Below are 115,343 nucleotides of genomic sequence, written 5' to 3' on the forward strand. Positions count from 1 at the left end.
ACGACCCACGACCGGGACGTGAACGCAGCGAAGAACCTTCTGGCCGCCGGGCTGGCGGTAACAGTCTGTGGAGCTGGTGTAAGACCTCAACGGAGTTCTCCGGGCGGGCAGTCGGCGACGAAGCAGAAACCCCCACGGCGCGAGCCGTAGGAATCCCCCTCGTTCACGAGGGGGAGGAAGTCAACTGGTCGGGGATCACTGCGGAGTCGGCCCGCTGGGAGCAGGCGTTCTCCCTGGACGACGGCGAGAGCTGGCTGACCAACTGGATCATGGAGCTGGCGCGCCGCTGACACCGACGGCGAAGCACAGGACGACGGATGAGACGGGTATTCCCCGGGCCGGGCACTGCCCGATACGGTGATCGTTCCGCGTGTGAGCCTTCGAAGTCTCCACAGCGCTTCCGCATCATTCCCGCCGTGGAGAACCAGGAGAACCGGCCAGGTGTCCTCGATCGCCGTACCCGCCCTCGCCCCGCCGCGCCGTGCCTGGCTCACGGATCTGCCGGTGCTCCTCGTGGCGGTCGTCTGGGGCTCCAGCTACCTCGCGGCGAAGGGCATCACCACCGCGCAGACCGTCGTCGCCGTCCTGGTACTGCGCTTCGCCGTCGTGCTGCCCGTGCTGGCCGTGGCCGGCCGGCGAAAGCTGCGGGCGCTGAGCGCTGCGCAGTGGCGGGGGGCCGGTCTGCTGGGTCTGGTCCTCAGCGGGATCTTTCTGGTGGAGACGTACGGCGTCGTGCACACCTCGGCGACGAACGCCGGGCTCATCATCAGCCTCACCATGATCTTCACCCCGCTCGCCGAGGCCGCCGTCACCCGCGTCCGGCCGCCCAGGGCCTTCCTCGCCGCCGCCGGGCTCTCGGTGGCCGGTGTGGCGCTGCTGACCCAGGGCGGCGGATTCACCGCCCCGTCGGCGGGCGATCTGCTGATGCTGGTGGCCGCCCTCGCCCGTACCGTGCATGTGCTGCTGATGGCCCGCATCAAGTCGGTGCAGGGGGCGGACTCGCTCTCGCTGACCACGGTCCAGCTCGGCAGCGCGGTCGCCGTCTTCGCCGTGCTCGCCGCCGTGCCCGGCACCGGGGAGGCGCCGTGGACCGTGGCCGCCGGGTTCGGCGTCCGGGAGTGGGGCGGGCTGCTCTTCCTCTCCGTCTTCTGCACGCTCTTCGCCTTCTTCGTACAGATGTGGTCGGTACGCCGCACCTCGCCGTCCCGGGTCAGCCTGCTGCTCGGTACGGAACCGCTGTGGGCCGCCGCCGTGGGCATCGCGATCGGCGGTGAGCGGCTCGGCGCCCTCGGCGTGGTGGGCGGGGTCCTGGTCCTGGCCGGCACCGGCTGGGGGCGCCGGGCGGTGACTCCGGCTGCTCCTTGAGCCGGCCGGCCGCCGCACCACCGCCCGGAACCGGAACCACCCCGAGCATCGGACTGCCGCGCTCCGCCGAAAGTCTCGCGTCCTGCAACTTTGGTGGCTCCTTGCGCCCGAACGCCCGGAACCCGCGCCTGACCTGGGTAGTTTTGTCGTATGACGCGTACGGAGTACCCCTGGCTGCTGCCCTCGGCGATGGCCGATCCCGAGCTGCCCGGTGACCAGGACGGCCGCTCGCGACGCACCGTGCGGGACTGGATCGTCGACATCACCGCCTTCCTCTTCGCGGCGGGGATCGGTCTGCTCGCGGCGGCGACGATCGAGGCCGACCGCACCACCTCCGACGGCGTCCTCTTCGTCGACTGTCTGATCGGGGTCGTCGCCTGCTGCGCCCTGTGGGTACGGCGGCGGTGGCCGGTCGGCCTCGCGGTGGGCCTGATTCTGGTCTCCACCGTCGAACCGGTCGCGGCCGGGGCCATGCTCGTGGCGCTGTTCGGCGTCGCCGTGCACCGGCCGTTCCGCCCCGTGGCGGCCATCGGGGCGCTCGCTCTGGTCACCGCCCCCGTACAGCCGTATCTGCGCCCCGACCCGGGCAGCTCGCTCGTCGAGTCGGTGGTCATCGGTGTGCTGATGTCCCTGCTGGTGCTCAGCTGGGGCATGGTCGTACGGTCCAGGCGCCAGCTCGTCGTCACGCTACGGGAGCGGGCCCGGCGGGCCGAGGCCGAGGCCGGGCTCCGCGCCGAGCAGGCGCAGCGGCTGGCCCGCGAGGCCATCGCCCGGGAGATGCACGATGTCCTCGCCCACCGGCTGACCCTCCTCAGCGTCCATGCCGGCGCCCTCGAATTCCGCCCCGACGCGCCCCCGGCCGAGGTGGCGCGGGCCGCCGGTGTCATCCGGGACAGCGCGCACGACGCGCTCCAGGACCTCCGCGAGATCATCGGCGTCCTGCGCAGCCCCGGCGAGAGCGACGGCCACCGGCCGCAGCCCACCCTCGCCACCCTGGACTCACTGATCGCCGAGTCCCGTCAGGCCGGCATGAAGGTCACCCTCGACAACCGCGTCACCGACCCCGCCGCGGCCCCCGCCGCCACCGGCCGCACGGTGTACCGCATCGCCCAGGAGGGCCTGACCAACGCCCGTAAACACGCACCCGGCGCCGAGGTCACCGTCACCGTCACCGGCGGCCCCGGCGACGGGCTCGCCATCGACGTACGCAATCCGGCGCCCACCGAACCGTTCGAGCAGGTCCCCGGTTCCGGCCAGGGACTCATCGGCCTCACGGAACGCGCCACCCTGGCCGGCGGCCGCCTCGACCACGGGCCCGAGCCGGACGGCGGCTTCGGGATCCGGGCCTGGCTGCCGTGGTCGCCCTGATCGCCCTGCCCGCCGGACGGTCCGGGGCGGACGCAAGGATTCCCGGCGCATCCGGTGCCCGGACCTGACTACGGTTGGCGTCATGACCGACCCGACCCCCGTGGATCCCGTGGCGCGGCCCGTCCGGCTGCTCATCGTCGACGACGACCCGCTCGTGCGGGCCGGTCTCACTCTCATGCTCGGCGGCGCCGACGACATCGACATCGTGGGCGAGGCGGCCGACGGTTCCGAGGTCGCGGATCTTGTCGACCGGCTCCGCCCCGATGTGGTGCTGATGGACATCCGGATGCCGGTCATGGACGGGCTGACGGCGACGGAAGCACTGCGGACCCGTCCCGATGCTCCGGAGGTCATCGTCCTGACGACGTTCCACGCCGACGAACAGGTGCTGCGGGCCATCCGCGCCGGAGCCGCCGGCTTTGTCCTGAAGGACACTTCGCCGGCTCGGATCGTCGACTCGGTGCGGCGGGTGGCGGCCGGTGATCCGGTGCTGTCGCCCGCGGTGACCCGCAGGCTCATGGCCCGCGCCGCCGGGACCGGGTCCGGGGGCGGCCGGGACGGCCGGGTGGACCGCGCCGACCGGGCACGACGGCGGATCGCCACGCTCGCCGACCGGGAACGCGAGGTCGCGATCGCCGTCGGACGCGGCCGCTCCAACGCCGAGATCGCCGCCACGCTCTATCTGAGCGTGGCGACCGTGAAGACGCAGGTGTCCCGGATCCTGGCCAGATTCGATTTCAACAACCGTGTCCAGATCGCGCTGTTGGTGCACGACGCGGGCCTGCTGGACGACGACGGCACGGGCCCGGCGACATAGGCTGAACCGGTCGGTCGCGAGCGATCGAGCCGATCAGACCGGGAGGGGCGATCCCATGTCCGATGCCAGTAGTCAGGCCGATGTCGATCTGCGCGGGGTCAAGGACTTCACCGCGAATCCCTATCCGTACTACGAAAAGCTGCGCGCCGCAGGTCCCGTGCACACCATCCGTACCGACGACTTCGAGCGGATCTGGCTCGTCGTCGGGTACGACGAGGGCCGCGCGGCCCTCGCCGACCAGCGGTTCGGCAAGGAGTGGCAGGGGCTGGTGGACCGGCCCGAGGGGAACGATCCGATCTTCGCCAACATGCTGGAGCTGGACGCACCCCATCACACCCGGCTGCGCAAGCTCGTCACCCGGGAGTTCACCGCACGCCGGGTCGAGGCCCTGCGCCCGCGCGTCCAGCAGATCACCGATGAGCTTCTCGACGCGATGGTGCCCGCCGGGCGCGCCGATCTCGTGGACGCGCTCGCCTTCCCGCTGCCGATGACCGTCATCTGCGAACTGATCGGTGTGCCGGACCTGGACCGGAACACCTTCCGCAAACTGTCGAACGACGTCGTCACCCCGGCCACGCCGGAGCAGGAGCGCGAGGCGGTGGCCGCCATGGGCGCATACCTCGCCGAGCTCATCGAGGACAAGCGGTGCTCGCCGGGTGACGACCTGATGAGCGCCCTGGTCAGGGCACGTGACGAGGAGGGGGACTGGCTGTCGCCCGACGAGCTCGTGGGCATGGCCTTCCTGCTGCTCGTCGCCGGCCATGAGACCACGGTCAACCTGATCTCCAACGGAGTAAGGGCATTGCTCCACCACCCGGAGCAACTGGCCGCACTCCGAGCGGACTTCGGCCTGATCGACGGCGCGGTCGAGGAGATGCTGCGTTACGACGGACCGGTGGAGACCGCCACGTTCCGCTTCCCCCGCGAACCGGTCGAGATCGGGCAGAGGATCATTCCGGCGGGCGAGCCGGTTCTGATCTCCCTGGCGGGCGCCGACCGCGACCCCGGCCGCTACCCGGAACCGGACCGCTTCGACATCCGCCGCGAGGCCCAGGGCCATCTGGCCTTCGGGCACGGCGTGCACTTCTGCCTGGGTGCGCCGCTGGCCCGGATGGAGGGCGGGATCGCGATCCGTACGCTGCTGGAGCGGTGCCCCGGTCTCGCACTGGACGCGGACGCGGGGGAGCCGGACTGGCTCCCGGGGATGCTGATCCGTGGGTTCCGCGAGCTGCCCGTCCGCTGGTGAGGTAAGAAGCTCTGCCATGACCGGACTTGATTTGCAGATGGCGCAGAAGGTCCTCGACAGCCAGCCGTTCAGCGGGCTCGTCGGGGCGCGGATCACCGCCTTCGGGGACGGCGCCGCCACCCTCGAAGTGGACATTCGTCGGGAACTCCAGCAGCAGAACGGCTTTCTGCACGGCGGAGTCCTGGCCTACGCCGCCGACAACTCGATCACCTTCGCCGCCGGGACGACGCTCGGCCCGGCCGTGCTGACCGGCGGTTTCTCCATCCAGTACATACGGCCCGCCACCGGCCGCACACTCATCGCCCGCGCCGACGTCGTGCACACCGGCCGCCGTCAGGCCGTGGTCCGCTGCGAGCTGTTCGCCGCGGCGGAGGACGGGGTGAGGACGCTCTGCGCGGTCGCCCAGGGGACCGTACTGTCCGCCACACCGTCCTGAAGTGCCTTGACCGCGCCCCCGGCGGCCGGGGCGCAGCAGTTCATCCCGCGGAGCGAGCACCGGACCGGGCGGCCGCTCCGTAGGCGATCTCCGCGATCTCCACGGGGCGCCGCTCCCGGCGGGACACCTCGCACGCCTCCGCGATCAGCAGCGCGTACCACGCCTCCCGGCCGTCGCACGGATTGGGCAGCGCGCCCCGCACCACCCCTACGAACGCGTCCAGTTCCGCCTCGTACGCCGGGGCGAACCGTTCCAGGAAGCCCGGCCAGGGACTGTGCGGTGCGGCTGGGCCCTGCGGCTCGGCCGAGGTGACCGGCGTACGGTCGTCCAGGCCGACCGTGATCTGGCCGAGCTCGCCCGCCAGTTCCATCCGTACGTCGTAACCGGCGCCGTTGCAGCGGGTGGCCGTCGCCGTGGCCAGGGTGCCGTCGTCGAGAGTGAGCAGGGCCGCCGCCGTGTCGACGTCGCCGGCCGCCCGGAACATCTCGGGCCCGGCGTCCGATCCGGTGGCGTACACCTCGGTCACCTCACGGCCGGTCACCCACCGCAGCATGTCGAAGTCATGGACCAGACAGTCGCGGTACAGCCCGCCGGAGAGCGGCAGATACGCGGCGGGCGGCGGCGCGGGGTCCATCGTCATCGCCCGCACGGTGTGCAGCCGGCCCAGCGCCCCCGCCCGCACGGCGACGCGCGCCGCCCCGTACCCGGCGTCGAACCTGCGCATGAAGCCCAGTTGGAGGACGCTTCCCGCCCGTTCGACCGCACGCAGCGCGCTCAGCGTCCCCGGCAGGTCCAGGGCGATCGGTTTCTCGCAGAACGCGGGCAGTCCCGCCCGCGCGGCCTGCCCGATCAGCTCCGCGTGCGCCGACGTGGCCGAGGCGATCACCACGGCATCCACACCCGCGCCGAACACCTCGGCGGCGCTGTCCGCGGCCGTCGCGCCGATGCGGTCCGCGACCTCGGCCGCCCGCGCCCGGTCGGTGTCCGTCACCACCAGGGCGTCGACCTCGGGATGGCGGGCCAGCACGCCCGCGTGGAAGGAACCGATCCGTCCGGTGCCGATGAGTCCGATGCGCATGGACCCAACGTGACGCCCGCGGGCTGCGCTGTCAACCATATGTCCTGACAAGGGGTGGCTTGTTCGGTGTTCATGCTGTCCGGACAACAGGACGACCTGACTACCGGAGGTTCTGATGTGGGGGTTACCCTCCACGCGTGCCCGAACCCACCCCCGACCCCGCCGCGCTCGAGCTCGGCGTGGACCGCACCAGCCCTGTTCCGCTGTACTACCAGCTGGCCCAGCAGCTGGAAGCGGCCATCGAGCAGGGCCGGCTCGCCCCCGGCAGCCTCCTCGGCAACGAGATCGAGCTCGCGGCCCGGCTCGGCCTGTCCCGGCCCACCGTCCGCCAGGCCATCCAGTCACTGGTCGACAAGGGCCTGATGGTCCGCCGCCGCGGCGTCGGCACCCAGGTCGTACACAGCAGGGTCCGCCGCCCGCTCGAACTGAGCAGCCTGTACGACGACCTGGAGGCGGCGGGCGGGCACCCCACGACCCGCGTCCTGCGCAACACCGTCGAACCCGCCGGAGCCGACGTCGCCGACGCCCTCGGAATCGCGGCGGGCACCGACGTACACCTCGTCGAACGGCTGCGCTACGCGCACGACGAGCCGCTGGCACTCCTGCGCAACCACGTGCCCCTCGGGATCGTCGACCTCGACACCGGACGGCTGGAGACCACCGGCCTCTACCGGATGATGCGGGGCGCCGGCATCACCCTGCACAGCGCCCGCCAGACCGTCGGCGCCCGGCTCGCCACCGCCGAGGAGGCGGCCGGACTCGCCGAGACGGAAGGGGCCGCCGTGCTGACGATGGAGCGCACCACCTTCGACGACACCGGGCGCGCGGTCGAGTTCGGCTCCCACATCTACCGGGCCTCGCGCTACTCCTTCGACTTCCAGCTGCTCGTACGGTGACGACGGCCCCACGGCCCCGTTGACGTCTCGTACGCCCGCCGCTAGAACTCACCCAGCCGCACTCGGGCGGCCGGGAGAGAAGGCGGATCCACCATGCGTACCCCTCGCAAGGCAGCAACCCTGATCGCCGCGGCCGCCATCGGCATCGGCCTCACCGTCGGCGGATGCAGCAGCTCCGGCGGCGAGCGCGCCGAGGAGAAGCCCCAGGGCGGCGGCAGCGGAGGCAAAGCGGCCGCCACCCCGCGGATGAAGATCGCGATGGTCACGCACTCGGGGGAGGGCGACACCTTCTGGGACATCGTGCAGAGCGGCGCGAAACAGGCCGCCGCCAAGGACAACGTCGAGTTCCTGTACTCGGCGAACAAGGAGGGCAAGGAACAGGCCCAGCTCGTCCAGGCCGCCATCGACCAGAAGGTCGACGGCATCGTTGTCACCCTCGCCAAGCCGGAAGCGGTCAAGGACGTCGTCGCCAAGGCCGTGAAGGCCGGCATACCTGTCGTGACCATCAACTCGGGCGCGCAGTTCTCCCGGGAGATCGGCGCGCTCGGGCACATCGGGCAGGACGAGAAGGTCGCGGGCGAGGCCGTCGGCGAGGAGCTCGATGCGCGGGGCCGCAAGAAGGCCGTCTGCGTCGTCCACGAGCAGGGCAACGTCTCGCTGGAGGAGCGCTGCGCCGGAGTGCGGAAGACCTTCGGGGGCACCGTCGAGAACCTCAACGTCGAGGGCACCAACATGCCCGCCTCCACCTCGTCGATCGAGGCGAAGCTCCAGGCCGACCAGGGCATCGACGCGATCGTCACCCTCGGCGCCCCCTTCGCGGCCGCCTCCGTCAAGGCCAAGGAGGGTGCCGGCAGCCGCGCCGAGGTCGACACCTTCGATCTGAACGCCGAGGTCGTCAAGCGGCTGAAGGCCCAGGAGGTCGGCTTCGCCGTCGACCAGCAGCCCTACCTCCAGGGCTATCTGGCCGTCGACGAACTGTGGCTGAACAAGACCAACGGAAACGTCGTCGGCGGCGGAAAGCCGGTGCTCACCGGCCCGGCGATCGTCACCGCCGCCGACGTACCGCAGCTGGAGGAGTACACCGCGCGCGGCACCCGATGACCCTCCCGCGCACCGCCGCGCACAACCGGTGCCCGCGCGCCTGCCCCGCCCCTGCCGGGTGGCGCCGTCGGCGGCTCGGGGATACTTGGCCAGCCGGGCAGGGCGTGAATCGTCCCCGGCCCCACCAAAGAGCACAGCGAGCAGCACAAGAAGGGCACGGCGTCGTGGCAAGGGTTCGGACAGGGGTACGTGCGATGGGCGCTGTGCTTGCGGCGGTGCTGGGGGCTTCCCTCGTGGGATGCAGCAGCACCGGCGGCAAGCGGGCGGAGGAGCGCGCGGCCCGGGCTGCCGCCGAGGGCCGGTCCGCAGTGACCACGCCCCGCTGGACCTTCGCCATGGTCACCCACTCGGGCGACGGCGACACCTTCTGGGACATCGTCCAGCGGGGCGCCGAACAGGCAGCCGTCAAGGACAACATCAAGTTCCTGTACTCGCACAACGACGAGGCGCAGCAGCAGGCCCAGCTCGTCCAGGCCGCCATCGACCAGAAGGTCGACGGGCTGATCGTCACGCTCGCCAAGCCCGACGCGATGAAGGACGTCGTCGCCAAGGCCACCAGGGCCGGCATCCCGGTGATCACGGTGAACTCGGGCTCCGCGGAGTCCAGGCAGTTCGGCGCGCTCACCCACATCGGCCAGGACGAGTCCATCGCGGGCGAGGCGGTCGGCGACGAGCTGAACGCACGCGGCCGCAAGAAGGCCCTGTGCATCCTGCACGAGCAGGGCAATGTCGGCCACGAGCAGCGCTGCGCCGGAGCGAAGAAGACGTTCGACGGGCAGATGCAGAACCTGTACGTCGAGGGCACCAACATGCCCGACGTCCAGGCGTCCATCGAGGCGAAGCTCCAGGCCGACAAGGGCATCGACGCGGTCGTCACCCTCGGGGCACCGTTCGCGGACGCGGCCGTCAAGGCGAAGAAGACCGCGGGCAGCAAGGCCGAGATCGACACCTTCGACCTGAACGCCAAGGTCGCCACCGCCCTCCAGGACAAGAGCCTCGGCTTCGCCGTCGACCAGCAGCCCTACCTCCAGGGGTACGAGGCCGTCGACCTGCTCTGGCTCTACCGCTACAACCGCAATGTGCTCGGCGGCGGCCGCCCGGTCCTCACCGGACCGCAGATCATCACCTCGAAGGACGCCGCCGAGCTGGCGGAATACACGAAGCGGGGGACCCGATGAGCACCGTCACAGGCCCACCCGCCCCGGCCGCGGCCGACGAGCGGCTGCTGCGCACCTCACCGCTGCGCAGACTGCTCGGCCGCCCCGAGCTCGGCTCGGTCGTCGGCGCCGCGGCCGTCTTCATCTTCTTCTCGATCGTTGCCGACAGCTTCCTGCGCGCCTCCAGCCTCGGCACGGTGCTGTACGCGGCCTCCACCATCGGGATCATGGCCGCACCGGTGGCGCTGCTGATGATCGGCGGCGAGTTCGACCTCTCCGCCGGTGTCCTGGTCACCAGCTCCGCGCTGATCTCGTCGATGTTCAGTTACCAGATGACGGCCAACGTCTGGGTCGGCGTCCTGGTGTCGCTGCTGGTCACGCTGGCCATCGGGGCGTTCAACGGCTTCATGCTGACCCGTACCAGACTGCCGAGCTTCATCATCACGCTCGGCACGTTCCTGATGCTGACCGGCCTCAATCTGGGCTTCACCAAGCTGATCAGCGGGACGGTGTCGACGAAGTCCATCGGCGACATGGAGGGCTTCGACTCGGCCCGTCAGGTCTTCGCCTCGCAGTGGACCATCGGTGGCGTCGAGTTCAAGGTCACCATCCTGTGGTGGGCCGTGCTCGTCGCGATCGCCACCTGGATCCTGCTCCGCACCCGCTTCGGCAACTGGATCTTCGCAGTCGGCGGCGAGGCCGACGCGGCCCGCGCGGTCGGCGTCCCGGTGATCCGTACCAAGATCGGGCTCTACCTCGGGGTCGCCTTCGCCGCCTGGGTCTCCGGGCAGCATCTGCTGTTCTCGTACGACGTGGTGCAGTCCGGCGAGGGCGTCGGCAACGAGCTGATCTACATCATCGCGGCCGTCATCGGCGGCTGCCTGATCACCGGCGGCTACGGCTCCGCGATCGGCTCCGCGGTCGGTGCCTTCATCTTCGGCATGACCAGCAAGGGCATCGTGTACGCGGAGTGGAACCCGGACTGGTTCAAGTTCTTCCTCGGAGCCATGCTGCTCCTGGCCACCCTGCTCAACGCATGGGTACGCAAACGCGCGGAGGCGACGAAATGACGGCCCCCCAGGCACCGGCCGACCGGGAGACGTCCCACCGGGCGCTCGTCGAGCTGGACCACGTCAGCAAGTTCTACGGCAACATCAAGGCGCTCCAGGACGTCTCGCTGGAGGTCCACGCGGGGGAGATCTCCTGTGTCCTCGGTGACAACGGCGCCGGCAAGTCCACCCTGATCAAGATCATCGCGGGTCTGCACCGGCACGACGCGGGAACCTTCCTCATCGACGGCGAGGAGACCAACCTCGCCAACCCGCGCGACGCGCTGGACCGCGGCATCGCCACGGTCTACCAGGACCTGGCCGTCGTCCCCCTCATGCCGGTCTGGCGGAACTTCTTCCTCGGTTCCGAGCCGACCACCGGCACGGGCCCCTTCAAGCGCCTCGACGTGCGGCTGATGCGCGAGACGACCCGCGCCGAGCTGCTGCGCATGGGCATCGACCTGCGCGACGTCGACCAGCCGATCGGCACGCTCTCCGGCGGCGAGCGCCAGTGCGTCGCCATCGCGCGGGCCGTCTACTTCGGCGCGAAGGTCCTCGTCCTGGACGAGCCGACCGCCGCGCTCGGCGTCAAGCAGTCCGGGGTCGTCCTCAAGTACGTCGCGGCCGCCCGAGACGCCGGTCTCGGCGTGGTCCTCATCACGCACAACCCGCACCACGCGTATCTCGTCGGTGACCGGTTCGTCCTGCTCAAGCGGGGCGCCATGGCCGGCAGCCACACCCGGTCGAGCATCACGCTGGACGAACTGACCCGTCAGATGGCGGGCGGCAGCGAGCTGGAGGAGCTCGGCCACGAGCTGGAGCGGGCCCCGGGACCGACCCATCTCGGCGGCCACCCGGTCACCGACGACCCGCGGTAGCCCGGACCGGTACCGGACCCGGCCGAAGGTTCCGCCGACCGCGCTGCCCCCGGCAGTGGCAGAATCGAGCCCGACGGGCGCAGTCCGCCGCCGGGAGCACCGCCCCCGGCCCCCCAGACCCCGCAGGGACGATGAGCACGTACCGCGACTTCACACACCGCGGCTCCGCCCGCGCCACCGTCCTGCGGACCGTGGGCACCCGGGAGCGGCGCTCGCACCTCACGGCGCCGCGGGTACCCACCGTCGGCATCGACATCGGGGGCACGAAGGTGATGGCCGGCGTCGTCGACGCCGACGGCAACATCCTGGAGCAGTTGCGCACCGAGACGCCGGACAAGTCCAAGAGCCCCAAGGTCGTCGAGGACACCATCGTCGAGCTGGTCCTGGACCTCTCCGACCGGCACGACGTGCACGCTGTCGGCATCGGGGCGGCCGGCTGGGTCGACGCGGATCGTTCCAAGGTGTTGTTCGCCCCGCACCTCGCCTGGCGCGACGAACCACTGCGCGACGCCCTCGCCTCCCGCCTCGTCGTCCCCGTCATGGTCGACAACGACGCGAACACCGCCGCCTGGGCGGAGTGGCGCTTCGGGGCGGGCCGCGGCGAGGACCACCTCGTCATGATCACGCTCGGTACCGGCATCGGCGGCGCGATCCTGGAGGACGGTCAGGTCAAGCGAGGCAAGTACGGCGTCGCCGGTGAGTTCGGCCACATGCAGGTGGTGCCCGGCGGGCACCGCTGCCCCTGCGGGAACCGCGGCTGCTGGGAGCAGTACAGCTCCGGCAACGCCCTGGTCCGCGAGGCCAAGGAGCTGGCCGCGGCCGACTCCCCGGTGGCGCACGGCATCATCGAGCGGGTCAAGGGCAACATCCCCGACATCACGGGGCCGCTCATCACCGAACTGGCCCGCGAGGGCGACGCGATGTGCGTCGAGCTCCTCCAGGACATCGGCCAGTGGCTCGGCGTCGGCATCGCCAATCTGGCCGCCGCGCTCGACCCCTCCTGCTTCGTCATCGGGGGCGGCGTCAGCGCCGCCGACGATCTGCTGATCGGCCCCGCCAGGGACGCCTTCAAGCGCCACCTCACCGGCCGCGGCTACCGCCCCGAGGCCCGGATCGCGAAGGCGCAGCTCGGCCCGGAGGCAGGTATGGTCGGCGCCGCCGACCTGGCCCGGCTGGTGGCCCGCAGATTTCGCCGTACCAACCGTCGTCGCGTCGAGCGGTACGAGCGGTACGCGCAGATCTACGACCAGGCCGCGAGCACCATCCGTAACACGCGCAACACTCGTACCTCCTAGGGATCTCCACAGACATGACCGCAGCCGAGCACCCCGTCCTGCCGCGCCAGTCCTCGCCGCCCGACGACGAAAGGCCGCCGCAGGACCGGCGCCGGATGATCCGCCGCCGTCTGATCACGGCGACCATCATCGTGCTGCTCATCGGCATCCCGGCGGGCTACCTGCTGATCTCCGCGGGCCAGAGCCGCCGCTCCGGCCAGAACAAGGAGGCCGAGGCCTCCGCGCAGGGGCTCCGGGAGGGCTGGCCGTCCCGGTTGCAGCGCCGGATCTTCGAGCTGCCGATGCCCGGCAACGCGCTGGACGTGCAGTATTACGAAACCAACAACTGGAAGGCCAGCCGCCTGTACGTGGAGTTCCGCACCACGTCCGCCGGCCTCGACCGGTTCCTGAGCCGGATGGGCAGCGGCCGCGCCGACCTGGAGACGGGCAAGGTCAGCATCGGCCCCCGCGACCAGGAGATCTCCGGCTGGAGCTTCGACCCGGGTCTCCAGTGGGCGGGCACCAAGCACACCAACAAGGACCCGCGGCCCGATCAGGACATCACCGTGAACATGACCGATCCGATGAACCCTGTCGTTTATGTCGTATCCGCGGCGACCCCCTGACCGGGAGCCGGCAGGCCGCTCACCAACCTGGAGCGAGTGAGCGACGCAGTGACATGAATACCCCGCAGCCCGTGCAGCAGCAGAGCCGGCCCGCGCCTGACGCCGCGCAGCCGACGCACCAGGGTTGTCGTGGCGGGTACGGCCGCTGGAGCCGCGCCACCGACGGAAGAGCGGGCGAGGAGATGGACGTGCACACGTCTTGACTGGTGGCCGCTGCCGCACGCACCGTTGCGGGGCCATTCTTTCCAAGGGGGGTACGTGAACAGCAAGTTGCTCGGTGCGTGTACGGTCCTGGCCCTCTTCGCCGTGGTGGGCGCCTTGCCGGCGCCCGCCTCCTCCGAGCCGCGGCCGGGGCCGACGCGTGTTCTGCCGCTGGGCGCCGTCGGCTTGACCGAGACCCGCAGCACGCGGACGTTGCAGCCCGGTGTCACCCTCACGCGGATCGTGCGCGGTGCCGCCGCCCCGGCGCTTGCGTGGACGGTCGAGGTCTCCATACCCGGCGGCGCCACCTCGCCGGACCCCGACGCGCCGCCGACGGCGCTGAAGGACCGGGCGAGCGCCGACGAGCTTGCTGCCGACTTGCAGGAGGACGGCTTCGACGCCCGGGTCGAGACGGTCACGACTCCGGCGGTCGCCGACTACGCCGGTGGAACGCTTGGGTGGCGGGTCCGGGTCGGGCAGTTCGACTCGCAGTCCGCCGGGACCGCCGAGCGCACCCGGCTGAGAGGGGCCGGGTACGCAGGGTCCGTCGTGTACACCGGCTGGGACGGGAACCCGGCGGACCGTGGCCCGTGGCGGATCGACGTGCTCACCATCGACCCGGACCGGTTCCGCGGCGGTCTCAAGGCGTCGTACGGTCCCGATCTGGAGAACCGCGAGAAGACCAGTGAGCTGGCAGCCGCCGCCGGCGCGACCGCGGCGGTCAACGGCGGGTTCTTCGTCCTCGACCCGAGCGCCGGAGCGCCGGGCGATCCGGCCGGCGTCGGCGTCTACGACGGCCGGCTGCTGAGCGAGCCGGTGAACGGACGCCCCGGCCTGGTGATGCGCGACTCCGGCCGGCACAGCGGGGTCGCCCGGCTCACCTGGAAGGGACGGGTCGTCGGCCGCGACGCGTCGCAACCCCTGGACGGCGTCGACCGTGTACCGGGCTTGATCAGGAACTGCGGCGGCACCGCCGACGACACTCCGACCTCGCTGCCCCTGCACGACGTGACCTGCACCGACCGCGACGAACTCGTTGCGTTCACGCCGGACTACGGACGGCGGACGCCGCAGGGCGACGGCCTGGAGGCCGTACTGGACAGCCGCGGGCGGGTCCTCGAACTCCGCTCACCGCGCGGCGGACCGCTGCCGGCCGGCGGCAGCTCCGTGCAGGCGACCGGCACGTGCGTCGCCGAGCTGGCCATCCTGGCGCAGGTCGGCCGACCCCTGCGCATCGAGGGGACGTTGCGGGACGGCAGCGGTCGCAAGGTCTCCCCATCACCGGCGACCAGCATCTTCAACGGCGGCCCCGAACTGGTCCGCGACGGGCGGCTGCACGTTACGCCTGCCACCGACGGTATGGTGCAGCCCGGCAACGCGAGCTTCTACTACGGCTGGGTGCACAAGCGCAACCCACGCACGCTGGCCGGGGTGGACGCCGCCGGCAGGACCGTGTTCGTCACCGCCGACGGACGCAGCACGGGCGCTCTCGGGCTGAGCATCCCCGAGAGCGCCGCCGTCGCCCGGGCACTCGGCCTGCGCGACGCGGTCAATCTCGACGGCGGCGGGTCGACCACCATGGTCGTCGACGGAGAAGTGATCAACACCCCGTCCGACGCGGCCGGTGAACGCCCCGTCGGGGATGCACTGCTGATCCTGCCGGACCGGGGCTGACCCGGCCCGGTCCGAGAACACCAGAGCCAGCGACCGCCGACCACCGACCGCCGGGAGCCGCCATGACCGCCGTCCCGATCCGCCGATCCCGCCTCCTGCTCGTCCTTGCCGCGCTGCTGCTCGCCCTGGCATCGACCCCGCCGGCGCTCGCCACCGCGTCGACGGTGTCACCGGCCCGGGAGGCGGGCGGGTCAGGGGCCCCGTCCCGGGGTGCCGAGGTCGTCGCGGTCACCCAGGTCGCCGACCGGCAGGTCGACTTGTCGGTCCGTTCACCGGCCCTCGGCGGCCGGACGGTGAACGTACGTCTGCTCACGCCCGATGGCTGGGACCCGGGCGACCGGAGCCGGCACTGGCCGACGCTCTGGCTGCTGCACGGCTGCTGCGGGGACTACACGTCGTGGACCGCTCGGACCGACGTCGCGCGGACCGACAGCCTGCGCGACGTCCTCGTGGTCATGCCGGAGGCCGGCTGGAACGGCTGGTACAGCGACTGGTGGAACTACGGGCAGGGCGGTGACCCGGCGTGGGAGACCTTCCACACCAAGGAACTGCGCCTGCTCCTTGAGCACGACTGGGGGGCGAGCAGGAACCGCGTCGTGGCGGGACTTTCGATGGGTGGCCAGGGCGCCCTGCTGTATGCCGCCCGGCACCCCGGGATGTTCAAGGCGGCCGCGGCGTACTCCGGTTCCGTGCACCCGCTGCTCAACGACGAGTCGACGAACCGCATCATGGGGTTCTTCGCCGGTCAGGGCGACGACCCGCTGAGGGTCTGGGGCGACCCGGTCGCGCAACGTGACGTCTGGGCGGCCCACGACCCGTTCCACCTGGCCAAGCGCCTCACGTCGATCCCCGTCTACCTGTCGTGCGGTGACGGCACCACCGGCCCCTTGGACCCCCCCGGGCAGCACGAGTGCGCTCGAGGCGGACTTCAACAGGCAGAACCAGGCCCTTGCGAGCGAGCTCGAACGCAAGGGCGCGAAGCACGTGATCACCAACTTCTACGGACCGGGGACCCACGGCTGGCCGTACTGGCAGCGCGAGTTGCACTCCTCGCTACCGATGCTGCTCCAGGCCCTGAGGGCCGACGGCTGAACGGCTGTGTGCCGAGATCATCCGCCAGGGCGTCCCCGCCGCGCCATGGCCGACCGCCTCGGGTAGGCGCACGGGCGCAGCCGGGACGAACGTGCCCGACCGGCTTGTGCGATGAGTGGTCGTGCGGTCAGCCGGGCCGGCTTCTCCGCGTCGGCCACCGAGTGCGCCGAGGTGTACGCGGACGGCATGGCCACCCCGCGAACGTCGACCGCCCCCATGGCGTCGCAGGCGAGGGCGGCGGCCAGGGCCGAGTCGATGAACCTGCCTCGGCGGCCCGGGCCCTGTCGCCCTCCTGCCACAGGTCCTCGCAGATCTCGAGTGCCACATCGACGCCGTGCACCCGTACCACGGGGAGCGTGTCGCCGGGCATGCCGAGACGTAGCCGGGCATGCCGAGACGTAGGTGATTCGCCCGCCGAGTCCGATCGTCACACCGACATGATGGGGCTCTCTCGCCCCGCCAGGCAGCACAGATCACCACCTGGCCGGGCTCCTCGGGGTTCGGCGAGACGCCTCAGTCCGCGGACTGGCCGGACGTCCCGGCACTCGCGTATACGCGGCTCGCGAACTCGGCGATCTGTTCGTCGCGCAGATTCTTCGCAAGATTTGCCTCCGTGATCATGCCGACCAGACGGTGGCCGCCCTGGACGTCGATCACCGGCAACCGCTTGATCTGGTGTTCCTCCATGGTCGTCAGGACATCGCCGGCGTCCGCTTCGGCATCGATCCAGTGCACCTTGGCCTTGAGTGATCCGGCCTGCACGGTTGCCGGGTCGATGCCCTCGGCGCAGCACTTGACGACGATGTCACGGTCGGTGATCAAGCCTGTGAGCTTGTTGTTGTCGCCGCAGATGGGCAGGCAACCGACGTTCAGATCGCGCATCATCTTCGCCACGTCGAACAGCGACTGGTGCGCACCGACGCACTGCACGCCGCCGGACATGATGTCTCGCGCTCGCAGCTTCTCAGCCATGATTTCCTCCCGTTCCGACAGCGTTGCCTCCTGCGTCATCGATCACAACACGAATGGCTCAACACCGCTCCTCGGAAGCGTCGGCGATACAGGGATCCCGAGCGTCGCGCCCGACCGGATCGAACCCGAGCGGCCGGGGCGGACATCGGGAAGCGGGCCGGCACAGGGCATTACCGGTACCAACGGCGGGAGACGGTCCGTGTGTGACCGGGCCGCCGCGAGCCGGTTCCTCCTGTCGCCGCGTCGAGCAGGCAGGCCAGGAGGGCACGCGGGATGCGTGCTCTCCGATGTATCCCGTGATGGTCACCGGGCAGGCCGACGTTGCGAGCGGCGGCCGGAAGGCACGCCCGTGCTCACTTCTGCGTCGCTGTTGCATTGAAACCGCAGGTCCTGGCTCCGATGCGGTGAGTTGTCGTACCACTCGACGGTGGTGAGGGCCTTGTCGGTGCTGCCGGCTCCTCGGACGGGGTGCCCGGGGCCTACGAACCCGGAGCCGGTGCGGATTGTCATTGCGGCTGCCGGTCCGCAAGGTCCGGCCGCCGGCCCCACCATGTCGCCGGCGAGGGGGCGGTTGCCCAGGAATCGGCGGCCTCCTTGTCGGAGTCGAGCACGTCCTCGCCGTAGAGATCCTGCAGCCAGTTGGTCTGGTAGATCGTGTCGAGGTAGCGCTCGCCGAGGTCCGGGCCGACGGCCACTGCGGTGAGTTCGCGCGCGTCATGCCGGGCCAACCAGTCCGTTGCGCCGCTGACCACCGTGCCGGTGGAGCCGCCGAACAGGAATCCGCGCCTGGCCAGACGATGGCAGGCACGTATGGTGTCCGCCTCCTCGACACGAATCACTTCGTCGACATAGGACTCGTCGAGCAGCGGCGGGCGCATGCTCATGCCCAGACCGGGAATCATCCGGCGGCCCGGCGAACCGCCGAAGGACACCGAGCCGACGCTGTCCACCGCGATGATCCGCACCGGCCGGTGCCATTCCCGGAAGTAGCGCGCACAGCCCATCAGGGTCCCGGTGGTGCCGGCTCCGACGAACAGCACGTCCAGCCGCGGGAACTGACGGGCGATCTCCGGCGCGGTCGTGCGGTAGTGGGCCTTCCAGTTGCTCGGATTGGTGTACTGGCTGAGCCACACATACCGGTCGTCGGAGGCGCACAGCGCGCGGACGTACTCGAGCCGCGCGCCGAGAAAGCCGCCGATGGCCTCCTGTTCGGTGATCACATGCACCTGGCTGCCCAACGCCTCCATCATCATTCTGTTCGACAGATTGCCGCGGGAGTCCGTCACACACAGGAACCGGTAGCCCTTGCTTGCCGCGATCATGCTCAGCGCCACGCCGAGGTTTCCGGACGAGGACTCGACCAGGATCGATTCCGGCGTCAGGATTCCATCCCGCTCAGCGGCCTCCACCATCTCGGTCGCGGCCTTCAACTTGATCGAGCCGGCGAAGTTGAAGCCCTCGCATTTCAGGAAGAGCGAATGCCCGACGAACGACCGGAGGTCGACATAGAGATCCTCTTCGTTGAAGGCGTAGGGAGCGGAAATGACGGGCACAACGGTCTCCTCTGTCTGGAGCAGAGCACTTTCGGAACTTCCACCGTGGGCGGGCTCCTCGCTTGTGCGGGCGAGACCCCGTGTCCAACCAGGCGGGACGGGGCCCTGCGTCAGCGGCCGCTGTCTCGCGCGTCAGGACCTGCTGCGACGTGACCGGTGGTCTCTCCTGGGATCAGCCCTGAAGGAGCCTCCTGGGCTTTCGGCCGGCTCATCCGTACCGGCTCAGTTCGTGGAAGAAGTCGTCGACGACGTGCAACTCTCCGCAGCGGGCCACTTCGGTGTACACGTACTTGCCCACCGCGAGGTCGAGCACCCCGAGGCCGAAGGGCGAGAACACCACCGGCCGGTCCGTCGGCACCGCCACCCGCCCGGCCATCACATCGTCCAACGTGCCGTGCAGGAAGTCCCGGTTGCCCGTGAGCTGCTCGGCCAGATGCGGCGACGTGTCGGCCTTGAGGCAGTGCTCGACGTCATCGACGATGTTGGTCGAGGCGAGCAGGATCTCCGGCGTGAGGTCGCGCAGCGACACATGCAGCACCAGCGGATTGTGTGCGAACCATGACAGGTCACCGACGTGCGGTTGACCGGCGACGGTGGCGAAGACGACCAGGTCGCTGTTTCGGATCAACTGCTCGGCGCTGTCGTGCACGGTGACTCGGCCGGTGGTGTCCGACTGCTCCAGGTAGCACCGGAAGCCTGCCGCGCTGTCGGCGGACAGGTCGTGCACGCCGATCTCGTCGAACGACCAGCCGGTGCCGACCAGGAAGGTGTGGATGTAGCGGGCGATCAAGCCCACCCCGAAGAACCCGACGCGCGTCGGTCGTGGCCGGTCGCGGCTGAGCCAGTCGGCCGCCGACGCGGCCGACGCGGCCGTCCGGGTGGCGCTGATGATCGAACTCTCCAGACAGGCGAACGGGTAGCCGGTGTCATGGTCGTTGAGGATCAGCACGGCCGATGCCCTTGGGATGCCGGCCGTCACGTTGTTCGGGAAGCTGGAGATCCACTTCAGGCCGTCCACCCGTGTCTCCCCGCCGATCGAGGCGGGCAGCGCGATGATCCGGGAGGACGGTCGGTCGGGGAAGCGCAGGAAGTACGACGGCGGGTTCACCGAATCACCGGCGCCGTGCACCCGGTAGGTGGCCTCGACCAACTCCGTGATCCGCTTCTCGCATCCGTGCAGCGTGCGCCGGACCTGGGCACCGGAGATCACCGCGAACGGTGGCGCGGTGATCGGCGCGACCCTTGCGGACTCTCTCGCGGTGGAATCGACGGTGGTCATTGCGTGGTCACCTCGACGGTCGGTGAACAGTCGGCCAGACGCACCGGTTCGGCCATGGCGACGAGCACCTCGCGCGGTCCCTCGAAGGGCTCCCTGCTGTGCGCGGTGCGGACGTTGTCGACGAGCATCAGGTCGCCGGCCTGCCACGGTTCGCGTGCGGTGTTCGCCTCGTAGACGCTGTTGAGCAGCTGCACGACGTCCTCGCCGATCGGGTCGCCGTTGCCGAAGCGGGTGTTGAACGGCAGCCCGTCGGCGCCGTAGACGTCCACCAGGTACTCGTGCACCTCGGGGGCCATCGTCCACTCGTTGAGGAACGCGATCTGGTTGAACCAGCAGCGTCGGCCGGTGACCGGGTGGCGCACCACGGCGCTGCGGCGTTGTCTGGTGCGCAGTCCACCGTCGGGCTGCCACTCGAACGTGATCGCGTTGGCGCGGCAGTAGCGCTCGACGGCGCCCCGGTCCTCGGTGCCGAACGCCTCGGCGACGGACGCGCCGATCTCGTCGTTGTAGCTACGGGTGAGCAGCCAGCCCTCGCGCTCGAACCGCTCGGTCAACTCGGTGGGCAGCGCGTCGAGCACGGTCGGTGAGTCGGCCAGCGCGGTCGCCCCGCCGCCGGTGGGCGCGCTGAGACAGGCGAACATCATCAGGCCGGGGAACTCACGTGTGTAGCTCAGTTCGTGGTGCATGCACATCGGCTGGTTCGGCGGCCACTTCGATGAGGAGTACACCCCGTCCGAGTAGGTCTGCCGGGGCGCGAAGGCCTCCTGTTCGGTCATCAGACCGGTGGCCAGCTTCGAGAAGACGGCTCCGGTCTCGGCGGCGTCACGCAGCCCGAGGCCGCGGACCAGGACCGAACCATGCTCGGCGACGACCGCGCGCAGCGCGTCCCGGTGCTCGGCCGCCCAGGTCGGCGCGGAGCCGGTGGCCTCGGCCCGCAGTCGTGGGGGTCTGCCGGATTCCAGTTCCACGTCGACCAGCGACGCCGTGGATGTGAACGACATCTCGTTCTCCTTTCAGCTGACACTCAGGAAGAAGCGAACAATTCGGCGGCGTGCAGCACGGCCTTTGCCGCCTCGGCCGGACGGGTACGCAGGAAGTGGTGGCCGCCGTCGGCGAGCTCGTGCAGGTCGACCTGTCCGGCCAGAAGCTGCCAGTCGCGGTACCGGCTCGGGTACTCCGCCGTGCTCGGGTCGTCCGCGGCAACGACCACGGTGACCGGCGCGGAGAGCTTGTGCGCAGGTGGGCGCTCCAGAGCGTCGGCGAAGTAGTGGTGTGCGGACACGCAGTCGTGCCGGTAGGCGGCGCCGACGTGCTCGGCGTGCTGCGCACCCAGCTCACCGAGCGCGGTGCGGCCGCCGTCCGTGCTCAGGTCGGCGGCGATCTCGGCGTTGCTCCGCCCGGTCAGCTCGGTGATGGTGGCGCGCCGGTCGTCGGCGTCACCGAGCAGTTGCGCGCCGAGGAAGACCCGTTGGACGTCCACCCCGCGCTCCTGCAGCTTTCTGGCCGTCTCCACGGCCAACGCGGTGCCCGAGGAGTGGCCCCACAGCAGGATCCTGGTCAGGCCACGCCCGGTGATCTCGTCGACGACCTGCTCGACCACCTGTGCCATCGGCGCGAGCGGCTCGCTCTCGGCGGCCACGTCGTGACCGGGCAGCTCGACGGCGTAGACCGCCGGTCCACCGTCCGGCAGCGCCCTGGCCATCGGCTGGAAGTTCACCGCGTTGCCGCCGGCGTAGGGGAAGCACACCAGGGCTGCGGTCTGCGCACCGTCCGATTCCGACAGCGGCTGGAGCAGCCCGGCACGCCGCTCGGACCTGCCGTCGACCAGCCCGGCCAGATCGGCGAGGACCGGGTGACAGGTGACGTCCTTGAGGGACACCGCACGGTCCAGGACGATGGCCAGCTTCACTGCCGACAGCGACGTGCCGCCCCGGTCGAAGAAGTGGTCCCGCCGTCCGATCCGGTTCTGCGGGATGCCGAGCACCTTCGCCCAGGCGGCCGCCAGCTGCTGTTCGGTCGGCGTATCCGGCGCGCGGTAGTCGTCCCGGACGACGTCGGGTTCCCCGGCGAGTGCCTGCAGAGTCCTTCTGTCGATCTTGCTGTTGGCCGTCAGTGGCAGAGTCTCCCGCCAGTGGAAGGCCGACGGGACCATGTACGGGGGCAGCGACGCACCGAGCCGGTCCAGCAGGACGTCGACCTCGAGCGGCCGCCGACCGGAGTAGAAGGCCACCAGGTGCTTGCTGTGGTCGGCTCGCTCGGCGACCACGACTGCACCGTCGCGAACACCGGGCACCTGCAACAGGGTGTTCTCGATCTCGCCGATCTCGATCCGGAAGCCACGGATCTTCACCTGGGTATCGCGGCGGCCGAGGAACTCCAGTTTGCCCTCGGGCGTCCAGCGGCCGTAGTCGCCGCCCCGGTAGAGCCGGGCGCCCTCGCGGTGCGGATCGGCCAGGTAGGCCTGCCGGGTGCGCTCGGGGTCGTTGACGTATCCGCGGCCGACGCAGACGCCGGAGAAGACGATCAGACCGGGGGCACCGAGCGGCACCGGGGTCAGGTGCTCGTCGACGACGTAGACGTGCACGTTGTTGACCGCGGGACCCAGCAGGACCCGGTCTCCGTCGGGCACGCGGTCCATGACCTCGTGGTTGGTGTCGTCCGAGGTCTCGGTCAGCCCGTAGGCGTTGACCAGCTTGATCCCGGGCTGGGCGGCGAACCAGCGCTGCACCAGCTCCTTCTTCAGCGCCTCGCCGGTGACCGACACGCACCGCAGGTCCGGCAGTTCGCGGGGGTGCTGCTTCAGCCAGGACACGACCACGTCCAGGTAGGAGGGTACGACCTGGAGGACGGCGACCCGGCCGTCGACGATCTTGTCGACGAACCGCTGGACGTTCAGGATCACCTCCTGCTCCACCAGCAGGGTCCGCCCCCCGACCAGGAGCCCGGACACCAGTTGCCACAGCGAGATGTCGAAGCACTGGGGTGCGGTCTGGGCGACCACCTGTCCCTCGCCGATCTCCAGGTCGTCGATCTTGGCGTAGAGGTGGTTCAGCATGCCCGCGTGCTCGCACATCGCGCCCTTGGGCTCACCTGTGGAGCCGGAGGTGAAGTAGATGTAGGCGAGCTGGTCCGGTGCGACGTGGAGGCCCAGATCATCGTCGGCATGGTCTTCCTCGTAGGCTGCGCCGACGAAGAGCTTCCGGACCCCGGACAGCGAGTCGAGGGCCTGGTCGAGCGTGGAGGTGCTGCCGGGTTCGGTCAGCACGAGCCCGCACGCGGCACGGGAGAGCATGGTCGCGAGGCGATCGGCCGGGAAATGCGGCTCGATGGGCAGGTACACGCCGCCGGCCTTGAAGACCGCGAGGACGGCGGCCATCCAGTCCAGGTTGCGCTCGGTCACCACCGCGACGACACCCTCGGGGCGCAGCCCCCGCGCCAGCAGGGCTCGTCCCACCCGGTTGGCGCGCGCGTTGAGTTCTCGATACGTCAGTTGCTGCTCCCCATGCACCGCGGCGACGGCATCCGGGTGTGCCGCCACCCGCTGCTCGAACAGTTCGTGGAACCGGTGGTCCGGCAGTTCCCGGCGTGGACCGGCGAGTTCTTCGAGCTGGAAGTGGAGTTCCTCGGCGGAGAGCAGGCTCTGCCGCCCGTGCTCGGCGTCCGGATCGGCGGCGATCAGCGCGAGCGCGGTGAGGTGGTAACCGGCGATCCTGACTGCGCAGTCCTCGTCGAGCACGTCGGTCCGATACCGCAGCCGCAGCACGAGATGGCCGTCGCGTTGCGAATATCCCACCCACAGCATGCTGTTACCGGCGACTTCGCCGCCCACGCCGTGCGGATCGAACACGGCCTCGATCGACGGTTCGGCCAGGCCCAGTTCGCATCTGAGCTCATCGACCGGGAAGTCCTTGTGCGACAGCAGGTCCGACGCGACTCGATGGGTATCCAGCAGCAGCGTCCGCCACGAGTCGGGCTCGGTCGTCAGCCGGCAGGGCAGCGGCCGGCCGCCCTCCACGGTGACGTAACCGGTCGCGATCTCGCGCTCGCCGGACAGTGCGGCGAGCACCTTGGCGTGCGCTGCCAGCAGCACCGAGTCGAGCGGCACCGCCAGGTCTTTGGCCAGCCGGCCCAACGCCGCCACGACGTCGTCCGGGATCGGCGCCTCGTGCCGGCCGACGCCCTTCACCGGATTGAGCGTCCACCGCGGGATTTCGGTGAATCCACCGGCGACGAGCACAGCGCGCCAGAACTCCCGGTCGGCCTGCGCTTGCATTCCCATCTGGTCGTTCCTCTCCATTCGCCTTCGCCACCGTGCTGTTCAGCGCCTGCAAGGGCGGCGCTGCTATCCCTTCCGCGTCAGCGCCTCGGGCTGATGAGGGGCGACTCGCGTCTCCGTGGCGGGATTTCCTCCCCAGCGTGCGTGCTGGGGGACCTCCTCGCCTTTCATGAGGAAGGAGTCGGGTGCGAGCACCGCGCCGGTGCCCATCGTCACGCCGTAATGGACATGGGCTCCCACACCGATGGTGCAGCCGGCGTCCAGGGTGCTGCGATCGGATTTGAAGGTGCCGTCCTCCTGCGAGTGGCACTGGATCTTGCTTCCCGCATTGAGCGTGCAGTCGTTCCCGATGGTGGTGAGCGTCCGCTCCGTCATATAGCAGCCGTCATCGAAGACCCTGCTGCCGATCCGGACACCCAGCATCCGCCAGATCACGTTCTTGAAAGGGGTGCCGTTGAAGATGTCGAGGTAGGTGTCGGGCACCTTCCAGAGGCGCTCGTGCCACCAGAAGTACGGGTCGTAGATGGAGCACACCTGCGGTTGCAGCGTGCGGAATGCCGCGATGCCGCGCTCCACCAGTACGAAGTAGACAGCGGTGAACCCGAGGCTGAACACCAGGAACGCGGCGATCAGCACATGCCCGTAGGAGTCGTACAGCTCGGCGTTCGCCAGGCCGAGCATCGTGAGCACGAAGAAGTGCAGCCACCGCACGAGCAGGAAGAAGACCATCGAGCGGATGTTGTAGTGGTTCTTCGCAGCGAGGCTGCGGCGCAACTCGTCGCCGGTGCGCAGATGGTCAAACCGGGAATCGCGCTCGACCGACCGGGGAATCTCGAAGCACGGCGAGCCGAGCAGGCCCACCCCCTCGCGTACCTCGCCTTCGAGCGGAACCATCACCTTCGTCGCGAGGAGGCAGTTCTCGCCCGTCCTGGCCCCTGAGGGATAGGCGATGTTGTTCCCGAGGAAGTTGCGTGGCCCGATCGAGGCCCGGGACACCCGGAAGGACGTGCTCGAATAGTCGGCGTTGATGATGGAGAGCCCGTCGGCGACCATCGTTCCGCTGCCGACCGAGCACAGATACGGGTTCTCGTGTTGCACTTCCGTGCCGAAGTTCGACCCGGTCTGCTCGACCCGGGACAAGTCGTATCCGAGGCCGCGCAGATAGGGGACGATGTAGGAGCTGTCACCGAACAGCCATGTGAAGAACTTGATGTTGGTCATACGCCCGATCGCCCGGTGCGCCGAGTAATGAAACCCGTACAGCGGATAGACCTTGTCCGGCTTGACGACCAGGTTCAGCAGGCGCGGAACGGTGAACATCACGGCCAGGCCCACGACGACGAAGCCGAAGAACAGCAGCAGGGAGAGGACCAGCGCGTCGATGTAGAGAGCCGGCGATGTGAGGTCCACCGTGCTCCGGCTCAGCCGGTTGTGCAGCGCCGGGACCAGGGTCACCAGCATGTACGCGCCCCCGATCGCCAGTGGCACGTAGAGGAAGAACAGCTGAAGCACGGTGATGAGGCCGAAGCCGGCCCGGCGCAGCGTGCCGCATGCGGCCGGCCCGATCCTCAGGTAGTCGTGCTGCGTGAGCTGTGCCGGGGATCCGTGCCAGCGCTGACCGCCCGGGACCGCCTGACCGCTGTACAGCGTGGACGTGTGCCCGAGTTGAGCCCCGTCGCCCATCGACGTGTCGATGTCGAGCACGGTCTTCTCGCCGATGAACACGTCCCGGCCGAGGGTGACCCGGCCGGTCTGGATACGGCCGGCGTGCGCCCGGTAGCAGAGGAAGAACGAGTCTTTGCGGATCACCGTGCCGGCGCCGACCGTGAGCAGGTCGGGACAGACCGGAACGTTGCGGGAGAGGATCGTGACCCCTTTGCCGATCCGTGCACCCAGCGCTCGCAGGTACAGCACGTACAAGGGATTGCCGACGAAGAAGATCATCGGGTTGGCGTGGATCAGCACCTTGACGGTCCAGAAGCGCAGATAGGTCAGACCCCAGACCGGGAACTCGCGTGATTTCCACCGGCCGACGAGAAGCCATTTGGCCGCGATGGGGAAGGTGCACAGACCGACGAAGCCGATGCCTCCGAAGACGAACGACCGCAGGTAGATGTCGATCACACCCGACCCGGCGGAGACCCATGCATAGCCTCGGTCGGCAACAAGTCCGGCGAGGAAGGAGTACCCCAGGAAAAGCAGGAGCTGCAGGGTTCCGCAGACGGCGTACCGCACCGTGCCGACTGGGGTCACCACCTCGGTCGGCGCCGGGACCGAGGGCTCGACGGGCGCGGCATTCGCGAGCCCCGTCGCCAGGCTGCGGATCGTCGGGTGCCGGTAGATGTCCTTCATCGACGCCGAGGGAAGGTCCGTGCGCTTCCTGACTCGTGCGCAGAAATGAGCCATCACCAATGAGTTGGCGCCGAGGTCATCGAAGAAATGGCCGTCGATCGACACCCGTTCGACGCACATGACGTCAGCCAGCACCTCGGCGAGGTCTTTCTCGATGCCGGTCTCCGGGCCGGTGTACTTGCTTATACCGATCGCGGATTCATCCGGCCCGGGCGTCAGGACGTCGAGGTATTTCTCCTCCATGCGAGCTCCTTGAGGAACTTTCGAGCGCCGTCGCCATTACGGTCGGCGCCCCGTACTCGCGCTTTTCGATGGCCGGAGCGAGTGGTCCGGAATTCACGAGGTCGGGATCCGTTGTCCGGATCCAAAACCGCTGCCTCAGTCTTAGCTGTCCACCGTCGGGCTGCCACTCGAACCCGGTCGCATCGGCGCGGCAGTAGCTCTCGACGGAGCCGAGGCGGTCCTCGCTGCCGGACGCCCGGCGTCGGGAACACGGAGCGCTCGCCGCCCGGTTCACTCCTCGTCCACGATCCTGCCCGGCGGGACGGCGATGCGCTGCGCATGCGTCTTGCCGTACTGCATGCGAGTGGTGCGTGCCTGATCCGGTAGGAGCTGCGCAGGGGCGCGGGGCGGTGACGACATCCGGGGCATCGCAGTTGTGAGGAGGCGGAGCGACATCCGCGCGTTTCTCAGCGGTGGCGCGGTGGCGCGGTGGCGCGGTGGCGCGGTGGCGCGGTGGCACGCGAGGCCGCAACCATCTGATGCGAATCGATCAAGTGAGGCACGTCCGTCCGAGGCAATGACCTCGCGATCTCGGACATGCCTCGATAGGAAGTAGGCGCCGGCGGGGGCGAGGAAGTGGCGCCTGGGGGCTGTGGCGGCACAGGGGCGGTCAACCGGGCGGTGACGCGGCGCGGGTCGCCGTGAACGTTGCCCGTTCAGAAGCAGGAGCTGCTGTGCGCAGAGCGCTGCAACCGCGTCGACGACGTCCTTGGGTTTGGCAGTGGAAGGGTCGGCGCACCGGGCCGACGCGGTGGATACCGCTCTTCGTCGTCATCGGCATCAAGCGCATCCGAAAGGACCTCCAGCAGCGGCCTGTTGGGCTTGATCCGCTTGGCTGCCCGCTCAAGGTTGGCCTCGTGCTCGGCCTCGATCTCTTCCCTGCGTTCTGTCAGCTGGTGGAGGGAATCCCCCGCCTGACCAACAATGTGGACCACGGCCGAGATCACGAACCGCCGTTACAGGGGGCCTTGCAGCCGACTGGTGATGGCTCGGCCCGTTTCGACGGTCGGTGGTGCGCCGGCGGGGGTGCCGAGTCGGTGAGCGAGATCGTTCACGTGGAGGTCGACCGCGGTCTCGATCAGGCCGGCGAGAACTTCGGCACTGCTGCGGGCCCGTACGACGCCGGCGACCACGAGGCAGGCGCCGATCGGCGCGGCGGGCCACCATCCCGTGGCCAGCGCGCCGTAGAGGAGTCCCCACGCGGTCAAGCGTGCGGCGGCGGTGTAGGAGTCACGGGCACCGGTCACATCGCCGCGAAGGTTGTCGGGCAGCACTGCCCACAACCGTGGCCAGGCCAATTCAAGGTCGAGGTCGTAGAGGGTGTGAACACGCGTGGCGGCGTTGTGGAACCGGTTGCCGATCCATGTGGGTCGCGTAGGGGCCTCCGGCATGCGCCCTCCCCTGATCAGTGCCATCCGGCGGTGCTCGTGACGCGCGGCGACGGCTCGGACCAGGGCGCGGGCGAGCGATCCGCCGCGCATGTGGGGGTCGGCCGCCCGCGCGATCGCTCGCCGTGCCCGCTCGGTGATGTGGCGGCGGCGCCGCCAGCGCACGGCCCAGGCCAGTGGAGGGTGCGCACCTGAGGCACCCCAGAGGCGCTGCAGAAGGCCGCCGAGGGCTCCGGCCGCCAATCCGGCGGTGCTGGAGCCGAGAAGGACGGCGGTGGTCATGAGCAGAACGCCGGCGGAGCTGCGTCCGGTCGGCTGCGTCGCGAGTCGATCCAGCCAGGTGGTCAGGCGGTCCACGTCGAGAGGGTGGTCTTGGCCGAGTCTCGCCACGACGGCGAGTGTGGCGACCCAGAGGAGACCGGGCAGGACCAGAGCCTGTACCCACCGGTCCGCCAGCTTCGTGCCGATCACGGCCAGGAATCCGGTCATCAACGCAGCCGGAAGGGCGCCATCGGGATGCCGCCCGCCGCGCACGCCGGCGGCGTCGGCGCCTCCTCGGAGAAGACGACCCGACCGCAGAAGCCCTGCGGGCATATCCACTTGTCCTGCTCCACCGTTGCCGGGGGCCGGCCGAACCCCGCGGGGAGCTGCGCGTCGCCGTAGCTGCGGACGGTCACCGCGGCCAAGCCGTAGCGGGCGCAGGCGTCATCGATCGCGTCCAGGAGCGCTTTCGCGCGCTTCGCATCGACGCCGGCGCCACCGCTCGGCATGGCCAGCAACTCGTCCAGCTCATTGCCTGCCCCGGCGTTGCGGATCTCCTGCTCCATAGAGTCGTGTCGACTGAGCTGGTCGCACAGGACACCCCATCGGTTCCGCACGCTACGCATCGCTTCCACCGCCCCGGACCGATTTGGATGAAGGGCCGCCGCCATGGCGGCCCGTGGCCCCTACCGTCTCGGTACGAGCCGTCTGAGCAAGAAGCGTAGGTGCGGGAGGTGCCCACCGGGCTACGATCCGCACAAGAGCCACCTCGCTGAACGCACCCCGCGACGCTGTCCGGGCGAAGGGCGGGAACGCGCCGGTTCGGGGACCGTCCGCGACAATGGGGGATCCAGGATGCGCAACCGCGACGCGGCGCTCGCCGCCGTCCAGCACCACCTCAGCAAGGCTGCCGACACCCAAGGCGCGGAGGCCCTGTTCACCGATGCCGCGCTGCGCCACGCCACGGAGCTCGCCGCGGCCACGGACCCCGATACCGACCTCACCGCCGCCTACCTGCTCGGAATGTTCCACTGGCTCCGCCACCAGGCCCGGCCCGGCCGGACCCAGCGCGACTTCACCGAGGCCGCCCGCTTCCTCGCCCCCGTCCACCGTGCACAACCCGACGCCGTCCCTGGCCCCCTGCGCCGGCACTATGCACCGGCCGACGGGCCTGCAGCGGACTCCGATGCCGTGCGCATGGAGGTCCAGGCCGCCGAACTGCTCAGCGCCCATGGCCGCACGGGAGAATTACCCCTGCTGCTCCAAGCCCTCACCCTCTTTCGCAGTCTGACCGCTGCCACCCCAGCCGCCCATCCCGACCACGCTGCGCATCTGAGCAATCTGGCGGTCGTGTTGCAGATGGTGTTCGAGCAGACGGGGGAGATCGAGGTGCTGGTCGAAGCGGTCGACCTCGGGCGGACCGCGGTCGAGGCCACCCCCACCGGCCGGCCCGCATCCGCTGAGAACCTGAACAACCTCGCCATCGGGCTGCGCATGTTGTCCGAGCGGACGGGGAGGATCGAGGTGCTGGTCGAAGCGGCCGACGTCGCGCGGGCCGCGGTCGAGGCCCTTCCCACCGACCACCCCGAACGGTCCTATCGCCTGAATAATCTCGCCATCGTGCTGCGGCGGCTGTTCGAGCAGACGGGGGAAATCGAGCGGCTGGCCGAAGCCTTCGACATCGCGCAGGCCGCGGTCGACGCCACCCCCGCCGATCACCCCAACCACGCCACGAGCCTGTTCAACTATGCCGGCATCCTGCTCCGGTCGTTCGAGCGGACCGGGCAGGTCGAGCTGCTGGTTGAATCGGTCGAGATGGGGCGCGCCGCGATCGCCGACCTCCCCACTGACCACCCCGAATTCATTGAACGTGCAAACAACCTCGCTTTGGCGCTGCGGATGCTGTACGAGCAGACAGGGGAGGCCGACTGGCTGGACAAGGCGATCGGTGCCGGGAGGTTTACAGCCGACGCCACCTCGTCCGACCACCCCGAATACGCTCGAAGCAGGAGCAACCTGGCGGCCGCGCTGTACAGGCTGGCAGAGCGGACGGGAGAGACCGGGCTGCTGGTTGAATCAGTCGACCTCGGACGGGCCGCGCTCGACGCCACCTCGTCCGACCATCCTGGATACGTACAATCGCTCAATGGCGTCGCGCTCGCCCTATCGGCATTGTTCGAGCGCACGGGGGAGACCGAGCTGTTGGTCGAGGCGGTCGGTGTCGGGAGGGCTACGGTCGCCGCCACCTCACCCGGCCACCCGGAACACGCAGTGGCCCTGAGCACCATGGTGCTCGTCCTGCTGAGGTTGTTCGGGCGGACCGGCGAGACCGAGTGGGCCGTCGAAGCGGTCGACACCGGGCGGGCCGCGGTCGCAGCCACCATCGGCTACCCCAGCCACGCCACCAACCTGCACAACCTCGTGGCCGCGTTGCTCAACCAGTTCAGGCGGACGGGTGAGACCGCGTGGCTGATTGAAGCGGTCGACACCGGGCGGGCCGTCGTGGCCACCCCTTTTGGTAGCCCGAACCCCACTGCCGGCCTGAACCTCGCGGCCGCCCTGCAGATGTTGTCCGAGCGGACGGGGGAGATCGAGCTGCTGGTCGAAGCGGTCGACATCGGGCGGGCCATGGTCGACGCCACCCCCTTCGACCACCCCGCCCGCGCCGTGCTCCTGACCAACCATGGAATCGGCCTGCGGATGCTGTCCGAGCACACCGGCGAGTCCGGCCAGTTGGCCGAAGCAGTGCGCTGCATCAGGCAGGTGGGCGAGAGTGCTGCCGCTGGGATCGGGTTCCGCATCCGTGCCTACGGGGAAGTCGCGATCTTGACCAGTCGTCAGGCATCGGACGGCCAGGAGGCACTGGCGGCGGCGGAGGCGGTGGCCGCTCTGCTGCCACAGATTGCCCCCGGCGCTCTGACCCGCAGCGACCGGGAGCATCAGCTGACCCAGGTGGATGCGTTGGCGGCGTTGGTGGCTGCTTCGGCGCTCGCAGCCGGTCGTGCAGAGCGGGCGGTCGAACTGCTGGAGCTGACACGGGGAATACTCGTCGCCGACACGGTCGGTGCCCGCAGCAGCGACCTGTCCCGGCTGCGGGAGGCAGCCCCCGGACTGGCGGCGGAGTTCGAGACGCTGCGCGCCCGCCGAGAGGACCTCGACGAGCGCAGCCGTGCGGCTACCGATGCCGTCGGCATGCCTGCTGCGTATCTCGACGACGCCGTCCAGGCGGGGCGGGCTGGTCGGGCAGGCACATATCTCGCTGACGCCCGTCGCGATGCGCAGGGCGCGTGGGAGACCCTGATCGGCCGGATTCGAGCCGTGGACGGCTTCGCGGACTTCCTCACCGCTCCGGGCATCGACGAGCTCACGGCACAGGCCCACGACGGGCCGGTGGTGTTCGTCTACACGAGCCCCACCGGCAGCGACGCCCTCATCCTCACCGGCGACCCAGCGGCCCCGGTGCGTGTTGTCCCCCTCGGCCGATTCACGCAGGACGACGCCGTCGGCCAGATCAACAGGTTCCTGGACGCTCAGCGTGCCACGGCCGACGGGGAGGCCGACCCCGTGTCCCGCAGGGCGGCCCAGGGCGAGATCCTGGAGGTGCTCGCATGGTTGTGGGACACCGTCACCGAACCGGTTCTGACCGCAGTGGGGATGACCTCCGCTCCGCCACAGGGCATGGCGTGGCCGCGCCTGTGGTGGTGCCCGGTCGGGATCCTCAGCCGGCTTCCGCTGCACGCCGCCGGCCACCACGCAGACCTCCTCTCCGACCATCACGCTCACGGGGCGGAGCCGCGGACCGTACTGGACCGGGTCGTTTCGTCCTACACCACCACGGTCCGCGGCCTGGCCTACGCCCGCGCGCAATCGCCCCGCCATACGGGCACGGCCAGGGCCTCGACGGTGATCGTGGCGGTACCCGACGCTCCTGACGCCCCGCCGCTGGAGGGGGTGAGCGACGAGGCCGCGACCCTGGAGGCACTGATTCCGGGCGCGTACCTGCTGCCCCACCCCGTACGGGAGACCGTGCTCGCCGCGCTGCCCCACCACCAGGTGGCGCACTTTGCCTGCCACGGCTGGGCGCTGCAGAACGACCCGGCCCGCAGCCGCCTGGCCCTCCACGACCACCTGACGGCTCCGCTGACCGTTACCGACATCGGCGCCCTGCGCCTGAAGGGCGGCCTGGCCTTCCTGTCGGCCTGTGACACCACCATCAGCAGCCCTCGGCTCGCGGACGAAGCCGTCCACATCACCGGCGCCTTCCACCTCGCGGGCTACCCCCACGTGATCGGCACCCTGTGGCGCGTCGTCGACCACGCCGCCCAGGACATCGCCGAGAGCTTCTACAGCCACCTGACCGACGACGGCACCAACCCGCCCGACGTCAGCCGCTCTGCCGAGGCCCTGCACCAGGCCGTACGACGCCTCCGAGACCGCTACCCTGCGACCCCCACCTACTGGGCCGCCCATACCCACACCGGTATCTGAACCGCCGCGGGGACCTTCTCGTGTCGCGGCGTCCGCGTATGACGCGGCCGCGTGCCGCGAGCACGGTGAGGGGGAGGCCGGCTGGGCGCCGGGTGGGGGCTGTCAGCAGTGCTCCGGTGGGGCTCCCCCCTCTCACAGACAACCCCCGTCTGCGCGGGAATTGGCGTGCTCCTGGAGACCGTCAATGAACTTGGCGTAGAAGTGGAACAGGACCTCGATGCTCTGATCCGCTCGACGCGCCCATTACGCCGAGTCCACGCCCGAGTACAGCCAGAGAAAAATCCCGGCGTGACGCAGGACGTAAGGCCGCTTACGGCAACCCGAGCTTGCCCCATGCGATCGCCGCCAAAGCGCTCAACGATCTACGGCCCAGACCATTCGGTGGGGACCAAGCCCTGACCGCTGCCCAAGCGGCGGGCAGGGCGTTCATGGCGCGTTCGGCGGCCGGGTCCCACAGGTAGTCGATGACAACGTCCGCGTCGCCGGCGCTCTGGCCAAGTCGGTCGACGGCCTGCTGGGGGTCGCCCAGCGGGGAGACGGTCCCGTCCGCTGGGGGCGCGGCCACGACGTCGCGCGTGTGCTGCGGGTCGCACGGCTTCTCCGGGAGTCGCAGGCACCATTCCGGCGGGCGCCTGCCGACTTACGGACGTTGCCGTAGGCGCAGACATGAAGACGGGCAGCGGCACGCACTCCTCCGGCCGTACGGCGACGGCTGGGCCGGAGACGCGTGAAGCGGCCCCGGCCAGGCCCGGCTCGTCGGCTCAGTTGACGGAGAAGCCCTCGAAACCGGCGATCCCGCGGGTACCGGTCCAACCGTTGGCCGCCGTCATGAACACGCCGATGTCCTGGGTGCCGGCAACGCCGCCCGGTGTGGCGGTGCCGACCTTGGTCCAGGAGACGCCGTCAGGGCTGCACTCGCCGGTGTACGTGTCGCCGGAGCGCGTCAGCCGCAGATGCACCGGGGCGGCCACGGCAACGGCCAGCTCGATGGAGTCGAACTGGCCGTTGCCGTCGGAGTCCCAGGACAGCACGCAGCCGTTGGACGGAGTCACCGCCAGATTGACGTAGCCGCCCGAGCCGTTGCCGTTCTCCGAGAGGTCGTTGCGGACGATCAGCCCGGCGCGGGCCCAGCCGCCGGTGGTGTCCTGCGAGGTGACCTGGACCGTGGCGGTCGAGGAGGACCCGAAGGCGGCGGCCCGGTAGACCGTGCCGAACTCGTTGGTAGTGCCCCACAGGTCGGCGCCCGCGCCCTCGATGGCGATCGCGTCCCCGGACCGGCCGAAGATCGCGTCGTTGAAGGAGGTACTCCGGTAGGGGTCGCCCACCCCGGTGCCCGCCATCAGACGGACCGCCGCCGAGGCGGAGCCGCGCGTGCCGACGGTCCGGTAGGACGCGCCCACCGGCACCCGGGAGATCAGCGCACCGGCGGCCTTGGTGCGGGTGACCCGGAAGGTCGCCGAGAAGGTTTCGCCCGGGGCGACCGACGCCGCGGTGGTCGTGCCCGCCGGCTCGGCGGTCATTCCCTCCGGTGCCTCGACGGACAGCGTTACATCCGTCGCCGGCCCGAAGCCGTTGCGGTTGGTGAACGACACGGTGACCGTCACCGGGCGGCCCTCCGCCACCGCGCCCCGGTCGGCTGACCCGGTCAGCGCCACCTGGTGGGGATCGGAGACCAGGGTGTCCCGCACCTGCCGGGCCAGCTTGTGGATGTCGCCCGACGTCTTCACCGGGTAGCTGTCCTGCTGGTGCGCCCAGCGGTCATCCAGCGCGAACCAGTCGATCTCGGCCGGCTCCCGGCCGTCCGCGAGCGCTGCGGACAACTCGTCGAAGTACGTCTTCCAGCGAGTGAGGTAGAGGCCGCCGACCAGTCCCGCCCATTCCCGGTTTGCGTAGTCGTGCAGCCCTTCGTCGCTGCTCGCCCGACCTCCCCAGGTGGTGATGATCGACCGTGCGTCGTACTCCAGTTGGTCCTTCTCGGCCCCGGTGGCGCCCCAGGACCGGGCGTCGGCCAGCCACCGTCCGAGCAGGTGCTGCGCGGACGTGGCCAGCACCTTGTCCATCAGCTTCATCCAGCCGAGCCAGGTCTTGGTGAGCCGGTCGAAGCCGACGCGGTCCCCGGCCTCGTACGCCGCCTTGATCCGGGGCAGCAGCACGCGGCTGCGGTTGGACAGCACCTGACGGGTCACATCGGTGAGGTCGTAGGCGTACGCGGAGCTGTCGCGCAGCCTCGGCGCGACCTTGAGCAGCTCGGTGAGGGCTGCGTCGAAGACCGTGGTGTCGTAGCGGTCGGCCTCGGGCCCCCAGGCGGCGGCCTTGTTGGCGCCCAGACTCGGCCGGGCGCCGAACAGCCCGTCGGGCGCCTCGCTCCACGCATCCTTGCGGGTCATGTTGTACGCGGTGTCCCGGATCGCCTTCCAGGCCGCCACGGCGTGCGGGTCCTCGCCGCCGTACCGGGACACGGCGTACGAGGCGAACCAGGCATCGAGGTCGATGGTGCCGGGCGTCCAGGCGAGCTCCGTGAACAGGGCCATCGCGGCGGGGTTGTTGTCGGCGCCCTCAGGCATCATCGCGATCCCGGCGAGCGCGCTGCCCTCCTTGTCGCGCCACTTCGGGTACTGCTCCACCCAGTCGGGGGCGTTGGCGCCGATCGGGGTATGACCGCCGAAGTTCCAGATGCTGCCGAAGGCGTACGGTGTGCCGTCCCAGTCGCTCTCCCGGTCGGTGACGGTGGTGTAGCGGTCGGACAGGCCGTCGACGACGAGCATCATGCTCTTGTCGACCGCGCCGAGAATCTCCCGGCTCGGGTTGTTCTGCCAGCCCAGGATGGCCCAGATCGCTCCGGGGTGAGCCTTCTGGAGAGTGGCCTCGACGGCCTTGGCCGCTTCGCCGACCGGCACGTCCCCGGGGTTGCCGCCCTCGTGCAGCAGGTCCATCTTGTACATGCCGCTGTCGCCGAAGCGTTCCCGTTGGTGCCGGTAGAACGCGGCGGCGACGTCGGCGAACAGGTCGGTGCGCGGATCGAGCCAGTCGGGTCGCTTGAAGGCACCCCAGGAGCCCTGGGCGACCAGGGACGCGCCGGGGTTCTTGGCCCGGAAGTCGTCCGGCACGATGCCGTAGTAGCCGGGCAGCACCGGGGTCATGCCCAGCTCGCGCACCCGTCGGATGATCTTCTTGGCGAGGGCGGCGCGCTGGTCGATGAGGTGCTTGGACACCGGGCCGCCGAACCCCGACATGTTCTGCAGCAGCCACCAGGGCTGGTGGGACGGGGCGGGGATCCAGGCCCGCAGCTCGGCGTCCGTGTAGCCGAACTCCCGGAAGGTGTCGTAGTAGACGGCGTCGGCACCGATGCAGACGAGCACCTCGTTGATGCCGTGCAGCGCGAGGACGTCGATCTCGCGCTCCCACGCTTCCCAGTCCCGGTAGGCGCCGGTGTAGCCCTCGTTGGTGTCGTTGAAGGCGAATCGATGGGGCACGTTCGCCGTTCGCCCGATCGCCTCCGCGAGCGCGGGGAGCGTACGTGGCAGGTTCAGCTGCTCGCCGTTCCAGGAGATGTCGGCCTTGGCGGCCTGCGCCAGATAGGTGTTGAAGCCGGTGAGGAGTACGGCGGGGCTGGTGCCCTCGACAGTGATGTGCCCGGCCCGGCCGGTGACCCGGAAGCGGTCCTTGCCGCTCTCCGCGATCGCGCGCAGAGAGACCTGCTGGTAGTGATCGGGCACGAGTCGCCGCAGCGCCGCGGCGGCGGGAGCGGTGTCGAACGTCTCTGCGATCCCGGCAGCCCCGGCGGTGGTCGACGGTGCCAGCAGTACGGCACCTCCCAGGGCCACCACTCCGGTCAACACCCGTCTCCGGGTGACATTTTCATTGCTGTACATGAGCTTCCCTTCCTGCGCGGTGCACTGTCAGGCGACCGTCATCGCGAAAATGTGCGGCGCCGGAACGCCGGACAGGAGACCGTCGCTGACCTTCGGTAGGACGACCGCGTGCAGCTCCTTGTCTGATCAGGGGCATGACAGTCAGTGCTTCGGTGCGCAGCAGAGATCGCCACTTCCCCCTCATGACGTCAGCGCCTTCACGACTGCCGCTCGGGCGGTCTCGATGTCGCCGACGTCCTTCGTCCGGCCGTCGAGGTTCCGGGTCGCGGTGGTGAGGGCCTCGGTCAGGGCGCCGCTGTCGGCGCCGCCGTCCTTCTTCCGCAGCTGGGCGATGAGTTCGTAGTCCTCGATGCCCTCCTTCAGCTGCTCCCAGCGGATGCTGGACATCGGGCCGTCCTTGCCCGGGTAGACCACATACTCGTCGCCCTGCGTGAAGATGTGCAACGGCTGCTCGAAGGGCTCACTGGTCCAGCTGTTGTACGACCAGCGCAGGAAACCGTCCAGATTCCGCTGGGCGGAGATCCACGGCAGCATCCGCGACTCGACGGCCGGCGAGTACGCCAGCGTGTTGGGGTGGGCCGGCAAGCCGTACACGTAGAAGGTCGTGATCTTGCCTGCCTTGCGCCGCTCCGCCGCCTTCTCCTTCGTCATCGCGTCGATGCCGCCCCAGTCGACGGACAGGTTGGACGCCACGCCTTCGGTGTTGATCGAACCGGCCACGGAGATACGGTCGTCGAAGGCCGGCGCGAGCTCGTGGACGAAGTTCTTGACGACCGTCATGGTGTCGATGGGCCGCTCGTCGAAGGACAGCCAGGTGTCCTCCAGCCAGCCCTTCCCCTTCAGATGCTTCTCGAAGGCGGGAAGGAACGCTCCCCACGCCTCCCGCCAGCGGTCGCCGCCCAGAGCGACGTTCTCGTAGACGGTCTTGCCGGTGCTGGTGTCGGTGTAGGTGAGGTGCTCCTGGTCCTGGAACGCCAGCATGGAGAAGGCACCGATGTCGGGCCCGAGACCGGCGCGTCTGGCGGTCTGGACGTACTTGTCCCAGCGGTCGAAGTCGAAGGAGAACGTCTTTCCGTTCCACGTCCAGCCCACCATGCTGGTGTACGGCGTGGCGGTCTGCGACTCCCGGGTGCCGAGCGACCACTGGTGGTGCCACGGGTTGTCGACGATGGTGGTGTTGATGACCTTCTGGCCGCGCGACGCCAGGTCGCGGTTGTACTTCTCGATCAGCTTCCAGTGCTGGTCGGACCAGGGCTTGACGCCGTGGTTCTTGGCGATCGTCTCCGGCTGCGCCCATACGTCGAGGAAGAAGTCGTAGTCCTTCGAGTCGGGCACGCCGGCGTCCGCGACCTCGATGGTCAGCGGATAACTGGCCTGGGTCCGGCCGTCGGCATTGACCTTGACCGTGCCGGTGTAGGTGCCGGGCCTGGCCTTCTCGGGGATGCGGAAGGTGAACCACAGCGGCTGCGCCGCGTACGCGGGCACGTCCACGGAGTCCCCCTCCTCGAGCGCGTCGCCGACCACATCGGGGTTGCGGTCGCCGGACACCTCCTTGCCGGAGCTGACCTGGTCGATGGTGGCTGACCAGTCGACCTCGCTCTTGGAGCGCTGCACCGGCACGTACGTGACGAACCGGACCTGGGTGTCGTCTCCGGACAGCTTCGCTCCGCCGGGCCCGGTGAGGTCGCCGACCACGGCCTCGACGTCGTCGAGGTTCTGGCCGGAGGCGATCGCCAGCTGCGCCGAGACCTGCTCGTTGCGCACGGCGGAGAGCTTGAGCTCCTTGGTGTCCTTGCCCTGGATGGCGGTCATTGGGTAGCGCGGGACCCGCTCCTCCGCGGAGCCGGCGAAGGAGCCGGTGGGAACCCAGGTAATGGTGTCCCTGGTGCCCATGGCGTCGGCGACCTTGACGGTCAGCCAGGTGGTGGTGGCCTTGGAATTGAGGTCGGTGCCGGCGGTTGTCGTACCGGTGACGGCGATCGCGGTGGTGCTCGCGGCCACGACAACGCCCGCGACGAAGCCGGCGACAACTGAGGAAGTACGTGCCATGGGGGCTGGGTTCCCTTTCTCACGGACGTGCAGGGAGTGGCTCGGACAGGCGCCCAGGGGGGTGCGAGGCCTGCCAGGAAGCGTGATGCCAGTGAGCCTGTGGTTTCAATGGCGCCTGTGTCAGGAGGTGACGGAGAATCCGCTGAAGACGGCTTCGATGTTTTCGCCGGGGTAGGCACGACATGGACCACAGTGGGTACCTCGACTCCAGGAAGCCTGTCCGCGACCATGGACGCCGGGGTGTTCGGCAGCGCGGTGAACTCCGGCGGCACCGACAAGGTCACCGGCGTGTTCTCGCACCGGAGCCTCGGTTGAACCGATCCACCAGCCAGGTTGTGAGTCGCTGATCGGGGGTTGAACGGTGTGCGCTACGGCCGGGCCGTTGCGACGGTGAGGGCGAGGATCCCTCACCGTCGCTCGGTTTCTGAGCGTCTCGCGGCGCTCGAATCACGAAGTGGATCAGCACGATGACCGCACCCGACAGTTGCCTTGCACACCCTCGGCGGGTCAGTGGGCCGCGCCGACCTCCTTCAGCCGACTGACGTAGTCCTGGGGGATGCGCCCGGATCTGTCCGGCCCGACATTCAACAGCAAGAGCGCGTTGCCTGCGGTGGCCTTGGCCAGGTTGCCGGTGATGTCGTCGGTGGACCGGGGGGCGCCCGTCGACGTGGTGTGGAACCAGGTGCTGTTGGTGTCCATGGTGGCACTGGCGTCGATCGGCCGGTCGTTGGAGGCCGGTGGCATGCCCTCGACCGGGACCTCGTAGATGATGACGTCCGTGGTCTGCAGGGTGCCGAAGTGGTCGTTGTTGGCGACGACGGTACGGGGCGAGATCCGGCGGATCATGTCGCGGACCGGCTGGTACGGGATCTGCGAGTAGGGGATGTGCCAGCCCCAGCCGTCGAACCACAGGTAGTCGATCGGGCCGTACTTGGTGAGAAGCTCGCGCAGCTGGTTCTGGACGAGCTCCGTGCTGTTGCCGTTGTGGCTGTCCCAGATGGAGAAGTACAGGCCCACCTTGAGGCCGCTGGCGTGCATGGCGTCGACGTACTCCCGGACGATGTCGCCCTTGCCGTTCTTGTACGGGCTGGCCGCGACGTCGTGGTCGGAGTACTTGCTGGGCCACAGCGCGAAACCGTCGTGGTGCTTCGCGGTGAGGACTCCGAAGGTCATCCCCGCGTCCTTCATGGACCGCGCCCACTGCTTCGGGTCGAGGTCGGTGGGGTTGAAGAGGGCGGGCGAGGCGTTGGGGTCCGCCCACTGCGTGTTCTGGTACGTCGACATGTTGAAGTGCAGGAACATGCCGAACGGGTTGTCGGTCACCCATTTCTGAGCGGCCGGCGAGGGGGATATGACCTCGTCGCCGAACGCCTGCACCTCCGCGAGCGACAGGTATTCGGTGCCTTCGAGCTGGATACGGATGTAGCGGGCCGAGCGGTTGACGGCGACCGCCGCGGAGGGACCGGAGAGAGACGCGACCCGGGTGGCGGTGACCCCCGGCTTCGTGCGGGCCTCCGCCAGGCTGCGGGCCGTGATGGGGGAGTCGGAAGCGATCACCCAGAAGTTGGACAGCCGGCCGGAGCAGCAGTCCGTGCGGTTCCAGACGACCACCTTGTCGAGCTTCTTGGACGCCTTCAGGTCCGTCTGCCAGTACGGCTCGGACTCGAGCGCGGTGTGGGTGACCGAGCCACTGCTGAAGTCTCCGTTGCGGTTGTCGTCCGTGGCCCCCGCGGCGGAGCCGTCGTAGGCGGTGCTGCTCTGGGTCGCGGGGGTGTTGAACGCCAGGTTGCGCAGCTCGCTGCCGGGCGGGATGTCGCCGGGGTCCGGGGCCGCGGCGGCGTGGGACACGCCGCCCGCCAGCAGACACAGCGCTGCGACGGCCACCAGCAGCCGGGCTCTCAAGGAACGGATCACGCCTACCTCCTCGAAGCGGGTGGGACAGCTTCGTATATGATTTCGACTTGTCGGTGGGCAGTCAAGGGTCTTGCGAGCTTCGTCGTGATTCGGGTGTGGGGCTTTGAAGTGCGAAGTTGTGCACCGGGATTGATCAAGTCGACATCTTGCGCGGCAGTGCGGAGCAAAATCCTATGTGATTGGCTGGTGCTTCTGCCTGTCCAGCGACGTCAAGCTCGTGGTAGCAACGCGATAGGAGTGGCTTCCGGGTCGATGTACGGGAGAAGATCATCGGAAGTAGGCGGAGGATTATCGCCGACACGGTCGGGCTGCTCCCGGCCATGGTCGTCACCGCGGCCAGTGCCCAGGACTCCGCGGTCGGCACCCGACTGCCCGAGCAGGCCACCGCTACCTCTCTCACGCATGACGTCCATGCTGCACCGGTGCAGGGCGTGCAAGGTTCGATACTCGGTAAACTGCCCTGACCATGACGCCGTAGAGCAGGAGTGGAGGCCTCTGGGATGCCGGCATCCGACCCGTCCGCCTTTGAGGCCCACGTGGGCGACGCCCCGGCGGCTCCGCCGCCGGTCCGCCAAGTGCTGGCCGACAGCGTCTACGAGGACATCAAGGCCATGGTGATGGACCATCAGATCGCCCCAGGTGCCCGTGTCGGCATCGAGGCCCTGGCCCGCACGCTCAACGTCTCGTCCACCCCCGTCCGTGAGGCGCTGGCCCGCCTCGAAGCCGACGGGCTGGTCGTCAAGCGTTCCCTGTCCGGATACCGCGCCACCGAACTGCTGACGCGGGAAGCGGTGGAGGAGCTCTTCGAGATGCGGCTGCTGCTGGAGCCGCGGGCTGCGGCGCTGGCCGCGACGAACGCGGAGGAAGCCCAGCTCGACGTGATCGAGTCAATCCTGGAAAACATGCAGTCCCGCCCTGGCCCTGCCGGGCCGTATGTGGCCTACCGTGACTTCGCCGCGCTGGACCAGTGCTTCCACGAAGCCGTCGTCGAGGCGGCCCGCCGGCCGCTGCTCGCGGAGGCCGTGGAGAGGCTCCACTCGCACCTGCATCTCTTCCGGCTGAGCAGCCTCCAGGACGCGCGCGAGCCCACACTCTCCGAGCATGAGCGCGTGGCACGTGCGATTCTGCGCCGCCGGGCCGACCGCGCCGCCGAGGCCATGGCCGACCACCTCACGCGCAGCCTGGAGCGTCAGCGCGGCCGGTTCGACGAGGCGTGAGTGGCCGGCCGCCGTCTGCTCGGCGCGTCCGGTCGTCTTCGATCCGGTAGACCCGGCCGGCTGCGCCGGCCCACACCTGCTGCTGCTCGGCGGCGCTCAGCTGGGCTGTGAGCTCCCGGGAGGCCGCCACCACCTCGCCGTAGGCCGCGGCCAGAGTGCTCACCGGCCGGTCGGAGCCGTACATCAGCCGGCCCGGGCCGAACGCGTCGAGCACCGTGTCGGCATATGGCCGCAGGTCCTCGACGGTCCACAACGACCAGTCGGCCTCGGTGAGCAGGCCGGAGAGCTTGCACACCGTGTTCGGCAGGGCGGCCATTCCACGCACGTAAGCACTCCACGGTTCCCGCTGCCCCGCGCATACCGCCGTCCACGGCGAGCGAGGTACCCGTGACGCCGGCGGCGGCGGGACTCGCCAGGTACACCGCCGCGGCGGCGACCTCGTCGGCGATGACCCGCCGGCCCAGCGGCCGGCGGGCGTCGAGCACCGCGCTCGGCGGCCGTGGCGCGAGTGAGCGACAGGACGGCCCCCGAAGCTGTACAGGGCGCGCTGCGGTCCTGCCGGCGGTTCACTCCATCAAGAAGACCTGTTCCATAGAGGCCCACCACTCGCCGGGCGCGGCTTCTTCTACGGGCTGCTGGCACGGCTCGGTGAGCCGCCACCACGCCTGGGTGGCGGGGTCGGCGGTCATGACGGCGAGGTCGGCCGTCAGGTCGTCGCCGTGGTACTCGAAGTAGGCGAACAGCCGGTCGCCCAGGAGGTGGATGGAGTAGTTGGCGATGTGGCAGCGCCGCAGTTGTCGCAGCACTGGTTCCGGCACATCGAGGTGCAGGTGCCGGTACTCGTCGATCTTGTCGGGGCGTACGCGGATGACCTGTGCGACTCGCCTCATGGGGTGCTGCCCTCCGTGGCCACGGCCGGGACGGTCCGGTCGTGGATGATGCGGATGACGCGGCCGCTCATCCGTTCGTAGTCGTGGTCGTTGTCGACCTCACCGCGGATGTGGTGGTCGGCCATCACGACGATCCGGTCCGCCAGGGTGACCATCTCGGCCAGGTCGCTGCTGATCAGCAGGATCGGAAGGCCGCCCGCGGCCAGTTCCCAGATCAGCTCGTGGAAGGCGTGCTTGGTGCGCACGTCCACGCCGACGGTCGGCTCGTCGACGATCAGCAGACGGGTGTCGACCGCGAGCCACTTGGCCAGGCTGACCTTCTGCTGGTTGCCGCCGGACAGTTCCCCCGCGTTCTGCCGCAGGCCGGCGATCCGGATGCCGAGGCGCTGGACGAGATCCTGTGCGGTGTCGCGCTCCTGACGAGAGGAGACATAGCCGAGCGCGCGGGCGAGCCTCCTCCACACCGTGACGGTGATGTTCCGGTCGATGGGCTGTCCCAGGAAGACGCCCTCCTCCTTGCGGTTCTCGGTCAGGTACCCGATGCCGTGCTCGTGCAGTGCTTGGCGGGGGGAGCCGATCCGCGCCGCCCTGCCGTGGACGCGGATCTCACCGCCGGTGATGCGTTCCAGTCCGAGCACGGCCTTGACCAGTTCGCTGCGCCCCGCCCCGACCAGACCGTAGAGGCCGACGATTTCCCCGGGGCGCACGTCGATGGAGACGCCCTGGTGGCCCGCCGCTGTCGAGACGTCCACCAGGGACAAGGCCGGGGCGGCCGAGGTGTCCCCGGCGCGCGGGCTCAGCTCCGTCGTCGTGTGCGCGCGCCCCACCATGAGGGTGACGACATCGTCCTGGGTGTGCCCGGCGAGCGGTGCGGACTCCAGCACGGACCGGCCGTCCCGCAGGACGGTGACGGTGTCACAGATCGCGAAGACCTCTTCCAGCTTGTGACTGACGAAGACCACGCAGGTGCCGCGCGCGGTCAGCCGCCGCACGACGTCGAAGAGATGCTCGGAGTCTTGCGGGGACAGGGAGGCCGTCGGCTCGTCGAGCAACAGCACCCGGCTTTCGGTATGCAGGGCCTTGGCGATCTCCACCAACTGCTGTTGGGCCACTGACAGTTCCCGGACCGGCCGGTGCGGATCGAGGTCCAGGCCGAGTTCGGCCAGACAGCGCCTGGCCGACTCCGTCATCGCCTCCCGGTCGAACAGGCCGCGCCGGGAGGGCGGGCTCTGCAGCGTGATGTTCTCGGCCACGGAGAAGCCAGGGATCACGTTGCGTTCCTGGTGGACGACGCCGATGCCGGCCCGGGTGGCCTCCAGCGGTGAGCGCAGGTGAATCTCGTCACCGTCCCGGAGCAGCCGTCCGCCATCCGGCGTGTGGACGCCGGTGAGGATCTTGATCAAGGTGGACTTGCCCGCGCCGTTCTCGCCCAGCAGCGCGTGCACGGATCCGGCGGTCAGGCGCAGCCCCACATCATCCAGGGCGCGGACACCAGGGAAGACCTTGACGATGCCGTCGCATTCCAGGAGGACTTCGCTCATCGGGTGCCTCCGGCGCTCGGCAGGCCGACGGCGGACTGAGTGTCACCGCCGGGCGGTGCAGGTGGTCTGCAGCCGGCTGTCGTGCCCCTCTTCTCCAAGCGGCTCGTATGCAGACGGCCACCGACGACGGTGCCGAGGACGACCAGGCCGATGAGGAAGTTGACCCAGCTCGGGTCGAGCGAGAACTGGGCACGCGCGGTGTCGATGAGGCGCATGACGAAGGCGGCGAGCACGGTGCCGAAGACGGCCACCGAGCCACCGGTCAGCGCGACCCCGCCGATGATGGGAGCGGCAAAGCTGGGCAGCAGCCAGTCGCCGCCCACGCTCCGGTTGACGCCGGGCAGCGAGGCCGTGGCGGTCATCGCCGCGATGCCGACGAGGAGTCCGGACAGTGTGTGGGCCAACACGATCTGACGATCGGTGGAGATGCCGGACAGCCGGGCCGCGAGCGGGTTGCCGCCGGCGGCCAGCAGCCGGCGCCCGGCCACCGTGCGGTACATGAACGCGGCGAGCAGGGCCGCCCCGGCGAGCGCGGTGACGAACACGAGGGGGATGTTCAGCGGCGCGGCACGGCCGAAGTCCCGCAGCGCGGCGGGGAATCCGTCGATCGTGCGGGTGCCGGACAGCCGGTATTGCGCGCCCAGCAGGATGGTCATGGTGCCGAGCGTGACGATGAAGCCGTTGATCCGAGTGGCGACGATGAACACGCCGGTGACCAGACCGATCAGGGTTGCAGCCAGCACCCCGGCCGGCACGGCGACGGCCGCCGGCACGCCGTTGTCCGCCATCAGCACGCCCATCAGGCAGGCACTGAACCCGCCCAGTGCGCCCACGGCGAGATTGAGCTGCCCGACACAGAGCGCGACCATCTGGGCCATGCCGATCAGGATCGGGGTGGCGAGGTACTGCAGGAACGTACGGACGGAAGGGCCTTCGAAGAAGGAACCGGAAGACGCGATCCCCAGGGCAACGTAGCCCGCGACGACCACACACAGCAGCGTCATCGTGGTGGACCGGGTGAAGCGCCGCAGCGCCGGGACCGTCGCGGCTCCCCGTATACGGAGCGTCGTCATGTGGAGCGCACCACCTTGCGGTAGGACACCACGGTGCGCACCCGGTCCGCGGACAGGGCCAGCAGGAGCACGCAACCGAGGTAGATGTTGAGGCTTTCCAGGCCCACGCCCAGGAGGTCGAGACCCTTGCGGATGACACTCACCAAGGCGGTGCCCAGCAGGGCGCCGGTGACCGAGACGACACCACCGGTGAGCAGGGTGCCGCCGAGGACCGCGCCGAGGAACGAGGGGAGCATGAAGTCCTCGCCGATGGAGGCGCGGAAGGTGCCGGTGCCGACGGCCGCCATGAAGCCGGCGAGTGCGGCGAGCAGCCCGGACAGTGCGTGCGCGAGGACGATCCGGCGACCGGTGGGGATGCCGGAGAGTTCGGCGGCGTTGGGGTTCGCGCCGGTCAGCAGCAGCTCCCGGCCCATACGGGTGCGGGCGTACAGGAAGCCGAGACCGGCGAGGGCGAGGACGGTGAACTGGGCCATCTGCGGGATGGCGGGCGATCCGCAGACCGGCCCCACGCAGATGTCGGCGAGGGAGTAGGACCGCAGTTCGGTGAGACCGGCGGGCCGGGAGGTGAACGCCGCGTTGTCGGTGAGTGCCGAGTACAGCAGCGAGACCAGGCCGAGCAGGGCGAAGTCCATCGCGAGGGTCACGACGAAGGAGCTCACCCCGGTGCGCGCGATGATCCAGCCGGTCAGTGCCCCGATGGCACATCCGGCGGCCAGGCACAGCAGGAGGCCCAGCGGCAGGGGCATGGAGAGCCGGTCGTAACCGAGTCCCGCGAAGAAGGCTCCGAAGGTGGCCATGCGTCCGACGGCGAGGTTCATGTGGCCGATGGACAGCACGGCCATCTGAGCGAGGGCCACCACGGTCAGCATGGAGATGTCCCGCAGCAGTGGGAAGAGGACCAGCTGTTCGTCGAGGAAGGCCGGCCGCAGGACGCCGAAGAGAGCACTGAGCGCGACGATCAGGACGAGCAGGCCGAGCCGCTGGTCGACCCAGAACGGCAGGCGGTGAACGGAGCGTGCTGTGAGGGCGGGGCGGTCCGTCTCGCCCTCGGCGGCGCCGGCGGTCTTCAAGACACCCTCCGGCCGTCGACGGCGTCCATGTCCCAGTCGATGCCGATGCCCGGCTCGTCCGGAGCGACGGCCTGCCCGTCCCGCAGGGTGATCTCGGTGCGGGTCACGGCCCGCAACTGCGGGATGTACTCGACGTATGCGCCGTTGCACACTGCCGCGACCAGGCTGACGTGGAGTTCCATGAGGAAGTGCGGGCAGACCGTGACGTTGAAGGTCTCCGCCAGGTGGGCGACCTTCAGCCACGGCGTGATGCCGCCGACTCGGGCGACGTCGACCTGCACCACGGAGGCGGCGCCGGCCTCGAGGTAGCTGCGGAACTGCATCGGCGCGTACATCGACTCGCCGACCGCGACGGGTATCCGGGTCGAGCGGGCGAGCCGCGCGTGGCCGCTGATGTCGTCGGCCGGCATGGGCTCCTCGAGCCAGTACGGGTCGTACGGTTCGAGCGCGGCGGCCAGTTGAACGGCGGAGGACAGCGACTGGGACTGGTTGGCGTCGGTCATGATGTGCAGGGAGGGCCCGACAGCCTCCCGGACGGCGCGGAGGCGCTCGGCGTCCTCGGCGACATGCGGCTTGCCAACCTTGATCTTGATGCCGGACCACCGTGCTTCCTGGGCCGCGCGCGCCGACTTGACCAGGTCCTCGGTGCTCAGGTGCAGCCAGCCGCCTTCGGTGTCGTACACCGGGACCTCGCGACGGTGGCCGCCGGCCAGCCGCCACAGGGGCTCACCCGCCCGCTTGCAGCGCAGGTCCCACAGAGCGGTGTCGATCGCGGCGAGGGCGAGCGAGGTGATGGCGCCGGTCGTCGTCGCTCGCGTGATGCCGAAGAGCTGCTGCCACAAGCCTTCGACGTTGCGGGCGTCCTGTCCGGGCAGCAGCGGCAGCAGATGGTCGCGCAGCAGGGCCAGGACGGAGCTGCCGCCGGTGCCGATGGTGTATGCGTATCCGGTGCCCTCGACGCCGTCGTCGGTGGTCAGCAGGACCAGGATCGTCTCCTGCTTGACGAACGACTGCGTCGCGTCGGTGCGGTCCGTCTCCACCGCGATGTCCGCCAGCAGGGCGGTGGCCTTGGTGATGATGCTCATGCGCGGTTCTCCGTCATCCGGGGTGGGGCGGCTCAGCCGCAGGTGAGGAACTCGTCGGCGAACTGCTTCTTCAACGCGGCCGTCCTGGCCCTGCGGGTGGTGTCGTAGGAGGTCACGTTCTGCTGGGTCACGACGAAGGATCCGGAGTCGACGACCTGGCCGGGCTTCTTCATGCGGCACTGCTTGGTCTGCAGCAGCGCCAGCGCCCAGGCGCCGATCTCGGCCTGGCCGACGGGGTTCTGGACGACGGTGGCGCTCACGGAGCCGGTCTTGATCGAGGCGAGGATCTTGGCGTCGTCGTCGATGGCGACCACCTTCGCAGTGGAGCCGGAGTCGCGCACGGCTTCGGCGGCGGCCACGGCCGGGTTGTACGCGGTCGCGACGATGCCCTGGATCTGGGCGCCCTTGGCGGCGAGCAGGTCGGAGACGGCCTTCTGCGCTGTCTGCAGGTCCTTGTCGATGTCGGTGATCGTCTGCAGCAGCGTCACCTTGCCACCGGTCTCGGCCACCGCCCTTTTTACGCCCTTGATGCGCAGCTGAGTGTTGGCGTCGACGTTGTTGCCGGTCAGGTGGACGAGGGAGCCCTTGCCGCCCATCGCCGTGATGGTGGCCTTCGCGGCCTTGTAGGCGGCGAGTCCCACGTCCGTGGAGAGGCAGAAGTCGGCCTCATTGCGGCCGCCGGCGGGGCAGGAGGCGAGCGATGCCACAGCGAAGCCCTGGGACTTCAGGTCGGCGAACGTGGTGTTGATGTCGGTGGGAGACACGCCGAAGACACCGAAGGCGTTGTAGCCGCGGGCAGCGAGGGTGGACAGCAGGTCGTTCTGCTTCTGCTGGTCCCACTCGGCGGTCTCGTTGAAAGAGACGTCGCCCAGTCCCAGGGTCTCTTTGGACTGGGCGCCGGCCCGCTTCCACGGCTGGAAGTAAGGGTGTGCGCCGCCCGGGACCAACGCGAGTCTGACACGGGAGCCGTCGGCGAGGTCCGCCGTCCCGCCCCCTGTCTTCGAGGACGCGGTGGTACGCGACGAGTCGCCCGAATTCTTGACGGTGCAGGCCGCCGAGGCGGTACCGAGAAGGACAAGGGTGAGCGCGGCGGACAGTGCCGATCTGGTACGGGTCATAATTGCCCTCGGCAAATCAGATAGGATTTGGTTGCTCGTGATGCTGTGCGAGGAACAACCGTCCCGTCAAGACCTGTGCGCCGCTCGCCTCGTGCGGATGTGCCCTTCCTTCTTAACTTGCTGGTCAGATCCATTAATTCGCAGCACCCCAAGGTTGTGTGCTGGTCCCGGAAGGGGTGCCGGTCGAGCGGGCTCTAGGCGAAATCACATAGGATTTGTGTAAGTGGGGGTGGAGCCCATGCGGCCGATCACGGGCAAAGCGGAAGGATCCACGGCCGATGGTGCACCAATCGATGTCGCCCGTGGGCCGAACGGAGAGAGGTGCTGACGGACAGCGCCCATGAGGCGATCAAGTCGATGGTCATGGACCACCTGATCGAGCCCGGTGTCCGGTTGGGCATCGAAGCGCTCTCGCGAGCTCGGCGTTTCACCGCCCCCGGTGCGCGAGGCACTGGCCCGCCTGGAGTCCGACGGCCTGGTGGTCAAGCGGTCGCTCCCGGGCTGTCGCACCACTGACCTGCTGATGCGCAAGGGGGCGGAGGAGTTGTTCGAGATGAGGCTGCTCCTGGAGCCGCCGGCGGCACTGGCCGCGGAGAACATCGGTGAAGCCGAACTCGACCGGCTCGGCCCGGACCTGCGCGAAGTCCTCGACCTCGTCCACGACCTGAACGACAAGCAGATCGGTGTGCGCTCGCTGGCCGGCCCTCTGCCGATCAACACGGCCGATGAGGGCATCGGTCGCATCGCCTTCCTCCTGCTCGCCCAGTTCGCCGAGATGGAGCGCACCTTCACCGCCGAGCGAGCCGCCCACGCCCGCGTCGTGGCCGAAGCCGCCGGCCGCCCCATGGCCCACCCCCGAGACAAAATCGAGTATGGACGCCTGCTGAAGGGGCACGGCGCCAGCTACGGCGAGATCAGCACCAAGACCGGCATCCCGCAAGCCGCCTTCCACCGCAGGTCACACCGCAGTTCCTGGACCGTCTCGAAGTCCGACAGCCCTTGCAGGCTCTGCAGCACCACCGTCGTGGCCAGCAGCTGCGGCGGTAGACTCGGACGGCCGTTGGACGACGGATGCATGTCCGCGAACATCCCCGGCGGGAACAGCACCTCACGGTGCTCGGCCAGGAACGCGAACACACTGCCGGCCGGGATCAACTCCCGGCAGCTCTCCCTTACATCAGGCGCAAAGTCCCAGAGAACTCCCACGGACGCCGCCGCCCCCTTCTGACCTAGCGTTTTCCCTGGTCAGAGAGGGAGTGGCGGCTTTCGTCGATCAGATGTCCCGGAAGAGACCAGGCGGCCCCGTGACTTGCCGCGATGGGTGGCTGCACCTCGCTGACCTGCGCAGATGGTCTTTCGGCTGTTTCACGGTCATGCCCGTGACCGACGGGCGCGGCTCTCCGCTCGCGGTCCTTTTGGCCAGCGGCAACCGCAACGACGTCACCCAGCCGCCGCCCCCGCTCGGAGCGATCCCGTCAGCCGCGGCCTGGCGGCCGGCCAGACAGCGAAGGTTGGTGATTTAACGGGACGCCTCCAGGGAGTCCATGTCAGGGGGCTCCTGTTGGCGTCGATTACCACGCACGCAGCCCTCGCGGGAATCCACAGTGGCCGACAACGGGTACGTTCGCCCATCGCAATCACCGGCGCCCCAATCAGCTCGCGCAGTCTCCCTCGGCTCCTCAAGGTCGACGTGCTCCGGCTATACATGACCGACTTGGATGCCGTCGTCGGCACGAAGATCTGCAACTTGTCGCCCTTCTTCGTGGAGATGGGGTCGCGCGGGAAAGTCCACGGGCCCGCGTGGCCTGGACAGATGTTGGCCAACTACTGGGCCAAGAAGGACTGACGCTCAGCGCTCGGCGGGGGCCTGGTCGCCGGCGAGTGCGTCATGGGTGGCTTCGGGGATGACGCAGTTGCAGGTGAAGCGGACCGGTGCCAGCGCCTCCTCGCCCGCTACGCGCAGGCTGTCGACAAGGGCGTGGTTCTGACACCTTGGGCACGCTCGCCGAAGCCCTTGCTCCCGGCGTGTCAGGATGAACTGCATGGCCGCACCGAGCCGCGCACCGGCATCGATCCGTTCATGGCCCTGGTCGTCCAGGTCATGAGCCAGGAGCCGTACGCCGGCGCCAAGCGGGTGTTCTGGATCGTGGACCCCGCTGCCAGAGCTCGGCGCGCGCCTGCGGGCCGTGATCACGACATTGCCGGAGGCGATGGTCGCCGCCTGCCTCGCGGTGCCGCCGAGGATCTTGCCCGCTTCGTCGCACGTCCCGAGACGCTTCGCTGACCTGATAGCTGACCGTGGCGCTACCGGCGCCCGCTGCCGAACGCTGCCGTCAACCGGGCCGTTTCCTGGAACCTTCGGCCCTCGTGGCACGATGTGGTCCGCCCGCATGCGGGCCCCCGCCGTCGTCAACGCTTGATGTGGCGGCGAAGGTGGGCACGTCGTAGTGCTGTCGTCCCTGGCGTGTGGTGAGGTAGTTGGCGGTTTGGGGTCCTCCGCTGGCCAGAGCGGTCAGGTTGGCAGCTCCGGTACGGGCCAGGAGCTGGCGTGGAACCCGGCGCACACCCGACCCGACAGCCGGGCCGCCACCCTGCCCCAACCCCGAAAAGACCGCACCTCGCGAGCACGAAGCCCCCGTCAGCGAACCGACGAGGACTCATGAACGATCGAGGCTAAGACCGACCGGCAAATGGGGGGTGGGAGAAGGAGCGGGGTTGGGTGCGTGCAGCTGCAAGGCGGAGGATTGAGGCATGGCGGAGCCATGGTGATTGACGACAACGCGGCAGATGTGCGTGCCCAGCCCCGCGACGCCGCCCTCCATTTGCCGGTCGGTCTAAAGGACCTTGGCCAGGAAGGCCTTGATGCGGTCGTTGTCGTTGGCCGGTGAGAAGAACTCCTCGGGCGGCAGGTCCGCGGCGATCCGGCCGCCGTCGATGAATACGACGCGGTCAGCGACCTTCCGGGCGAATCCCATCTCGTGGGTGACCACGACCATGGTCATGCCGTCCTTGGCCAGACCGCTCATGACATCGAGGACGTCGTGGACTACCTCTGGATCCAGCGCGGACGTGGGTTCATCAAAGAGCATCAGTTGCGGGTCCATGGCCACAGCCCGTGCAATGGCGACGCGCTGCTTCTGGCCTCCGGAGAGCCGGTTGGGGAAGACGTCCGCCCGGTGGCTCATGCCGACCCGTCCGAGCAAGGCGCGGCCGCGCTTCTCGGCCTCCTCGCGGCTGCGCCCGAGCACATTCATCTGCGGCAGCACGACGTTGCGCAGTGCGGTCATGTGCGGGAACAAGTTGAACTGCTGGAAGACCATACCCATACGGGCACGCAGCTGGTTGAGGTTGGACTGCGTCGCACTGAGCTCGTCGCCGGCGAAGACGACATGCCCCGTGGTCGGCGTCTCAAGCAGGTTCAGGCAGCGCAGGAAGGTCGACTTGCCGCCGCCGCTGGGGCCGATGACGGCTACGACCTGGCCCGGATCGACGGTGAAGTCGATGCCGCGCAGCACCTCGTGGTCGCCATACGCCTTGGTGATGCCGTGGGTTTCCAGGAGTGCCATCAGACATACACCGCCATCTTCTTCTCGATCGCGTGGGTCGCGGATCCGATGAGGTTGGTCAGGACGTAGTAGAGGAGGCCGATGAACAGGTAGACGGTCAGCGCGTCGAACGTGCGGGAGATGATCGTCTGGCCGACGAGGAAGAGTTCACCGATGGTGATGAAGGAGACCAGCGCGGAGTTCTTGGTCAGCGACACGAACTCGTTGCCCAGCGGGGGCAGCATTCGCAGGAACGCCTGGGGGACGACGACATAGCGCATGGCCGCGCCGTGGGACATGCCGCAAGAACGGGCGGCCTCGATCTGGCCGCGGTCCACCGACTGCACGGCGCCGCGGAAGATCTCGGTGACGTAGGAGCCGCTGTAGAGGCCGAGGGCGATCACGCCGGCGACCATGGGCGGCAGTTGCAGTCCGAGCTGGGGCAAGCCGAAGTAGATGAAGAACAGCTGGACGACGAACGGGGTGCCGCGGATCACGGAGACGTAGGCGTTGCCCAGCCAGCGCACCGGAAGGATCTTGCTGAGCTTGGCGAAGCCGCCGAGCATGCCGAGGGTCAGGCTGAGGCAGAGCGACAGCAGAATGACCACGATGCTGACCAGAAGGCCGTGCCAGATCTGATCCCAGGAGTCTACGATCGTCGCGGGGTTGAGGAGCGGGTGGTCCTTCTGGGCCTTGGCGCCGCCCTTGGCAGCGAACCACTTGCCGGTCAGCTTCGCGTACGAGCCATCGGTCTTCATGTCCTTGAGCGCGGAGTCGAACGCGGCGGTCACCGCGGAATCCGACTTCGGGAACGCGTATCCGTAGTTCTCGCCGGTCAACCGCTTGCCGACCTGCTTCAGGCCGCCTTGCTGGGCGATGAAGTACTGACCGCCTGGCGCGCCGGTGACGACGGCGTCGGCCTGGCCGAGCTTCACGGAGGAGAACATCTGCTCGTTGGTCTGCACGGTCACGAGCTGGGCGCGGGGCTGGTGCTCCTTGAGCCACTCCACAGACTTGGTGCCGACCTGCACCGCTACCTTCTTACCGGCCAGGTCGTTCAGCGTGTGCACCGAGTCGTTGCGGTCGGAGACGAACATTGCGAGGCCGCCGGGGTAGTAGACGTCCGTGAAGTCCACGACCTTGGCCCGCTCGTCACTGATGTAGATCGCGGAGGCGCCGACGTCGATCTGGTGGGCCTGCAGCGCCGGGACGATGTTGGCGAACGGCATCTGCGTGAACGTGACCTTCCTGATGCCCACGCGCTTGGCCAGTTCCCGGACCAGCTCGACGTCGAAGCCGATCTTGCCGCCCTTGGCGTCGGTGAACTCGAAGGGCGGGAACGTCGCGTCGGTACCCACTCGCAGGGTCGCCTGGCCGGAGCGGAGCCGGTCGAGCTTCTGGGTACCCTCCTTCTGAGTCTCCTTGCCGGCCTGATCGGCGGCGGCGGGCGAGGCGCCGGCCAGCAGAAGAATGGACGAGAGAAGCCCGGCCAGGACGGCCGCGGCCCTTCGCCCTATGGGTGCTCTTACCATGTTCAACTCCATTGGACCTGTATGCGGGACGGATCTACGGGTGCTGCGACTCTTCCGGTTTGCCGCGAGCTGGGTGGGCGCGCGGGCGTCCGGGACGTGCTGGTCTCCGTTGTGGCCGGTCCGTACGCGGCGCCCGGTGGGCTGCCGCCGGGATGTGGGACGGCTCGGTCAGCCGGCGGTGACGGCGTCCGGACCGGTGGGCGCGGTGGCGCGGCTCCGGGTGCGGTGGGAGCCGACGGTGAGGGTGTGGACGAGCCGGGCGGCGAGCCCGGCGGTGCGGTGGTCGATGTCGTAGGCCGGGTTCAGCTCGACGACGTCCACCAGCGTGAGTTTCGGGCTGGCGGCGACCACCTTGCAGATCTCGACGATGACGGTCGGTGGTACGCCGACTGAGGCGGGCGCACTGACGCCGGGGGCGGACGCGGCGGGTAGCACATCGAGGTCGATGCTCAGGTGCAGGACGTCGACAGAGTCGACGAAGTGCGCCACGAAGGCGAGCACGTCGGAAAGATGGCGCTCCTGGCACTCTTCGTCCGTCCGGTACACCACGTTCAGGGCATTTGCGGCGTCGAAGAGGGCGGCGGTGTTGCTCGGCTCACTGATGCCCACTACCGCGTACGTGAAGGGCGCGCCGCGGTCGGCCTCGAGGCCGGCAATCTGCCGGAAGGGGGTGCCGGAGGTGGCGCGCGATGCCTCGCGCAGATCGAAGTGCGCGTCGAGGTTGAGGATCCCGAGCCGCCGCCCGTCCAGGGCGCCGCTGTTGGCGAGCCCCCGGTAGGAGCCGTACGCGGTCTCGTGGCCGCCGCCCAGCACCAGCGGGGTATGGCCGGCGCGAATCAGGGAGGCGACGGCGGCGGCGAGCCTGTCGTGGGCGTTCTCCAGGTCGTCTCCCACGACCCTGACGTCACCCGCGTCGTGGACGATGATATTGGCGTCCAGGGCCTTGGAGGCCAGGGCCCGGCGGATCTCCCCCGGGCCGTCGGCGGCGCCCTGGCGGCCTCCGTTGCGGCGCACCCCTTCATCGCTGCGGAAGCCGATCACGGCTGCACCCGGGGTGGTGGCGTCGTCCGCGTTGACCGCGGAATGCCAGCGTCTGTGCGCCGGGCCGGTACCGTCGATGCGGCCGGCCCAAGCGGGGCGGGAGGTCACGTCGGGGGTTGCGACCGTGGCTGACAGGTTGGCGGAAGTCGTTTCCATGGCGGATCCGTTGGCCGGGGTCGCAACTGTGGCGGTGCTGGGGTGGGTGTTCATGGTGCGCAGTCCGAACTCATGGCGGTGATGGGGTGCTGGGCAGGACACTGGATCGCGTCAGCCGGTGGCGTGCGGTGCGGGCATGCGGCGGGAACCGGCGCGGGGCGTAGCAGGTCGGGGCGTCATGGCAGGAGTTCGTCGAAGCGACTGATGTCCTGAGCCGCGGCGTGGGTAAGGGTGAGCAGCGTCTGATGGTTGCGGCGCACCCGGAATTCGGGCGCCATGGTGCTGACGGTTCCGGTCACCTCGCCGAGCCGGTCGAAGACGGGCACGCTGACGCCCCAGACGCCCTCGTCGACAGCTCCGGTGCTCACGGCGTACCCGCAGTCGCGGACGCGTCGCAGTTCCAGGTGGAGCGCCGCGACACGTTCAGCGGTGAGCCGGTGGGCCTCGCTCACCGCGGCGACGCGCTCGTCGGGGAGGTGGGCGAGTATCGCCTGCGCGCTGGCTCCGAAGGTCAGCGGTTTGGTCAGGCCCGGGGAGAAGCTGCACTTGATCACCCGCGACCCCTCGGCCGCCTCGACACACAGCACATGATGGCCACTGGGGACGAGGAGGGCAGCCAGCTCCTGGGTGTCGGCGGCCAGCCGGGTCAGTCGGCGCTTCACCTCGCCGCCGCTGAGCGTCTCGCGACGGTAGTTCTCGGCCATCTGTACGGCGAGAGAGCCGGCGCAGTACCGGCCGCGGGTGCGGGTGGCACTGACGAGGCCGAGCTGGACGAGATCGTTCAAGTGCCGGTAGACCGCGCTGATGGGAATCGCGGTACGCAGGGATAGATCCTGGGCGGTCACCGTCGTCTGCTCGGCGAGCGCGACCAGGATCGCGCCGGTGCGGTGGCCCGGCCCCTGAGCGGTCCTTCTTGATGTCACCTGCCGGACATTAGTGATTCTTTTCGGCCACACAAGGGCTGTCCTCCCACTGGATGGGAATTTCCCTGTCGATCAGTGGGAAGTACCTGCACTGCCTTGGGTTTTGTGCCCCGTTTCATCTTCATTTGCGTCTAAATATCAGAGATCGAAACGCGCCAATCGTGGCGACGATATGCATTCAGGACCTGAACAGGCCGAACTTGAACTGTTTCGGGTCGATAAGGGATTGGATCCCAGCTTCGTGGAACCTTGGCTGGCCAGGGTCCGGGCCCGATCGGCCTGCCGGCGGGCCCGTTCCAACTGCGCGCCTGAAGGCGCGGCGGCCCGCGGACGTGAGCCGGAGCGTGTCGTGCGACTCGTACTGGTCCGGCTGCGCCCGCTGCCCAGGGCGCTGGTGCCGGCAACGCGATGAGCCATCGGACCGGAAGGCGAACGGGTATGCCCAGAAAGAGCACGTCCAGTACGTCCCCTGCCCCGCGTGCCCGCCGACGCCGGCCCACGGGGGAGGTGGTCCTCGGGGTGGACACGCACCGGGACACTCATGTGGCTGCCGTCCTCTCCCCGCTCGGGGCAGTGTTCGGCACCGAAGAGTTCCCGGCCACCGCCGCCGGGTACCGCGGACTACTCGCGTGGGCCGGCGGTTGGGGCACGGTGCGGCGGGCCGGGGTGGAGGGGACCGGCTCCTTCGGTGCGGCCCTGTCCCGCTACCTGCAGTCCCAGGGCGTGGAAGTGTTCGAGGTGAACCGGCCGGACCGGACCGACCGCCGTTTCCGTGGTAAGTCGGCCCCCCTCGATGCCCAGAACGCCGCCCGGGCGGTGCTGAGCGGGCGGGCACGCGCCCGGGCCAAATCAGGCGACGGACCCGTACAGATCGCCCGGATGTACAAGCTCACCAAAGGGTCGGCAGTCAAAGCCCGTACCCAGGCCATCAACCAGATCAAGGCCGTCCTCGTCACCGCCCACCCGGACCTGCGCGAAGAGCTTGCCGGGCTGAACAACCCGGACCTCCGCCGTACCTGCGCACGGTTCGCTGACGACAGCAAGAACGACGAGGGCGAGGAGGAGACAGTGCTGCAGGCCACCCGCACCACCCTGCGCTTGTTGGCCCACCGGATCGAGCAACTCACCGAACAGATCCAGGACCTGGAACGCCGCTTGGCCCGACTCGCGGAACGCCACGCCCCGCAGCTGCTCGCTGTGGTGGGCATAGGCCCGGACACGGCCGTGACTCTGCTGATCACGATGGGGGACAACCCGGAGCGCCTCGGCAGTGAGGCATCGTTTGCCGCGCTGTGCGGGGTCAGCCCCGTCGAGCGCTCCTCGGGCGCGAGGCAGTACCGTCGCCTCAACCGCGGCGGCGACCGGCAGGCCAACGCCGCCCTCCACCGGATCGTGCAGACCCGCCTGCGCTGTGACCCGCGCACCCAGGAGTACTGCGAACGCCGACTCAAGCAGGGCAAGACCCGCCGCGAAATCGTCCGATGCCTCAAACGCTACGCCGCCCGCGAGGTATTCCACCTGGTCAGGGCCATACAGTCGTGACCCAGCCATAGGGGCTGTGTGAGAGCGCGTGAGACGACGAAGCCCCGCCGGAATGCTCCGGCGGGGCATCTGGGCGCGACGGGCTATTCGGATTCTCCAGTTGTTAAGGCGGTGCGGCTTGCGCGCTGCTGTCGCGCCCGAGAGGCCGTCTCGTGGGTGAGCATCAAGTCCTGTCCGAGGCCGAGCAGGCCGCTGCCCGGGAGGCTGTCCTCGATCACATCCCCTGCTACCTGGGGCTTTCCGGTCAGCTGTGGACGCGGGGGCAGATAGGCGAACTGATCTTCAAGCTGTACGGAGTCCGCTTCACCGAGCCCGGCGTGGGCAAGTACCTCGAGCGTTGGGGGCTGAGCTTCCGGCGTCCGGACAAGCGGGCGGTCGAGCAGGATGCAGCGGTCCGCCTTTGGCGCGAGGAGACCTGGCCCGCGATCCGGGCCGGGTCGAAGGCGGAGAACGGCGAAATCCTCTTCGGCGACCAGGTCGGGGTCCGCTCGGACCAGGTCACCGGCCGCACCTGGGGCGCCAAAGGGACAACTCCGGTTGTCCGCCGCGCCGGGAACCGGTTCTCCGTGAACGCGGTGTCCGCGATCAGCGCCCGCAGCCGGATGCACTTCATGGTCTTCACCGAATCGTTCGACACGCAGGTCATGTGCCGCTTCCTCGCCCGGATCACCAGACATTCCGACCGGAAGGTCCACCTGATCGTCGACCGGCACTCTGCCCACCGATCGAGGACCGTCCGGGCCTGGCTCGCCGGCCACAAGGACGAGATCGAGCTGCACTTTCTGCCCTCGTACTCACCCGAGCTGAACCCGGACGAGCTGGTCAACCCCGACCTCAAACGCAGCCTGCCTCACACCCGCCGGGTCAGGAGCCGGGCCGAACTCGCCGCCGAAACCCGCAGGTTCTTCCACTGGAGGTCCTCGATGGACTTCAGTACCTATCGGGGTTTTCTGGCAGAGATCTACTGGACGTGCGAAGGCCGACTCGAGCTTGCTTCACCAGCAACTGCGTTCCAGATTCATGTAATCGAGCGGGATCTCGATTTCTCGGTGGAGCCGGGGCTGCGGGCCGCATGGCTGGACGCGAACGGCGGACCGGCTTGGATGCCGGTGTTCGCCAGGCCCGGCTATGAGAGCGGTTACGATTTTCTCTCTGTCGAGGAAGCGGCCGGCGACAGTCCATGAAGCAAAATGCCCCTCAGTACATGGATTCTCTCGATCCGAGGCCGCGGGATCCTCGAATCCAAGCAGGCTGGTTCAATGACGGCTGGCTACTCTTCGTCGAGTCCGGCGAGGGGCAGCTGATACAGGATCATTCCCCTGCGAAGAAGGGCGCACTCGGCCAGATCATCGCGTACACGCACGATCTGGATGAGATGAGCTACATCGCAGCGAGTTTGAAGACTTCCTCGAAGGATCCATCGCCGAGATTTCGGCAAACCCGGAGGAGTACGTGTCTGAAGCCTGAGCCCGAGGAATCCAACTACTGAGCGTCGATGCACAATTCCGGGTGGGGCTGTGCGGTTCCGATCGTCAGGCCCTTTCCGGCCTGTTCCGGTGAAAGCGCTGTTGCGACAGAAACCCTCGCCTGCTCAGGGATCGATGGGGTGCAAGTCGCGGGCTACTGCCGGAGGAACAGTGCATGCTCAGCATCCATGTGTCAGGCGAGTGCTCACTTTCCGGAAGGTTTTTCCTTAGTCCAGACCTGAGCCATGGCCTGAGTGACATCCGGACTGAGGTACTGAGTGGCGATCTGGTCAATTTCATCGAAATTTTCCGTGTGCCGCTTCGTGAAGCGCCCGAAAAGTCTCCGCAGGGCGATACCTGCGATTCCCAGCGGAACCATTGCTGCTGAGATGAGCAGCAAAAGCAAATCGATAGTGTTCCTGGTGAGGGTATTCCAGTAGCCGAGGTCCGAGGGGAGGGCGACTGTGCCGGTATCGTTCGGGTCGTACACGACTACCATGGTGTAGCCGTCCCTCACCTGATGTGTCTTAAATTGCAGCGGCGATTCAACGGAACGCCCGCCGGCCGGGGTAAAGCGCACCCAGCAGGTGACGGACAGCTCGCCACCATTTTCGTCGTGGAGGGCTTGCTGGCATCTCGTGACATTCGCGTTGGTCTGAACTCCATGGCTCTTCAAGGTAGATATCGCCTTGCTGTGGTTCGGTATGATGAATGTCGCGATCGTGGCGAAACTGCACAGCCCCACAACGATCATGGCGATGGATGTGATCGTTAGGTATCTGAGCAGATTGCGTGGACGTGCGGGCTTCGTACTCATCGGCTCCCTGACGTAACTGAATCAGTCGATACTGCTCTACCCCGTCCATCCGGGGCTCGATCGTCTCGCTGCAGGTCAATTGACCACAACTCAAGTGCGGACCCTCATCCTTCGCCAGCTACCGGCGCTGGCACACTCGGATAATCTGAAGGCGTGGGCGCGAATAACTACCGGGACGAGCGAGCTGCCCGCCGCCAGCCCGCGTTGATTCCCAGGCCTCCCGAGGTGTCGAGGAGGGCTACCGACTCGTAGGCCCGGGCGGAGCACTCACTCCGATCATCAGGCGCGTGCAATGGCTGGACAACCATCCGGACGGCCCCGAGACGCGCGTGATGATCTCCTTCCAGGACGGCACGAACGTCGAGTTCCCCTTCGATGTCCGACTGGCCGCCATCTGATACAACGAGCAACGAGCCGTCAGCGGTGCGGCGTTGATAGAGGCTGCTCCCGCCGCGTGGGGTGCCCCCGCTGAGCCCTGGAGTTAGGCGCGCCGCCGAGGACTGTGCCGCCGCCGCTCGGCCCGGAGTTCGGCAACCCATGCGGTGATACTGGGAAAGAAGGACGAGCAACGCCCCGCCGAGGCATGCGGACTGATTCGCGAGATCAACCTGGGCGGTACGGCGATCGGCACCGGCTTCAACTCCCCTCCACGCTACGCCGAACTGGTCTGCTCGTACCTGTCCGAAATCACCGGCATCCCGCTCAGCACCGCGTCCGACCTGGTCGAAGCCATCCAGGATGTCTGAGCGTTGATCCAACTCTCCGGGGCCCTCAAGCGCATCGCGGTCGTACTCTCCAAGACCTGAACCTGCTCTACTCCGGCCTCCGGCTGGATTCGCCCTCCAGCTCAACGCCAGCGAACCGGTCATCGCTCAATGCCCTTCGAAAACCTCACCCAGTTGTACGCCGGATGCCTGACCCTGGCGGAGCGCTGCGCCCTCGGCATCACCGCCAACCTCGACCACCTCCGGGCCACGGCGGAGACCGCCATCGGCATCGTTACCGCCCTCCACCCGCACATCGGCTACGCCCAGGCCGGCGCCGCTGCGCAGAAAGCGCTCGTCACCGGACGCACCGTTGCCGACATCGTCCTGGCCCAGGAACTCCTGATGCAGGCCGACCTCGACGGCATCCTCCGCCCGGAAGCCCTCGCACGATCCGGCAGCCGCAATTCCAGGTGACAGTGGGAAGCGATGGCGCAACCCTTCTACCCGTCGTCGGCGCCCCCACCAACGGCTGGCAGTGTTGGCACATGGCCGAAGACGAAGACCCCCGTCCCGATGGCTGGCAGGCACAGGCACGTCAGTCGTTCCTTACCGCCATGTGGAACATGGTTGTCGACGAGGATGCCTACACCGACGGCTCCCCGTCGTGGATCGGGTCCCGGTCAGGAGGCCACGAGCAGGGGCGCGTGCCTGGCAGCCCATCGGCGGCGGCGCTGCACCGGATCCTGGCGTGCGGCGTGAGTCCGGACGATCTGACCGATGTGGTGCGACAGATGCAGCATGACCTCATTTACAACGTCTGCCAGTTGATCGACGATCCGGGGCTACTGGGCATCGGACTGGACGAGGACTGGTCTGAGCAGACGGACGTCCGCTGGGAACTGGTGGCGGTCCGCACCGCACGGCCAGCAGTGCGTACACCGATCGATGGGCTGCACTCCTCACTCGACGAGCTCGACCCCAGCGGCCGCAGCGGCGAGCCACGCGGCCGACCCGTTCCCGCCCGGCTGCCGGGCCAGCCGCTCCACGCGCGGCTGGCCGTTGCCCACGCACGTGCGGGCGACCGTATCCAAGCGATCAGCACTTGGCGAAAGGCGACGGGCGCGTCGGTGATGGAAGCGAAGGCAGCCATCGACCAGCTTCTCGACCAGTTGCGGCAAGATCCGGGGAGCGTGCAGCAATGACTGAGGTTCCCCCGGCCCGCGGGAGATACTGATCAGCTGGTCAGGAGGGGTTGACGGGGTTTCAGGTTGTTTGTTCGGTCGTTGCCTGGTCGGCGTAGTGCCGTCCCACACAGCGCAACCAGGTCGTTCTCGCGGCCTCTTCACGTTCTCCAGCCGTGTCAGGCCGGCTGTCGCAGCCACGAGTCGAGAGCCGCGTAGTCGCTGCCAGTCAGGCCATGGCGGGGGTCGACACGATGGAGCAGGGCTTTCCCCTGATGATGGGCAGCGACCCAGGCCCGATCGGTGTCGGTGACCTCGTCGTCGACCCAGGCGAATGGGCGTCCCGCGCATCCGACAAGGGCGTGGGTCTTCCAGTGCAGTCCGTTCCGTTCGTCCTGGTCGTCGATGTCGGACGGCTCCGGCCAGACCACCGCTGCCGGCTGCGGCCGCTGTGCGGAGCGTCGGTGCCCCCGGTCTTGAGGTGACCGGCGTCGCCACACCTCGCGGCCGGGAGACGCGGCACTGACATCCAGCACCGGGCCGACGATGGCTGGCTGCGGGCTCAGCCCGCAAGCACGCGCCTCCATATCCACGCGTGCGACTGATGCTCTGAATGTGACATATATGGCATGAGTGGAAATATGGGATGCGAGAACTTCTTTGCTGAACCCTCTGCTGGGAGGGCTCAGACAGGCGAGAGGAGTACATCATGATCGCCAAGCTGCTCGGCAAGCTGTCCTTCACCCGCCACTACGGTGCGTACGGGGTACACGACTGGGGTGCGTAAGACGGCGACGACCGGGTCTGACCGCACTGCTGGCGGGAGCCCCCGGGCGCCCGTCGGCTCCTAGCCACGCTGCCGACGATTTCGGCCTGGACAGGATACGAGAGTCAGGGGCGATCCCATGGGCCGAATGAATGAGCCGCCGCGTTTGCCCGAAGGCAGCTTCGCGGCCTGGAGCCGCGACCGGCTGGCACTGGCGCGCCGTGGCGCTGCCGAGTGCGGGGACGTCTGGCAACTGGAGCCGGGTGTCTACGTAGCCGCTACGGCCGGGCCGTGTGAAGCAGTCCTGCACCGCGCGCAGGACTTCCCCAAGCCACCCTCGCCCCTCTTCCCGCCATTGAAGCGGTCGAGCGGAGCACCGACGCCCCAGGAGCGTGCGCACGCTCACGCCGCCCGCATGCGCGGACTACGCCCGCAGGCGGTTGCAGCCCGGATCGGTGAGATAGCGCCCAGGACCGCTCAATTTGCAGAACAGTGGCCCACGGGCCAGGACGTCGAGATTCTGCCCCCGGTCCGGCACGCCCTGGCAGAGATCGGCGTGCGCTACCTCTTCTCCGATGACGCTCCCACCCTGCTGCCCTTTGCCTCACAGCTCTTCCTGGCCCGGGAGGTGCTCGTACACCCCTCGCGCTGGGTATGGCCGCGCTGGGTCCCCACACCGGCACGGCGGTTCCGCACACGGCAGCAAGTCGCCTTCGTCGACGCTTTGCGGCCCATCGTCCGCCGACGCCGTTCATCGGGCCGGCTCGGTGACGACGTGCTGGGACAGATGCTCCGGCCCTCCTCCCGCTATGGCCTACTGCCGGAAGAGGCCATCCTCGACCCTCTCCCCGGAATCACCGTCGCCACCTTCGAGACACCTTCCCGGGCAGCCGGATGGATTCTGCTCCACCTGGCCCGGTACCCCCAGGCAGCGGGCCGCGTCGCGGCCGAAGCCGCCTTGCTGCCCGCGGACCCGGCCGCGACGACCAGCACCCACCTCGACAGCCTGCAATACACCCAGGCACTGGTACGCGAGGTGCTCCGACTGCACCCCCCGAGCTGGCTACTAACCCGGCGCGCCACGCGGCAGACTCAGCTCGCCGACTACACCATCGACGCCGGGTCCACGGTTCTTGTCTGCCCCTACACCGCCCACCGCGACGCACGGGAACACCCCGAGCCGGACCAGTTCCAGCCCGAGCGCTGGCTCGATGATTCGGGCTCGTCGGCGAAACCCGGGGTCTTCCTCTCCTTCGGTACCGGGCCGCATGGCTGCGAGGGAGCCGCTCTGGCCATGGCGATGCTGACGCTCCTGACTGCGCAGACCGCCCGCTGCTACCACTTGAGCGAGCCGCCCGGACCGGAACCCAGCTACCAGCTCGCCACCTTCGAAGGTCTCGCAACTGTCGGCTTGCGCCTGCGTGCCACCTTGCGCAGCTGAGGGCAGTCCCGCTTTCGGTGACAGGCCGCCTCCACGGCGAACTTGCCCGTCTCGACTGACGGTCTGGGCTCCGTGCTGGGCGTTGCGCCCGGTCACGATGACGGACATTCCGGCATCGGCCAGCCGCTTGGCGACCGTCCGGCCGATGCCGAACGTAGCACCGGTGACCGAGGCGGTAGTGGGATGCAGGTCCGGACAGCGACACCAGCACCCAGGGGCCATCCAAGCACCACAGCGGAAACGAATACGTCCATTGCCCTGAAGTCCTGGCCACCGTTTGATCCGCCTCTTCGGCAACAGCCAAGAAACACGTGCCAGACGCCCAACGGCTAACAGCGAGCATCGCCGTACACGAGCAAGGCACCCGTGTCCGGGGGACGCGGGTGACCATCCCCTCGTAGCGTAGAGGCCGTGACTGCAGGGGAAGTTGGGGGTCATGGCAGAGAAGCGACGGAAGTTCGACGCGGAGTTCCGTGAGGGGGCTGTGCGGATCGTCTCCGAGACCGGTCGGCCGATCGCGCAGGTCGCGAAGGACCTGGGGATCAACGAGACCACCCTGAGCACCTGGGTGTCGAGGGCGAAGAAGGCTGGCGGGGACGGGACGCTGAGCGTGCCCGAGCGCGAGGAACTGGCCCGGCTGCGCAGGCAGGACGCGGAGAAGAACAAGCGGATCAGGGAGCTCGAAATGGAGCGTGACGTCCTCAAACGCTGCATGGTCCTTTGGGTGAAGTAGCTGAGGGGGACACGGCGTTGCTCGTTGGGGTGATCAGCGACCAGAGGACCGAGTACGACATCCCGCGCACCGTCGCCTGCCGCGCTCTCGGGGTATCCGAGGCGTGGTTCTACAAGTGGCGCCGCCGACCGTCCGAGCCCACGAAGCGCGAGGCCAGGAGGAGGCAACTGGAGGAGAGGATCACGTATTTCTTCCGCGAGTCGGGCGATACCTACGGCTCCCCGCGGGTCACCCTGGACCTGTGGGCCGAGGGCTGGCAGGTCTCGGTGAACACGGTCGCCGAGATCATGGCCGACCTGGGACTGCAGGGCCGTAAGCCGCCCCGCAGGCGACGCTCGCTGACCCGTCAGGGCAAGCGAAGAGCCGCCCCTGACCTGGTGCATCGCCGATTCGACGCGGTCGCACCCGACGTGCTGTGGGGCGGCGACATGACCGAGATCGAGACCGGTGAGGGCAAGCTCTACCTCGCCACGGTCCTGGATCTGTTCTCACGTCGCCTGCTCGGCTACGCGATGGGATCGCACCACGACGCCGCGCTGGTCGGAGCGTCGCTGCAGATGGCGGCCGCTGTCCGCGGTGGTGATGTGGACGGCGTGAGCTTTCACAGCGATCGCGGAAGCGAGTACACGAGCGAGGCGTACAACAACCTGTGCGACAGGCTAGGCGTGGTGCAGTCCATGGGGCGCGTGGGATCAGCCCTGGACAACGCCGCCGCCGAGTCGTTCAACTCGCTGATCAAGGTCGAGTACATCCACCGCAACCAGTTCGCCACCCGCGCCGAAGCCCGGCTGAAGATCGCCACCTGGATCACGGACTTCTACAACCCGCGCCGCCGCCACAGCGGGGCCTCCGGCCTACCGCCAATCGATTTCGAACGCACCATCAGCGAAGCACGCGCCGAGCACCATCAGAAGGACCAAGCCGCGTAAGGAAGGCCTCTACGTTTCCAGGGGATTGACATGACGGACGTGATGACCCGGCCCGTCGGGCGACTGGAAACTCCGGGAGGTGCCGTGGCAGTTCACATGTTGACATTGCGCTGCCAGCCTGGACAGTTCATACGGGATGTCCCATCACGCTTCGCCGGCGAGGAGCTGTGCGTCATGCACTCGCCGCCCGAGACTCAACGAAGGAAACATCATGACCACACCCTCCAACACCACCGAAGGGCTTTGGCTCCCCGCTGAGCGGGCGCGCCGCGGCGGGTTCTACCTCGGTTTGATCCTCGCGGCGATGCTCTGCCTGGTGCTCTTCGAAGGACTCATTTTCTTTGTGGTCGGCGTGCTGATCATGGGTGAAGACATGGGGTTCATGGGCGAGGCGGGTGTCGCCGGTTATGTGGGACTACCGGTGTTGGGAGGAGTAGTGACCCTGCTGCCGCTGATCGCCCTGGTGTCGCGATATCCGGCCCTGCGCATCGATCCGGCGGGCATCAGCAAGGTGCAGCGTGGGGGCACGGAGACCGTGCGGTGGGCTGATATCAACCAGGTTCGGTTCAACAGCCGGCAGAGCCTGCTGTTGGTGCTGAAGGAAGGGGCTCTCCCGGAGAAGCCGATCGCCGTTGGCGGGCCGAGGGTGGTTGTTCTCTACTCGCTCGGAAACTCCCTCTGGCGCCGGCGGAGGCCGAATCACCCTGCCTTGATCGTTGACGCAGTCGAGCGTTTCGCCCCGGGAAAGTACACCGCCCTGCCCTGGAACGTGGGCGCGGGCGGCACGAAGGGCGCGGGCGCCTCGGCGTAGGGAGGGGCGCCTCGGCGTCGAGAGAGGGGGTCAGCCCGTGACCGGGCCGACCCCCTCCTCCGTTCCGCGGTGACCCGCTCAGCCCACGTCCGTCGGCAGCCAGCCCGTCTGGATCAGGGAAGGCGCGCTGCGGCGGGAGACGAACAGGCCCGCGGCCGGGAGGCAGCGGGCGGGCCTTTACATCGCCGAGGAGTTCGCCCTCACTGGGGTGACCGGACAGGACGACGCCCTGGGCGCCGAGCTCCTTGAAGCGCTGGACGAAGGGCTCGTACGAGGAGCGGCCGGCCCCCGCGCTGCTGCGAGCGATGATGAAGTTCACCCCCGCGTCGCGGGCGTACGGCAGATTGTCGACCAGCTGCGCCATGGGGTTGCCGGAGGACGTCGCGACCAGGTCGTAGTCGTCGACGATGATGAACGCCCGGGGCCCTCGCCACCAGCTGCGCGTGCGCAGTTGCTGCGGGGTCACATCCGTGCCGGGGATGCGGCTGCTGATGAGGGTGTTCATGTCGTTGAGGTACGTGTCGAACGCGTTCTGCGTCGTCGCGTATCCGACCAGGTACGGCTCGGGCACGCACTCCAGCAGGCTGCGCCGGTAGTCACCGACACAGATCAACGCCTCCTGCGGGGTGTACCGCTCGGTGATCTGCTTGATGAGCAGCCGCAACAGGGCGGTCTTCCCGGACTCCGACACACCGAAGACCGCGAACAGCGGATCGGTGTCGAAGTCGACCAGGACCGGGGCGAGGTTCATCTCGTCGATGCCGATCGCGAGACCGCCGCGCGCTTGTTCGGGGCCGCTCGGCAGCTCACGCGCGGACAGCATCCTGGGCAGCATGCGGACCTGCGGGGCGTGCGGTCCGGGCCAGTTGTCGGCCGAGGCCCGGACGAAGGCGGCGGTGGCCTCGGACAGACTGTCGGCACCCGCGGAATCGTCGATGCGCGGCAGCCCGCCCATGAAGTGGAGCTTCTCCGCCGTCAGGCCGCGGCCCGGTGTGCCGACGGGGACGTTCACCGCTACCTTGCGGTCCAGTTCGGAGTTGGTCGGGTCGCCCAGGCGCAGCTCCAGCCGGTTGAGCAACTGGTCCTTGAGCGCCGCCCGCATCTCCATGTACCGGGCGACGGTGGCGATCACGTGCACGCCCAGTCCGAGACCTCGTGCGGCGATGTCCGCGACGACCGGCTCCAGGAACTCGTAGTCCGTCTTGAAGGACTGCCAGCCGTCGATGACCAGGAAGACGTCGCCCCACGGCTCGCCCGGCAGCCGGCCGGCGGCGCGGAGCTGGCGGTACGTGGTGATCGAGTCGATGTTGTTGTCCCGGAAGAACTTCTCGCGCCGATTGAGGATCCCGGAGACCTCGGCGACCGTGCGGCGGATCTTCTCCGGGTCGAGCCGGGAAGCCACCCCGCCGACGTGGGGCAGGCCCTCGACGGCGATCATGCCGCCGCCACCGAAGTCCATTCCGTAGAACTGCACTTCGTGCGGCGTGTGCGTGAGGGCGAAGGAGCCGATGGGGGCACGCAGGAGGGTGGACTTGCCGGAGCGGGGGGCCGCCGACGATCAGCATGTGGCCGGCGGCGCCGGAGAAGTCCCGCACCAGGGAGTCGCGCCGCTGCTCGAAGGGCTTGTCCACCAGACCGAAGGGAACGACCAGAGCACCGTTCTGCGCGTACTGCGGGGAGTGGAGTCCGCGCTCGGGCGTCACCGCCAGCGGGGGCAGCATCTGATCGAGGGAAGGTGCTTCGGTGAGCGGCGGCAGCCACACCTGATGGGCGAGAGGCCCCTGACCCTCCAAGCGGCGTGCGATGACATCGAGAACGGTGTCCGCCAGCGCATCGTCAGTTCTCTGTCCGGGCGCGAAGGAGACGCCCGGATCGGGCTCGGGGTAGTGGACCGCCACCGGAGTCGCGGTGAACAGCCCGGGGCGGCGGTCGATAGGGAGTTCCCCGCCGCCGGTGACCGGGGCGACTCCCGGCCGGTAGGTACCCGACACGTAGGCGGCCTTGAAGCGGGTCATCCCCTCCGTGCCGAACTTCAGGAACCCGGAACCGGGGACCGAGGGCAGGTGGTACGCGTCGGGCACACCCAGGGCAGTACGGGACTCGGCGGCGGAGAACGTACGCAGGCCGATCCGGTAGGACAGGTAGGTGTCCAGGCCGCGCAGGCGGCCCTCCTCCAGGCGCTGCGAGGCCAGCAGCAGGTGCACGCCCAGGGACCGCCCGATGCGGCCGATCTGGATGAACATGTCGATGAAGTCGGGCTTCGCGGTGAGGAGCTCGCTGAACTCGTCGATCACCAGGACCAGGGACGCCAGGGACTCCAGCGGGGCGCCCGCGGCGCGCGCCTTCTCGTAGTCGGTGAGGTTCGCGTAATTGCCCGACGCCCGAAGGAGCTCCTGACGGCGCTGCAGCTCACCCGTGATGGAGTCCCGCATACGGTCGACCAGGGTGAGGTCGTCCGACAGGTTGGTGATGACCGCGGCGACATGCGGAAGCTCCGACATCCCGGCGAACTTCGCGCCACCCTTGAAGTCGGCCAGGACGAAGTTGAGCGTCTCGGAGGAGTGGGTGACCGCCAGGCCCAGCACCAGGGTGCGCAGCAGCTCGGACTTACCGGAACCGGTCGCTCCCACACACAGCCCGTGCGGGCCCATACCCTCCTGCGCGGCCTCCTTGAGGTCGAGCATGACGGGCGAGCCGTCCTCGCCGATGCCGATCGGTACACGCAGCCGGTCGGCCGTCGAACGTGGTCGCCAGACGGTGGCGGTGTCGACCGCGGCCGGATCGCCGATTCCCAGTAGATCCGTGAAATCCAGGTTGGCGAGCAGAGGTTCGTCGTCCTCCGCGCCGCTTCCCATCCGCAACGGGGCGAGCTGACGGCCCAGGGCCTCCGCGGTTTCGACCGGCAGGAAGTCGGGCGTGCCGTGATAGGTGGCCGCGGCCGACTCCAGCCGTAGCCAGCCCGGCCGTACGGCGATGTGCAGTCCGCCGCGGGGTTCGTCCAGCTCTTCCGGGACGATCTCCACGACGGTCACGCCCTGGAGCCCCTCCGGAGAGGCGAGCAGCGACTCCGCCGGCACGAAACTTCCGTCCAGCACGATGACGACGTGCGGCTGGTCGAGGAGCGGGGATCCCTCGCGGTTGAACCTCGACCGGCCCGCCAGGGTGTTTTCGAGAAGTGCCTCGACTTCCATCAGGTTGTCACCGAACAGCCGTTTCGTGCCGGCCCCGTCGGAAGACCCTGGAACCTGGGTGTGCGGAAGCCACTTCGTCCAGTCCCACTGGTCCGTGACATCCCGGGACGCCACGACCGCGACCATGAGGTCGTCGAGTACATCCACCGCAACCAGTTCGCCACCCGCGCCGAAGCCCGGCTGAAGATCGCCACCTGGATCACGGACTTCTACAACCCGCGCCGCCGCCACAGCGGGGCCGCCGGCCTACCGCCAATCGATTTCGAACGCACCATCAGCGAAGCACGCGCCGAGCACCATCAGAAGGACCAAGCCGCGTAAGGAAGGCCTCTACGTTTCCAGGGGATTGACACTCACTGGATCAGCTCGATGTGCGGATGGTCCGGGGAGGCAGGGCAGACGTGGAGCCGGAGGTTGTAGCCGCTGGCGACCACGATCCTGGTGAAGTTCGCCGGAGGCTGGCCAGGAAGCATCGGCGTGGGATTCGCCTGCTCCTCTTCGGGGATCCAGCCCTCGCCGCCGGAGCCCCATTCGGTGGTGGCGATCGTCAGCAGCGGGACCGCCTCGGTGCCGCACTCGGAGCAGATCCGGGGCATGGGATCGGTGAGGCCCCAACGGGTCCAGCCGCCGACCTTCCAGCCGGGAGCGATGGACAGATGGCCCCCATAGAACTCGTCCGGGGCGACCTCGTAGGAGCTGTCCAGCGCTGATCCGGCCGCCTGCCACCTGCTCCAGTCGCCCAGTTGCTCCTGCAGTTCCTTGCTCAGTTCCATGGCGTTGGGGTACTCGGTGACCTGCTCCGGTGTGAGCAGGCACGGCTCCGGCAGATAGCCGGGGAACTGGATCGCAGGTGGCTCGGGAGGCGCGTCGAGGATGTCGGTCACGGTCGCTGCGGAGCGCCAGAAAAGTGCGGTTGCGGGGTTCGCCGGGTGGTCGAAGGGACACCAGAGGACCTGGAGCAGATCGGCTTCGGACCGACCCGGCGGGCGCAGCAGGGGGATGTCGCGTACGTACAGCTGGGCCACGGGCAGCATGGCGATCGGGCCTTCGGGCCACGGGCGGCCGACTTCGATCCGCTCCACGATGGCCCGCTCCTCAGGCGTGTACCGGGACAGTGGGTGATCTTCGTATGGCCGGCTCGCCGCTGCTGCCCGGATGCGCCGCTGCCGGCGCACGTCTCCCGGCGAGAGGATCTCGTTCACCCGGTCCCACTCGTGCGGTCCTTCGCAGTGCGGCCACGGCTCGTCGGCGGGCCAGAGGAGCGGCCCGCCGGCTGTCGTGCGGCGTGGGCGACCCGGGGCGGGGATGCAGCCGGGTCGCCGTGCGCGCCAGCGGGGCCAGTTGAGGGAGGAGCGCGGTGACGTCGAGCGGCCGCGGCGGGGTGGTGGGACTCATGTCGGCTCCCGATGGCACGAACTGGCTGTGATCAGTTACCGAGGTTGAGCAACCTGGTGCTCTTCGGCAGTCAGGCCGAGACCGCCGAGCGGACGCTCGCCGGTGAGGAACCGACGGTCCGGGTGGACCGTACTGCCGGTTCGAGGAGCGAAAGCGTCTGCTGCTGCCGTGCGTCAAGGCGGCGCGGATACCGACCGGCATCGGCAGGTCCGGTCCTGCGCGACCGGTCACTGGACCAGTTCGATGTGGGGATGGTCCGGGGAGTCGGGGCAGACGTGGAGTTGTAGGTTGTAGCCGCCGACGATGTCGATCAAGGTGAAGTTGCCGTCCTTGGCGCCCAGGGGAGGCGGGGCCGGGTTCGTCGGTTCCTCCTCGGCGATCCAGGTCTCGCTGCCGCCGTCCCATTCCCAGGAGGCGATGGTGAGGAGCGGGACCTGCTCGGTGCCGCACTCGGGGCAGGGGCGGGGCTTGGGGTCGGTGAGGCTCCAGCGGGTCCAGCCGCCCGTCTTCCAGCCGGGGGCGGTGGAGAGGTTGTTCAGGTAGAGCTCGCCCGGGTCGTCCGCGTACGTGTTGTACCGCGCGGGGTCGATCGCCTCCCAGCGGCTCATGTCGTCCAGCTGGTCCTGAAGCTCCTTGTCCAGGTCCAAGGGGTTGGGGTACTCGGTGACCTGCTCCGGTGAGAACAGGCATGGCTCCGGGAGGTAGCAGTCCCGCTGGACGATGGGCGGCTCGGGCGGTGCGTCGAGGACGTCGGTGACGGCGGCGGAGGAGCGCCAGAAGAGGGCTGTCCGGGGGTGGGCGGTCTCCTTGTGGTCGAAGGGGCACCAGAGGACCTGGAGGAGGTCCGCGTCGGGCGGGCACGGGAAGGGGACGTCGCGGGCGTAGAGCTGGGCGACGGGGAGGAGGGGGATCGGGCCGTCGAACCACGGGCGGTCCGCGAGCCGCTCCCAGGTCGCCCGTTCCTCGGGAGTCCACTGGGGTGCCTCGGGGTCGAGGCGCCGCCGCTCGGCCGCTACGGCGCGGTCGTGGCGGAGGAGCCGGACGTCGTCCGGTGAGTGGACCACCGGGGCCGCGCGGCTGTCGTGCGGCTCGTCGCAGTACGGCCACGGCTCGTCGGCGGGCCACAGGAGCGGCCCGCCGACGGAGCTGTCGTGCACGGTCGGCGACCCGGGCCGCGGGTGCAGCCGGGTCGTCGTGCGCGCCAGCGGGGCCAGCTGAGGGAAGAGCGCGGTGATGTCGAACGGCCGCGGTGGGGTGGTGAAACTCATGCCGGCTCCCGTTGGCGCGAACTGAGTGGGATCAGTTACCGAGGTTGTACAGCCCAGTGTTTGCATAGGTGTTGGTGACGTAGAGTTGGGGAACAGTTCCTCGGTCGTCCCGTTAGCCCGTTCGATGTTAGCGCTCATCGTGACGCCCACCGGGATGGTGCTGGTCGCGTCCTTGTAGACGGGTTCATGCCGCTGGTGAGGAAGTCGCCGACGGCCGTGGAGCTGGAACTCTCCAGGGCGAGCTGGGCGGCCTCGGCGATCTTCGGTGCGGCGACCGTCGCCACATGAAGGGTGGTCTCGCGGTCGTCCTGGGCTTGGGCGAGGGCCCGGTCGAGGTCGATCCAGGCGAAGATGTCGTCGTCGGAGCCCGCCAGGGCGTGCTGGGCGGCCTGCCGGGTCCAGGCGCCTCGGGCGTCGATCAGGCCGATCGCGGCCTTGCGCCCCAGGGTCGCGGCGAGCGCCAGATCGCCCGAGTACAGGGCCTGTTCGGCCCTGGTGGTGAGGTCCTTGGTCTCCTGGGTGGTGCGGTCCGCCAGGAGCCGCTTGTCGCGGACGTCGGACAGCTCGGTCGCCTCGATGGAGGCGAGCAGCTGCGCCCCCTCGATCGCCTGCTGCTTGTCAGGCTCCAGGGTGTGGGCCTCGGCGGCGCGGGCGTTCTTCTCCACCTCGATGGCGTCGGTGACGGCCTTGGTGGCGACGGTCAACGGCGGCGACCGCCAGGCCAACGCCGCCCTGCACCGCATCGTGTTCACCCGGCTGCGCTTCGATCCCCGCGCCCAGGCGTATTACGAACGCCGCACTCAGGAGGGCAAGACCCGCCGTGAGATCATCCGATGCCTCAAGCGATATGCCGCCCGAGAGGTCTTCAACCTGGTCAGGACGGTATCCATCGACCCCCAATCATAGGGGCGTCCGTGACAGATGAGAGGGTCTGACGGGTGAGCGAGACACCACCGAACACCCTGCAATACCGCTTTGACGGGCCAGAAGACGCCCCGGTCCTGATCCTCGGTCCCTCACTGGGTACCACATGGCATAGGTCGTAACGACCGTCCAAAGGCGTCCAGCCCGTCCATGAGCGGTGCTTAATGTCCAGATCAGGGCGTCTTTGCCCGAGGGGGTGCGCACAGTTGGTGAGAGCTGTGTGAGATATGGGAGCGTGGGCGGGTGAGTGAGACGACGACTGAAACCCTGCAATACCGCTTTGACGGGCCAGAAGACGCACCGGTCCTGGTCCTGGGCCCTTATCTCGGTACTACATGGCACATGTGGGACCGGCAGATACCGGAGCTCACCCAGCACTGGAGGGTCCTCCGCTTCGACCTTCCCGGCCACGGCGGCGCCCCCGCCCACCCGGCCTCCGCTGTCACCGGACTCGCCGACCGGCTGCTGGCCACCCTCGACGGGCTGGGCGTCCAGCGCTTCGGATACGCGGGCTGCTCCCTCGGCGGCGCGATCGGCGCCGACCTCGCGCTGCGCCACCCGCACCGGGTCGCCTCGCTTGCCCTGATCGCCGCCTCGCCCCGGTTCGGCAGCGCCGACGAATTCCGCCAGCGCGGTGTGGTCGTCCGCACCAACGGCCTGGAACCGATGGCCCGCACCGCGCCGGAGCGCTGGTTCACCCCGGGCTTCGCCGCCGCCCAGCCCGCCATCGTCGAGTGGGCCGTCCAGATGGTCCGCACCACCGACCCCGGCTGCTACATCGCCGCCTGCGAAGCCCTCGCCGTCTTCGACATCCGCGGCGACCTCGGCCGCATCACCGTCCCGACCCTCGTCCTGGTCGGCGCCGAGGACCGGGTCACCGGGCCCGGCGACGCCCGCACCCTGGTCGCGGGCATACCGGACGCCCGGCTCGCCCTCGTCCCCGGCGCCTCCCACCTCGCCCCGGTCGAGCAGCCCGCAGCCGTCACCGATCTGCTCCTCACCCACTTCTCCACTGCCTGGCAGGACACCCTCGCCGCCATCCCCGTCCCGCCGTTCACTCCGCAGCTCTCCACCCCCGTACTGCCCGTCGCCGAGATCACCGCCGCCACCGCGCAGCCGGAGACCGGCACCACCGGACGCGCCGACCCGTACGAGCCCGGCATGAAGGTGCGCCGCGAGGTGCTCGGCGACGCCCATGTGGACCGGACCCTGGCCGCCTCCGACGATTTCACCGGCGACTTCCAGGAGCTCGTCACGCGCTACGCCTGGGGCGAGGTCTGGACCCGGGAAGGCCTGGACCGCCGCACCCGCAGCTGTGTCGCGCTCACCGCGCTGGTCACCTCCGGCCATCTGGAGAGCCTGGCCGTCCATGTCAGGGCCGCGCTGCGCAACGGCCTCACCCCGGCCGAGATCAAGGAGGTGCTGATGCAGACCGCCGTGTACTGCGGCGTACCGGCCGCGAGCGCCGCCTTCTCGATCGCCCAGATCGTGATTCAGGAAGAAACGACGCCCCGCCCGTAGCAGGATGGGGCCATGAACACCGTGAACCCCATGCACCTGACACTGACGAAGAAGACGCACTCCTGCATCCGTCTGGAGAAGGACGGGCAGACGCTCGTCATCGACCCGGGCGGCCTCTCGGAGGAGGACGCCGCCGTCGGCGCCGACGCGATACTGGTGACGCACGAGCACTTCGACCACTTCGACGAGGGGCGGCTGCGCGCCGGTATGGAGGCCAATCCGGCCGCCGAGATCTGGACCCTGCGCAGCGTCGCCGACCAGCTCTCGGCGGCCTTCCCCGGCCGGGTCCACACCGTCGGCCACGGCGACACCTTCTCCGCGGCCGGGTTCGACGTACAGGTGCACGGCGAGCTGCACGCGGTGATCCACCCGGACATTCCGCGGATCACCAACATCGGTTTTCTGGTGGACGGCTCGCTCTTCCACCCGGGCGACGCGCTCACCGTCCCCGACCAGCCGGTCGACACCCTGCTGCTCCCGGTGATGGCCCCCTGGAACAAGATCTCCGAGGTCATCGACTACGTACGCGAGGTCAAGCCGCGCCGCGCCATCGACATCCACGACGCGCTGCTCGCCGATCTGGCCCGCCCGGTCTACGACTACCAGATCGGCAGCCTCGGCGGCGCCGACCACGGCCGGCTGACCCCGGGGGACTCGACCGGCCTGTGACCCCGACCGGTCCGGCGGCTGTCAGTGGGAGCCGCTAGGTTTACGTATATGCGCATCGCCACCTGGAACGTCAATTCGATCACCGCCCGGCTCCCGAGGCTGCTGGCCTGGCTGGAGAGCTCCGGCACGGATGTGCTGTGCATCCAGGAGACCAAGTGCGCCGCCGAACAGTTCCCGGCGGACGCGCTCCGCGAACTCGGCTACGAGTCCGCGGTCCACGCCACGGGCCGGTGGAACGGGGTCGCGCTGGTCTCCCGGGCCGGCCTGTCCGACGTCGTCAAGGGCCTGCCCGACGGCCCCGAGTACGAGGGCGCGCAGGAGCCCCGGGCGATCTCCGCGACCTGCGGCCCGGTCCGCGTCTGGTCGGTGTACGTGCCCAACGGCCGCGAGGTCGAGCACGCGCACTACGCGTACAAGCTGCGCTGGTTCGAGGCCCTGCAGAAGGCCGTCGCGGCGGACACCGCGGGCCCGCGGCCGTTCGCGGTCCTGGGCGACTTCAACGTGGCCCCGACCGATGAGGACGTCTGGGATCCGGCGCTCTTCGAAGGCGCCACCCACGTCACCCCCGCCGAGCGCGCCGCCCTCGCCGCACTGCGCCAGGAGGGGCTCTCCGACGTCATGCCGCGCCCTCTCAAGTACGACCGCCCGTACACCTTCTGGGACTACCGGGAGCTGCGCTTCCCGAAGAACAAGGGCATGCGGATCGACCTCGTCTACGGCAACGCGCCCTTCGTCGCGGCGGTCCAGGACAGCTATGTGGACCGCGAGGAACGCAAGGGCAAGGGCGCGTCCGACCATGCCCCGGTGGTCGTGGACCTCGACGTCTGACGTCTCGGACGAGCCGCCGTTGTCAGTGGTCGCCGATACCGTGGTCGATGTCCTTATCCCGCTTGCTGGCTGCTTGCTGTGACCAGGACAGCCCCGCCCGTTCAGCGCCGGGCGGGGCCTCATCCACTCCGCTGTCAGACAGCGGGAATGCGGTCCGGGCTCCGCCGGTCGGCGGCCCGGCGCATGCCCAGCGACGCCCAGGCGGTGCCCAGCGCCAGAGCCATCAGCAGCGCGCTCACCCACAGCGGTGAGCGGAAGCCGAATCCCGCGCCGATCGCGAGCCCGCCGAGCCAGGGGCCGAGCGCGCCGCCCACATTGAACGCGGATGTGGCGAACGAGCCGGACAGGGTCGGCGCGTCGGCCGCCAGCCGGAACACCCACGAGATCAGTGCCGTCCCGGTGCCGAACGCGAGCATCCCCTGGACCGCGACGAGCGCGACCGTCGCGAACGGGTTTCCCGCGCTCAGCGCGAGCCCGGTCCAGCCGACGGTGAGCGCGACCAGACCGGCCGCGGTGAGGGCGAGGGGCCGTGCGTCGACGACCCGGCCGGCGACGGTGACCCCGACGAACGAGCCCAGGCCGAACAGCGCGAGGAGAACGGGCACCCAGTCGGTACCGAGTCCGGTGACCCTGGTGGCGAGCGGTGCGACGTAGGAGAACGCGCAGAACGTCGCGCCCTGCACAAGGGCGCTCGTCAGCAGTGTGAGCAGCAGCCGCGGACGGGCCAGGGCCCGCAGCTCGACGCGGGCCCGCGCCGGGGCGGCTTCCGGCCGTGTCCCCGGAATCGTCCTGGCGATCACGACGACGGCCGGTACGGAGACCAGCGCCACGGCCCAGAACGCCGACCGCCACCCCCACTGCCCGCCCAGCGCCGCACCGGCGGGCACTCCGGCCACGCAGGCAACGGTGACGCCCCCGACGACCACGGACGTGGCGCGTGCCCTGGCCTCGGGCCCGACCATGGAGACCGCGGTCACCAGGGCCACGGCCCAGAAGCCGGCGTTCGCCAGCGCGCCGACGACCCGCGTCGCGAGGAGCACTCCGTAGCCGGGGGTGAGCGCGCCGGCGACATGGACGGCGCTGAAGACACAGAGGAAGAACAACAGGGCGCGGCGGCGTGGCCAGTTCCGGCTGAAGAGCGCCATCAACGGCGCCCCGACGACCATCCCGATCGCGAAGGCCGAGGTCAGCAGCCCGGCGGCCGGAATGGATACGTGGAGGTCGGCGGCGATGTCCGTGACCAGACCGGACAGCATGAACTCGGATGTGCCCTGGGCGAAGACGGCGAGCCCGAGTGCGTACACGGCAAAAGGCATGAAGGAACCCCATGGACGGCTGATGGATGGACCATGCAGGGGGTGTGGGCCGCGCCCGCCCGTCGGGACGGGCGGCAACACGGCGGAACGTCCGGGTGTTCATGGACGGGACTCGGCCACGCGCGGCAGGCGAAGGTGCCGGAGAATCCGTGCACGCGTGCACGTACGAGCGCGCCACGGGCGCGGACGGGGAATGCGCAGCCCACACCGAGGTGGTCCTGCGGCGGCAGTCGGGCGGAAGCGTTCCCACCACCGGTACACGACCTGGCGGGATCTACGCGACAGCGGTTCGGCCACCGGCGGACCGGTGGCTAGTCTCTGTCGGACTCAGGGCTTGACACGATCGTGAAGCTACCAGCCCGGCCCCCCTCGCCTCCACCCCTTTTCCGCCGGAACATCTGGACCAGACCGCGTCCGGTTCAGCACTCGAACGACAGGCCGCGCGCCCTCTGGTGCCTAACACGCCCGGGATGCGACCCTGAGTGGTATGAGTATCCCTTTCCTCTTCCAACTGGAGGGTAGGGATACGGTCTGACATGCAGGAATGTCATCTGCTGCACATCAAGTGGGAGTCAACTGGGAGTTACTGAGGTTGAACTCGCGTTGTCGCCTGTGCTCAGGCGGGGCTGATGGTCAGGCCGGTTTCGCTGAGGCAGCCGTCTATGAGGTGACTGCGGTACTGGATGTGGCGTAGGCCGCGTCGGATGCGCTGGATGAGGTGTTCCGGTGTGGTGAAGGCGACGTTGGAGAGCCAGCCACGTCGTAGCAGGGACACTCCGAGGCGTCCGTGACGTCCATCGCCAAGCTGCTCGGCGTCTCCCGCACCACGCTCTACAAGTACGTCCCCGAGCTCAAGGCCGGAGGGCGGCCCGTCGTAGGTGCCCAGCGCGTTCCCGTGGGACTCGGCTGACGTCCGGCGGACGGGCGCTCGTCACGCCGCTTCGTACCGGTGGGCCCGACCGCCCCGCCATTCGATCCAGTGCGGGTCGTCGAGGATGTCCCAGGCGTCGTCGAGGCCGGCTCGGCGTAGGAATTCGACGAGGTCGCGGTCGTCGTGGGCGAGCCCGGCGATCTGCCCGTTGATGGTGACGCTCCGCCCGCCCGTGGGGGAGAGGCCGTGGATGACTATCGGGACGCTCATGTCTCCAGGGTGCGACGGGCTGCTTCTCGCGGCGCGCCAAGCACGGTGTCCGGCCGGCACACCTCGCAGGCCGTGACTCCGTCGGTGCGGGCGCAGAGGGCCTCCTGCCGACTGATGGGCCGCAGCTTCTTTCCGGCGGCCCAGCAGTCGCCTCTGTGGAGTGCTGCGGTGTGGGTGCCGATGCCGATGTCGACGATGCCCCAGTCCGGGGTGGACTGAGGGCACGGCTTTTCGCTCGACCGCTCCCGGTCCCGCGGTTCTTCGCTCTGCTGCTCGCCCCGCTGCTCGACCGTGGCGATCTGCTGCTGCACCTCGGCCGGCAGCATGCCGAGGTACGTCTCCAGGGTGCGGAGGCGCGGCAGGCCAAGCGGAAGAACGGGCAGCGCCGCTGCTCGCGCCAGGCGTACTGCTCGCAGAGTGGGGCGTCGCCCTTCGGCTTTCCGGGCGGGGCGCTGACCTGGTCGGGGAACTCATTCGCCAGTCCCCGGTAGCCCTCGTCGACCTCTGCCTTGACCTTGGGATAGAGGCGGAACTGCTCGGCGATGCCCTCGGTGCGCACGGCGGTCTGATCGTGCATGCGGCCCGGCCGGGCCACTCCCGAGAAGAGTGTGCGGCCCTGGTGGTCACAGAAGGTGGTGGTCTTGATCGTGTTCTGTTTGCGCTTGCCGGACACGAATGCCTTGCGGCCGGGGCGCCCGGCCTGTGGCCGGCGGACCTGCACGTCGGTGCCGTCGATCCGAAGGTCGACGCCTTCCGCGGTGGCGTAGGCGAACAGGTCTTCCAGGGTACGCAGCCGCAGGCCCGGGCGGTCGGGGATGGCGAATCCGCGTGCCGCAAGGAGTGGACGGATCTCGCGGACCGCACCGGAGACTGTGGAACGGTCAACCCCGTACATTTGGGCCAGCGCGGCGTGGGGCAAGCCGAGGCGTAGTGCGACGAGAGTGACCAGGAGCCGGTCGATGAAGACCAGGCGCCGGTTGGGGTCGGCCCCGGCGGCACGTCGGCGCTCCCCGCCCCGGCGCTCGCGCAGTGCCGATTCGTGGCTGGACTCCCATCTGGGTGCCAGTTCTTCGATCAACTCGCCGAGATGTGCTCGGGAGAGGCCCGTCAGGGCAGGATTGGAACAGACCGCACGGGCCCAGCCAGTCTTCACAACCTGCTGAACCCGTGCGGCCGTTGCCCAGTTACGGTCACCGCGCCTGTTCCTCCCGAGGTTGCCGCCGATCGGTTTCCTCCCATGGGAACGGGGCGAGGTCGGGCTCGACCCAGCCGGTTCTCGCCTGTGAGCCGGCCAGCGTCGCCGGACGGTAGAACCGGGTCAGAAGGCGCTTGTCCAGCAGGACGGGGTGGCGGTCGGCGAACGCGGTGAAGTCGTCGTCGCCGCGTTCGGCCGCGTGGTGGCCCACCAGTTCCACCCACGCCCGACTGACCGTCGCGTGGTACTTCTGGGGTGCGCCCGCGTAACGGGCGGTGCGCTGGATGCCGTCGCTGACCAGACCGACCGCCGCATGCGTGCCGAACCGTCGCACGGCCAGCCACGTCAGGTGCACGTGCTCCCGGTGGCCGAACTTCCCCGAGGTCGCGGTCACTTCGGCCATCAGTGCGTCGAAGCCGGTGGGCTGGGTGGTCACGAGGGCACCTCGGTCAGGGCCTGCAGCGCGGCGCGCAGGCAGGCGATCGCATCGGCCGACAGGCCGTGGAGTGCACGGTGCTCCAGGTCGGTGATGGCCTGGCGGATCGTGGCGGCGGCCACGCGGCCGGAGGCGGTGAGTTCGATGAGCACCGCGCGGCGGTCTCCCGGGCGGGTGCCGCGGGTGATGTGGCCACGGCGTTCCAGGCGGTCCAGCACGCTCGTCAGCGTGGTGGGGCGGGTGCCCACGGCCACGCCGAGCTCGGACACGGTCCGGCCCCGGCCGTCGGCAAGATTGGCCAGCGCGTTGATCTCGGAGGGGGTCAGGTCCAGGTCGACGAGCTCCGCGGCGAGCACTTGCAGGGTGGCATGAGTGGCCCGCTGCAACGCGAGCAAGGCCGACCACTCAGATGGAACGGATTCGGAGTTCATGATTTCGGACTATACGATTTCGTATAACAAGCTGCAAGTCAGACCCCGGCCGCAGCCGACCTCAATCGCTCCCCACGTCGTTACGGAGCTTCAACCACTGGTTCGCTTTCGCTGCACCTTCTGACCTCGCTAGACGGGCCCGCACCGTCCGGTGGTCCCGGCACGTCCCGCCGTTGTCGGGGCCGCTTGCCACCCTCCCCGGCGTTCCCCGGGTCAGGCTGCCCCCAGCTTCACCAGGCCGCTGCGACGACCCGGCGGTGGTGGCCTTTCACCTCCACTCGATTGCATAGCGCCTCGTGGCGCACTCCTTGTGCCACCGAACCTTGGTCTTTGCCATCGGAGGTTGATGATCGTGAGTTCGTGCCATCGAAAGTTGAGCGGCACAGAGTGCTGGGCGTCACAAACGGCGGATCACCGTCCGACTACTGTTGCTCCGCATGATCCATACCGAGACCGAGATCACAGCGGAGTTGGTCCGGGACCTGCTGCGTGACCAGCACCCTGACCTGGCCGATCACCCTTTGAAGCTCGGCGCGCGAGGTTGGGACAACCAGTTGTGGCGGCTCGGCGACGACCTCGCGGTCCGGTTGCCCTGGGCGACGCTGTCTGCGGACGCGCTCCTACGCAAGGAGTATGCCTGGCTGCCGGCTCTCGCTCCGCACCTTCCGCTTCGCGTCCCTGTACCGCAGCGCCTCGGCGAGCCCTCCGAGCGGTTTCCGCGGCCTTGGATCGTCACCACCTGGGTGCCGGGCGAGCCCGCCGACCGCGCCCCCGCCACGCGCGCGGCGGAGGCGGCCGACACCTTGGCCGCCTTCCTGACGGCTCTTCACCGACCCGCTCCCACCGGGGCGCCCGCCGGTCGTGATCGCGGGGGGCCGCTGGCTGACCATGCCGAGGGGTTCGCCAAGCAGCTCGCCTCGGCCACCGAGCTGGGGCTGATCCCCGACCCGGACGCCGTCCGCGCGGTCTGGGAGGACGCCGCCGCCGCGCCCGACTGGGCGGGCCCAGCGCTGTGGCTCCATGGCGACCTGCATCCGGCCAACGTTCTCACCGCGGACGGCACCTTCTGCGGCGTGATCGACTTCGGTGACCTCTTCGCAGGCGATCCAGCCTGCGACCTCGCCGCCCCTTGGGTACTGCTGCCGGACGGCGCCGCCGACCGCTTCTATGGGGCCTACCAGCCGGCCCCGGACGCCGCGACCTTGCGTCGCGCCCGCGGCTGGGCGGTGTTGCGCGCCCTCGCCTGCATCCTCATCGGAGACGCCGGCGTCCACGGCCGCCCCGGCGGCAAGCCCACCTGGGGCCCACCCGCCCACGCCACGCTGCGACGCCTCATCGCAACTGCAAGCCGCTGATCACGCCCTCAGCCTTCGATGACAAACGCTCAAGGTTCGCTCTCACGGGACAGTCCCCTGCCACACTGGCCATGGCCTCGCTGTCACCCCCGTCGGCGGGGCCACCTGCTGTCCGGGCCGGTTGTCGTACGGGCCTCGTAGACTCCACATATCAACCCCCGGGCTGCGGCCCACGACAAGGGGATTGCTTCCCGCCTCGCCCCAAGGACAGCGCCAAGGGGCGAGGCGGAGCTGCGTCAGCCGTCCTCAGGCTTCGGGTGCAGGACTGCTTTCTTCACGGCCATCTCCAGCTCGAACCGGGACACCCCGGCCGCCTCGGCGTGCGCGGTCACGGCGGCCTGGAACTTCGCCGCTGCCTCACGCCACGGCGCCCACCCCTCCTCCGTGTACGGCTCGGCGAGGGCCTTGCGCTGCTCTTCAGCGGCGGAACGTTCCAGCATGATCAGGTCTTCAGGGATATCGATTGCCACGGCCGGATCGTAAACGGCACCGCTGACAATCGAACGGAGCCGCGCAGGTCGGGCCGCTGCGACGACATCCGCCCGGACCGCGGCCGCCCACTCCACCAGCAGCTCCCGATACCGCGCCTCACCCTCCGGCGACAGCGGGCCGGCCGCCCACAGCGCGCGGATGTCCGCATTCACCGCGGCGGGGGAGCGCACAGGCGTCGCAGGCGAAGGCGTGATCGGCATGGGAACGGGCTACGGGGCAGGACTGACAGCGCCATAGGATCAGTCCATGATCCGTGCGGTAGCCCTCGACATCGGTGAAACCCTCGTCCGCGACGACCGCTACTGGGCCTCCTGGGCCGACTGGCTCGGCACCCCGCGGCACACCGTCTCGGCGCTCGTCGGCGCCGTCGTCGCCGCCGGCTACGACAACGCCGAAGCCCTGCGGCTCATCCGCCCTGGGATCAATGTCGCCGCCGAATATGCGGCACGGGAAGCAGCGGGCCGCGGAGAGCGGCTCGACGAGACGGACCTGTACCCAGACGTCCGGCCTGCCCTGGCCGCTCTACGTAAGCAGGGCGTCCGTGTCGTCATCGCCGGAAACCAGACCGTTAAAGCTGGGAAGCTGCTGCGGGAACTCGACCTGCCGTGCGACGCACTCGCCACGTCAGGAGCGTGGGGCGTGGCCAAGCCGTCCGCCGAGTTCTTCGCACGAGTCCTTGAGGCCGCCCAGGCCGACGCTACGGAGACTCTGTATGTCGGCGACCACCCTGCCAACGACGTGGCTCCCGCTGCTGCAGCCGGATTGCGGACCGCGCATCTTCGCCGGGGCCCGTGGGGTTATCTGTGGGCGGAGCGGCCCGAGGCGGCAGCAGCAGACTGGCGCATCTCCAGCCTCCACGACCTGCTCGACATCACCCGCGGCTGACGGCTAACCGCATCGGCCTCACTCGTAGTTGTGGGGGTGAGACCGTTTTCGCGCCCGGAGCTACGAGCGCTGGGTACGGTTCCAGGTATCGCCCTGGACGGAGCCGCCTGCTCGCCGAAAGCACTGGTGAGGCAGGTCGGCGGATTGCCGCCACTCGCCAATCGCGCCGCCTCACTCAAACCGCACTCGCGGCTGCCGCCTACGTGTCAGTCGCTGCCGTCCGGGCCATCGAGCGCGGGCCCCGCCACCCTAGCGACAGCACTCTGGAGGCACTGGCCGCCGCCCTTGGCGTGGATCACGCACGCCCGGCCACGGGATACACAGGCACCGAGCGGCGCGTTCACGCCGCCCTGCCCGCCATCTCCGCGGCCATCGGCGGCTACGACATTTCCCTCGGCCTCCCTGCGCGCGCCGTGCCCGATCCAAGGAAGGCAGTGGGCGAGGCCGCCGCCTGGAGGCTCGCAGCCCAGTACGGCAAGGTCGCACAGCATGCACCGCAGCTCCTCGTGGACCCGCTGGCCACCTTCCATACCGCCAGCGGCCGTGACAGGCCGGAAGCAGCGCGACTTCTCGCGTCCGCTGCGCGCACCGCCGACGCCGCAGCCTACAAATACGGGGCCCGCGACCGGTCCGCCCGCCTCATCGACAAACGCTGTGACCTGCATGATCACAAGTCAGCAGCTTCTTTCCGGCATTTTTTGATCATGAATGATCGCCACACTTGCTGGAGCGGGTGCTGAAATCGCCCTGCGGCCCCCTGACATATGCCGCACAGCGAGCGCTACTGTCGCAGATTCGAACGTTTGTTCACTCTGATGGGTGATCAACGAGAATCGATCTCTGTCGTTGGTCCTGATTGCCGGTCTCGGGTCGCCGTCCACACCCCCCAAGGTGCAGCGACCCGGGGCCGGTTTTGTGTCATGGTGGGCTGATGTTCGCACTTCGCCAAGTTGACGCGATGGGGGCCCGGTGGGAGTCGAGTGGGAGATGATCACGGTGAACGTGAGTGAACTGACGCTGACCGGGGCCAGCTGCTCGACGCCGGGTGTGTGTGGTGCCGCCCAGGCCGGGCCCGTATTCAGTAGCAACGCACCAAAGGGGAATCGATCATGAACATCCCTTTCTTGGACAACTGGCGTAAGCGTCACGACAGTACGCGAGGGGCGGGGCTCGCCGCCGCCGTCGCGGCCGATCCCGAGGGCGTGGCCGAGCTGCTTGCCGAGTGCGAGCTGCTGCGTGTCCGGGCAGGGCAACGGGGGCTCGAACTCGACGACAGCCCGGACTCGTTGGCGGCTCTCGACCAGTTGCCGCCGCGCTGGCGCGACGATCCCGAGGAGCTGCCCTGGCTGGGCAATGACGCGGGGCTCTACCTCGGCACGGTTCTGGTGCGCAATGTCCCGGGTGCGGTCTGGAACATCTGGCCGAGCGGGCAGCCCGTGGTGCGGCTCGCCTCGGGGCGGGAGATCGATGTGGTCGAGGCCGGGCTGGACTGGGCGATGGCGGGCAGCCCCGAGCTCTCGCAGGTGTACTCGGAATCGGCCGAGGGGTAGGGCTCTCACCGCAACCGGATAAGACGCCTTATGCCCCATTTGTGCGTGTCGTAGGTGAAGTCCCTTTTCGCGCTGGATAGTTTGCGCTGACCTCGACATAGCGACAAGTGGGTGGGGCAGGGTATGGCCGTCGATCCGTTGATCGAGCTGCGGGACGTCAACAAGTTCTACGGACAGTTGCACGTACTGCGGGACATCAATCTCACCGTCGCCCGCGGGGAGGTGGTGGTGGTCATCGGCCCCTCGGGCTCCGGCAAGTCGACGCTCTGCCGGACCATCAACCGGCTCGAGACGATCGAGTCCGGGTACATCGCGATCGACGGCAGGCCCCTTCCCGAGGAGGGAAAGGGGCTGGCCCAGCTCCGGGCCGAAGTGGGCATGGTCTTCCAGTCGTTCAACCTGTTCGCGCACAAGACCGTGCTGGACAATGTCTCGCTCGCCCAGCTCAAGGTCCGCAAGCGGAAGAAGGACGAAGCCGACCAGCGCTCCCGGGAACTGCTGGAGCGGGTCGGACTCGCCTCGCAGGCCGACAAGTTCCCCGCCCAGCTCTCCGGCGGCCAGCAGCAGCGGGTGGCCATCGCCCGCGCCCTCGCCATGGACCCCAAGGCGCTCCTCTTCGACGAGCCGACCTCGGCACTCGACCCGGAGATGATCAACGAGGTGCTGGAGGTCATGCAGCAGCTCGCCCGGGACGGCATGACGATGGTCGTCGTCACGCACGAGATGGGCTTCGCCCGCTCCGCCGCCAACCGTGTGATCTTCATGGCCGACGGACGCGTCATCGAGGACCGCACTCCCGAGGCGTTCTTCACCGCCCCGGAGAGTGACCGCGCCAAGGACTTCCTGTCCAAGATCCTGAAGCACTGACGGGGGGCTCCGTGTTGCGTACGAGAAAAGTTCTGGCCGCCTGCGCCGCTCTCCTGCTCGCCGTGCTCGCCGCCGGATGCGGCAAGGGGGGCAGCCCGCCGGTGAAGGGGCCCAAGCCCGAACAACTGCCCGTGTACAAGGTCGACACCGCCTTCCGGCTGCCCGGATCACCGACCTGGAAAAAGGCCCAGAAGCGCGGATACCTCCGGGTCGGGGCCAAGGAGGACCAGCCCTACCTCGGCGAGAAGGACCCGGCCACCGGCGTCTACTCCGGCTTCGACATCGAGATCGCCAAGATGATGGCGGCCTCGCTCGGCTTCGACCCGAAGACGATCCGCTTCCGGACCATCGCCTCCGCCAACCGCGAGACGGCACTGCAGAACGGCCAGATCGACTACTACGTCGGCACCTACACCATCAACGCCCTGCGCAAGAGGCTCGTCGGCTTCGCCGGGCCCTACTTCATGGCCGGGCAGTCGCTGCTCGTGCGCACCGACGAGCACGACATCAACGGCCCGCAGGACCTGGCCGGCCGGACGGTCTGCTCGGCGGCGGGATCGACCCCGTACCAGCGCATCGCCGCCGACTACCCGAAGGCGATCCTGGTCGCCTACGACACGTACTCGATCTGCGTCGACAACCTGCTCACCTACCAGGTCGACGCCGTCACCACCGACGACGCGATCCTGCTGGGCTTCGCCGCCAAGGCGCCCAAGGAGCTGAAGGTGGTGGGCAAGCCGTTCTCCGAGGAGCCGTACGGCATCGGCGTTCCGCGCAGCGACAACGCGCTGCGGTTCGCCCTCAACGACGCCCTGGAGGCCAACGAGAAGAACGGCAACTGGAAGAAGGCGTTCGAGGCCACGCTCGGCCTGTCCGGGGTGCCCGCGCCGACTCCGCCGCCCATCGACCGTTACCCGGCGACCTGAGAGGGCGGGCATCGACCAATGGACGTACTCACAGAGAACTTCTCGCTCTACGGCAAGGGCTTCCTCGGCACGGTCGAGCTGACCTTCTACTCCTCGATCCTGGCCCTGCTCCTCGGCTTCTTCATGGCCTCCTGCCGGGTGGCACCCGTCGGCTCGCTCCGCGTGCTCGGCACGGTCTGGGTGACGGTGCTGCGCAACACCCCGCTGACGCTGCTCTTCTTCGCCGTCCTGCTCGGACTGCCACGTTTCGGGCTGGTGCTTCCCTTCAAGGTCTTCGCGGTTCTCGCGCTCGGCTGCTACACCTCCGCGTTCATCTGCGAGGTACTGCGCTCCGGCATCAACACGGTGCCGAGGGGGCAGGGCGAGGCGGCCCGCAGCCTCGGCATGACGTTCGGCCAGACGCTCAACAACATCGTGCTGCCGCAGGCGTTCCGCTCGGTGATCCCGCCGATCGGCTCGACGCTGATCGCCCTCGCCAAGAACTCGGCGATCGCCGGGGCCTTCAGCGTGACCGAGCTGCTCGGCACCTACAAGACCCTCAACGAGCTGGGGTACAGCATCATCTGGACCTTCGTCTGGATCGCCGTCGGCTACCTGATCATCACCCTGTCCATCAGTGCGCTCTTCAACGTGATGGAGAAGCGCTGGGGAGTCGCCCGATGACCACCCGCACCGCGCCCTCCGCCACCGCGCTCTACGACATCCCGGGCCCGGTCACCCGCAGGCGCCACCGCCTGTACGGGTTCGTGTCGACGGCCCTGATCCTCGCCCTGTTCGGCTGGATCGTCTATCTGCTCATCGACACCGGACAGTTCGCCGGCGCCAAATGGACACCCTTCGAATACAAGGGCATTCAGGAGCTGCTGCTGCGCGGACTGGGCAACACCCTCAAGGCGTTCGCGCTGGCCGCGGTGCTCTCCCTCGTGCTCGGGGCGGTGCTCGCCGTCGGCCGGCTCTCCGAGCACCGGGCCGTGCGTCGGCTCTCCACGCTTCTGGTCGAGTTCTTCCGGGCCATGCCCGTACTGGTGATGATCTTCTTCATCTTCGTGGCCCTCAAGGTGCAGCCCCTGCCCGCGCTGGTCACCGGCCTGACGCTCTACAACGGCTCGGTGCTCGCCGAGGTGTTCCGTACCGGGATCAACTCGGTGGAGCGCGGCCAGCGCGAGGCCGCGTACGCCCTCGGGATGCGCAAGACGCAGGTCACCACGTTCGTACTGGCCCCGCAAGCGGTGCGCGCCATGCTGCCCACGATCATCAGCCAGCTGGTGGTCGCGTTGAAGGACACCTCGCTCGGCTATCTGATCACCTACGAGGAATTCCTCCACGCGGGCAAGCTGATCGCGTCCAACCTCGACTACGATCTTCCCTTCATCCCGGTGGTGATGGTGATCTCGCCGATCTACATCGGGATGTGCATGCTGCTCTCCTGGTTCGCGACCTGGGTGGCCAAGCAGGAGCGGCGCAATCCGAAGACGAAGGCCGTGGAGGTCGCACCGGCCGAACCAGGAACGCTGCTGCCGGGAGTGCAGTAGCCGGGACCCGCTGCGAAGCGGTCTCCGAGGAGCAGTGCCCGTCCGGCAGCAGCCGGTGATCACTTCTCGCGCGAGTCGGCGGTCCTGTACGACGGGCCCGCCGGGGGCGGGGAGAAGGTCAGCTGCGAGCCGGCCGGGCTGTGCTCGATGTACAGCGGGTCGAGCGTGTCGATCACCAGGGCGAGCCGGCGACCGGCCGGGACACCATGGGCGGCGGAGAACAGCTCCGGGTCCGCGGAGGAACGGCCGGGCAAGGCGTCCGTCCGCGGAAGCTATAGGGGGCGTTACTGACCAGCGTGCCGGGGCCGGGCGGCACCTTCGTCGTAGAGATTCGCGACGAAGGTGCCGCTTGCCTCGTTGCTGGTCAGTGCGCTGTGGAGCCTGTCCGCGCACCGGATGTGCTGCTTCGATGCGTACTTCTCGGACTGCCGGACGCCTGCCGAGGTACGCGGCAGCAGCGGGATCGAGGCGAGCGGCCCGTGTACAGCAACGGGGCCTCCTACCTGCCTCCTGTCAGCATCGGCAGCAGCAGCGCGGCGGACCAGCTGAAGTTGGGCGAGTTGAGCGGCGCCCCGGTCGTCGGGTCGTAGTTCTCCATGATCGGTCCGTTGCCCGCGAGGCCCGACGCGTGGGTGAGGAGCTGGTCCGTCAGAGCGTCCGCATCCTTGGCGTAGCCGTAGCGGCGCAGGCCGCCGAGGGCGAAGTATGCCTGGTCGAGCCAGACGGGGCCGCGCCAGTACGTGGTCGGCGAGAAGTAGGGGGAGCTCTTCGCCACGGTCGGGAACGGGACGGTGGTGGCGAACTCGCCCGGGTCCGTCAGCTTGTCGCGCACGGCACGGGCCTGTGCCTCGGACGCTGTGCCGGTCCACAGCGGGACGGCGCCCTCGATGCCGCGTCCGCGGGCCGTGAGCGGTGCGCCGGTGTCGAGCGCGATGTCGTGGAACCAGCCGTCCGCGGGGCTGTACATCGTCGTGCGGACGGCGGCGGACGTGGCGGCGGACCGCTGCTTCCACCGCTTGGCGTCGGCGCCGCGGTCCAGCGTGCCCGCGATGCGCGCCAAGTAGCCCTGGTCGGCGGCGAGATAGGAGTTCAGGTCGACGGACTCCTGGCTGAGGGAGTAGCCGAGGAGTGTTCCGTCGGCCGCATGGTTGGCGATGATGTCGGTGCCGAGGGCGGCGTCGAAGCGGGGCGCGTTGTCCATGCCGCTCTCCCAGGCCGCGGCGAGGCGCCGCTCCTCGGGCGAGTTGTTGGCGGGGTCCACGGTGGCGCCGTACTCGGCGAGGCCGTTGTGGTCGTGGTCGCGATTGCGGTACCACCAGGCCTGGTAGGCGGTGAGTTTCGGGTACATCTCGCGCAGGAAGGCCCTGTCCCCGGTCTTCGCGTACACCTCCCAGACTGCCCAGGCGGCCAGTGGGGGCTTGGAGTTGCGCTCGTTCCAGTTGCCGCCGCCGCGCGAGGGGTCGTTGTAGAAGATGACGTCGGGGATCATCCCGGCGTCCTGCGGGCGGGTCGTGGAGTGCGGGCTTATCTGCCAGTCGAACATGGCGCGGATCTGCGACTCGGCCAGGTCGGGCGCGAAGCGTGCCGTGCCCACAGCCTGCTTCCAGGTGTCCCAGGCCCAGATGCCGCCGGTGAACCACTTGTAGGAGATCGACGGCGTGATGCCGTCATGTTTGATCTGCCCTGCCGCGCCTCGCCAGTTGGTGACGAGGGTCTCCAGCGACTTCACGGCCGTGCGCCGGCGATCCGCCGGCACGCCCTGGGTCACCCCGGCGACATAGCCCCGCCAGCGCGCGTCGGAGGCGGAGACGACGGCATCGGGGTGTGCGAGTACGTCACGGATCTTCACCTTCTCCTTCGCGCGCTCGGCGGCGGTGAAGGTGTAGGACTCGGTCCACTCGAAGCTGTGCGAGCGGCCCGGCGCGAGGGTCACCGGTTCCGCGGCCTCGGTGCGGTACGTGTCGCCGTCCACCGTCGTGCGGACGGCGTCCTTGTGCGTGACCTCGAAGCGTTCCGTGCCGTCGGTGAGGTAGTCCCAGGTCTCGCGGACCTTCGCGAAGCCGACGCCGACACCGGAGCCGGTGGCGGTCAGCGAGGGCGCGTCGCGCATCGGCCGGTCGGCGGGCCGCAGCAGGCTGCCCGTCCAGTCGGCGCCCAGCGCGCGGGGCGCCGGGCCGGTGTTGCGGACCTCGGCCCGCACCAGGGCGCTGCGGTCGGTGGCGAAGCGGAGTTCGAGGGTGAGGCGCAGGCCGCGGCCGAGGTCGTACGACTGGAGGAGCCGGCCCGGGAGCGAGGTGAAGCGTGGCGTGCCTCCGCCGGCCAGGTCCAAGGTGCGGCCGTGTTCGGTGAGGCGGATGCGACTGAAGGACCTACTGAGCCACCAGGGGTATTCCTGGGCGATGTAGAGGGGCCCGGAGAAGCCTCCGTAGGCCTCGTTGTCGCCGGTCTTCGGCAGGGCGTATGCGTGCCAGGCGCCCTGGTCGGCGAAGACGGTGACGGGGTTGTTGTCCTCGTCGTCGCCGGGCAGGGCGGCGGCGGGGGTGCCGTGCAGGTCGAGGACGTCGGCGTACGAGGGCGGTGGTGTCGGGCGCCCGTGGGCGGAGGCCGCCTGCGGCACGGCGAGGGCGCCGCCGACGAGGAGGAGCGCGGTGAGGGCGCTCAGGGGGCGGTGTCTGATCACTGGTCGGTCTCTCCAAGGGAGTCGGTGGCGATGCGCAGGACTGCGGCGCCGAGCGGGCCGAGGCGGATGTAGTCGCGGACGGCGGCTCCGGTGAGCAGATCGGTGCCGCCGGCCGCGTAGGGGCCGGTCAGTTGCGTCCGAGTGTCGTGGTCACTGTGATTGAGGACGAAGAGGTATGTGCCCTGCGTGCCGGAGCGCACGGTCGCCTCGACCCCCTCGGGGACGTCGAGCACGGGGCGTACGCCCGCGGCGCGCAGCGCGTCGTCGAGCAGGGCTGCGATGCCGTTGCCGAGGTGGGCGCTCACGTACCACGCGGTTCCGGTGCCGTAGGGGTGGCGGGTGACGGCGGGGCGGCCGGTCAGTTCTCCGGTCGCGTACGAGTCGACGACCTCGGTGTCGGGGGCGTCGGGTTCGATCCACTCGCTCCACAAGGTGGCCTCGGCTCCGGAGGCGAGTTGTACCGCCCCGACGTCGGGAATCGGCCAGAACTCGTCGACGGACACGCCGAGTACGTCCCTCAGCGGTCCCGGAGCGCCCCCGTCGTGGATGTGGTCGTGGCCGTCGACGATGCCGCTGAAGGGGCCGCACACGAGGTGGCCGCCGCCGCGGACGTAGGCGGCGATGCGGTCGGCGTTCTCGGGCCTCAGGAGGTGGAGGTTGGGCGCGAGGACCGCCCGGTATCCGTCGAGGTCGGCGTCCGGGGGCACGAAGTCGGCCGGGACGGCTCGGGCGTGGAGCGCGGCGTACCAGGGACGGAGCAGGTCGGGCCAGCGCATACGGGCCGAGGGGTGGTCGTCGGCCTCCAGCGCCCACCAGGAGTCCCAGTCGAGGACGATCGCCACGTCCGCCGGGGTGGTGGCACCGGTGACCTCGCCCAGCCGGGCGAGTTCGACGCCGAAGCGCACGGTCTCACGCCAGCCACGGGAGGCGGTGCCGCGGTGCGGGAGCAGCGCGCTGTGGTACTTCTCGGCGCCGGCGCGAGAGGCGCGCCATTGGAAGTACATGATGCCGTCGGCGCCGCGGGCCAGGGCCTGGAGGGACCAGAGGCGTTGCAGGCCGGGCTTCTTGGGGACGTTGACCGGCCGCCAACTGACCGCGGACGGCGCCTGTTCGAGAAGCAGCCAGGGTCTGCCGCCCTTGAGGGAGCGCATCAGGTCGTAGTTGAGGGCCGCGTTGACGTGGGCGCGGGGGTCGGCGGGGTCCGGGTAGGCGTCGTCGGAGACGAGGTCCTCGTGCGCTGCCCACTTCCAGTAGTCGAGGGCCTTGAACATCGACATGAAGTTGGTGGTGGCCGGGGTGTCCGGGCTCAGCTCCCTGAGTGCCTCGCGCTCGGCGCGGTGGCAGTCGAGGAGGGCGTCGGAGCAGAAGCGCCGCCAGTCGAGGAGCTGCGTCGGATTGACGGGTCCCGGCGCGGTGCGCGGAGGTTCGATCTCGTCGTACGTGCCGTAGCGCTGGGACCAGAAGGCGGTGCCCCAGGCGTGGTTGAGGCCGTCGATCGTGCCGTAGCGGTCGGTGAGCCAGGCCCGGAAGTGGTCGGCGGAGCGGGCGCAGAAGCACTCGGTGACATGGTCGCCGTACTCGTTGTGGATGTGCCACAGGGCGAGGGCCGGGTGGTGTGCGTAGCGTTCGGCGAGGGTGCGGGTCAGGCACAGGGCGGCGGCGCGGTACTCGGGCGAGGACGGACAATAGTGTTGCCGCGAGCCGAATTCGAGACGTACGCCGTCCGCCGTCACCGGCAGGATCTCGGGGTGGGCGCGGACCAGCCACGCGGGCGGTGACGCGGTCGCGGTGGCCAGGTCGACGGCGATGCCATGAGCGTGCAGCAGGTCGAGGAGCCGGTCGAACCAGGCGAAGTCCCATGCGTCCGGGCCTGGTTGGAGCCGTGCCCAGGAGAAAACGCCGACGGTCACCATCGTGACGCCGGCCTCGCGCATCAGCTCGGCGTCCTCGGCCCAGACGTCCTCGGGCCACTGCTCGGGGTTGTAGTCACCGCCGTAGAGGACACCCGGGACGCGGGTCAGGCGGCTCATCCCTTCACCGCCCCACCGAGAAGTCCGGCCACGAACTGCCGTTGGAAGAGAAGGAACAGGGCCATCAGCGGAAGCGTGGCGAGCAGTGAGCCGAGCATCAGTCCCGAGTAGTCGACATGGGAGAGACCGGTGAGGGTGTTGAGCGCGACGGGCACGGTGTATTTGTCCTCGGAGTTGAGCATGAGCAGCGGCCAGATGAAGCTGTTCCACTGCGCCATGAACGTGAAGATGACCAGGGCTCCGAGCTGCGGGCGCACACACGGCAGCACGACCTGGTAGAAGGTGCGCAGCTCGCCGGCGCCGTCGATACGGGCCGATTCGAGGAGCTCGTCGGGGAAGTCGACGAAGCCCTGCCGCATCAGCAGGATGCCGAAGGAGTTCGCCAGGAACGGCAGGACGACCGCCTGGTAGGAGTCGATCCAGCCGACGCTCGCCATCATCTGGAACAGCGGCACGAGCAGCACCTGGAACGGGATCATCATCGTGGCGAGCACGGCACCGAGCAGCAGACCCCGGCCGCGGAAGCGGTACTTGGCGAGTCCGTAGCCGCACATGGCGGAGATCAGCGAGCTGAGCACCGTGTGTACGACGGCGATGCCGACGCTGTTGAGGAGGACTCTCCCGAAGCCGATGGTGTCCTGGAGCCGCACGAGGTTGTCGAGGAGGCGGCCGCCGGGCAGGAACGGCGGCGGCGAGCGGAACAGGTCCGATGTGGAGTGCGTCGCGGCGATCGCCATCCACAGGAACGGCACCAGGCTGACGACGGCGCCGGCCACGAGGAACAGGCGTACGGCGTAGCGGCCGGCGCGCCGGGCCGGGTGGACCCGTACGGGGACCTGCTGGAGGGTGGTCACCGGCGGCGCTCCCTTCCGAAGGCGACGTACTGGAGGGCGGAGATCGCGGCGATGAGGGCCACGACGACCCAGGCGATGGCGGCGGCGTAGCCGAAGTCGAGCTGCTGGAAGCCGACTTTGTAGAGGTAGACGACCGGGGTGAGGGTCGCGTCGTCCGGGCCGCCGCGAGTGAGGACGTAGTTCTCGTCGAAGAGCTGGAGTGTCCCGATGGTGGAGGTGATCACGCAGAACAGGACGACCGGGCGCAGCTGCGGCAGGATCACGCGGGTGTACGTGGAGACGGTGGTGGCGCCGTCGATGGCGGCGGCCTCGTACTGCTCCTTGCCGATGGCCTGGAGTCCGGCGAGCAGGATGACGGCGTTGTAGCCGGTCCAGCGCCAGGTCAGGGACGCGATCAGCGAGACGCGGGCCCAGGTGGGGCTGTTGAGCCAGTCGACCTGGCCGATGCCTACGGCGCCGAGTATCTGGTTGACGAGGCCGCCGTCGGTCTTGAGGAGGACCTGGAAGACGACGGCGTACGCGACGAGTGTGGTGACGGCGGGCAGGAAGTGGACCGCTCGCCAGGTGCCGCGCAAGCGCAGCCAGGACTGGTTGAGCAGGACGGCGAGGACGAGTGCCAGGCCGATCATCACGGGGACCTGCACGACGAGGATGATCCCGGTGTTGAACAGGGACTCCAGGAACGCGGGGTCGTGGATCATGCGCCGGTACTGGTCGAGTCCGACCCAGTGGGTGGCGCCGGCGTCCTCGGTGGTGAAGCTCTGCAGGAGACTCGCGCCCAGCGGATAGGCGAAGAAGAGTGCGAAGAGGGCGGCCGCGGGTCCGGCGAAGATCCAGGCGGTGGGGCGTCGGCGCCTGCGGCGTGCCCCGGCCGGGGCACGGGCGGGGGCGACCGGCCGGTCGTAGGTGGTGTGGACGGCCATCGGGCTACTTCACCCTCTCGCGTCCGGTGGCCGCGGCGAGCTGCCGCGCGCCCGAGTCCAGGGCGGCACGCGGGTCCTTGCCCCGCAGCATCACGCCGGTGACGGCGGAGACCATGATGTCGGAGGCCTTCGCGTCGTCCTTGTTGTTCTCGACCGGCGGGATGTTGCGCGCCAGCCGGGCGAACACGTCGAGGGCCGCCTGGCCGCCGAAGTACTCCTGTTTCGTGCTCAGATACGGGTCGTCGAGTGCGGGCAGATAGGCGGGGAACAGGCCCTCCTGCTTGAGCATGGAGACCTGGTTCGCCTTGCCGGTCAGCAGGAACTGGATGAAGGCCCAGGCCAGTTGGGGGTTCTTGCTCTGCGCGGGGACACACAGCGTGGAGCCGCCGATGTTCGAGGTGCGGATCCCGTCGGCGGTGAATCCGGGCAGCGGCACCACCTCGAACTTCCCTTTCAGCTCGGGCATCTCGTCGGTGAGTGTGCCCGTCCACCAGGCGGCGGTGGGCGTGGTGGTGGCCTTGCCCTCCTTGGTGCCGGTGACGAGCCCGTCCCAGCCCTTCTCGTAGTCGACGAGACCTTTGTCGTGCAAGGTCTTCATCAGTGTCAGGGCCTTGACGGCCTCAGGGGTGTCGACCGCGACCCGGCCGCCCTTGAAGTAGGACTGGCCCTGCTGCTGGAGCAGCATCGGCAGGATCCCGGGGTCCGTGGAGTCCATGATGAGCAGCTTGCGGCCGGTGGCCTTCTTGATGCGGATGCCCGCCTCCACGTAGTCGTCCCAGGTCAGCAGAGACTTGGGGTCGACTCCGGCGGCGCGGAAATGGTCCGTGCGGTAGTAGAGCGCGCAGGGGCCGATGTCCCAGGGCAGGGCGAAGACCGCGCCGTCCTCGCCGGTGACGGTGCGCCACGCGGCGCGGTCGAAGTCGCCTCCGTAGCGGCCGCCGAGGCTCGTCAGGTCGTAGAAGCCGCTCGGGAAGTTGCCTGTGTAGCGCGGCATGTGGCTGCCCTCGACCGTGAGGACGTCGGCGAGGCCGGAGCCGCCGCGCAGGCCCACGGTGATCTTGTCGTAGGCGTTGTCGTAGCCGATGTCGACGACGTCGACGGTGGTGCCGGGGTGGCGTTTCTCGAAGGTGCGGGCGAAGCGCTTCATGGCCTTGGCGGCCACGTCCCACGACCAGACGGTGATCTTTCCGCCGACCTTGCCCCCTTCGTCATCGTTTCCGCCACCGATGTCACGGGCGCCCTTGCCGCCCGCGCCGCCCATGGCACATCCGCTGACCAGTGACGATGCCGCGGTCGCGAGACCTGTGGCCAGAACAACCCGTCGGGTGGGCCTTGTTGACACTCTTGCCTCCTGGAGCCTGAATGCCTAATGCTGTATTCAGAACACTGAATGACGGAGCCCGCCGTCAAGAGGTGTACACCCAAAGACTTTTGTTGCTGTGGTTCATGACTGACCTGACCGAGTCGGCTCACGCGAAAGGCGCGGCATGACGTCACCCCAGGACTCCGTCCACCCCTGTGCCCACCCCTACATCCCGAACGCGGTACCGGCCGTACGGAAGGCAATGCTGGAGGAGATCGGCGCGGCGAGCGTCGAGGACTTCTACGCCGACATCCCGGACGGCATCCGGCTGCACCGCCCCCTCGACCTGCCGGCCCCGCTGCGTTCGGAGGCCGAACTCGCCCGCCACATGGAGGAGTTGCTCGGCCGCAACACCTCGACCCGGCAGGCGCTCAGCTTTCTCGGCTCCGGCTGCTACCAGCACCACGTACCGGCGGTGGTGGACGAGGTGGTCAACCGCAGCGAATTCCTCACGGCGTACGCGGGCGAGCCCTACGAGGACCACGGCCGTTTCCAGGCGCTGTGGGAGTACCAGTCGATGATGGCCGAGCTGCTCGACGTCGAGATCGTCAACGTCCCCGTGTACGACGGCTTCCAGGCATCGGGAACCGCCCTGCGCATGGCAGGCCGGATCACGGGCCGCCGCCGCGTCCTCGTCGCCACCGCGGTCGACGCCGACAAGCTGTCCCGCATACGTGACTACGTACGCCCCGACCACGACGTGACGGTGGTCCCGGTCGACCCGGACACCGGCTGCGCCGATCTCGACGCGGTGCGTGAAGCGCTCGCCGCCAGCGACACGGCGGCGGTGTACGCGGACACGCCCTCCGCGCTCGGCATCGTCGACGAGGCGCTGCCCCGCCTCGCCGAACTCGCCCACGAAGCAGGGGCGTTGTTCGTCGTGGGCTGCAATCTGCTCACGCTCGGCGTGCTCGCACCGCCCTCCGCGTACGGCGCCGACATCGCGTGCGGCGACATCCAGCCGCTCGGCCTCCACCAGAGCTTCGGCGGCGGCAACGCGGGCTTCATCGCCACGCGCGACGAGGAGAAGCTGGTCGCCGAGTACCCGTCACGCCTGTTCGGCCTCGTGCCGACGACCGTCGAGGGCGAGTACGGCTTCGGCGACGTCGCCTACGAGCGGACCTCGTTCGCGCTGCGCGAGGAAGGCAAGGAGTGGGTCGGCACGGCCGCCGCGCTGCACGGCATCGGTGCCGGGGTCTATCTCGCGCTGATGGGACCGCAGGGCATGTGGGAGATCGGCGACACGATCCTCGCGCTCACCGCGTACGCCCGCAGGCGCCTCGCCGAGGTGCCCGGTATCGAGGTCCCGTACGGCAACGCCCTGCACTTCGCCGACTTCACCGTCCGCTACACGGGCGGTAGGACCGGTGCCGAGATCCGTGCCGACCTGAAGGAGCGGGGCATCTTCGGCGGCGTACCGACCGGCGAGCGCGAGGCCACGTACTGCGTCACCGAAGTCCACACCAAGGCCGACATCGACCGGCTCGTCGCGACCCTGAAGGAGATCGTCAAGTGACCGCCCCACACGTGCCCGTGTCCGTCTCCCCCGAGGAGGCACGCATCGCCGACAAGCCGCGCCTCCGCCGTTTCCAGCAGGCATCCTGGGACGAGAAGCTGATCTTCGAGCTCGGTTCGCCGGGCGAGCGAGGCGTCCTCGTACCGACCGCGGACCCGTCCATCGGGAAGGCCGAGATACCCGCCGCCCTGCGTCGCGCCGAACCGCCCGCGCTGCCGGAGATGTCCCAACAACAGGTCCTGCGCCACTACTTGCGCCTGTCGCAGGAGAATCTGGGCGCCGATCTCAACATCGACGTGGGCCAGGGCACCTGCACCATGAAGTACAGCCCCAAGGTCAACGACCAGTTCGTCCGCGATCCGCGGATCGCGGCGCTGCATCCTCTCCAGGACGAGGACACGGTCCAGGGCGTCCTCGGGATCATCCACAGTCTGGAGCAGCTCCTGAAGGAGATCTCCGGCATGGACCGGGTCTCGCTCCAGCCCGGCGCGGGCTCCGCCGCGATCTACACGAACGTCGCCATGATCCGCGCCTACTTCGCCGCGCGCGGCGAGCTGGAGCAGCGCGACGAGGTCATCACGACGATCTTCTCCCACCCGTCGAACGCGGCTTGCGCGAAGACGGCGGGCTTCAAGGTCATCACGCTCCACCCGGACGCGGACGGCTACCCGGACATCGAGGCCCTCAAGGCGGCGGCCGGACCGCGCACGGCGGCGCTCCTCATCACGAACCCCGAGGACACGGGCATCTACAACCCGCGCATCGAGGAGTTCGTACGGATCGTGCACGAGGCGGGCGGCCTGTGCTCGTACGACCAGGCCAACGCGAACGGCATTCTCGGCATCACGCGCGCCCGGGACGCGGGCTTCGACCTGTGCCACTTCAATCTGCACAAGACGTTCTCGACGCCGCACGCGTGCGGCGGCCCGGCGGCGGGTGCGTGCGCGGTGACATCGGACCTCGCTCCGTATCTCCCGCGCCCCACGGTCGAGTTCGACGCGGAGGCGGGCACGTACCGTCTGGACGACGACCGGCCCGAGTCGGTCGGCAAGATGCGGCCGTTCTACGGCGTCGTGCCGAACCTGGTCCGTGCCTACGCCTGGATCATGTCGCTCGGCGCGCAGGGCCTGCGGGCCGCCGCCGAGACGGCCGTCCTCAACAACAACTACCTGCTCCACAAGGTCCGGCAGATCCCCGGCGTCTCCATCCCCTACGCGGCGGGGCGCCCGCGCATCGAGCAGGTCCGCTACAGCTGGGAGAAGCTCCACGAGGACACCGGCCTGCACTCCGAGGACATCGGCCTGCGTGCCGCGGACTTCGGTACGCACTACTGGACCAGCCACCACCCGTACGTCGTGCCGGAACCCATGACGCTGGAGCCGACCGAGTCCTACACGCGCGCCGACCTCGACGAGTACGCGGCGATCCTCGCGGAGATCGCCCGTGAGGCCTACGAGGACCCGGAGACCGTACGCACGGCGCCGCACCGCTCGACCATCCACCGAGTCCGCCCGGAAGCCCTCGACTCCCCGGCGACCTGGGCGGTCTCCTGGCGCGCCTACCGCCGCAAGGTCCTCGGCGAGGCCGGCCGGTGACGAGGATCGGCCTGGTGGTCAACCCGGTCGCCGGCCTCGGCGGCCGGGTGGGCCTGGGCGGCACCGACGGCCCGGACCGGCCCCGCCTGGCACTCTCGCTGGGCGCACGCCCTCTGGCAGGGGCGCGTGCCGCCGCGGCTCTGGCTGAACTGGCCGTGCGTTCGGGGGAGTTGAAAGGGGGCAGGGATCCTGCGCGGGCCGGGCGAGGCAGCGAGCCGACAGCGGCGGCGCACCCCGCGCCCGGCCGGCGCACACAGGCGAGCGCCGCTCCGACGGCCTCCGCGCCGGGCAGGCGTCCAGATGCGTCGGACGGCACGGCACATGCCCTCGCGACCATGCGGGAGGGCACGCCACCCCCTGTGCCCGGCCGCCGGGCCGACGCCACCGAGGATCCCGCGCCGAACGAGCTCAGCGGCACGCAGGCCGGGGCGGGGCTCATCGCTCCGGCCGGTCATCCGCCGGGCTCCGGACTCCTCATCGTCACCGCCGCCGGTCCGCTGGGCGCTGACTCCGTCGCCGTCGCAGGGCTTGCGGGGCGGGTCGTGTACACCGCCGGCGCCGGGCGGGACACCTCGGCCGAGGACACGGCCGCCGCGGTGCGGGCCGTCGTCGCCGAGGGCGTCGAGCTCCTGCTCTTCGCCGGCGGCGACGGCACCGCGCGGGACGTGCTCGGCGCCCTCCATGACGTGCCCTGCCCGGTCCTCGGCGTACCGACCGGCGTGAAGATGCACTCGGCCGTCTTCGCCATCAGCCCGCGCGCCGCGGGTGAGGTCGCGGCAGCGTGGCTCGCCCGCAGGAGCACCGTGCGGCTGCGGGACGCCGAGGTGATGGACCGGGACGAGGACGCACTGAGCGAGGGCCGCGTCACCTCACGGCTCTTCGGGTGGCTGCCCGTCCCCGATGTGCCGGTCCGCGTACAGCAGCGCAAGACCGGCAGTACCGCCACCACGCATGAAGCGGTCGGCGGCATCGCGACCGACGTCGCCGAGCGCGTCGGGGACGGGCTGCTCGTGCTCGGCCCCGGCAGCACCACCCGGGCGGTCGCGGCGACGCTCGGCGCGGACGTCTCCCTCGCGGGGGTCGACGTGCTCCGTCTGCGGCCAGGCCACCGAACGCGAATCGTGGCGCGCGACGCGGGCGAGGACACCCTCCTCGCCATCGGCCCGGCCTGGATCGCCCTTTCCCCCATCGGCGGCCAGGGCTTCCTCCTCGGCCGCGGCAACCAGCAGATCTCGCCGCGCGTCCTGCGCGCGGCGGGCGGGCGCGAGCGCCTGCTCGTGCTGTGCACGGAACAGAAACTGGCCGCGCTCGGCGGCCGCCCGCTTCTCCTCGACACCGGCGACGACGCGCTCGACGCGGAGTTGTCCGGCCACCTCCCCGTCATCACCGGCAGGCGGCGCACGTCGCTGTACCGCCTGGCCGGATGACCCCTTATGACTCCCATTACTGCCAGAAGGAGCCCAAGATGATCTCCCTTGACGGCAAGCGTGCCATCGTGACCGGCGGCGGAGCCGGAATCGGCCGCGCCACCGCCCAGGTCCTTGCGGAGCTCGGCGCCCGCGTGGTGATCGCCGACATCGACACGGACGGCGGCGAACGCACCGCGAAGGACACGGGAGGGACCTTCGTCCGCTGCGACGTGTCACGACGGGAGGACTGCGAGGCCGTCGTGCACACGGCGCAGGAGCAGTTCGGCGGCGTGGACGTCCTCTTCAACAACGCCGGCATCATCCGCCGCTCCACGGTCTGCGAGATCACCGAGGACGACTGGGACCTGGTGATGGCCGTGAACATCCGCTCGGTGATGCTGATGAGCCGCCTCGTGATCCCGGGGATGGCGGCGCGCGGCGGCGGTTCCATCGTCAACACCGGCTCCGGATGGGGCATCCGCGGCGGCGGCCGGGCCGTCTCGTACTGCGCGTCGAAGGGCGCCGTCGTCAACATGACCCGCGCCATGGCCATCGACCACGGCCCCGACAACATCCGCGTCAACTGTGTCTGCCCCGGTGACACGGCGACCGGGATGCTCGCCGAGGAGGCCCGCCAGCTGGGCGAGAGCTCCGACGCGTTCTACGCCGACGCCGCCGACCGGCCGCTGGGCCGGATCGGGCAGCCCCGCGACATCGCCCAGACCGTGGCGTTCCTCGCCTCCGACGCCTCGGCGTTCCTGAGCGGGGCGATCATCCCGGTCGACGGCGCCGGTACCGCGTGACCCGCCGGTAGCGGATAATCGACCGGACCGAAAGGGAGGGCAGCCTCACATGCCAATCGAAAATCGCCCGCTGCGCGAACAGGTCAAGGAGGAACTGATCAAACGCCTCGGGCGCGGCACGATCGCAACCAGCGAGCCGATCAACGAGGGACAGCTGGCCACCGAACTCGGCGTCAGCCGTACTCCGTTGCGCGAGGCACTGATCACGCTGGAGCGCGAGGGCGTCATCACCAGCGAGCGCGGCAAGGGCTTCCGCTTCACGCCGCTCAGCCCGCAGGAGTTCCGTGACCTGTCCGCGATCGTCGCGACGCTGGAGGCGCTCGCCCTGGAGTCCAGCGATCCCGAGCACCTGGCGGCGACAGCCCCCCGCCTCCTTGAGGAGGCGCGCGCGTTCTCGGCCCCGCAGGCGCCGCACGACGTCATAGAGCGTTACGACGACGCGTGGCACGATCTGCTCCTGTCCGGCTGCACGAACAACCGCCTGATGAACCTGATCACCTCTCTGAAGGTGACGATGCACCGCTACGAGCGGGTGGCTCTGGGCGACCAGGACATCCTGGAGCGTTCGGCGGTGGAGCACGAGCGGATCGCCGAGTGCCTGCAGCGCGGCAACCTCGACGCGGCCGTCGCGGCGCTCAAGGAGAACTGGAACAGCGGGATGCACCGGATCCTGGAGCATCTGACGGACTGACCGCGGGCGGCGGGGCCGTGGTGCGGGCGGTGTGCGGGTCGAGCCGGACGAGGCTTGACCCGCACGTTTCCTTCGGGGTCCGATCACCGTGGAAGCGAGCGACCGGGCGGTTGAACTGTGCAGCGGGCTCGACGAACCGGGCGGTTGAACTGTGCAGCGGGCTCGACGAGGAGCGCCGAGGGCCTCGCTGATCAGCCGGCGTCCTGCGTCGAAACCGCCAAGCCTTCAGGCAGCCCGCATGGCTCACCCCAGCCAATGGTGGGGTGCAGACCAGGTGAACAGCCAATGGCGACATCCTGACACCGGGGTAGGGTTCGGCTGAGGAGATTCCGCTCGGTCCACGCGAGCTGCGCCGGGGCCGGACACGGTGGCCGCCCGAGGAGGAGCCGGATGCTGCAGGCGCTGGGATTGGGTCCGGCCGAAGAGGCCATCTACACAGCACTGCTGGCCCGCCCGACAGCCTCCGCGCAGGACCTCGCCCGGCAGACCGGAATCGAGAAGGCCGAGACCGCCCGCATCCTGCTCGATCTGGCGACACGTGGCCTGGTGGCGGTCACCACCGAGGCGGAGAGCGGGGCACCTGACCCGGCCGCCTGCGGAGTTGGCCTCCAGCCCGCCCGCTACCGGCTCACACCACCCTCGGTGGCCCTGGCCCCGTTCCTCGTCGAGCAGCGTAACGCGCTGCACCGGGCCGAGACCGCGTTCTCGATGCTGACCGAGCAGTACCGCAGCACCGCCGCACACCCTGCGGGCAGCGTCGTGGAGGTGGTCGTCGGTGTGGAGCAGGTCGCACACCGGTTCCACCAACTGCAGCGCGGCGCCCAGCGGGAGTTGCTCGTCTTCCTCGTCGGCGCGCCCATCGCGGTGCGGCGCGAGGATGCCGACCTGTCGGAGAGTTCCGCGCTGGACCGCGGAGTCGACTTCCGGGTCGTGGCTGCCAAGAGCTATCTCGACGGTCACGACGTGGCGCGGGACGTGCGGGCGGCCATCACGGCGGGCCTCGAGCTTCGCCTGGTCGACTCGCTGCCGCTGAAGATGGTCGTGTCGGACCGGGAGCGCGCCATGGTGCCACTGGACATGGCGGACTCCGGCGGTGAGCCGAGCGCGATCGTGGTGCACCGCAGCGGCCTGCTGACGGCCCTGGTCCATCTCTTCGAGAAGGAATGGGCCCAGGCCCGGCCGCTGTACACCACCACCACGGGCGTGCGCGCGGAGCCGACAGCCGACCAGCAGCCGACCGAGGGGGAACTGGAGGTCCTCGCCCTGCTGCTGGCAGGGATCTCCGACCGGCGGGCGGCCTCCCAACTCGGCCTCTCCATACGCACCGTGGAGCGGCGGACACGTCGTCTGATGGATCTGGCCGGAGCGGATTCGCGCCTGCAACTCGGATGGCACGCCGCACGTGCGGGCTGGCTCTGACCTCCTCCTCGGCCTGAGGGCCGGGGAGCTCGGTCTCTTGATGGTCGCCGAGCGAGGGCGGCCGCCAACTCTTGGCGGGTTACTGCTTCACCGCCGGTGGGACGTGATTCTGGCTGAAGGAATGCACCGGTGCGGCGGCGCGGGTACGACGACGGCGAGCCCGCTGACGACGCCGGCGACCGGTTGGTGGTGACCTCGACGGGGTGCAGGGCGCGGGCGGGCCGACGTCCCCGAGCGGGATCGCCGTTCCGGCCGGGCGTACCCCACCGGTCAGGTCCGAAGTCCCACCGAGCCGATGGAAGTGACCGCGTGACGGAAATCCGCCATGCGGGAAACCCGTCACACGCGGCATCCCTAATCAATCCACACGTCTGACAGGCTGCAGCCGCAGTTTGGCACATGTTCATGGCTCACATAGGGAGATTCATGCGTTCCATAACGCGTATGGCCTTGGGCACGGCGACCGCCGCCGTCCTGGCCGTCACGGCGGTCACGCCTTCCGGGGCGGCGGATACACCGCCTGATGGTGCCTCGGGGAAGCCCATCGTCGGCGGTGGGACCGCAACAACGGGTGGCAAGCAGGTGACGGTCACGCTCGTCACCGGCGACAAGGTGCTGGTGACCACGGACAGGTCGGGTCACAGCTCGGCGGCGGTGCTGCCCCGCGAGGACGGCACGCAGCCGATAGTCCAGACCTATCAGAGGAGCAAGGACCTCTACGTCTACCCCGAGGGCGCCTCCCGGGCGATCGCCGAGGGCAAGGTCGACGAGCAGCTGTTCAATGTCACTGGGCTCATCCGCCAGGGATACGACGACACACACACCGACACGCTGCCGCTCATCGCCACCTACCGGAACAGTGTGAACGTCGCCGACAGCGCGCCGGCGGCCCCTCGCGGGTCCGAGCGGGGCCTGAGCCTCCCCGCTGTGGACGGCGTCGCGCTCAAGGCAGGCAAGGACACCGCCGCCGCCTTCTGGCAGGACATCACCAACACCCGCTCACGTTCTGGCTCCACGCTGAAGAAGCTGTGGCTGGACGGCAAGGTCGAGGCCACGCTGGACCAGTCCACCAAGCAGGTGCACGCGCCGGAGGCCTGGGCGGCCGGCTACGACGGCAAGGGCACCAAGGTCGCCGTGCTGGACACGGGCGCGGATGCCGAGCACCCGGACCTGGTGAACCGGGTGGACGCGTCCAAGAACTTCACGGATTCCAAGACCACCAACGACTATGTGGGCCACGGCACGCACACCGCCTCCACGGTCGGCGGGTCCGGAGCGGCCAGTGACGGCCGCAAGAAGGGCGTCGCCCCCGGTTCCTCCCTGCTCGTCGGCAAGGTCCTCAACGACGCAGGCTATGGCCTGGACTCCTGGATCATCGCGGGTATGCAGTGGGCCGTCGACCAGAAGGCCGACGTCGTCTCCATGAGCCTGGGCAACCCCAGGATCGGTGACTGCGCCGACCCGATGGCCCAGGCCACGCAGGAGCTGTCGAAGAGCAAGCACACCTTGTTCGTCGTCGCCGCCGGCAACTCCGGCCCGGGCGCCGAGACCGTTTCCTCGCCCGGCTGTGTGCCCGGCGTGCTGACCGTGGGCGCCGTCGACCGCGACGACACCACCGCGCAGTTCTCCAGCCGCGGTCCGGTGGCCGTCACCCACACCCTCAAGCCCGAGATCGCCGCCCCCGGCGTCGATATCTCGGCGGCGGCCGCGGGCGGCCGCGGCGTCTATGCCTACCGGACGATGTCGGGTACCTCCATGGCCACCCCGCATGTCGCGGGCGCTGCAGCTGTCATCCGCCAGGCGCACCCGGACTGGACCGCGCAGCAGATCAAGGCTGCCCTGGTCTCCTCCGCCCGCACCGGCGGCAAGGTCGCCGGCGCCGACCAGACCGGCGGTGGGGTGCTTGACGTGTTCGGCGCGGTGAACCAGAAGGCGCTCTCCGCGCCGGCTGTCCAAGCCGGCAGCTACAACTGGCCGCAGGACGCGTCGGACCGCACCACCGTGCAGGTGCCCTTCACCAACACCAGCGACAGCGACCTGACGCTCCATCTGAAGCTCAGCGGTGTGCACGGCAACGACGGCAGCGACGTCACCTCCGGAATCATCAAGCCGGAGCAGAACAAGGTGACGGTCCCGGCGGGGGCCACCGCTCAGGTGCCGCTGCAGATCGACCCCACCGCCCGTCTGAAGCCCGCCCAGTACGGTGCGGTCACCGGCCGGATCCTGGCCACCGGCGGCGATGTGCACGTCTCCGTGCCCGTCACCCTCTACGTCCAGCCCGAGACGGTCACCCTCCGGGTCAAGGTCGTCGACCGCAACGGCAAGCCCGCGACCGGCGCCTCCTCCCTGGACGTCGCCAGCATCGACTCCGACGAGGGCGAGCGCCGCACCAACGCGGGTGCGCCCGAGCAGACCTACCGTGTGCGCCCGGGCGACTACGCCCTCAGCAGCTTCGTGGCGACGCCCGACGCGAGCAACACGCCCGAATCGGTCAGCTACCTCGCCCACCCGCAGATGCGGATCACCAAGGACACCACCGTCGTCCTCGACGCCCGCAAGGCCCACCAGCTGAGCCTGCACACCAACCGCCCCTCGACGCTGCAGGGCACCACGTTGAACTACGCCCGCACGTGGGACGACACCTGGCAGCTCAGCGGAACACTCACGGCCGGCGGCGCCGTGCAGAAGTTCTACGCGGACATCGACGGGCGCGCTCAGAAGGGCACCTTCGAGTTCCGGCCCACCTGGCGCGCGACCGGCTCCGAGGACGGCTCGCCCTACGTCTACAACCTGTCGTTCCCGACCGAAGGCCCGCTGCACTCCGACCAGGCCTACCAGCCGAATGACTCCCGGCTGGCCCAGGTCACCGAGACGTGGCATGCCATGGGCAAGGAGGCCGACTACATCGACGCGCTGTTCCTCCGTCCCTCCGGGAGCAGCGGCACCCAGATCCCCGTGAGCCTGTTCCAGACGGTCCACGTGCCTGGTACCCGCACCGCCTACTACACGACCGGCGACGACGCCTGGTACCACGGCGCGATGACCAGCTTTCCGTTTGCCGCGTTCATGTCGGACCACGATCGCATCTATCAGGCCGGACAGCGGAGCGCCGAGGAGTGGTACGGCGGCCCCCTGCGGCCGGGCGCGGCGCGCGACGCCGACGGCAACCTGATGCTGGCCGCCGAGCGGCAGGGCAACCTGTTCGGCATCCAGAACGCCCTCTGGGTCGACGGCTCCGGCGACCACTGGACCTACGGCGGGTCCTTCGGCGACCTCGGCAAGATGTCGCTGAAGCGCAACGGTGAGCAGATCGGCAGACTCGCCTATCCCTACGGCGTGTTCGAGGTGCCGGACGAGGACTCCGCGTACGAGCTCACCCAGCACCTGGAGAAGATCTACACCGGGGACCGCAACTGGCTGCGTTCCACCGCTGCCGACACCACCTGGAGCTTCCGCTCCCACCGGGAGCCGGACGTCTACTCCCGCGGCCTGCCGATCCTCCACCCGGCGTACGACCTGCCGGTGGACGGCATGAACACCCTGCCCGCGCAGAGCGGCATCAAGGTCGGCCTGTCGGTCGAGGGCCACGCCGGGTACACCCCGGGCGCGATCACGGCGGCCTCGCTGTCCTACTCCTACGACGGCGGCACCACCTGGACCCAGGCGCCGACCGAGCAGCAGGACGGCAAGTGGACGGCCGTCCTCGACCACACCGGCGCCGCCGGCAAGCAGGTCACGACGAAGGCCACCTTCACCGACGCCAACGGCAACGCGGTCACCCAGACCATCACCCGCGCCTACGACGTCCGGTAACCACCCGGTCCGGCCGGGCGTTCTCCCGCAACAAGGGGGCCCGCCCGGCCACCCACCTGCTGCCCGCACACGTGATCAGCCGAGTGCGGGCAGCAGGTGCAGACCGCCACGGCCGCGGGAGGCCGACGGCTTGCCGGCGCGGCCCCGCGGCTCACTTCAGTGCGCTCTTCGCCTGCCAGTCGGACCAGGTCACATTCCATGCCCCGTACCCGTTGCCCTCCGCGACCGTGCCCTTGGCGTCGGCGCCGGTGATCTCGAACGGGTCACCGACCCGCACCTGCTGGTACAGCGCGCCGGCGTTGGCATCGCTCATCCCGACACAGCCCGAACTGTGGTTGGCCACCCCGAAGTAGGCGGCGTTCCACGGTGCCGCATGGGCGTACATCCCCGACCAGGTCAGCCGCATCGACGAGTCGACCATCTTGTCGTAGGCATCGCCCAGGCCGACCGTCTCGGAGCGCATGTTGATCGTGCCCTCCTTGGCCATCAGCACGGCCGTGCCGCGCCAGGACGCCTTCTCGCCGCCCGGGGTGCCGGCCGACATGGGCACGTCCATGACGGTCTTCCCGTCCCGCTTCAGCGCCAGCCGGTGACGGTCGAGATCGACCTTGACCACCTGGTCGGCGCCGATGGTGAACGTGGTCCGGTAGTCGCGGACGAACCAGCCGCCGGACGGGCCGGAGTCGATGCCGTTGAGATCGGCGTCGAGCGTGACCTTCGTACCGGACTTCCAGTACTCCTTGGGCCGCCAGTCGACACGGTCCTTGCCGGAGTAGTCCTGCAGCCAGCCCCAGGAGCCCTCGGTGTTGTTCGAGGTGGAGACCTTCAGGGCCTTCTCGACCGCCGCCCGGTCCTTCACCGGGTTGTCGAAGACGATCGACAGGGGCTGGGCGATGCCGACCGTGGTGTTCTTGCCGGGGGCCAGCGTCAGCTTGTTGACCTTGTCGGCCCCGGCGGTGGTGAACCCGGCCTTGTCGCTGCCGCCCTCGGCGTCCTTCGCCTCGACGCTGTACGTGGTGCCGGGCGCGGCCACCCGGTCCGACGTCCAGGTCCTGCCGTCGGCGGATATCCGGCCGGTGAGCGCGTCTCCCGCGGCTGCGCTCACCGTGACCGCCTTCAGCTTTCCGGCACCGAGGGTCACCTTCACCGGCTGCCCCGGAGTGGCCTTGGCGCCCTGGAGGTTCACCGAGATTTTGGTGTCGTGCGCCGGTGCGACCCCGGCCGCCCCCTTGTCCGAGTCCGACGCCGAGGCACCGGAGCAGGCGGTGAGCGTGGCGCCGAGCACCGCGGTACCGGCGATCAGGGTGAGCCTGGCCGGGCGGACGAGCGGGGTGGTACGGCGTATGCGCCGGCGTGCGGAGAACAACGGAAAAACCTCCAAGGCCTTGCTTCTCACCGGTGGAGAGGCATGCACCCGACGATAGGTTCCGCAAATCGACTGAAAACCGGGAAATCCCCTGTGTGACATGCACCGCAGCGCAACGGTCATCATCCGGTCACATTCGCCGCTCGGCTCCGTCATGGACCGCTGTGAGCATCCTGTGCAGCCCCGCGGGACCGACGGCGGGGCCGACCAGGGAGGGCCACGAACATGTCAGCGCTGCTCGCCACCCGAGACCGCGGCCATGACCACGAGCTGCGGATACGCGGCCTGACCGCCGCCGAGCACCGGGCCTTCGTCTCCACCCGTACCGACGCGAGCTTTCTGCAATATCCGTCCTGGGCCCCGGTGAAGGACCAATGGGCCTCCGAAATGCTCGGCTGGCACGGCGACTCCGGCGAACTGGCCGGAGCCGCGCTGGTGCTCTACCGGCAATTCCCCGGTACCCGCAAGTACTTCGCGTATCTGCCGGAGGGTCCGGTCGCCGACTGGGCCGATCCCGATGTCGACCGGTGGCTGCGGCCGCTCATGGCGCACCTGCGGAAGTCCGGTGCCTTCGCTGTACGGATCGGCCCCTCGCCGGCGTACCGCCGCTGGGACACCGCCCGCCTCAAAGCCGCCACCGGCCCCGGCCGCAAGGTCAGCGACGTACTCGCGACCGAGGTGTACCCGCTCGGTACGGCCGTCGCCGAACGGCTCCGGGCCCGCGGCTGGCGCCGCTGCGGCGGCGACGGGGGAGAGGACGCCGACGCGCAGCCGCGCTACGTCTTCCGGGTGCCGCTCGCCGGACGGACCCCCGACGAGCTGTGGTCGGGGCTCAACCAGGAGTGGCGCCGCAATGTGCGCAGAGCGCAGAAGGCCGGGGTGCGGATCGTCATCGGCGGCGCGGCCGAACTCCCGGAATTCCACCGCCTGCTGCGGATCACCGAGGAGCGCGACGGCTTCCGGCTCGGCCGCTCCCTCGCCTATTACCAGCAGCAGTACGCCGTACTCAACGCCGAACACCCCGGCCGGATGAGGCTCTACCTCGCCGTCCACCAGGGCGAGATCCTGGCCGCCCACACGATGATCAGCACCGGTCGGCGGGTCTGGTACCAGACCGGCGCCTCCGCCGACCACCGCCGCGAGGTCCGGCCCAGCAACGCGCTGCAGTGGAAGATGATGCTCGACGCCCATGGGCTCGGTGCCGATGTGCACGACATGCGCGGGGTACCCTCCACCCTTGACCCCGACGACCGCCCCTTCGGGCTGCTGCGTTGGAAGCTCGGCACCGGTGGTCAGGTCGTCGAGACCCTCGGAGAGTGGGAGACATCGGTGGGCGGAGCCGCCAACAACACCTTGTACCGGGCGTTCCAGGCGTACCTGGCGCGCCGATGACGGCCACCGAGGCGGCCTCCGCGAAGGCCGCAGGGCGCACGTCCGGCTCGGTGCTGCGCAGCGGCGCCGTCATGGCGTCCGGCTCCATCGTCTCCCGGGCGACCGGCTTCGTACGCTCGGCGGTCGTCGTCGCCGCGCTCGGCACCGGACTCCAGGCGGACGGATACACCGTCGCCAACACCGTGCCCAATATCCTCTACACGCTGCTCATCGGCGGCGCGCTCAACGCCGTCTTCGTCCCGGAGCTCGTGCGGGCCGCCAGGAACCACGCCGACGGTGGAGCCGCCTACACCGACCGGCTGCTCACCCTCTGCACGATCGGGCTCCTCGCCCTCACCGCGATCACGGTCGTCGGCGCACCGTGGATCGTCTCGGTCTACGCCCCCGACTACCACGGCGAGCAGGCCGAACTCACCGTCGCCCTGGCCCGCTACTGCCTGCCGCAGATCCTCTTCTACGGACTGTTCACGCTGCTCGGCCAAGTGCTCAACGCCCGCGACCGGTTCGGCGCGATGATGTGGACCCCCGTCCTCAACAACGTGGTGATCATCGCGGTGTTCGGGATCTACCTGACCGTCGCGGCAGGCTCCGACGGGACGTTGACCCCGGCGCAGGCCCAGTGGCTCGGCTGGGGGACCACCGCCGGGATCGCCGTGCAGACCCTTGCCCTGGTGCCCGCTCTGCGCGCCGCGAAGTTCCGCTGGCGGCCGCGGTTCGACTGGCGGGGCAGCGGCCTCACCCGGCCACTGCGCGCGGCCGGCTGGCTTGTCATGCTCGTGCTGACCAACCAGATCGCCTACTGGGTGGTCACCCGGCTCTCCACCGCCACCGGTCAGCACGCCGCCGAACAGCATGTGGCGGGCGGCGTGGGCTACACCGCGTACAGCTACGCCTATCAGCTGTGGGTGGTGCCGCACGGCATCGTGACCGTCTCGCTCGTCACCGCGCTGATGCCCCGGATGAGCCGGGCGGCCGCCGACAACGACCTGGCGGGGGTGCGACGCGATGTCTCGTACGCCCTGCGCACCTCGGCCGCCGTCGTGGTGCCCGCGGTGGCCGCGCTGTTCGCGCTGGCACCGTGGGTGATCGGGGCCGTGTACGGCTACGGGCGCACGGGCGGCGCGGACATCACGGTGATGGCGGGGATGATGATGGCGTTCGCGCCGGGGCTGATCGCCTACTCCGGGCAGTACGTGCTCTCCCGCGCGTTCTACGCGATGAGCGACACCCGCACCCCGTTCCTCCTCAATCTGGTGATCGCGGCGCTCAACGCCGGGCTCTGCGTCGTGGCGTACCTGCTGCTGCCGGTCCGCTGGGCCGTGACGGGGATGGCCGGGGCGTACTCCGTGGCGCTGTTCGTGGGCTTCGGCGTCACCGCGTACGTGCTGCACCGCAGGGTCTCCGGCAGCGGCGCCGCCCGGCCCGCACTGCTGCGGTCGCCCGGCCTGTGGGCGCAGGTCCGGCTGGTGGCGGCGAGTGTGCCCGCCGGGCTGCTGGGGTTCCTGGCCGCCCGCGCCTGCGCCGGGTACGGGGACTTCGCGGCGGTGGGGGCGGGGGCCGTCGTACTCCTGCTCACGGTGGCGCTGCTGGCCCGGCCGCTCCGGCTGCGGGAGATCAGCGCCGTGATCGCGGCGGGCCGGGGGCGGTTGCGGCGGGTGTGAGCCCGCCGGCCCCAGGGCTCGCTCACCGGTTCGAATCCACACCTTGATCGCTGGGATACTGCTGCCATGCCTCGCGTGCTGCTGATCGAAGACGACCCCTCCGTACGTGAAGGGGTCGAGCTGGGCCTGCGACGGCGCGGCCATGAGCTGAGGGCCGTCGAAACAGGTGAGGAGGGGCTCGCCGCGCTGGGCGAGTTCCGGCCCGATCTGGTACTCCTCGACCTCATGCTCCCCGGAGTGAACGGGGTGCAGGTCTGCCGCCGAATACGGGAGACCAGCCAGCTGCCGATCATCATGCTCACGGCGCGCGGTGACGACTTCGACGTGGTCGTCGGGCTGGAGGCCGGCGCCGACGACTACATCGTCAAACCCGCCCGTACCGAAGTGATAGAGGCCAGGATCCGCGCCGTACTGCGCAGGCTCGCCGAACCCGCGGGGCGCGGCGGCATCGAATTCCACGGCGAACTGGCCGTCGACCGCGCCGGGCTCACCGTCGCCAAGGCGGGGCAGCGCATCCTGCTCGCGCCCTCCGAACTGAAGCTGCTGCTCCACCTCTCGGCCTCGCCCGAGCAGGTCTTCAGCAGGCAGCAGCTCCTCGAATACGTCTGGGAGCACAGTTACCACGGAGACGCGCGCCTGGTCGACGCCTGTGTGCGGCGGCTGAGGCAGAAGATCGAGGACGTGGCGGGCAGCCCGCGCTACATCCAGACCGTCCGCGGCTTCGGCTACCGCTTCGGACCGCTCGCATGAAGCTGTTCGCTGCCCGGTTCGGACTGCGGACCCGTCTCATAGGCGCCTTCCTGCTGGTCGCCGCGATCAGCGCCGTCACCACCGCGACCCTGACCTACCGCGAGGCCCGCTCAGCCATTCTCCAGCAGGCCCAGGACACGGCCATCGACCAGTTCCGCGACCGGATCGCCGCACAGGCGGTGACCCTTCCGGTGGATGCGGAGCAGCTGCGGCGGACCTGCCAGACCCTCGCCAGGGACGGCAAGCCGCACCCCTGGATCGTCTTCGCCGAGTACGGCAGGATCCGGGTCTCGTCCTCGGACCGGCCCACCTCCGGCGTGATCACGCCTGCCTTGCGCAACGCCGCCCGTGGAGATGCGCACGGCTCCTTCCAGCGGGTCGTCAAGGACGGCGATCCCTGGCTGACGATCGGGATGCCCGCAGTCTTCGACCGGGGCGACGGACGCCGGCCCACCGGGCTCGTCCTCTACGCCGTGATGCGGCTCTCCACCGAGGAGGCCAATGTCAACGCCATGGTCACCGCGGCCCGCGACGGCGCCCTGCCCGCCCTCCTGATCGCGCTGGTACCCGCCCTGCTCGCCGCCCGCAGCGTGCTGCGCCCGGTACGCGATCTGCGCAGGGCCGCCGCCGGCATCGGCCGGGGCGAGCTCGATACCCGTATCGAGGTCAGGGGTTCAGACGAACTCGCCGAACTCGCCTGGACGTTCAACGAGTCGTCGACCAAGCTCCAGGAGTCGGTGGAAGAGCTCCAGCGGGCTGAGGCGCGGGCCAGACGCTTCGCCTCGGACGTCTCGCACGAGCTGCGCACCCCGCTCGCCGGGATGCTCGCCGTCACCGAGGTGCTCGACGAGGACGCCGCCCAGCTGAACGCAGACACCGCGGCGGCCGTCCGGCTGATCAGCGCCGAGACCGGGAAGCTCGCCACCCTCGTCGAGGATCTGATGGAGATCTCCCGCTTCGACGCGAAGGCCGCGGATCTTCACCTCGACGAGGTCGACGTCGCCGAGACGATCCGCAAGACCCTGCAGGGCAGGCACTGGGAGGACCGGGTGCGCACCGAACTGCCGGACGGGATACGGGCGATGCTCGATCCGCGCCGCTTCGACATCGTCGTCGCCAACCTGGTCGGCAACGCCCTGCGGCACGGTGCGCAGCCCGTCACCGTACGGCTGCGGACCGAGCGGCGGGGCGCGGACCGCCGGCTGGTGACCGAAGTCGCGGACAGCGGGCCGGGGATCGACCCTGCCGTGCTGCCGCACATCTTCGACCGGTTCTACAAGGCCGACGCGGCCCGCACCCGGTCGGCGGGCAGCGGTCTCGGCCTGGCGATCACCCAGGAGAACGTACGGCTGCACGGCGGCACCGTGCGCGCCGCCAACGGGCCGACGGGCGGCGCGGTCCTGACCGTGGAACTACCGCAGGAGGGGCAGTGAGACGCGTACGCGCGTTCGGCGCCCTGCTGCCTCTCGTGCTGCTGGCGAACGGGTGCGGGATACAGGCGACGGATGTCGTCGAGGTCGGCGATCCGGCGACCGTGGATGTGGCGCCGGGGAGCCAGGGCACCCTGCTCTACTTCGTGTCCTCGTCGTCCGCGAACCGGCTGATGCCCGTGGTACGGCAGATCGACCTGACGGCGCAAGGTGAAGTCGACGCCGGGGGAGCGGTGCCTGTGTGGCGTGGTTCCGACAAGGCCGTCGCCATGCTCTTCGCCGGGCCCACCGAGGCCGAGGCCGAGGCGGGCCTGCGCACCGAACTGCCGGACATCAGCGCGGTGTCGAGTGTGACTCTGGAGCCGGACGGGGTGCGTGTCCGGGTGAACACCGACGTCACGGAACTCTCCGAGGTCGCCCGGCAGCAGCTGATCTGCACGGCAGCCCAGGCCCGTACCGCGGACCGGTACGCGGCGGTGACGGTGACCGGGACCGGCGGGGTCATCGGGCCGGCCCGATGCTCCGTCTGACCGCCGCCCGGTGGGACGCTTCTGCGGCGGCCGAGCTCAGCCCGTCGCCCGGTGAGAGTTGCGCGGTGCCGGTACGGGGGTCTGCGCGGCGCGCGTCACATCGGCGACGAGCTCCACCACATCGGGGCCGTACGCCTGGGAGTTGACCACCTTCAGCAGCAGGCAGAAGGTGGTGTTGCCGTGCGTGCGGGACAGCTTCTCGTAGTTGCGGGCCAGATAACAGGAGGCCGCCTGGTTGGTGATCGCCCGCTGACCACAGCACAGGAAGACCGGACGGGCCCCCTGGCTGACCGTCAATCTTGCCAGCAGCACGTATTCGGCGAGGCCCTTCTCCGCCCTGTAGCGTTCCGAACCGATCTGGAAGGCGCCCCGGTCCGGACCGGGTGTTGTAGCGGTGCAGCCGGCGGAAGGGATCGAGGCGCGCTTCGCGCTTCGGTAGGTATCTTTACAGAGTCTGCGCCGGGTCTGTTGCGGGGCGTGACAGGTACAGCGTGGTGTGAAAGTAACCGTCGCTTTCCTTGCCGTGCGGATCTTCACCGGCCGCAATGACCGCGGTGACCGCGTACTGCTGTTCCTGCGCGCTGGTGAAGCGGCGCTGCGGGAAGGTGTGCTCGGCGGCTATCTCGGTGGTGAGGCCGTACGTTGCCAGGCAGTCGGCAATGGGCTGG

92 protein-coding genes and 18 pseudogenes (1 of these 110 running past the window's edge) are annotated in these 115,343 nt (G+C 69.3%); 57 read left to right on the forward strand and 53 right to left on the reverse strand.

The window, feature by feature from the left end; genetic code table 11:
* From ACFVV1_RS22940 to ACFVV1_RS22965, 6 genes and pseudogenes are all read left to right on the forward strand, one after another.
* A pseudogene (locus tag ACFVV1_RS22940) lies at positions 1–150 on the forward strand (RNA-guided endonuclease TnpB family protein); the annotation flags it as partial.
* A 291-nt stretch (positions 151–441) separates the two neighbouring features.
* Positions 442–1,365 carry a DMT family transporter gene (locus tag ACFVV1_RS22945; RefSeq protein WP_389992138.1) on the forward strand — a complete coding sequence of 308 codons (924 nt, stop codon included), beginning with the start codon at positions 442–444 and terminating at the stop codon, positions 1,363–1,365.
* Between the two features lie 150 nt (positions 1,366–1,515).
* Complete coding sequence (locus ACFVV1_RS22950; protein WP_389992141.1) at positions 1,516–2,733, forward strand: sensor histidine kinase; 1,218 nt, start codon at positions 1,516–1,518, stop codon at positions 2,731–2,733.
* Positions 2,734–2,815: 82 nt separating this feature from the next.
* On the forward strand, positions 2,816–3,550 hold the full coding sequence (locus ACFVV1_RS22955) for a response regulator (protein WP_389992144.1): 735 nt from the start codon (positions 2,816–2,818) through the stop codon (positions 3,548–3,550).
* 55 nt (positions 3,551–3,605) lie between these two features.
* On the forward strand, positions 3,606–4,796 hold the full coding sequence (locus ACFVV1_RS22960) for a cytochrome P450 (protein WP_389992146.1): 1,191 nt from the start codon (positions 3,606–3,608) through the stop codon (positions 4,794–4,796).
* A 16-nt stretch (positions 4,797–4,812) separates the two neighbouring features.
* A complete protein-coding gene (locus ACFVV1_RS22965) occupies positions 4,813–5,232 on the forward strand; it encodes a PaaI family thioesterase (RefSeq protein ID WP_389992148.1) in 420 nt (139 codons plus the stop codon).
* 40 nt (positions 5,233–5,272) lie between these two features.
* Here ACFVV1_RS22965 and ACFVV1_RS22970 read toward each other — a convergent pair whose 3' ends face one another.
* Positions 5,273–6,310, reverse strand: coding sequence for a Gfo/Idh/MocA family oxidoreductase (locus ACFVV1_RS22970; protein WP_389992150.1), 1,038 nt, complete (start codon positions 6,308–6,310; stop codon positions 5,273–5,275).
* 137 nt (positions 6,311–6,447) lie between these two features.
* On the opposite strand from ACFVV1_RS22970, the gene ACFVV1_RS22975 reads away from it, so the two are divergent.
* The 9 genes and pseudogenes from ACFVV1_RS22975 to ACFVV1_RS23015 all read left to right on the forward strand — a co-directional run bounded on the left by ACFVV1_RS22975 (position 6,448) and on the right by ACFVV1_RS23015 (position 16,258).
* Positions 6,448–7,206, forward strand: a complete 759-nt coding sequence (locus ACFVV1_RS22975) for a GntR family transcriptional regulator (protein WP_389992153.1) — start codon at positions 6,448–6,450, stop codon at positions 7,204–7,206.
* 93 nt (positions 7,207–7,299) lie between these two features.
* Complete coding sequence (locus ACFVV1_RS22980; protein ID WP_389992155.1) at positions 7,300–8,307, forward strand: sugar ABC transporter substrate-binding protein; 1,008 nt, start codon at positions 7,300–7,302, stop codon at positions 8,305–8,307.
* A gap of 194 nt (positions 8,308–8,501) precedes the next feature.
* Positions 8,502–9,485 carry a sugar ABC transporter substrate-binding protein gene (locus ACFVV1_RS22985; RefSeq protein WP_389992158.1) on the forward strand — a complete coding sequence of 328 codons (984 nt, stop codon included), beginning with the start codon at positions 8,502–8,504 and terminating at the stop codon, positions 9,483–9,485.
* The gene (locus ACFVV1_RS22990) at positions 9,482–10,534 is read left to right on the forward strand and encodes an ABC transporter permease (RefSeq protein WP_389992161.1); all 1,053 of its coding nucleotides are present in this window, start codon (positions 9,482–9,484) and stop codon (positions 10,532–10,534) included. The genes ACFVV1_RS22985 and ACFVV1_RS22990 overlap by 4 nt, the downstream gene beginning before the upstream one ends.
* The gene (locus ACFVV1_RS22995; protein ID WP_389992163.1) at positions 10,531–11,391 is read left to right on the forward strand and encodes an ATP-binding cassette domain-containing protein; all 861 of its coding nucleotides are present in this window, start codon (positions 10,531–10,533) and stop codon (positions 11,389–11,391) included. The genes ACFVV1_RS22990 and ACFVV1_RS22995 overlap by 4 nt, the downstream gene beginning before the upstream one ends.
* Before the next feature lie 131 nt (positions 11,392–11,522).
* Positions 11,523–12,686 carry an ROK family glucokinase gene (locus ACFVV1_RS23000; RefSeq protein ID WP_072486134.1) on the forward strand — a complete coding sequence of 388 codons (1,164 nt, stop codon included), beginning with the start codon at positions 11,523–11,525 and terminating at the stop codon, positions 12,684–12,686.
* Positions 12,687–12,700: 14 nt separating this feature from the next.
* Complete coding sequence (locus tag ACFVV1_RS23005) at positions 12,701–13,291, forward strand: hypothetical protein (protein ID WP_389992165.1); 591 nt, start codon at positions 12,701–12,703, stop codon at positions 13,289–13,291.
* Positions 13,292–13,549: 258 nt separating this feature from the next.
* Positions 13,550–15,166: a phosphodiester glycosidase family protein gene (locus ACFVV1_RS23010; protein ID WP_389992168.1), complete on the forward strand. Its 1,617-nt coding sequence runs from the start codon at positions 13,550–13,552 to the stop codon at positions 15,164–15,166.
* Positions 15,167–15,228: 62 nt separating this feature from the next.
* Positions 15,229–16,258 (forward strand): annotated as a pseudogene (locus ACFVV1_RS23015) (alpha/beta hydrolase).
* A gap of 17 nt (positions 16,259–16,275) precedes the next feature.
* Here the strand turns inward: ACFVV1_RS23015 and ACFVV1_RS23020 are convergent.
* From ACFVV1_RS23020 to ACFVV1_RS23070, 11 genes are all read right to left on the reverse strand, one after another.
* Positions 16,276–16,476, reverse strand: a complete 201-nt coding sequence (locus tag ACFVV1_RS23020; protein ID WP_389992533.1) for a hypothetical protein — start codon at positions 16,474–16,476, stop codon at positions 16,276–16,278.
* A 295-nt stretch (positions 16,477–16,771) separates the two neighbouring features.
* Positions 16,772–17,230, reverse strand: coding sequence for a CBS domain-containing protein (locus ACFVV1_RS23025; protein ID WP_389992170.1), 459 nt, complete (start codon positions 17,228–17,230; stop codon positions 16,772–16,774).
* Between the two features lie 506 nt (positions 17,231–17,736).
* Positions 17,737–18,783: a 2,3-diaminopropionate biosynthesis protein SbnA gene (gene sbnA, locus ACFVV1_RS23030; protein WP_389992173.1), complete on the reverse strand. Its 1,047-nt coding sequence runs from the start codon at positions 18,781–18,783 to the stop codon at positions 17,737–17,739.
* A 208-nt stretch (positions 18,784–18,991) separates the two neighbouring features.
* Entirely contained in the window at positions 18,992–20,062 is a 1,071-nt protein-coding gene (gene sbnB / locus ACFVV1_RS23035; RefSeq protein ID WP_389992176.1) for a 2,3-diaminopropionate biosynthesis protein SbnB, read from the reverse strand.
* On the reverse strand, positions 20,059–21,063 hold the full coding sequence (locus tag ACFVV1_RS23040; RefSeq protein WP_389992179.1) for a TauD/TfdA family dioxygenase: 1,005 nt from the start codon (positions 21,061–21,063) through the stop codon (positions 20,059–20,061). The genes sbnB and ACFVV1_RS23040 overlap by 4 nt, the downstream gene beginning before the upstream one ends.
* A 23-nt stretch (positions 21,064–21,086) precedes the next feature.
* Positions 21,087–24,341, reverse strand: a complete 3,255-nt coding sequence (locus tag ACFVV1_RS23045; protein ID WP_389992182.1) for an amino acid adenylation domain-containing protein — start codon at positions 24,339–24,341, stop codon at positions 21,087–21,089.
* A 63-nt stretch (positions 24,342–24,404) separates the two neighbouring features.
* The gene (locus ACFVV1_RS23050; RefSeq protein WP_389992184.1) at positions 24,405–26,933 is read right to left on the reverse strand and encodes a Pls/PosA family non-ribosomal peptide synthetase; all 2,529 of its coding nucleotides are present in this window, start codon (positions 26,931–26,933) and stop codon (positions 24,405–24,407) included.
* A gap of 270 nt (positions 26,934–27,203) precedes the next feature.
* Complete coding sequence (locus ACFVV1_RS23055) at positions 27,204–27,332, reverse strand: hypothetical protein (protein WP_389992187.1); 129 nt, start codon at positions 27,330–27,332, stop codon at positions 27,204–27,206.
* 296 nt (positions 27,333–27,628) lie between these two features.
* Positions 27,629–27,919, reverse strand: coding sequence for a hypothetical protein (locus tag ACFVV1_RS23060; RefSeq protein WP_389992190.1), 291 nt, complete (start codon positions 27,917–27,919; stop codon positions 27,629–27,631).
* Between the two features lie 9 nt (positions 27,920–27,928).
* The gene (locus ACFVV1_RS23065) at positions 27,929–28,849 is read right to left on the reverse strand and encodes a hypothetical protein (protein ID WP_389992193.1); all 921 of its coding nucleotides are present in this window, start codon (positions 28,847–28,849) and stop codon (positions 27,929–27,931) included.
* Complete coding sequence (locus ACFVV1_RS23070) at positions 28,849–29,187, reverse strand: hypothetical protein (RefSeq protein ID WP_389992195.1); 339 nt, start codon at positions 29,185–29,187, stop codon at positions 28,849–28,851. The genes ACFVV1_RS23065 and ACFVV1_RS23070 overlap by 1 nt, the downstream gene beginning before the upstream one ends.
* A 289-nt stretch (positions 29,188–29,476) precedes the next feature.
* Here ACFVV1_RS23070 and ACFVV1_RS23075 point away from each other — a divergent pair, with 289 nt between their 5' ends.
* Positions 29,477–33,109 (forward strand): CHAT domain-containing protein, encoded by a 3,633-nt coding sequence (locus tag ACFVV1_RS23075; RefSeq protein WP_389992198.1) that lies wholly within the window; start codon positions 29,477–29,479, stop codon positions 33,107–33,109.
* A gap of 310 nt (positions 33,110–33,419) precedes the next feature.
* On the opposite strand, the gene ACFVV1_RS23080 is transcribed toward ACFVV1_RS23075, so the two are convergent.
* The 3 genes from ACFVV1_RS23080 to ACFVV1_RS23090 form a co-directional block, all read right to left on the reverse strand.
* Positions 33,420–33,674: a hypothetical protein gene (locus ACFVV1_RS23080; RefSeq protein ID WP_389992201.1), complete on the reverse strand. Its 255-nt coding sequence runs from the start codon at positions 33,672–33,674 to the stop codon at positions 33,420–33,422.
* Between the two features lie 196 nt (positions 33,675–33,870).
* Positions 33,871–36,981, reverse strand: coding sequence for an alpha-N-acetylglucosaminidase TIM-barrel domain-containing protein (locus ACFVV1_RS23085; protein ID WP_389992204.1), 3,111 nt, complete (start codon positions 36,979–36,981; stop codon positions 33,871–33,873).
* Positions 36,982–37,161: 180 nt separating this feature from the next.
* Positions 37,162–39,030 (reverse strand): glycoside hydrolase domain-containing protein, encoded by a 1,869-nt coding sequence (locus ACFVV1_RS23090; RefSeq protein ID WP_389992207.1) that lies wholly within the window; start codon positions 39,028–39,030, stop codon positions 37,162–37,164.
* A gap of 192 nt (positions 39,031–39,222) precedes the next feature.
* Between ACFVV1_RS23090 and ACFVV1_RS23095 the strand changes: the two genes are divergently transcribed.
* Positions 39,223–39,345, forward strand: coding sequence for a hypothetical protein (locus tag ACFVV1_RS23095; RefSeq protein WP_389992210.1), 123 nt, complete (start codon positions 39,223–39,225; stop codon positions 39,343–39,345).
* Between the two features lie 192 nt (positions 39,346–39,537).
* Here ACFVV1_RS23095 and ACFVV1_RS23100 read toward each other — a convergent pair whose 3' ends face one another.
* Positions 39,538–40,944, reverse strand: a complete 1,407-nt coding sequence (locus ACFVV1_RS23100) for an alpha-L-fucosidase (protein ID WP_389992212.1) — start codon at positions 40,942–40,944, stop codon at positions 39,538–39,540.
* A gap of 500 nt (positions 40,945–41,444) precedes the next feature.
* Here ACFVV1_RS23100 and ACFVV1_RS23105 point away from each other — a divergent pair, with 500 nt between their 5' ends.
* Positions 41,445–42,161 (forward strand): GntR family transcriptional regulator, encoded by a 717-nt coding sequence (locus ACFVV1_RS23105; protein ID WP_389992215.1) that lies wholly within the window; start codon positions 41,445–41,447, stop codon positions 42,159–42,161.
* On the opposite strand, the pseudogene ACFVV1_RS23110 reads toward ACFVV1_RS23105, so the two are convergent.
* The 8 genes and pseudogenes from ACFVV1_RS23110 to ACFVV1_RS23145 form a co-directional block, all read right to left on the reverse strand.
* Positions 42,115–42,522: pseudogene (locus tag ACFVV1_RS23110) on the reverse strand (amidohydrolase family protein); the annotation flags it as partial. The gene ACFVV1_RS23105 and the pseudogene ACFVV1_RS23110 overlap by 47 nt on opposite strands.
* Positions 42,512–42,649, reverse strand: a pseudogene (locus ACFVV1_RS23115) (SDR family oxidoreductase); the annotation flags it as partial. The pseudogenes ACFVV1_RS23115 and ACFVV1_RS23110, both read right to left, overlap by 11 nt.
* Before the next feature lie 78 nt (positions 42,650–42,727).
* Entirely contained in the window at positions 42,728–43,051 is a 324-nt protein-coding gene (locus tag ACFVV1_RS23120) for an L-rhamnose mutarotase (RefSeq protein ID WP_389992218.1), read from the reverse strand.
* Positions 43,048–44,592, reverse strand: a complete 1,545-nt coding sequence (locus ACFVV1_RS23125) for a sugar ABC transporter ATP-binding protein (RefSeq protein WP_389992221.1) — start codon at positions 44,590–44,592, stop codon at positions 43,048–43,050. The genes ACFVV1_RS23120 and ACFVV1_RS23125 overlap by 4 nt, the downstream gene beginning before the upstream one ends.
* Positions 44,589–45,665: an ABC transporter permease gene (locus ACFVV1_RS23130; protein ID WP_389992224.1), complete on the reverse strand. Its 1,077-nt coding sequence runs from the start codon at positions 45,663–45,665 to the stop codon at positions 44,589–44,591. The genes ACFVV1_RS23125 and ACFVV1_RS23130 overlap by 4 nt, the downstream gene beginning before the upstream one ends.
* A complete protein-coding gene (locus tag ACFVV1_RS23135) occupies positions 45,662–46,666 on the reverse strand; it encodes an ABC transporter permease (protein WP_389992536.1) in 1,005 nt (334 codons plus the stop codon). Before ACFVV1_RS23135 ends, ACFVV1_RS23130 begins: the two co-directional genes overlap by 4 nt.
* Positions 46,667–46,731: 65 nt before the next feature.
* The gene (locus tag ACFVV1_RS23140) at positions 46,732–47,820 is read right to left on the reverse strand and encodes a mandelate racemase/muconate lactonizing enzyme family protein (protein WP_389992226.1); all 1,089 of its coding nucleotides are present in this window, start codon (positions 47,818–47,820) and stop codon (positions 46,732–46,734) included.
* 32 nt (positions 47,821–47,852) lie between these two features.
* On the reverse strand, positions 47,853–48,938 hold the full coding sequence (locus ACFVV1_RS23145) for a sugar ABC transporter substrate-binding protein (protein WP_389992228.1): 1,086 nt from the start codon (positions 48,936–48,938) through the stop codon (positions 47,853–47,855).
* Positions 48,939–49,491: 553 nt separating this feature from the next.
* Between ACFVV1_RS23145 and ACFVV1_RS23150 the strand changes: the two are divergent.
* Positions 49,492–49,719: pseudogene (locus tag ACFVV1_RS23150) on the forward strand (recombinase family protein); the annotation flags it as partial.
* Between the two features lie 143 nt (positions 49,720–49,862).
* Here ACFVV1_RS23150 and ACFVV1_RS23155 read toward each other — a convergent pair.
* Positions 49,863–50,144, reverse strand: a pseudogene (locus tag ACFVV1_RS23155) (transposase); the annotation flags it as partial.
* Between the two features lie 173 nt (positions 50,145–50,317).
* Between ACFVV1_RS23155 and ACFVV1_RS23160 the strand changes: the two are divergent.
* From ACFVV1_RS23160 to ACFVV1_RS23170, 3 genes and pseudogenes are all read left to right on the forward strand, one after another.
* A pseudogene (locus tag ACFVV1_RS23160) lies at positions 50,318–50,413 on the forward strand (IS5/IS1182 family transposase); the annotation flags it as partial.
* An 82-nt stretch (positions 50,414–50,495) separates the two neighbouring features.
* Positions 50,496–50,784 (forward strand): annotated as a pseudogene (locus tag ACFVV1_RS23165) (TrmO family methyltransferase); the annotation flags it as partial.
* Between the two features lie 42 nt (positions 50,785–50,826).
* Entirely contained in the window at positions 50,827–51,222 is a 396-nt protein-coding gene (locus tag ACFVV1_RS23170) for a hypothetical protein (RefSeq protein WP_389992231.1), read from the forward strand.
* Positions 51,223–51,772: 550 nt separating this feature from the next.
* Here ACFVV1_RS23170 and ACFVV1_RS23175 read toward each other — a convergent pair.
* The 4 genes from ACFVV1_RS23175 to ACFVV1_RS23190 form a co-directional block, all read right to left on the reverse strand.
* Positions 51,773–52,504, reverse strand: a complete 732-nt coding sequence (locus tag ACFVV1_RS23175) for an amino acid ABC transporter ATP-binding protein (RefSeq protein ID WP_389992235.1) — start codon at positions 52,502–52,504, stop codon at positions 51,773–51,775.
* Entirely contained in the window at positions 52,504–54,015 is a 1,512-nt protein-coding gene (locus ACFVV1_RS23180; protein ID WP_389992238.1) for an ABC transporter substrate-binding protein/permease, read from the reverse strand. Before ACFVV1_RS23180 ends, ACFVV1_RS23175 begins: the two co-directional genes overlap by 1 nt.
* 168 nt (positions 54,016–54,183) lie before the next feature.
* Complete coding sequence (gene hutG / locus ACFVV1_RS23185) at positions 54,184–55,212, reverse strand: formimidoylglutamase (RefSeq protein WP_389992241.1); 1,029 nt, start codon at positions 55,210–55,212, stop codon at positions 54,184–54,186.
* A gap of 176 nt (positions 55,213–55,388) precedes the next feature.
* Positions 55,389–56,135 (reverse strand): IclR family transcriptional regulator, encoded by a 747-nt coding sequence (locus ACFVV1_RS23190; RefSeq protein WP_389992244.1) that lies wholly within the window; start codon positions 56,133–56,135, stop codon positions 55,389–55,391.
* A gap of 519 nt (positions 56,136–56,654) precedes the next feature.
* Here ACFVV1_RS23190 and ACFVV1_RS23195 point away from each other — a divergent pair.
* Complete coding sequence (locus ACFVV1_RS23195) at positions 56,655–57,677, forward strand: IS110 family transposase (protein ID WP_389992247.1); 1,023 nt, start codon at positions 56,655–56,657, stop codon at positions 57,675–57,677.
* Between the two features lie 110 nt (positions 57,678–57,787).
* A pseudogene (locus ACFVV1_RS23200) lies at positions 57,788–58,594 on the forward strand (IS630 family transposase); the annotation flags it as partial.
* A 754-nt stretch (positions 58,595–59,348) separates the two neighbouring features.
* On the opposite strand, the gene ACFVV1_RS23205 reads toward ACFVV1_RS23200, so the two are convergent.
* On the reverse strand, positions 59,349–59,960 hold the full coding sequence (locus ACFVV1_RS23205; protein ID WP_389992249.1) for a DUF3592 domain-containing protein: 612 nt from the start codon (positions 59,958–59,960) through the stop codon (positions 59,349–59,351).
* 542 nt (positions 59,961–60,502) lie between these two features.
* Here ACFVV1_RS23205 and ACFVV1_RS23210 point away from each other — a divergent pair.
* The 3 genes from ACFVV1_RS23210 (at position 60,503) to ACFVV1_RS23220 (ending at position 61,869) form a co-directional block, all read left to right on the forward strand.
* Complete coding sequence (locus tag ACFVV1_RS23210) at positions 60,503–60,706, forward strand: lyase family protein (RefSeq protein WP_389992252.1); 204 nt, start codon at positions 60,503–60,505, stop codon at positions 60,704–60,706.
* 129 nt (positions 60,707–60,835) lie between these two features.
* Positions 60,836–61,141: a hypothetical protein gene (locus ACFVV1_RS23215; protein WP_389992255.1), complete on the forward strand. Its 306-nt coding sequence runs from the start codon at positions 60,836–60,838 to the stop codon at positions 61,139–61,141.
* A gap of 71 nt (positions 61,142–61,212) precedes the next feature.
* On the forward strand, positions 61,213–61,869 hold the full coding sequence (locus tag ACFVV1_RS23220; protein ID WP_389992258.1) for a hypothetical protein: 657 nt from the start codon (positions 61,213–61,215) through the stop codon (positions 61,867–61,869).
* A 158-nt stretch (positions 61,870–62,027) separates the two neighbouring features.
* Here the strand turns inward: ACFVV1_RS23220 and ACFVV1_RS23225 are convergent.
* Positions 62,028–62,279, reverse strand: a pseudogene (locus tag ACFVV1_RS23225) (hypothetical protein); the annotation flags it as partial.
* 750 nt (positions 62,280–63,029) lie between these two features.
* Between ACFVV1_RS23225 and ACFVV1_RS23230 the strand changes: the two are divergent.
* Positions 63,030–64,055: a cytochrome P450 gene (locus ACFVV1_RS23230; protein WP_389992261.1), complete on the forward strand. Its 1,026-nt coding sequence runs from the start codon at positions 63,030–63,032 to the stop codon at positions 64,053–64,055.
* Between the two features lie 66 nt (positions 64,056–64,121).
* Here ACFVV1_RS23230 and ACFVV1_RS23235 read toward each other — a convergent pair.
* A pseudogene (locus ACFVV1_RS23235) lies at positions 64,122–64,493 on the reverse strand (hypothetical protein); the annotation flags it as partial.
* On the opposite strand from ACFVV1_RS23235, the gene ACFVV1_RS23240 reads away from it, so the two are divergent.
* From ACFVV1_RS23240 to ACFVV1_RS23250, 3 genes are all read left to right on the forward strand, one after another.
* The gene (locus tag ACFVV1_RS23240) at positions 64,492–64,788 is read left to right on the forward strand and encodes a transposase (RefSeq protein WP_266991198.1); all 297 of its coding nucleotides are present in this window, start codon (positions 64,492–64,494) and stop codon (positions 64,786–64,788) included. The pseudogene ACFVV1_RS23235 and the gene ACFVV1_RS23240 sit on opposite strands and share 2 nt — an antisense overlap.
* A gap of 29 nt (positions 64,789–64,817) precedes the next feature.
* A complete protein-coding gene (locus ACFVV1_RS23245; protein ID WP_389992264.1) occupies positions 64,818–65,717 on the forward strand; it encodes an IS3 family transposase in 900 nt (299 codons plus the stop codon).
* Between the two features lie 382 nt (positions 65,718–66,099).
* Complete coding sequence (locus ACFVV1_RS23250) at positions 66,100–66,528, forward strand: PH domain-containing protein (protein WP_389992539.1); 429 nt, start codon at positions 66,100–66,102, stop codon at positions 66,526–66,528.
* A 78-nt stretch (positions 66,529–66,606) separates the two neighbouring features.
* Here ACFVV1_RS23250 and eccCb read toward each other — a convergent pair.
* The 4 genes and pseudogenes from eccCb to ACFVV1_RS23270 form a co-directional block, all read right to left on the reverse strand.
* Positions 66,607–69,854: pseudogene (gene eccCb, locus ACFVV1_RS23255) on the reverse strand (type VII secretion protein EccCb); the annotation flags it as partial.
* Between the two features lie 218 nt (positions 69,855–70,072).
* Positions 70,073–71,114: pseudogene (locus ACFVV1_RS23260) on the reverse strand (hypothetical protein).
* A gap of 227 nt (positions 71,115–71,341) precedes the next feature.
* Positions 71,342–72,382 (reverse strand): hypothetical protein, encoded by a 1,041-nt coding sequence (locus ACFVV1_RS23265; RefSeq protein ID WP_389992266.1) that lies wholly within the window; start codon positions 72,380–72,382, stop codon positions 71,342–71,344.
* 134 nt (positions 72,383–72,516) lie between these two features.
* Entirely contained in the window at positions 72,517–73,086 is a 570-nt protein-coding gene (locus ACFVV1_RS23270; protein WP_389992268.1) for a hypothetical protein, read from the reverse strand.
* Between the two features lies 1 nt (position 73,087).
* On the opposite strand from ACFVV1_RS23270, the pseudogene ACFVV1_RS23275 reads away from it, so the two are divergent.
* The 4 genes and pseudogenes from ACFVV1_RS23275 to ACFVV1_RS23290 form a co-directional block, all read left to right on the forward strand.
* Positions 73,088–73,288, forward strand: a pseudogene (locus ACFVV1_RS23275) (IS110 family transposase); the annotation flags it as partial.
* Positions 73,289–73,549: 261 nt separating this feature from the next.
* Positions 73,550–74,827: a 4-carboxymuconolactone decarboxylase gene (pcaC, locus tag ACFVV1_RS23280; RefSeq protein ID WP_389992271.1), complete on the forward strand. Its 1,278-nt coding sequence runs from the start codon at positions 73,550–73,552 to the stop codon at positions 74,825–74,827.
* Between the two features lie 12 nt (positions 74,828–74,839).
* Positions 74,840–75,496, forward strand: a complete 657-nt coding sequence (locus ACFVV1_RS23285; RefSeq protein WP_389992274.1) for an MBL fold metallo-hydrolase — start codon at positions 74,840–74,842, stop codon at positions 75,494–75,496.
* A 48-nt stretch (positions 75,497–75,544) separates the two neighbouring features.
* Positions 75,545–76,324: an exodeoxyribonuclease III gene (locus ACFVV1_RS23290; RefSeq protein WP_389992277.1), complete on the forward strand. Its 780-nt coding sequence runs from the start codon at positions 75,545–75,547 to the stop codon at positions 76,322–76,324.
* Between the two features lie 134 nt (positions 76,325–76,458).
* On the opposite strand, the gene ACFVV1_RS23295 is transcribed toward ACFVV1_RS23290, so the two are convergent.
* Both ACFVV1_RS23295 and ACFVV1_RS23300 read right to left on the reverse strand, forming a co-directional pair.
* Positions 76,459–77,640, reverse strand: coding sequence for a Cmx/CmrA family chloramphenicol efflux MFS transporter (locus tag ACFVV1_RS23295; protein WP_389992279.1), 1,182 nt, complete (start codon positions 77,638–77,640; stop codon positions 76,459–76,461).
* 616 nt (positions 77,641–78,256) lie between these two features.
* A pseudogene (locus ACFVV1_RS23300) lies at positions 78,257–78,412 on the reverse strand (IS630 family transposase); the annotation flags it as partial.
* Positions 78,413–78,427: 15 nt separating this feature from the next.
* Here ACFVV1_RS23300 and ACFVV1_RS23305 point away from each other — a divergent pair.
* Positions 78,428–78,550, forward strand: coding sequence for an HTH domain-containing protein (locus ACFVV1_RS23305; protein WP_389992281.1), 123 nt, complete (start codon positions 78,428–78,430; stop codon positions 78,548–78,550).
* A gap of 21 nt (positions 78,551–78,571) precedes the next feature.
* Here ACFVV1_RS23305 and ACFVV1_RS23310 read toward each other — a convergent pair whose 3' ends face one another.
* From ACFVV1_RS23310 to ACFVV1_RS23330, 5 genes and pseudogenes are all read right to left on the reverse strand, one after another.
* Positions 78,572–78,781 carry a hypothetical protein gene (locus ACFVV1_RS23310; protein ID WP_389992284.1) on the reverse strand — a complete coding sequence of 70 codons (210 nt, stop codon included), beginning with the start codon at positions 78,779–78,781 and terminating at the stop codon, positions 78,572–78,574.
* The gene (locus tag ACFVV1_RS23315) at positions 78,778–79,107 is read right to left on the reverse strand and encodes a DUF6233 domain-containing protein (RefSeq protein ID WP_389992287.1); all 330 of its coding nucleotides are present in this window, start codon (positions 79,105–79,107) and stop codon (positions 78,778–78,780) included. The genes ACFVV1_RS23310 and ACFVV1_RS23315 overlap by 4 nt, the downstream gene beginning before the upstream one ends.
* Positions 79,108–79,322: 215 nt before the next feature.
* Positions 79,323–79,934: pseudogene (locus ACFVV1_RS23320) on the reverse strand (transposase family protein); the annotation flags it as partial.
* Positions 79,935–79,971: 37 nt separating this feature from the next.
* The gene (locus ACFVV1_RS23325) at positions 79,972–80,412 is read right to left on the reverse strand and encodes a hypothetical protein (protein WP_389992289.1); all 441 of its coding nucleotides are present in this window, start codon (positions 80,410–80,412) and stop codon (positions 79,972–79,974) included.
* The gene (locus tag ACFVV1_RS23330) at positions 80,409–80,843 is read right to left on the reverse strand and encodes a MarR family winged helix-turn-helix transcriptional regulator (protein ID WP_385817414.1); all 435 of its coding nucleotides are present in this window, start codon (positions 80,841–80,843) and stop codon (positions 80,409–80,411) included. Before ACFVV1_RS23330 ends, ACFVV1_RS23325 begins: the two co-directional genes overlap by 4 nt.
* 437 nt (positions 80,844–81,280) lie before the next feature.
* Between ACFVV1_RS23330 and ACFVV1_RS23335 the strand changes: the two genes are divergently transcribed.
* On the forward strand, positions 81,281–82,198 hold the full coding sequence (locus ACFVV1_RS23335; RefSeq protein WP_389992292.1) for an aminoglycoside phosphotransferase family protein: 918 nt from the start codon (positions 81,281–81,283) through the stop codon (positions 82,196–82,198).
* 236 nt (positions 82,199–82,434) lie between these two features.
* On the opposite strand, the gene ACFVV1_RS23340 is transcribed toward ACFVV1_RS23335, so the two are convergent.
* Entirely contained in the window at positions 82,435–82,668 is a 234-nt protein-coding gene (locus tag ACFVV1_RS23340; RefSeq protein WP_389992294.1) for a hypothetical protein, read from the reverse strand.
* 268 nt (positions 82,669–82,936) lie between these two features.
* Between ACFVV1_RS23340 and ACFVV1_RS23345 the strand changes: the two genes are divergently transcribed.
* The 8 genes and pseudogenes from ACFVV1_RS23345 to ACFVV1_RS23380 all read left to right on the forward strand — a co-directional run bounded on the left by ACFVV1_RS23345 (position 82,937) and on the right by ACFVV1_RS23380 (position 88,450).
* A complete protein-coding gene (locus ACFVV1_RS23345) occupies positions 82,937–83,575 on the forward strand; it encodes an HAD family hydrolase (RefSeq protein WP_389992297.1) in 639 nt (212 codons plus the stop codon).
* Positions 83,494–83,865: pseudogene (locus ACFVV1_RS23350) on the forward strand (helix-turn-helix domain-containing protein); the annotation flags it as partial. The gene ACFVV1_RS23345 and the pseudogene ACFVV1_RS23350, both read left to right, overlap by 82 nt.
* On the forward strand, positions 83,866–84,315 hold the full coding sequence (locus tag ACFVV1_RS23355; protein ID WP_389992567.1) for a hypothetical protein: 450 nt from the start codon (positions 83,866–83,868) through the stop codon (positions 84,313–84,315).
* A 369-nt stretch (positions 84,316–84,684) separates the two neighbouring features.
* The gene (locus tag ACFVV1_RS23360; RefSeq protein WP_389992300.1) at positions 84,685–85,125 is read left to right on the forward strand and encodes a DUF6278 family protein; all 441 of its coding nucleotides are present in this window, start codon (positions 84,685–84,687) and stop codon (positions 85,123–85,125) included.
* Between the two features lie 123 nt (positions 85,126–85,248).
* Positions 85,249–85,992: an amino acid ABC transporter ATP-binding protein gene (locus ACFVV1_RS23365; protein WP_389992541.1), complete on the forward strand. Its 744-nt coding sequence runs from the start codon at positions 85,249–85,251 to the stop codon at positions 85,990–85,992.
* Between the two features lie 14 nt (positions 85,993–86,006).
* Complete coding sequence (locus ACFVV1_RS23370; protein ID WP_389992544.1) at positions 86,007–86,918, forward strand: glutamate ABC transporter substrate-binding protein; 912 nt, start codon at positions 86,007–86,009, stop codon at positions 86,916–86,918.
* A gap of 18 nt (positions 86,919–86,936) precedes the next feature.
* On the forward strand, positions 86,937–87,581 hold the full coding sequence (locus ACFVV1_RS23375; RefSeq protein ID WP_389992302.1) for an amino acid ABC transporter permease: 645 nt from the start codon (positions 86,937–86,939) through the stop codon (positions 87,579–87,581).
* Entirely contained in the window at positions 87,578–88,450 is an 873-nt protein-coding gene (locus ACFVV1_RS23380; protein ID WP_389992305.1) for an amino acid ABC transporter permease, read from the forward strand. Before ACFVV1_RS23375 ends, ACFVV1_RS23380 begins: the two co-directional genes overlap by 4 nt.
* A 59-nt stretch (positions 88,451–88,509) precedes the next feature.
* On the opposite strand, the gene ACFVV1_RS23385 is transcribed toward ACFVV1_RS23380, so the two are convergent.
* The 6 genes from ACFVV1_RS23385 to ACFVV1_RS23410 all read right to left on the reverse strand — a co-directional run bounded on the left by ACFVV1_RS23385 (position 88,510) and on the right by ACFVV1_RS23410 (position 96,279).
* Positions 88,510–88,704: a hypothetical protein gene (locus tag ACFVV1_RS23385; RefSeq protein ID WP_389992308.1), complete on the reverse strand. Its 195-nt coding sequence runs from the start codon at positions 88,702–88,704 to the stop codon at positions 88,510–88,512.
* Between the two features lie 245 nt (positions 88,705–88,949).
* On the reverse strand, positions 88,950–91,130 hold the full coding sequence (locus tag ACFVV1_RS23390) for a trehalase family glycosidase (protein ID WP_389992311.1): 2,181 nt from the start codon (positions 91,128–91,130) through the stop codon (positions 88,950–88,952).
* Positions 91,127–93,160, reverse strand: a complete 2,034-nt coding sequence (locus ACFVV1_RS23395) for a beta-galactosidase (RefSeq protein WP_389992314.1) — start codon at positions 93,158–93,160, stop codon at positions 91,127–91,129. The genes ACFVV1_RS23390 and ACFVV1_RS23395 overlap by 4 nt, the downstream gene beginning before the upstream one ends.
* Positions 93,157–94,014, reverse strand: coding sequence for a carbohydrate ABC transporter permease (locus ACFVV1_RS23400; protein ID WP_389992316.1), 858 nt, complete (start codon positions 94,012–94,014; stop codon positions 93,157–93,159). The genes ACFVV1_RS23395 and ACFVV1_RS23400 overlap by 4 nt, the downstream gene beginning before the upstream one ends.
* The gene (locus ACFVV1_RS23405; RefSeq protein ID WP_389992319.1) at positions 94,011–94,937 is read right to left on the reverse strand and encodes a carbohydrate ABC transporter permease; all 927 of its coding nucleotides are present in this window, start codon (positions 94,935–94,937) and stop codon (positions 94,011–94,013) included. Before ACFVV1_RS23405 ends, ACFVV1_RS23400 begins: the two co-directional genes overlap by 4 nt.
* Before the next feature lie 4 nt (positions 94,938–94,941).
* Complete coding sequence (locus tag ACFVV1_RS23410) at positions 94,942–96,279, reverse strand: ABC transporter substrate-binding protein (RefSeq protein WP_389992322.1); 1,338 nt, start codon at positions 96,277–96,279, stop codon at positions 94,942–94,944.
* A gap of 145 nt (positions 96,280–96,424) precedes the next feature.
* Between ACFVV1_RS23410 and gcvPA the strand changes: the two genes are divergently transcribed.
* From gcvPA to ACFVV1_RS23445, 7 genes are all read left to right on the forward strand, one after another.
* Complete coding sequence (gene gcvPA, locus ACFVV1_RS23415; protein WP_389992325.1) at positions 96,425–97,816, forward strand: aminomethyl-transferring glycine dehydrogenase subunit GcvPA; 1,392 nt, start codon at positions 96,425–96,427, stop codon at positions 97,814–97,816.
* Positions 97,813–99,411: an aminomethyl-transferring glycine dehydrogenase subunit GcvPB gene (gene gcvPB / locus ACFVV1_RS23420; RefSeq protein ID WP_389992328.1), complete on the forward strand. Its 1,599-nt coding sequence runs from the start codon at positions 97,813–97,815 to the stop codon at positions 99,409–99,411. The genes gcvPA and gcvPB overlap by 4 nt, the downstream gene beginning before the upstream one ends.
* Positions 99,408–100,838 carry an ATP-NAD kinase family protein gene (locus ACFVV1_RS23425; protein WP_389992331.1) on the forward strand — a complete coding sequence of 477 codons (1,431 nt, stop codon included), beginning with the start codon at positions 99,408–99,410 and terminating at the stop codon, positions 100,836–100,838. The genes gcvPB and ACFVV1_RS23425 overlap by 4 nt, the downstream gene beginning before the upstream one ends.
* Before the next feature lie 38 nt (positions 100,839–100,876).
* Positions 100,877–101,623: an SDR family NAD(P)-dependent oxidoreductase gene (locus tag ACFVV1_RS23430; RefSeq protein WP_383847109.1), complete on the forward strand. Its 747-nt coding sequence runs from the start codon at positions 100,877–100,879 to the stop codon at positions 101,621–101,623.
* A 49-nt stretch (positions 101,624–101,672) separates the two neighbouring features.
* Entirely contained in the window at positions 101,673–102,314 is a 642-nt protein-coding gene (locus ACFVV1_RS23435; protein WP_389992335.1) for a GntR family transcriptional regulator, read from the forward strand.
* Positions 102,315–102,704: 390 nt separating this feature from the next.
* The gene (locus ACFVV1_RS23440) at positions 102,705–103,733 is read left to right on the forward strand and encodes a helix-turn-helix domain-containing protein (protein WP_389992338.1); all 1,029 of its coding nucleotides are present in this window, start codon (positions 102,705–102,707) and stop codon (positions 103,731–103,733) included.
* A gap of 426 nt (positions 103,734–104,159) precedes the next feature.
* Positions 104,160–107,546 (forward strand): S8 family serine peptidase, encoded by a 3,387-nt coding sequence (locus tag ACFVV1_RS23445; RefSeq protein ID WP_389992341.1) that lies wholly within the window; start codon positions 104,160–104,162, stop codon positions 107,544–107,546.
* A gap of 151 nt (positions 107,547–107,697) precedes the next feature.
* Here the strand turns inward: ACFVV1_RS23445 and ACFVV1_RS23450 are convergent, their stop codons facing one another.
* On the reverse strand, positions 107,698–108,912 hold the full coding sequence (locus ACFVV1_RS23450) for an Ig-like domain-containing protein (RefSeq protein ID WP_389992344.1): 1,215 nt from the start codon (positions 108,910–108,912) through the stop codon (positions 107,698–107,700).
* A 225-nt stretch (positions 108,913–109,137) separates the two neighbouring features.
* Here ACFVV1_RS23450 and ACFVV1_RS23455 point away from each other — a divergent pair, with 225 nt between their 5' ends.
* The 5 genes from ACFVV1_RS23455 to ACFVV1_RS23475 all read left to right on the forward strand — a co-directional run bounded on the left by ACFVV1_RS23455 (position 109,138) and on the right by ACFVV1_RS23475 (position 114,675).
* Entirely contained in the window at positions 109,138–110,304 is a 1,167-nt protein-coding gene (locus ACFVV1_RS23455) for a lipid II:glycine glycyltransferase FemX (RefSeq protein ID WP_389992347.1), read from the forward strand.
* Entirely contained in the window at positions 110,301–111,965 is a 1,665-nt protein-coding gene (gene murJ, locus ACFVV1_RS23460) for a murein biosynthesis integral membrane protein MurJ (protein ID WP_389992350.1), read from the forward strand. The genes ACFVV1_RS23455 and murJ overlap by 4 nt, the downstream gene beginning before the upstream one ends.
* A gap of 66 nt (positions 111,966–112,031) precedes the next feature.
* Complete coding sequence (locus ACFVV1_RS23465) at positions 112,032–112,715, forward strand: response regulator (RefSeq protein ID WP_389992353.1); 684 nt, start codon at positions 112,032–112,034, stop codon at positions 112,713–112,715.
* Entirely contained in the window at positions 112,712–114,148 is a 1,437-nt protein-coding gene (locus ACFVV1_RS23470; RefSeq protein ID WP_389992356.1) for an ATP-binding protein, read from the forward strand. Before ACFVV1_RS23465 ends, ACFVV1_RS23470 begins: the two co-directional genes overlap by 4 nt.
* Positions 114,145–114,675 (forward strand): hypothetical protein, encoded by a 531-nt coding sequence (locus tag ACFVV1_RS23475; RefSeq protein WP_389992359.1) that lies wholly within the window; start codon positions 114,145–114,147, stop codon positions 114,673–114,675. The genes ACFVV1_RS23470 and ACFVV1_RS23475 overlap by 4 nt, the downstream gene beginning before the upstream one ends.
* 36 nt (positions 114,676–114,711) lie before the next feature.
* On the opposite strand, the pseudogene ACFVV1_RS23480 reads toward ACFVV1_RS23475, so the two are convergent.
* Positions 114,712–115,059 (reverse strand): annotated as a pseudogene (locus tag ACFVV1_RS23480) (hypothetical protein); the annotation flags it as partial.
* A 61-nt stretch (positions 115,060–115,120) separates the two neighbouring features.
* Positions 115,121–115,343 carry the final stretch of a hypothetical protein gene (locus ACFVV1_RS23485; RefSeq protein ID WP_389992362.1) on the reverse strand. It continues 587 nt past the right edge of the window, so only the last 223 of its 810 coding nucleotides appear in the window; its start codon lies off the right edge, out of view; its stop codon occupies positions 115,121–115,123.

The sequence above is a fragment of the Streptomyces sp. NPDC058092 genome (genome assembly GCF_042884935.1).
GTDB lineage: Bacteria > Actinomycetota > Actinomycetes > Streptomycetales > Streptomycetaceae > Streptomyces.

Bases quoted from the DNA above. Each gene is read 5' to 3' on its own strand.
- ACFVV1_RS22950 (WP_389992141.1), top strand. From the start codon at position 1,516: ATGACGCGTACGGAGTACCCCTGGCTGCTGCCCTCGGCGATGGCCGAT.
- ACFVV1_RS22955 (WP_389992144.1), top strand. From the start codon at position 2,816: ATGACCGACCCGACCCCCGTGGATCCCGTGGCGCGGCCCGTCCGGCTG.
- ACFVV1_RS22960 (WP_389992146.1), top strand. From the start codon at position 3,606: ATGTCCGATGCCAGTAGTCAGGCCGATGTCGATCTGCGCGGGGTCAAG.
- ACFVV1_RS22965 (WP_389992148.1), top strand. From the start codon at position 4,813: ATGACCGGACTTGATTTGCAGATGGCGCAGAAGGTCCTCGACAGCCAG.
- ACFVV1_RS22970 (WP_389992150.1), bottom strand. From the start codon at position 6,310: ATGCGCATCGGACTCATCGGCACCGGACGGATCGGTTCCTTCCACGCG.
- ACFVV1_RS22980 (WP_389992155.1), top strand. From the start codon at position 7,300: ATGCGTACCCCTCGCAAGGCAGCAACCCTGATCGCCGCGGCCGCCATC.
- ACFVV1_RS22985 (WP_389992158.1), top strand. From the start codon at position 8,502: ATGGGCGCTGTGCTTGCGGCGGTGCTGGGGGCTTCCCTCGTGGGATGC.
- ACFVV1_RS22990 (WP_389992161.1), top strand. From the start codon at position 9,482: ATGAGCACCGTCACAGGCCCACCCGCCCCGGCCGCGGCCGACGAGCGG.
- ACFVV1_RS22995 (WP_389992163.1), top strand. From the start codon at position 10,531: ATGACGGCCCCCCAGGCACCGGCCGACCGGGAGACGTCCCACCGGGCG.
- ACFVV1_RS23000 (WP_072486134.1), top strand. From the start codon at position 11,523: ATGAGCACGTACCGCGACTTCACACACCGCGGCTCCGCCCGCGCCACC.
- ACFVV1_RS23005 (WP_389992165.1), top strand. From the start codon at position 12,701: ATGACCGCAGCCGAGCACCCCGTCCTGCCGCGCCAGTCCTCGCCGCCC.
- ACFVV1_RS23020 (WP_389992533.1), bottom strand. From the start codon at position 16,476: ATGGGGGCGGTCGACGTTCGCGGGGTGGCCATGCCGTCCGCGTACACC.
- ACFVV1_RS23025 (WP_389992170.1), bottom strand. From the start codon at position 17,230: ATGGCTGAGAAGCTGCGAGCGCGAGACATCATGTCCGGCGGCGTGCAG.
- sbnB (WP_389992176.1), bottom strand. From the start codon at position 20,062: ATGACCACCGTCGATTCCACCGCGAGAGAGTCCGCAAGGGTCGCGCCG.
- ACFVV1_RS23040 (WP_389992179.1), bottom strand. From the start codon at position 21,063: ATGTCGTTCACATCCACGGCGTCGCTGGTCGACGTGGAACTGGAATCC.
- ACFVV1_RS23045 (WP_389992182.1), bottom strand. From the start codon at position 24,341: ATGGGAATGCAAGCGCAGGCCGACCGGGAGTTCTGGCGCGCTGTGCTC.
- ACFVV1_RS23050 (WP_389992184.1), bottom strand. From the start codon at position 26,933: ATGGAGGAGAAATACCTCGACGTCCTGACGCCCGGGCCGGATGAATCC.
- ACFVV1_RS23055 (WP_389992187.1), bottom strand. From the start codon at position 27,332: ATGTCGTCACCGCCCCGCGCCCCTGCGCAGCTCCTACCGGATCAGGCA.
- ACFVV1_RS23065 (WP_389992193.1), bottom strand. From the start codon at position 28,849: ATGACCGGATTCCTGGCCGTGATCGGCACGAAGCTGGCGGACCGGTGG.
- ACFVV1_RS23070 (WP_389992195.1), bottom strand. From the start codon at position 29,187: ATGGAGCAGGAGATCCGCAACGCCGGGGCAGGCAATGAGCTGGACGAG.
- ACFVV1_RS23075 (WP_389992198.1), top strand. From the start codon at position 29,477: ATGCGCAACCGCGACGCGGCGCTCGCCGCCGTCCAGCACCACCTCAGC.
- ACFVV1_RS23085 (WP_389992204.1), bottom strand. From the start codon at position 36,981: ATGTACAGCAATGAAAATGTCACCCGGAGACGGGTGTTGACCGGAGTG.
- ACFVV1_RS23090 (WP_389992207.1), bottom strand. From the start codon at position 39,030: ATGGCACGTACTTCCTCAGTTGTCGCCGGCTTCGTCGCGGGCGTTGTC.
- ACFVV1_RS23105 (WP_389992215.1), top strand. From the start codon at position 41,445: ATGCCGGCATCCGACCCGTCCGCCTTTGAGGCCCACGTGGGCGACGCC.
- ACFVV1_RS23120 (WP_389992218.1), bottom strand. From the start codon at position 43,051: ATGAGGCGAGTCGCACAGGTCATCCGCGTACGCCCCGACAAGATCGAC.
- ACFVV1_RS23125 (WP_389992221.1), bottom strand. From the start codon at position 44,592: ATGAGCGAAGTCCTCCTGGAATGCGACGGCATCGTCAAGGTCTTCCCT.
- ACFVV1_RS23130 (WP_389992224.1), bottom strand. From the start codon at position 45,665: ATGACGACGCTCCGTATACGGGGAGCCGCGACGGTCCCGGCGCTGCGG.
- ACFVV1_RS23140 (WP_389992226.1), bottom strand. From the start codon at position 47,820: ATGAGCATCATCACCAAGGCCACCGCCCTGCTGGCGGACATCGCGGTG.
- ACFVV1_RS23145 (WP_389992228.1), bottom strand. From the start codon at position 48,938: ATGACCCGTACCAGATCGGCACTGTCCGCCGCGCTCACCCTTGTCCTT.
- ACFVV1_RS23170 (WP_389992231.1), top strand. From the start codon at position 50,827: ATGGGTGGCTTCGGGGATGACGCAGTTGCAGGTGAAGCGGACCGGTGC.
- ACFVV1_RS23175 (WP_389992235.1), bottom strand. From the start codon at position 52,504: ATGGCACTCCTGGAAACCCACGGCATCACCAAGGCGTATGGCGACCAC.
- ACFVV1_RS23180 (WP_389992238.1), bottom strand. From the start codon at position 54,015: ATGGTAAGAGCACCCATAGGGCGAAGGGCCGCGGCCGTCCTGGCCGGG.
- hutG (WP_389992241.1), bottom strand. From the start codon at position 55,212: ATGGAAACGACTTCCGCCAACCTGTCAGCCACGGTCGCAACCCCCGAC.
- ACFVV1_RS23205 (WP_389992249.1), bottom strand. From the start codon at position 59,960: ATGAGTACGAAGCCCGCACGTCCACGCAATCTGCTCAGATACCTAACG.
- ACFVV1_RS23215 (WP_389992255.1), top strand. From the start codon at position 60,836: ATGCCCTTCGAAAACCTCACCCAGTTGTACGCCGGATGCCTGACCCTG.
- ACFVV1_RS23220 (WP_389992258.1), top strand. From the start codon at position 61,213: ATGGCCGAAGACGAAGACCCCCGTCCCGATGGCTGGCAGGCACAGGCA.
- ACFVV1_RS23230 (WP_389992261.1), top strand. From the start codon at position 63,030: ATGCGCGGACTACGCCCGCAGGCGGTTGCAGCCCGGATCGGTGAGATA.
- ACFVV1_RS23240 (WP_266991198.1), top strand. From the start codon at position 64,492: ATGGCAGAGAAGCGACGGAAGTTCGACGCGGAGTTCCGTGAGGGGGCT.
- ACFVV1_RS23250 (WP_389992539.1), top strand. From the start codon at position 66,100: ATGGGCGAGGCGGGTGTCGCCGGTTATGTGGGACTACCGGTGTTGGGA.
- ACFVV1_RS23265 (WP_389992266.1), bottom strand. From the start codon at position 72,382: ATGAGTTTCACCACCCCACCGCGGCCGTTCGACATCACCGCGCTCTTC.
- ACFVV1_RS23285 (WP_389992274.1), top strand. From the start codon at position 74,840: ATGAACACCGTGAACCCCATGCACCTGACACTGACGAAGAAGACGCAC.
- ACFVV1_RS23290 (WP_389992277.1), top strand. From the start codon at position 75,545: ATGCGCATCGCCACCTGGAACGTCAATTCGATCACCGCCCGGCTCCCG.
- ACFVV1_RS23295 (WP_389992279.1), bottom strand. From the start codon at position 77,640: ATGCCTTTTGCCGTGTACGCACTCGGGCTCGCCGTCTTCGCCCAGGGC.
- ACFVV1_RS23310 (WP_389992284.1), bottom strand. From the start codon at position 78,781: ATGAGCGTCCCGATAGTCATCCACGGCCTCTCCCCCACGGGCGGGCGG.
- ACFVV1_RS23315 (WP_389992287.1), bottom strand. From the start codon at position 79,107: ATGCTGCCGGCCGAGGTGCAGCAGCAGATCGCCACGGTCGAGCAGCGG.
- ACFVV1_RS23330 (WP_385817414.1), bottom strand. From the start codon at position 80,843: ATGAACTCCGAATCCGTTCCATCTGAGTGGTCGGCCTTGCTCGCGTTG.
- ACFVV1_RS23335 (WP_389992292.1), top strand. From the start codon at position 81,281: ATGATCCATACCGAGACCGAGATCACAGCGGAGTTGGTCCGGGACCTG.
- ACFVV1_RS23345 (WP_389992297.1), top strand. From the start codon at position 82,937: ATGATCCGTGCGGTAGCCCTCGACATCGGTGAAACCCTCGTCCGCGAC.
- ACFVV1_RS23360 (WP_389992300.1), top strand. From the start codon at position 84,685: ATGAACATCCCTTTCTTGGACAACTGGCGTAAGCGTCACGACAGTACG.
- ACFVV1_RS23365 (WP_389992541.1), top strand. From the start codon at position 85,249: ATGGCCGTCGATCCGTTGATCGAGCTGCGGGACGTCAACAAGTTCTAC.
- ACFVV1_RS23375 (WP_389992302.1), top strand. From the start codon at position 86,937: ATGGACGTACTCACAGAGAACTTCTCGCTCTACGGCAAGGGCTTCCTC.
- ACFVV1_RS23380 (WP_389992305.1), top strand. From the start codon at position 87,578: ATGACCACCCGCACCGCGCCCTCCGCCACCGCGCTCTACGACATCCCG.
- ACFVV1_RS23395 (WP_389992314.1), bottom strand. From the start codon at position 93,160: ATGAGCCGCCTGACCCGCGTCCCGGGTGTCCTCTACGGCGGTGACTAC.
- ACFVV1_RS23405 (WP_389992319.1), bottom strand. From the start codon at position 94,937: ATGGCCGTCCACACCACCTACGACCGGCCGGTCGCCCCCGCCCGTGCC.
- gcvPA (WP_389992325.1), top strand. From the start codon at position 96,425: ATGACGTCACCCCAGGACTCCGTCCACCCCTGTGCCCACCCCTACATC.
- ACFVV1_RS23430 (WP_383847109.1), top strand. From the start codon at position 100,877: ATGATCTCCCTTGACGGCAAGCGTGCCATCGTGACCGGCGGCGGAGCC.
- ACFVV1_RS23435 (WP_389992335.1), top strand. From the start codon at position 101,673: ATGCCAATCGAAAATCGCCCGCTGCGCGAACAGGTCAAGGAGGAACTG.
- ACFVV1_RS23440 (WP_389992338.1), top strand. From the start codon at position 102,705: ATGCTGCAGGCGCTGGGATTGGGTCCGGCCGAAGAGGCCATCTACACA.
- ACFVV1_RS23445 (WP_389992341.1), top strand. From the start codon at position 104,160: ATGCGTTCCATAACGCGTATGGCCTTGGGCACGGCGACCGCCGCCGTC.
- ACFVV1_RS23455 (WP_389992347.1), top strand. From the start codon at position 109,138: ATGTCAGCGCTGCTCGCCACCCGAGACCGCGGCCATGACCACGAGCTG.
- murJ (WP_389992350.1), top strand. From the start codon at position 110,301: ATGACGGCCACCGAGGCGGCCTCCGCGAAGGCCGCAGGGCGCACGTCC.
- ACFVV1_RS23465 (WP_389992353.1), top strand. From the start codon at position 112,032: ATGCCTCGCGTGCTGCTGATCGAAGACGACCCCTCCGTACGTGAAGGG.
- ACFVV1_RS23470 (WP_389992356.1), top strand. From the start codon at position 112,712: ATGAAGCTGTTCGCTGCCCGGTTCGGACTGCGGACCCGTCTCATAGGC.